Annotated in this window: 105 protein-coding genes and 1 pseudogene (2 of these 106 only partly in view); 65 read left to right on the top strand and 41 right to left on the bottom strand. The window is 59.7% G+C overall.

The features are described 5' to 3' along the window. Positions 1-106, top strand: the final stretch of a protein-coding gene (locus U5O12_RS17630; RefSeq protein WP_322579902.1) for a DUF1569 domain-containing protein. Its footprint begins 350 nt before the window's first position; only the last 106 of its 456 coding nucleotides appear in the window; the start codon falls outside the window, past its left edge; the stop codon is at positions 104-106. Positions 107-110: 4 nt separating this feature from the next. Here U5O12_RS17630 and U5O12_RS17625 read toward each other — a convergent pair whose 3' ends face one another. Both U5O12_RS17625 and U5O12_RS17620 read right to left on the bottom strand, forming a co-directional pair. Then, entirely contained in the window at positions 111-860 is a 750-nt protein-coding gene (locus U5O12_RS17625) for a response regulator (protein WP_322579901.1), read from the bottom strand. A gap of 1 nt (position 861) precedes the next feature. Beyond that, entirely contained in the window at positions 862-1524 is a 663-nt protein-coding gene (locus U5O12_RS17620; RefSeq protein ID WP_322579900.1) for a response regulator, read from the bottom strand. A gap of 118 nt (positions 1525-1642) precedes the next feature. Here U5O12_RS17620 and U5O12_RS17615 point away from each other — a divergent pair, with 118 nt between their 5' ends. From U5O12_RS17615 to U5O12_RS17600, 4 genes are read left to right on the top strand one after another with little or no spacing between them, the layout of a single operon-like run. After that, positions 1643-2008 (top strand): response regulator, encoded by a 366-nt coding sequence (locus tag U5O12_RS17615; protein ID WP_322579899.1) that lies wholly within the window; start codon positions 1643-1645, stop codon positions 2006-2008. Then, positions 2005-2781, top strand: coding sequence for an HD-GYP domain-containing protein (locus tag U5O12_RS17610; protein ID WP_416221518.1), 777 nt, complete (start codon positions 2005-2007; stop codon positions 2779-2781). Before U5O12_RS17615 ends, U5O12_RS17610 begins: the two co-directional genes overlap by 4 nt. Position 2782: 1 nt before the next feature. Beyond that, the gene (locus U5O12_RS17605; RefSeq protein ID WP_322579898.1) at positions 2783-3628 is read left to right on the top strand and encodes an ABC transporter substrate-binding protein; all 846 of its coding nucleotides are present in this window, start codon (positions 2783-2785) and stop codon (positions 3626-3628) included. Between the two features lie 14 nt (positions 3629-3642). Continuing rightward, entirely contained in the window at positions 3643-6159 is a 2517-nt protein-coding gene (locus U5O12_RS17600) for an ATP-binding protein (protein WP_322579897.1), read from the top strand. A 27-nt stretch (positions 6160-6186) separates the two neighbouring features. Here the strand turns inward: U5O12_RS17600 and U5O12_RS17595 are convergent, their stop codons facing one another. Continuing rightward, positions 6187-7167 (bottom strand): IS30 family transposase, encoded by a 981-nt coding sequence (locus tag U5O12_RS17595; protein WP_322578420.1) that lies wholly within the window; start codon positions 7165-7167, stop codon positions 6187-6189. Positions 7168-7270: 103 nt separating this feature from the next. Beyond that, positions 7271-8533 (bottom strand): DNA polymerase IV, encoded by a 1263-nt coding sequence (locus U5O12_RS17590; protein WP_322579896.1) that lies wholly within the window; start codon positions 8531-8533, stop codon positions 7271-7273. Positions 8534-8602: 69 nt separating this feature from the next. On the opposite strand from U5O12_RS17590, the gene U5O12_RS17585 reads away from it, so the two are divergent. Beyond that, entirely contained in the window at positions 8603-9964 is a 1362-nt protein-coding gene (locus tag U5O12_RS17585; RefSeq protein WP_322579895.1) for an ABC transporter substrate-binding protein, read from the top strand. A gap of 30 nt (positions 9965-9994) precedes the next feature. On the opposite strand, the gene U5O12_RS17580 is transcribed toward U5O12_RS17585, so the two are convergent. Further along, on the bottom strand, positions 9995-11140 hold the full coding sequence (locus U5O12_RS17580; RefSeq protein ID WP_322579894.1) for an alpha-hydroxy acid oxidase: 1146 nt from the start codon (positions 11138-11140) through the stop codon (positions 9995-9997). 147 nt (positions 11141-11287) lie between these two features. On the opposite strand from U5O12_RS17580, the gene U5O12_RS17575 reads away from it, so the two are divergent. Next, positions 11288-14188, top strand: coding sequence for a DUF2339 domain-containing protein (locus tag U5O12_RS17575; protein WP_322579893.1), 2901 nt, complete (start codon positions 11288-11290; stop codon positions 14186-14188). Beyond that, positions 14185-15600, top strand: coding sequence for a DUF3999 family protein (locus U5O12_RS17570; RefSeq protein WP_322579892.1), 1416 nt, complete (start codon positions 14185-14187; stop codon positions 15598-15600). The genes U5O12_RS17575 and U5O12_RS17570 overlap by 4 nt, the downstream gene beginning before the upstream one ends. Here the strand turns inward: U5O12_RS17570 and U5O12_RS17565 are convergent. From U5O12_RS17565 to U5O12_RS17525, 9 genes and pseudogenes are all read right to left on the bottom strand, one after another. Next, on the bottom strand, positions 15584-16042 hold the full coding sequence (locus tag U5O12_RS17565) for an RcnB family protein (protein WP_322579891.1): 459 nt from the start codon (positions 16040-16042) through the stop codon (positions 15584-15586). The two genes, U5O12_RS17570 and U5O12_RS17565, sit on opposite strands and share 17 nt — an antisense overlap. A 196-nt stretch (positions 16043-16238) precedes the next feature. After that, a pseudogene (locus tag U5O12_RS17560) lies at positions 16239-16789 on the bottom strand (methylated-DNA--[protein]-cysteine S-methyltransferase). Between the two features lie 9 nt (positions 16790-16798). Then, positions 16799-17323 carry an anti-sigma factor domain-containing protein gene (locus U5O12_RS17555; protein WP_416221517.1) on the bottom strand — a complete coding sequence of 175 codons (525 nt, stop codon included), beginning with the start codon at positions 17321-17323 and terminating at the stop codon, positions 16799-16801. A 75-nt stretch (positions 17324-17398) separates the two neighbouring features. Then, positions 17399-18187: a hypothetical protein gene (locus tag U5O12_RS17550; protein ID WP_322579889.1), complete on the bottom strand. Its 789-nt coding sequence runs from the start codon at positions 18185-18187 to the stop codon at positions 17399-17401. Positions 18188-18204: 17 nt separating this feature from the next. Continuing rightward, positions 18205-20412: a penicillin-binding protein 1C gene (gene pbpC, locus U5O12_RS17545; RefSeq protein ID WP_322579888.1), complete on the bottom strand. Its 2208-nt coding sequence runs from the start codon at positions 20410-20412 to the stop codon at positions 18205-18207. After that, a complete protein-coding gene (locus U5O12_RS17540) occupies positions 20409-23486 on the bottom strand; it encodes a type I restriction endonuclease subunit R (RefSeq protein WP_322579887.1) in 3078 nt (1025 codons plus the stop codon). Before U5O12_RS17540 ends, pbpC begins: the two co-directional genes overlap by 4 nt. Before the next feature lie 60 nt (positions 23487-23546). Further along, a complete protein-coding gene (locus U5O12_RS17535; RefSeq protein WP_322579886.1) occupies positions 23547-24680 on the bottom strand; it encodes a Fic family protein in 1134 nt (377 codons plus the stop codon). Continuing rightward, positions 24677-26038 carry a restriction endonuclease subunit S gene (locus U5O12_RS17530; RefSeq protein ID WP_322579885.1) on the bottom strand — a complete coding sequence of 454 codons (1362 nt, stop codon included), beginning with the start codon at positions 26036-26038 and terminating at the stop codon, positions 24677-24679. The genes U5O12_RS17535 and U5O12_RS17530 overlap by 4 nt, the downstream gene beginning before the upstream one ends. Before the next feature lie 115 nt (positions 26039-26153). Next, complete coding sequence (locus tag U5O12_RS17525; RefSeq protein ID WP_322579884.1) at positions 26154-28454, bottom strand: class I SAM-dependent DNA methyltransferase; 2301 nt, start codon at positions 28452-28454, stop codon at positions 26154-26156. Positions 28455-28654: 200 nt separating this feature from the next. Between U5O12_RS17525 and U5O12_RS17520 the strand changes: the two genes are divergently transcribed. Continuing rightward, a complete protein-coding gene (locus U5O12_RS17520) occupies positions 28655-29755 on the top strand; it encodes an NADH:flavin oxidoreductase (RefSeq protein WP_322579883.1) in 1101 nt (366 codons plus the stop codon). 47 nt (positions 29756-29802) lie between these two features. On the opposite strand, the gene U5O12_RS17515 is transcribed toward U5O12_RS17520, so the two are convergent. Further along, the gene (locus U5O12_RS17515; RefSeq protein ID WP_322579882.1) at positions 29803-30162 is read right to left on the bottom strand and encodes a DUF1304 domain-containing protein; all 360 of its coding nucleotides are present in this window, start codon (positions 30160-30162) and stop codon (positions 29803-29805) included. An 86-nt stretch (positions 30163-30248) separates the two neighbouring features. Between U5O12_RS17515 and U5O12_RS17510 the strand changes: the two genes are divergently transcribed. Together U5O12_RS17510 and U5O12_RS17505 are read left to right on the top strand one after the other, a co-directional pair. Next, complete coding sequence (locus U5O12_RS17510; protein WP_322579881.1) at positions 30249-30881, top strand: TetR/AcrR family transcriptional regulator; 633 nt, start codon at positions 30249-30251, stop codon at positions 30879-30881. Then, positions 30878-31345: a hypothetical protein gene (locus tag U5O12_RS17505; RefSeq protein WP_322579880.1), complete on the top strand. Its 468-nt coding sequence runs from the start codon at positions 30878-30880 to the stop codon at positions 31343-31345. The genes U5O12_RS17510 and U5O12_RS17505 overlap by 4 nt, the downstream gene beginning before the upstream one ends. A 36-nt stretch (positions 31346-31381) precedes the next feature. On the opposite strand, the gene U5O12_RS17500 is transcribed toward U5O12_RS17505, so the two are convergent. Genes U5O12_RS17500 through U5O12_RS17485 form a run of 4 tightly spaced genes read right to left on the bottom strand, consistent with a single transcriptional unit; the run spans position 31382 to position 39572 of the window. Further along, complete coding sequence (locus U5O12_RS17500; RefSeq protein WP_322579879.1) at positions 31382-32752, bottom strand: hypothetical protein; 1371 nt, start codon at positions 32750-32752, stop codon at positions 31382-31384. After that, complete coding sequence (locus tag U5O12_RS17495; RefSeq protein WP_322579878.1) at positions 32749-32880, bottom strand: hypothetical protein; 132 nt, start codon at positions 32878-32880, stop codon at positions 32749-32751. Before U5O12_RS17495 ends, U5O12_RS17500 begins: the two co-directional genes overlap by 4 nt. A 24-nt stretch (positions 32881-32904) precedes the next feature. After that, entirely contained in the window at positions 32905-33600 is a 696-nt protein-coding gene (locus tag U5O12_RS17490; RefSeq protein ID WP_322579877.1) for a hypothetical protein, read from the bottom strand. Continuing rightward, positions 33600-39572 (bottom strand): alpha-2-macroglobulin family protein, encoded by a 5973-nt coding sequence (locus U5O12_RS17485; RefSeq protein ID WP_322579928.1) that lies wholly within the window; start codon positions 39570-39572, stop codon positions 33600-33602. The genes U5O12_RS17490 and U5O12_RS17485 overlap by 1 nt, the downstream gene beginning before the upstream one ends. Before the next feature lie 202 nt (positions 39573-39774). Here U5O12_RS17485 and U5O12_RS17480 point away from each other — a divergent pair, with 202 nt between their 5' ends. Both U5O12_RS17480 and U5O12_RS17475 read left to right on the top strand, forming a co-directional pair. Next, on the top strand, positions 39775-39897 hold the full coding sequence (locus tag U5O12_RS17480; RefSeq protein ID WP_322579876.1) for a hypothetical protein: 123 nt from the start codon (positions 39775-39777) through the stop codon (positions 39895-39897). Positions 39898-43651: 3754 nt separating this feature from the next. Beyond that, a complete protein-coding gene (locus tag U5O12_RS17475; RefSeq protein WP_322579875.1) occupies positions 43652-44305 on the top strand; it encodes a DNA-3-methyladenine glycosylase I in 654 nt (217 codons plus the stop codon). Between the two features lie 19 nt (positions 44306-44324). Here U5O12_RS17475 and U5O12_RS17470 read toward each other — a convergent pair whose 3' ends face one another. From U5O12_RS17470 to U5O12_RS17460, 3 genes are read right to left on the bottom strand one after another with little or no spacing between them, the layout of a single operon-like run. Next, a complete protein-coding gene (locus U5O12_RS17470) occupies positions 44325-44960 on the bottom strand; it encodes a DsbA family protein (RefSeq protein ID WP_322579874.1) in 636 nt (211 codons plus the stop codon). A 14-nt stretch (positions 44961-44974) separates the two neighbouring features. Beyond that, positions 44975-45229 (bottom strand): hypothetical protein, encoded by a 255-nt coding sequence (locus U5O12_RS17465; RefSeq protein WP_322579873.1) that lies wholly within the window; start codon positions 45227-45229, stop codon positions 44975-44977. Positions 45230-45236: 7 nt separating this feature from the next. Then, entirely contained in the window at positions 45237-46115 is an 879-nt protein-coding gene (locus U5O12_RS17460) for an MBL fold metallo-hydrolase (protein WP_322579872.1), read from the bottom strand. Between the two features lie 126 nt (positions 46116-46241). Between U5O12_RS17460 and U5O12_RS17455 the strand changes: the two genes are divergently transcribed. Further along, positions 46242-47144 (top strand): LysR family transcriptional regulator, encoded by a 903-nt coding sequence (locus tag U5O12_RS17455; RefSeq protein ID WP_322579871.1) that lies wholly within the window; start codon positions 46242-46244, stop codon positions 47142-47144. 67 nt (positions 47145-47211) lie between these two features. Here the strand turns inward: U5O12_RS17455 and U5O12_RS17450 are convergent, their stop codons facing one another. Next, complete coding sequence (locus U5O12_RS17450) at positions 47212-47808, bottom strand: XRE family transcriptional regulator (protein ID WP_322579870.1); 597 nt, start codon at positions 47806-47808, stop codon at positions 47212-47214. Between the two features lie 73 nt (positions 47809-47881). On the opposite strand from U5O12_RS17450, the gene U5O12_RS17445 reads away from it, so the two are divergent. Continuing rightward, entirely contained in the window at positions 47882-48940 is a 1059-nt protein-coding gene (locus U5O12_RS17445) for a low specificity L-threonine aldolase (RefSeq protein WP_322579869.1), read from the top strand. A 92-nt stretch (positions 48941-49032) separates the two neighbouring features. Here the strand turns inward: U5O12_RS17445 and argH are convergent, their stop codons facing one another. Next, on the bottom strand, positions 49033-50466 hold the full coding sequence (gene argH / locus U5O12_RS17440; protein WP_322579868.1) for an argininosuccinate lyase: 1434 nt from the start codon (positions 50464-50466) through the stop codon (positions 49033-49035). A gap of 39 nt (positions 50467-50505) precedes the next feature. On the opposite strand from argH, the gene U5O12_RS17435 reads away from it, so the two are divergent. From U5O12_RS17435 to U5O12_RS17425, 3 genes are read left to right on the top strand one after another with little or no spacing between them, the layout of a single operon-like run. Then, complete coding sequence (locus tag U5O12_RS17435) at positions 50506-51543, top strand: sensor histidine kinase (RefSeq protein WP_322579867.1); 1038 nt, start codon at positions 50506-50508, stop codon at positions 51541-51543. Continuing rightward, positions 51540-52307, top strand: a complete 768-nt coding sequence (locus tag U5O12_RS17430; RefSeq protein WP_322579866.1) for a LytTR family DNA-binding domain-containing protein — start codon at positions 51540-51542, stop codon at positions 52305-52307. Before U5O12_RS17435 ends, U5O12_RS17430 begins: the two co-directional genes overlap by 4 nt. A gap of 8 nt (positions 52308-52315) precedes the next feature. Next, the gene (locus tag U5O12_RS17425; RefSeq protein WP_322579865.1) at positions 52316-53074 is read left to right on the top strand and encodes a substrate-binding periplasmic protein; all 759 of its coding nucleotides are present in this window, start codon (positions 52316-52318) and stop codon (positions 53072-53074) included. A 36-nt stretch (positions 53075-53110) separates the two neighbouring features. On the opposite strand, the gene ppc is transcribed toward U5O12_RS17425, so the two are convergent. Next, entirely contained in the window at positions 53111-55933 is a 2823-nt protein-coding gene (gene ppc / locus U5O12_RS17420) for a phosphoenolpyruvate carboxylase (protein WP_322579864.1), read from the bottom strand. A gap of 98 nt (positions 55934-56031) precedes the next feature. On the opposite strand from ppc, the gene hemC reads away from it, so the two are divergent. The 5 genes from hemC to U5O12_RS17395 are packed head-to-tail and all read left to right on the top strand — an operon-like array spanning position 56032 to position 61191. After that, complete coding sequence (hemC, locus tag U5O12_RS17415) at positions 56032-56952, top strand: hydroxymethylbilane synthase (protein WP_322579863.1); 921 nt, start codon at positions 56032-56034, stop codon at positions 56950-56952. Positions 56953-56956: 4 nt separating this feature from the next. After that, positions 56957-57751 carry a uroporphyrinogen-III synthase gene (locus tag U5O12_RS17410; protein WP_322579862.1) on the top strand — a complete coding sequence of 265 codons (795 nt, stop codon included), beginning with the start codon at positions 56957-56959 and terminating at the stop codon, positions 57749-57751. Beyond that, on the top strand, positions 57748-58803 hold the full coding sequence (locus tag U5O12_RS17405; protein ID WP_322579861.1) for a uroporphyrinogen-III C-methyltransferase: 1056 nt from the start codon (positions 57748-57750) through the stop codon (positions 58801-58803). The genes U5O12_RS17410 and U5O12_RS17405 overlap by 4 nt, the downstream gene beginning before the upstream one ends. 1 nt (position 58804) lies before the next feature. Next, complete coding sequence (locus U5O12_RS17400) at positions 58805-60082, top strand: heme biosynthesis protein HemY (protein WP_322579860.1); 1278 nt, start codon at positions 58805-58807, stop codon at positions 60080-60082. A 32-nt stretch (positions 60083-60114) separates the two neighbouring features. Next, entirely contained in the window at positions 60115-61191 is a 1077-nt protein-coding gene (locus tag U5O12_RS17395) for a GGDEF domain-containing protein (RefSeq protein WP_322579859.1), read from the top strand. Between the two features lie 49 nt (positions 61192-61240). Here the strand turns inward: U5O12_RS17395 and U5O12_RS17390 are convergent, their stop codons facing one another. After that, positions 61241-64252, bottom strand: a complete 3012-nt coding sequence (locus U5O12_RS17390; RefSeq protein ID WP_322579858.1) for an Rne/Rng family ribonuclease — start codon at positions 64250-64252, stop codon at positions 61241-61243. A 495-nt stretch (positions 64253-64747) separates the two neighbouring features. Between U5O12_RS17390 and U5O12_RS17385 the strand changes: the two genes are divergently transcribed. From U5O12_RS17385 to U5O12_RS17370, 4 genes are read left to right on the top strand one after another with little or no spacing between them, the layout of a single operon-like run. Continuing rightward, positions 64748-65842, top strand: a complete 1095-nt coding sequence (locus tag U5O12_RS17385; RefSeq protein ID WP_416221516.1) for an RluA family pseudouridine synthase — start codon at positions 64748-64750, stop codon at positions 65840-65842. A 26-nt stretch (positions 65843-65868) separates the two neighbouring features. Next, on the top strand, positions 65869-66543 hold the full coding sequence (locus tag U5O12_RS17380; RefSeq protein ID WP_322579857.1) for an HAD-IA family hydrolase: 675 nt from the start codon (positions 65869-65871) through the stop codon (positions 66541-66543). A gap of 10 nt (positions 66544-66553) precedes the next feature. Beyond that, positions 66554-66934 (top strand): Rieske (2Fe-2S) protein, encoded by a 381-nt coding sequence (locus U5O12_RS17375; RefSeq protein WP_322579856.1) that lies wholly within the window; start codon positions 66554-66556, stop codon positions 66932-66934. A 1-nt stretch (position 66935) separates the two neighbouring features. After that, positions 66936-67967 (top strand): S49 family peptidase, encoded by a 1032-nt coding sequence (locus U5O12_RS17370; RefSeq protein ID WP_416221515.1) that lies wholly within the window; start codon positions 66936-66938, stop codon positions 67965-67967. A 37-nt stretch (positions 67968-68004) separates the two neighbouring features. Here the strand turns inward: U5O12_RS17370 and U5O12_RS17365 are convergent, their stop codons facing one another. Then, positions 68005-68781, bottom strand: coding sequence for an SAM-dependent methyltransferase (locus U5O12_RS17365; RefSeq protein WP_322579855.1), 777 nt, complete (start codon positions 68779-68781; stop codon positions 68005-68007). After that, on the bottom strand, positions 68778-69380 hold the full coding sequence (locus U5O12_RS17360; RefSeq protein WP_322579854.1) for a Maf family nucleotide pyrophosphatase: 603 nt from the start codon (positions 69378-69380) through the stop codon (positions 68778-68780). Before U5O12_RS17360 ends, U5O12_RS17365 begins: the two co-directional genes overlap by 4 nt. Positions 69381-69405: 25 nt before the next feature. Here U5O12_RS17360 and U5O12_RS17355 point away from each other — a divergent pair, with 25 nt between their 5' ends. From U5O12_RS17355 to acpS, 20 genes are all read left to right on the top strand, one after another. Continuing rightward, entirely contained in the window at positions 69406-69957 is a 552-nt protein-coding gene (locus U5O12_RS17355) for a DUF177 domain-containing protein (protein WP_322579853.1), read from the top strand. Positions 69958-70064: 107 nt separating this feature from the next. After that, the gene (gene rpmF, locus U5O12_RS17350) at positions 70065-70247 is read left to right on the top strand and encodes a 50S ribosomal protein L32 (protein WP_094479674.1); all 183 of its coding nucleotides are present in this window, start codon (positions 70065-70067) and stop codon (positions 70245-70247) included. Positions 70248-70359: 112 nt separating this feature from the next. Next, positions 70360-71385: a phosphate acyltransferase PlsX gene (gene plsX / locus U5O12_RS17345; RefSeq protein ID WP_322579852.1), complete on the top strand. Its 1026-nt coding sequence runs from the start codon at positions 70360-70362 to the stop codon at positions 71383-71385. A 24-nt stretch (positions 71386-71409) separates the two neighbouring features. Beyond that, positions 71410-72387 carry a beta-ketoacyl-ACP synthase III gene (locus U5O12_RS17340; protein ID WP_322579851.1) on the top strand — a complete coding sequence of 326 codons (978 nt, stop codon included), beginning with the start codon at positions 71410-71412 and terminating at the stop codon, positions 72385-72387. Between the two features lie 51 nt (positions 72388-72438). Then, complete coding sequence (fabD, locus tag U5O12_RS17335) at positions 72439-73389, top strand: ACP S-malonyltransferase (protein WP_322579850.1); 951 nt, start codon at positions 72439-72441, stop codon at positions 73387-73389. Further along, positions 73386-74132 (top strand): 3-oxoacyl-ACP reductase FabG, encoded by a 747-nt coding sequence (fabG, locus tag U5O12_RS17330; protein WP_322579849.1) that lies wholly within the window; start codon positions 73386-73388, stop codon positions 74130-74132. Before fabD ends, fabG begins: the two co-directional genes overlap by 4 nt. A gap of 98 nt (positions 74133-74230) precedes the next feature. Beyond that, complete coding sequence (gene acpP, locus U5O12_RS17325; protein WP_094479684.1) at positions 74231-74470, top strand: acyl carrier protein; 240 nt, start codon at positions 74231-74233, stop codon at positions 74468-74470. A gap of 101 nt (positions 74471-74571) precedes the next feature. Beyond that, the gene (fabF, locus tag U5O12_RS17320; protein ID WP_322579848.1) at positions 74572-75816 is read left to right on the top strand and encodes a beta-ketoacyl-ACP synthase II; all 1245 of its coding nucleotides are present in this window, start codon (positions 74572-74574) and stop codon (positions 75814-75816) included. Positions 75817-76319: 503 nt separating this feature from the next. After that, a complete protein-coding gene (rpoE, locus tag U5O12_RS17315; protein WP_322579847.1) occupies positions 76320-76940 on the top strand; it encodes an RNA polymerase sigma factor RpoE in 621 nt (206 codons plus the stop codon). 11 nt (positions 76941-76951) lie between these two features. Further along, a complete protein-coding gene (locus tag U5O12_RS17310) occupies positions 76952-77539 on the top strand; it encodes a sigma-E factor negative regulatory protein (RefSeq protein WP_322579846.1) in 588 nt (195 codons plus the stop codon). A 5-nt stretch (positions 77540-77544) separates the two neighbouring features. Then, complete coding sequence (locus U5O12_RS17305; protein WP_322579845.1) at positions 77545-78531, top strand: MucB/RseB C-terminal domain-containing protein; 987 nt, start codon at positions 77545-77547, stop codon at positions 78529-78531. A gap of 71 nt (positions 78532-78602) precedes the next feature. Further along, complete coding sequence (locus tag U5O12_RS17300; protein ID WP_416221514.1) at positions 78603-80060, top strand: Do family serine endopeptidase; 1458 nt, start codon at positions 78603-78605, stop codon at positions 80058-80060. A gap of 475 nt (positions 80061-80535) precedes the next feature. Beyond that, entirely contained in the window at positions 80536-82347 is a 1812-nt protein-coding gene (gene lepA / locus U5O12_RS17295; RefSeq protein ID WP_322579843.1) for a translation elongation factor 4, read from the top strand. Then, on the top strand, positions 82347-83312 hold the full coding sequence (gene lepB, locus U5O12_RS17290) for a signal peptidase I (protein WP_322579842.1): 966 nt from the start codon (positions 82347-82349) through the stop codon (positions 83310-83312). The genes lepA and lepB overlap by 1 nt, the downstream gene beginning before the upstream one ends. Positions 83313-83347: 35 nt before the next feature. Further along, on the top strand, positions 83348-83701 hold the full coding sequence (locus U5O12_RS17285; protein ID WP_322579841.1) for a DUF4845 domain-containing protein: 354 nt from the start codon (positions 83348-83350) through the stop codon (positions 83699-83701). A 1-nt stretch (position 83702) separates the two neighbouring features. Further along, positions 83703-84389 carry a ribonuclease III gene (gene rnc, locus U5O12_RS17280; RefSeq protein WP_322579840.1) on the top strand — a complete coding sequence of 229 codons (687 nt, stop codon included), beginning with the start codon at positions 83703-83705 and terminating at the stop codon, positions 84387-84389. A gap of 92 nt (positions 84390-84481) precedes the next feature. Then, positions 84482-85441, top strand: a complete 960-nt coding sequence (gene era / locus U5O12_RS17275) for a GTPase Era (RefSeq protein ID WP_322579925.1) — start codon at positions 84482-84484, stop codon at positions 85439-85441. Positions 85442-85557: 116 nt separating this feature from the next. Continuing rightward, positions 85558-86307, top strand: a complete 750-nt coding sequence (recO, locus tag U5O12_RS17270) for a DNA repair protein RecO (protein WP_322579839.1) — start codon at positions 85558-85560, stop codon at positions 86305-86307. Between the two features lie 14 nt (positions 86308-86321). Further along, complete coding sequence (locus U5O12_RS17265; RefSeq protein WP_322579838.1) at positions 86322-87071, top strand: pyridoxine 5'-phosphate synthase; 750 nt, start codon at positions 86322-86324, stop codon at positions 87069-87071. A 10-nt stretch (positions 87072-87081) separates the two neighbouring features. After that, entirely contained in the window at positions 87082-87477 is a 396-nt protein-coding gene (acpS, locus tag U5O12_RS17260) for a holo-ACP synthase (protein WP_322579837.1), read from the top strand. A gap of 8 nt (positions 87478-87485) precedes the next feature. Here acpS and U5O12_RS17255 read toward each other — a convergent pair whose 3' ends face one another. Further along, complete coding sequence (locus tag U5O12_RS17255; protein WP_322579836.1) at positions 87486-88130, bottom strand: hypothetical protein; 645 nt, start codon at positions 88128-88130, stop codon at positions 87486-87488. A gap of 236 nt (positions 88131-88366) precedes the next feature. Here U5O12_RS17255 and nagZ point away from each other — a divergent pair, with 236 nt between their 5' ends. After that, the gene (gene nagZ / locus U5O12_RS17250; protein WP_322579835.1) at positions 88367-89470 is read left to right on the top strand and encodes a beta-N-acetylhexosaminidase; all 1104 of its coding nucleotides are present in this window, start codon (positions 88367-88369) and stop codon (positions 89468-89470) included. After that, complete coding sequence (rrtA, locus tag U5O12_RS17245) at positions 89463-90065, top strand: rhombosortase (RefSeq protein ID WP_322579834.1); 603 nt, start codon at positions 89463-89465, stop codon at positions 90063-90065. Before nagZ ends, rrtA begins: the two co-directional genes overlap by 8 nt. Here the strand turns inward: rrtA and U5O12_RS17240 are convergent. The 3 genes from U5O12_RS17240 to U5O12_RS17230 are packed head-to-tail and all read right to left on the bottom strand — an operon-like array spanning position 90003 to position 92380. After that, complete coding sequence (locus tag U5O12_RS17240; RefSeq protein WP_322579833.1) at positions 90003-91640, bottom strand: S8 family peptidase; 1638 nt, start codon at positions 91638-91640, stop codon at positions 90003-90005. The two genes, rrtA and U5O12_RS17240, sit on opposite strands and share 63 nt — an antisense overlap. Continuing rightward, a complete protein-coding gene (locus U5O12_RS17235) occupies positions 91637-92038 on the bottom strand; it encodes a hypothetical protein (RefSeq protein ID WP_322579832.1) in 402 nt (133 codons plus the stop codon). Before U5O12_RS17235 ends, U5O12_RS17240 begins: the two co-directional genes overlap by 4 nt. 12 nt (positions 92039-92050) lie before the next feature. Beyond that, positions 92051-92380 carry a hypothetical protein gene (locus U5O12_RS17230; RefSeq protein ID WP_322579831.1) on the bottom strand — a complete coding sequence of 110 codons (330 nt, stop codon included), beginning with the start codon at positions 92378-92380 and terminating at the stop codon, positions 92051-92053. Positions 92381-92443: 63 nt separating this feature from the next. Here U5O12_RS17230 and U5O12_RS17225 point away from each other — a divergent pair, with 63 nt between their 5' ends. Genes U5O12_RS17225 through U5O12_RS17210 form a run of 4 tightly spaced genes read left to right on the top strand, consistent with a single transcriptional unit; the run spans position 92444 to position 94064 of the window. After that, positions 92444-92905, top strand: a complete 462-nt coding sequence (locus tag U5O12_RS17225) for a FecR family protein (RefSeq protein WP_322579830.1) — start codon at positions 92444-92446, stop codon at positions 92903-92905. Beyond that, entirely contained in the window at positions 92905-93504 is a 600-nt protein-coding gene (locus U5O12_RS17220) for an OmpA family protein (RefSeq protein WP_322579829.1), read from the top strand. Before U5O12_RS17225 ends, U5O12_RS17220 begins: the two co-directional genes overlap by 1 nt. Before the next feature lie 22 nt (positions 93505-93526). Further along, positions 93527-93883, top strand: coding sequence for a translation initiation factor Sui1 (locus U5O12_RS17215; protein ID WP_416221522.1), 357 nt, complete (start codon positions 93527-93529; stop codon positions 93881-93883). Between the two features lies 1 nt (position 93884). Beyond that, on the top strand, positions 93885-94064 hold the full coding sequence (locus tag U5O12_RS17210) for a DUF3820 family protein (RefSeq protein ID WP_322579827.1): 180 nt from the start codon (positions 93885-93887) through the stop codon (positions 94062-94064). A 97-nt stretch (positions 94065-94161) separates the two neighbouring features. Here U5O12_RS17210 and U5O12_RS17205 read toward each other — a convergent pair whose 3' ends face one another. Together U5O12_RS17205 and U5O12_RS17200 are read right to left on the bottom strand one after the other, a co-directional pair. Next, entirely contained in the window at positions 94162-94452 is a 291-nt protein-coding gene (locus tag U5O12_RS17205; RefSeq protein WP_322579826.1) for a helix-turn-helix transcriptional regulator, read from the bottom strand. A 273-nt stretch (positions 94453-94725) separates the two neighbouring features. After that, a complete protein-coding gene (locus U5O12_RS17200; RefSeq protein WP_322579825.1) occupies positions 94726-95952 on the bottom strand; it encodes an ISL3 family transposase in 1227 nt (408 codons plus the stop codon). Positions 95953-96574: 622 nt separating this feature from the next. Between U5O12_RS17200 and U5O12_RS17195 the strand changes: the two genes are divergently transcribed. After that, a complete protein-coding gene (locus tag U5O12_RS17195; protein ID WP_322579824.1) occupies positions 96575-97099 on the top strand; it encodes a hypothetical protein in 525 nt (174 codons plus the stop codon). Positions 97100-97356: 257 nt separating this feature from the next. Here the strand turns inward: U5O12_RS17195 and U5O12_RS17190 are convergent, their stop codons facing one another. From U5O12_RS17190 to U5O12_RS17175, 4 genes are all read right to left on the bottom strand, one after another. Beyond that, positions 97357-97761, bottom strand: a complete 405-nt coding sequence (locus tag U5O12_RS17190) for a hypothetical protein (protein WP_322579823.1) — start codon at positions 97759-97761, stop codon at positions 97357-97359. A gap of 160 nt (positions 97762-97921) precedes the next feature. After that, the gene (locus tag U5O12_RS17185) at positions 97922-98104 is read right to left on the bottom strand and encodes a hypothetical protein (protein ID WP_322579822.1); all 183 of its coding nucleotides are present in this window, start codon (positions 98102-98104) and stop codon (positions 97922-97924) included. A gap of 377 nt (positions 98105-98481) precedes the next feature. Next, on the bottom strand, positions 98482-98721 hold the full coding sequence (locus U5O12_RS17180) for a hypothetical protein (RefSeq protein ID WP_322579821.1): 240 nt from the start codon (positions 98719-98721) through the stop codon (positions 98482-98484). A gap of 884 nt (positions 98722-99605) precedes the next feature. Then, positions 99606-99995 carry a hypothetical protein gene (locus U5O12_RS17175; RefSeq protein ID WP_322579820.1) on the bottom strand — a complete coding sequence of 130 codons (390 nt, stop codon included), beginning with the start codon at positions 99993-99995 and terminating at the stop codon, positions 99606-99608. 4510 nt (positions 99996-104505) lie between these two features. On the opposite strand from U5O12_RS17175, the gene U5O12_RS17170 reads away from it, so the two are divergent. From U5O12_RS17170 to U5O12_RS17160, 3 genes are all read left to right on the top strand, one after another. After that, on the top strand, positions 104506-104997 hold the full coding sequence (locus U5O12_RS17170; protein WP_322579819.1) for a hypothetical protein: 492 nt from the start codon (positions 104506-104508) through the stop codon (positions 104995-104997). Between the two features lie 274 nt (positions 104998-105271). Further along, complete coding sequence (locus U5O12_RS17165) at positions 105272-105673, top strand: hypothetical protein (protein ID WP_322579818.1); 402 nt, start codon at positions 105272-105274, stop codon at positions 105671-105673. An 850-nt stretch (positions 105674-106523) separates the two neighbouring features. Further along, the gene (locus U5O12_RS17160) at positions 106524-107027 is read left to right on the top strand and encodes a hypothetical protein (RefSeq protein WP_322579817.1); all 504 of its coding nucleotides are present in this window, start codon (positions 106524-106526) and stop codon (positions 107025-107027) included. Positions 107028-107076: 49 nt separating this feature from the next. On the opposite strand, the gene istB is transcribed toward U5O12_RS17160, so the two are convergent. The 3 genes from istB to U5O12_RS21250 all read right to left on the bottom strand — a co-directional run bounded on the left by istB (position 107077) and on the right by U5O12_RS21250 (position 109855). Next, positions 107077-107823 carry an IS21-like element helper ATPase IstB gene (gene istB, locus U5O12_RS17155; protein ID WP_322579816.1) on the bottom strand — a complete coding sequence of 249 codons (747 nt, stop codon included), beginning with the start codon at positions 107821-107823 and terminating at the stop codon, positions 107077-107079. Positions 107824-107841: 18 nt separating this feature from the next. Beyond that, positions 107842-109392 (bottom strand): IS21 family transposase, encoded by a 1551-nt coding sequence (istA, locus tag U5O12_RS17150; protein ID WP_322579815.1) that lies wholly within the window; start codon positions 109390-109392, stop codon positions 107842-107844. 151 nt (positions 109393-109543) lie between these two features. After that, on the bottom strand, positions 109544-109855 hold the full coding sequence (locus tag U5O12_RS21250; RefSeq protein WP_416221521.1) for a helix-turn-helix domain-containing protein: 312 nt from the start codon (positions 109853-109855) through the stop codon (positions 109544-109546). Between U5O12_RS21250 and U5O12_RS17145 the strand changes: the two genes are divergently transcribed. The 8 genes from U5O12_RS17145 to U5O12_RS17105 all read left to right on the top strand — a co-directional run. Further along, positions 109772-109963, top strand: coding sequence for a hypothetical protein (locus tag U5O12_RS17145; protein WP_322579814.1), 192 nt, complete (start codon positions 109772-109774; stop codon positions 109961-109963). The two genes, U5O12_RS21250 and U5O12_RS17145, sit on opposite strands and share 84 nt — an antisense overlap. A gap of 524 nt (positions 109964-110487) precedes the next feature. Further along, complete coding sequence (locus U5O12_RS17140; protein WP_322579813.1) at positions 110488-110985, top strand: hypothetical protein; 498 nt, start codon at positions 110488-110490, stop codon at positions 110983-110985. Positions 110986-112346: 1361 nt separating this feature from the next. Beyond that, entirely contained in the window at positions 112347-112493 is a 147-nt protein-coding gene (locus tag U5O12_RS17135) for a hypothetical protein (RefSeq protein WP_322579812.1), read from the top strand. Positions 112494-112825: 332 nt separating this feature from the next. Next, complete coding sequence (locus U5O12_RS17130; protein WP_322579811.1) at positions 112826-112993, top strand: hypothetical protein; 168 nt, start codon at positions 112826-112828, stop codon at positions 112991-112993. A 280-nt stretch (positions 112994-113273) separates the two neighbouring features. Then, complete coding sequence (locus tag U5O12_RS17125; protein WP_322579924.1) at positions 113274-113603, top strand: ATP-binding cassette domain-containing protein; 330 nt, start codon at positions 113274-113276, stop codon at positions 113601-113603. A gap of 567 nt (positions 113604-114170) precedes the next feature. Beyond that, positions 114171-114494: a hypothetical protein gene (locus U5O12_RS17115; RefSeq protein WP_322579810.1), complete on the top strand. Its 324-nt coding sequence runs from the start codon at positions 114171-114173 to the stop codon at positions 114492-114494. A gap of 24 nt (positions 114495-114518) precedes the next feature. Continuing rightward, a complete protein-coding gene (locus U5O12_RS17110) occupies positions 114519-114854 on the top strand; it encodes a hypothetical protein (protein WP_322579809.1) in 336 nt (111 codons plus the stop codon). 147 nt (positions 114855-115001) lie between these two features. Further along, positions 115002-115343, top strand: partial view of an HlyD family efflux transporter periplasmic adaptor subunit gene (locus U5O12_RS17105; protein ID WP_322579808.1) — the 5' portion only. 141 nt of this gene lie beyond the right edge of the window; the window shows 342 of its 483 coding nt (coding positions 1-342); its start codon is at positions 115002-115004; the stop codon falls past the right edge of the window.

Raw genomic sequence — 115343 nt, 5'->3', positions numbered from 1 at the left:
GCCGCTTAAACCGCACTTTGCCTACGGTGTTTTAAGCCGGTCCGACTTTGCTTTGGCGCACACACTCCACATTGCCAACCACCAGGATGAAATTACCGTAGCCTAAGGGTTTAGGGCTTGCCGATCGCCAGCAAGGCAGCACGCAAAACCTGCCATCCTTCTAGCGCTTCTGTAGCCCGCCCTGCAGTGCAATCCTCTTCCACGCCATGGGCTTGGGTGCTCTGCAACGGATAACCCAGCATACGCAATACGGATTTGGCGTTATGGGCCAAGTGGCGCAGAGAGATCAGATCTTGGGCAGCCGCTGCGGTATCGCCGTTGTTTAGATCGTGCGAAAACTGGGCCAAACATGTGCTCCGGTAGGCCCTGTAGAGGTCTCCATTGCCAGCGAAAAATTCATCAATCGCCGCTTGCGCATGCGCACGCGCAGCACTCGCAGGCAAGGTGGCTGGTGTTGCGGGTGCCGCTGCTTTTGCGGGGTAGGGCGATAGCCCTTCTTGGATGCAATCCACCAATTGCATGACGGACACCGGCTTGTCCAGCAGGCACCAGACGTCCATATGTACCAGCTCTTCCCGTCTGGCGGGGGTCAAGCCTGCACTGAGCACCACCACGCGTGCCGGGCCGCGCAAAGCGGGTTGTTCTTTCAGGCGTTGCAGCAATCCCAGCCCCGATTCCCCCGGCATCATGAGATCGGTCACGATGATCTGAACGGGGTCTTCTTCCAATGCTTGCACTGCAGCGCTTACCCGGTCACATGTGATGAGCTGCAGTGGCATGTCCTCCAATGCCATCTGCACAAAACGTCGCAAAGCCGGGTCGTCGTCGACCAAGAGGATGCGGGCTTGTGTGGGGGCCACTTTATTGCACCGCAAGTTTGTTCAGGCACGCATGGAGCAATCCGGGGAGCGCTACGACCAACTGCGGCTTGTGCACCACCGCAATGTCGTGCAGGGCGAAGGCATACGGAGCGAGTTGTTGGGTGTCCAGTGATGTCACCACGATGATTTGCATGGCCTGGAACTGGGGCATGGCGCGCAGGCTGGTAATCAATGCTGCGCCGTCTATGCCGGGCAGCAGGATGTCCACCATCAGCACATCAGGTTGGTATTGCCCCACCATGGCCAGGCCGGATATGCCGTCGCTGGCCGTCAAGAGTTCCACCTCTGGGAACTGCTGACCTAGCAGCAGTTTGATCAGGTTCTGGAAATGGGCTGAATCCTCGATCAGTAACACCCGGGGGCCGTTGCGTGACGGCACTTGGGATACGCCAGCCCCCTGGCTTGGTGCGCGTGCCACCAGCCCCGAGGGGACAGTATTGGTTCGTTCGCCAAGGCGCCAGCGTTCTACCGATGCGCGGGAAATGCGCCTGTGGCCACCCGGAGTTTTCCAAGCTTCGAGTTGGCCCCGGTCCACCATCAACTGGACGGAACGTACGGCCAGTCCCAGCAGGCGTGCTGCCTCCAGCGTGGTGACATGGTCATTTGCGATGACCGTGGACGGAGAGGGATCGTTTGATTGCATCAAATAAGTCTAACAAAAACATCAACTTTTTTTAAAAAAGGTTGCAAATGATATAAATGATACATATGATTTGCGTATTGATACCTACCAACGGTGCCGCTGCGCGCGGCGATGGCCTATGAAAAAGATTTTGATTGTGGAAGACCATGCCGACATTCGGCGCCTGATCCGCATGACGCTGGAGTTTGACAATTACGAGATCCGCGAGGCCGTGGACGGAGACTCTGCGCTAGCCATGGCCCAGGAGTTTGAGCCCGATTTGTTGCTGCTTGACGTGATGATGCCCGGCGGGCTCAATGGCCTGGACGTGTGTTCCATGGTCAAGATCCAATACAAATCGCCTCGCGTCGTGTTGCTGTCGGCGCGGGGCCGCAGCGAAGATTTGGAGGCTGGAATGCAGGCCGGAGCCGACGCGTATCTGGTTAAACCGTTCAGTCCGCTGGAGCTGATTGAGACCATTAACGCCCAGTGGGAGGCTGCATGACAGCAAAACCCTCAGCCAACCTGCCGGAAGCTTCTTGCGGAAGCAACAGCTTCTCTCTGGAGGCGTCGATGCAGATGGAGCGTCTGGTGGGCGACTTTGGGCGCATGTACCGCGAACGCAACGATGCGCTCAACGAGGTAGCGAACGCACACCACGAGGCCCTTTTTCGTCTTTCATTGGCGGCAGACCTGAAAGACGACGACACCGGTGTCCACATCATTCGTATTGGTTTTTTGTCGGAAGCCTTGGCGTTGCTGCTGGGAGAGTCGCCTGCCAAGGCCGCCATGCTCCGCAAAGCGTCGCCCATGCACGACATCGGCAAGATCGGAATCCCTGACCGTGTACTCAAGAAGCCGGGTGCGTTTGATCCGGAGGAGCGCGCTGTCATGAACGAACATTCCCGCATGGGCGCAGAAATACTGGGTCGTTCACGCATTCCACTGTTTCAGCTGGCGGCGGAGCTGGCCTTGTCGCACCATGAGCGCTGGGATGGAAACGGGTACCCGTCCCGCTTGGCCGGGCAGGCTATTCCATTGTCCGGCCGCATCGTGGCGGTCGTAGACTTTTTTGACGCCCTGACCATGGACCGGGTGTACCGCAAGGCCATGTCTGTGGAGGTGGCTTTGGAGATGCTGCTGGAACAGCGGGGGAAGGCATTTGACCCGGAGATTGTGGATACATTCTTGGCTAACGCCGCTGAACTCAATGCCCTGCGGGAGCGCATCAACGCCAGTCACCTGAGTTATTCGGATCTGGTCAACGGAGGAGTTTAGGATGACTAAGAAAAAAGAAACCCAAGGCCGAGTCGGTCCTATTCAAGCGCGCAAGTCAAACCGACTGCTGTGGGCGTTGTCCCTGCTTGTGGGGTTGGCTGCGGCCTCTCCGACCATGGCAGCCGGTGCGCTTGACCGCGTCAAGGCGACCGACACCGTGCGGGTGTGTATCTGGCCTGATTACTTTGGCGTGAGCCACCGCAACCCCAACACCCAACAGCTGGAGGGCGTGGACATCGATCTGTCCGCAGAGCTTGGCAAAGACCTCAAGGCCAAGGTGCACTACGTGGATTCATCGTTTACCACTTTGGTGGACGATGTGATCGCTGACCGATGCGATGTCGCCATGTTCGCGGTGGGCATGCTGGCACAGCGCATGCAACATCTCAAGTTCTCGCGGCCCTACATGCAAAGCGACATTTACGCCATTAGTACCAAAAGCAACCGTACTGTGCGCCAATGGTCTGACATCGACCAGCCGGGAGTCCTGGTGGGCGTGCAGGGTGGGACTTTCATGGAGCCGGTCATGAAAGCCAAACTCACGCGGGCCGAGATGGTAGTGATCAAGCCACCCCTGACGCGTGAGCGTGAACTGGAGGCGGGGCGCATCGATGTTTTCATGACCGACTTTCCCTACAGCCGCCGATTGCTCAGCAATGCGGACTGGGCCAAGCTCATAGCGCCCCCCACGCCCTTTTCGGTGTTGCCCTATGGTTATGCCGTCAAGCCGGGGGATGACGCCTGGTTGGCTGTGATCGACGGATTTGTGGCGCGCATCAAAAAAGACGGTCGCCTGCGCGCAGCGGCCGCTCGCCACGGCTTGTTGCCGATTGTGGTGAGTGAATAGGCTTGCAGCGCCGCATGCAAGAGTCCGAGTTTTCTCCTCACACCTTGCGCCGCATGTCGGCGCTCGCCACCGCTTTTGGGCTTGTGCTGTCATTGGCGGTGGTCGCCGCGGTAGTGTGGCTGGGTTCATACCAGTACCAGGAGGTGCTCGAATCGGACCGGGTAAGGAGTGCGCTGGAAGCACGGGTGATTGAAGACCATGCAACGCGTGCGGTGGAGACTTCGTCGCTGGTGTTGACCTATATCAGCGGCCAGTTGAACGCGCCAGACATGGCGCAACACCACAAGGCAGATCCCTTGTTGGCACAGGCTTTGGCCGCTTTGCCCTTTGTGCGCAGCCTGCACTTGCTGGATGGCAAAGGGCATGTGCTGGCCAGTACCGCTGCCAGCGACGTTGGACTGGCCATTCCACTCGACAGGCTGGGTGCATTGCCTGCGCCGGGGCGTGAGGCACTGGGGGGCTACCGGCCCGGACGCGGACTCAGCGCCCTGGCGGCTACGTCAGCGTCCTCCGCTAGCGGCATCGGTTTCATTCCGTTCATCCGCAGTTCGCGGACCAGCGATGGCAACGTGTTGCTGCTCGTTGCGCTCATCAACCCGGACTTTTTGTCCAGCTTCCAGCTCCTGACGCTGGGGGAGCAGCAAGACAGTGTGTACCTGTTAAGTTACCAAGGCGAGGTTCTGGTCAGCAGTGGTCCTCGGTCCGTAAGTCCGGGCACGGTGTTTGAAGAGCACCCTGTATTCCGCAAATTTTTGCCTGCTACCGAACACTTCACCTACCAAGGAGATGGAGCGTCTCCGGGGGCCCAGGTCGTTTCGTTTCGGCTATCCAAAAGCCGTCCTTTGGTGGTGGTGGTGGAGCAGCCCCTGAGCGCCACGCGCGACCATTGGTTCACGTCGGTCCGATGGTTTATTGCGGCCGCAGTCGTATCGGTGCTGTTTGTGGTCCTCATGACCGTGGGTATTCGCCGCAGCCTGCGTGCCCGCGAGCTGGGCTTGGTAGCCCTACTAAGTGCCCGCGCAGAGGTAGCCCGCAAGGAAGATGATTTGCATGTGCTCGTCAAAAGTGTCCAGGAGCTGCTTTTTCGCACTGACCCCACCGGTGTGCTCACCTATGTCAACGAGCGCTGGGTCAACATGACGGGCCATAGCGTGGAACAGGCGGAGAACCATGCCTTGACCGAGTGGGTGTGTGAGGCGGACCGCGCCGGTATCTCCCAACTTTTTGATCTGGAAAACACCGCCCCGGTGCGCACGCAAACTGCAAGCATGCGGGCCAGTGATGGCAGCTTGCATCGGTTTGACGTCGCTGTGGTGCCCCTGTGGGAGGGCGACCAGATCATTGGTTTTGCGGGCAGTGCAGTCGATGTCACCGAGCGGCTGGCCGCAGAAAGTGCCTTGCAGCACCAGCTTGACTTCGTAGCTTTCTTGCTGGAGATCAGCCCTTTGCCCGTGGCGACATTTGACCGGTGGGGGCGTTTTGTTTCTGTCAATCGGGCCTGGGAAGACTTCACCGGCCTGAGCCGTGAGCGCGTCATGGGACAGCCCGGCAAAGCATTTATGGGGGCTGCAGATGCCGCGTTTCATGCGGAGAAAGATGCGCAGGTGTGGCGCTCGGGGGGGACCTTGCGCTACGAATCTACGATTCGGCATCGTGACGGTAGCCTGCGCGAGGTGATCATCACCAAAGTGGTCTTGCCCGGCGACGACCAGCATGCCAATGGTGGCCTGTTGAGCACGATGATGGACGTCAGTGAGTTCCGCGCCGCCGAGCGCGCCAAGGATGCAGCCCGGCATGCGGCGGAAGAGTCGTCGCGCACCAAATCCGACTTCATCGCCAATATCAGCCACGAGCTGCGGACGCCCCTGCAATCCATCTTGGGCTTCTCCGAGCTGGGCATGATGCGTGGCAAGGAGCAACCCCGAATCATGGGCATGTTCACTGACATCCATGCGGCTGGCGCCCGCATGCTGGCCTTGGTGAACGATTTGCTGGACGTTTCAAAAATCGCCAGCACGTTGGGGGCCGTCAACCTAGAGCGCACGGACATTCGCGGTCTCATCGGCCCCGTGTTGCAGGAGCTGACGCCCCAAATCCACGCCAAGAGTCTGGCTGTGGATGCGCAGCTGGGGCCAGCACCCCTGATTGCCAAGGTGGACCCGGTACGGTTTGCCCAGGTGGTGCGCAATGTGGTGGCCAATGCCATCAAATTCGCCCCTGCGCAGACCGGTATAGAGGTCCTTGCGTATTTGACAGGGGACGACCACATCTGCATCAGCGTGCGCGACCACGGCGCGGGCATTCCAGCGGCAGAGCTGGACCGGATTTTTGAGGCTTTTGTGCAGTCCAGTCGAACCCAGGATGGTTCTGGTGGTACCGGGCTGGGCCTGGCCATTTGCAAAACCATCATGGAAGCGCACGGTGGACGCATCACGGCAGACAACGCCGCAGACGGTGGTGCCATCTTCCGCATCTACCTGCCAGCCCGACGCAGCGCCCAACGCGAGACGGATTTTCAAACCCTTTACTGAGGTCACCCAGTGCAAGACCTGGCGGATTCAAGCTCGAAGTGCAACGGCTTGTTGATGGAACTGTAACTGGTTCATAAAAACTTCATGGGGCGTCTTGAAGCCCAGGCACTTTCTGGGACGATGATTGAGGCGATCCATGGCAAAGGCAATGTCCTTTTGCTTGATGGAATCAAAGGCCATCTTCTTTGGGAAGAACTGACGGATAAGACCGTTCATGTTTTCGTTGGCCCCGCGCTCCCAGGAGGCATAGGGATGCGCAAAGAAGAAGTCTGCGTTCAGGGATGAGGCCACACGCTCATGCTGCGCAAACTCCTTGCCATTGTCCGTCGTGAGTGTGTGCACGCAATGTGCGAACGGCTGCAACAAGGCAATCATGGTGTCGCCCACGGCTTGGGCCGTCTTGAATGGCACGTGGGCGATCAAAGAATAGCGAGAGGTGCGCTCGTTCATCGTCACCAGCGCCTGCTTCTGCCCTGCACCGATGACCAGATCAGCCTCCCAGTCCCCAAATCTGGCGCGCTGGTCCACGATGTCGGGGCGTAGCTCTATCGAGACCTGATTGGGAATGGTGCCACGCCGCTCACGGCCCCCGTAACGCTTCTTGCGGGCCTTTTGGCAGCGTAGCGTCTGGTGCAAAGTGCCACCGCATCGTTTGTCGGCGTAGATCCGCTGATAGATGCTCTCATGACTGACGCCCGGTTGCCCATTGACTTCAAGGTAGCCGCTGATTTGTTCGGGACTCCAGGCAAGGTCAAGTTTGCTATCCACCACGACCCATATCGCATCAGCAATCCTGCGGCCGTTTTGGCAGGCAGACATACGCTCCTGTGAGAGCTGATGGGCTTGCTTGGGGCGGTAGCCGCGCAAACCCCGGTTGCGGCGCAGCTCCCGACTAATGGTTGACTTGTGGCGCCCCATCAGTTGCGCAATGCTACTTTGGTCATGATGGGCTTTGGCGAGGATGGCAATCTGGTAGCGTTCGTCTTGGGTGAGATGTGTATAGGTCATTCAGGGCAACTTTGACTTGGCGGTCGAGGGGCTCGGATGCTCTCACATCTCGCCCACCCAACCGGTTAATTACAAAGTTGCACTTCGGACTTGAATCCGCGCCTCAAAACAGTTGTCTGGTCTGGGAGTCCTCTGCTCCTGAATATATAGCTGTTCGCGCAGTATCCACGGGCTCTAGTGCTTGTTTTTTCCTTAAATTCAGGGCTTCTTCAGCGCGTACCAAGGCACCCATGCGTACCCCTAGCAGCCGCAGCTTCTTGTGCAGCGGTGCGCGCTTGAGGCACAGGCCCGCCACGCGGCGTATGTCCCCGGCGTCGCTGATGTGATGCTCGATGGTGATGTCGCGTGTGACCGCCGTGAAGTCTTCGTACTTGAGCTTGATGCCAATCGTCTTGCCCACGTAGCCCTTGCGCTGCAGGTCGTCGGCCAATTGCTCGCACAGGCGCGTGAAGAGGTCACCCAGTTCCGCTTTGTCACGCACGGCATGCAAGTCGCGCTCGAATGAGGTTTCGCGGCTGATGCTCACTGGCTCGCTTTCCAGCACGATGGGACGGTCGTCGCGTCCGCGCGCTGCATCAAACATCCAGGCCCCCGTGCGTTGGCCAAATGTGTCCATGAGCCACTGTAAATCCTTGGCCGCCAGCTGGCCTATGGTCTCAATGCCATGGCTTTTGAGCTTGGCGTCGGCCTTGGGGCCAATGCCGTTGATCTTGCGGCAGGCCAGCGGCCAGATCATGGGTTCCAGATCCGTGTCGTACACGATGGCAATGCCATTGGGCTTGTGGAACTCGCTGGCCATTTTGGCCAGCAGTTTGTTGGGTGCCACGCCTACCGAGCAGGTGAGGCCCGTATCGTCAAAAATGGCTTTCTGAATCAAGCGTGCCAGCACCCGACCACCTTCACGCTGGCCACCGGGCACATCGGTGAAGTCGATGTAGACCTCGTCTACTCCACGGTTTTCCATGAGCGGTGCAATCTCAGTGATGATGGCCTTGAAGCGCTGCGAGTAGTGCCGGTACTGGGCAAAGTCCACCGGCAAAAGAATGGCCTGCGGGCAAAGTTTGGCGGCTTTCATCATGCCCATGGCGGAGCCCACGCCAAATTGACGTGCCGCGTAGGTTGCGGTGGTGATGACACCACGCCCGGTGTAGTCCTTCAGTAGTGGAAACGCTGCCAGCGGAATTTCGTGCAAGGGCAGCGCTGCATACTGGTCGCGCAGCGCATCGTCCATCGTGCGGCGCCCACCACCAATCACTACCGGCAGGCCCTTGAGCTGCGGGTAGCGCAGCAGCTCCACCGACGCGTAAAACGCGTCCATGTCCAGATGGGCGATACGCCGGATGGGCGGGCTGGGCTGCGGTTTCATGAACCCCAAGAATACCAAGCGTCTGGTGTCACAATCGAGGCGGGCACAAGCCCGGTTCCTAGAGTCGTTATGACGTCGTTGACAACACTAAAGTCTCCAGACCTGCGGTCGCGCCGCCGGGTCCTGAAGCAGGCTGCTGCCGTGTTTGGTGCGGGCTTGCCCCTGGCCAGCAGCAATGCGGCAGATCGGTACGCCAAGTACCGGGGGCAAACAGTTGCCTTCAGCATTCCAGACCATCCCCATTTCGACACGATGGTCAAACTCCTGCCCCGGTTCACAGAAGAAACCGGCATCAAGGTGGAGCTGGCGCGTGAGCACATCCTGCGCATGAAGCACCGCCAGCGCGCCGACCTCGCCCAGGAGAAAAGTTCGTTGGATCTGGTGACTTACGTGGTGACCTGGAAGAGTGAGTACGTGCAGCAGCAGCTGATCCGTCCGCTGGATCGTTTTTTGAATAACCCGGTGCTGGCTGATCCCACTTTTGACCTCGCGGATGTGGTGCCCGGCTATTTGCAAAACATTGGGCTGGTGGGTGGCCCCAAGGGTTACCTGCCTGGCCCGGGAGCCCGTTTGTACGGACTGCCCTTTGGCGCAGAGACCTCGGTGCTGGCGTACCGGCGCGATGTATTTTCCAAGCTGCAGTTGCAGCCGCCCACCGACTACGCCCAGGTGCGCCGCCTATTGCCGTTGTTGCGCAGCAAGGCCGGCATGGCCGCGCTCACCTCACGCGGGCAGATGGGGCACAACTGCGTACATGCCTGGCTGTTGCACTTCAATCCGCTGGGCGGGCGCGTATTTGATTCACGCTGGATGCCAACATTTCACCAAGCGCCGGGCGTGCAGGCGCTGCAGTTACTCAAGGAGATTGCCGACACGGGCCCGGAAGGCATGTCCAACTTTGGCTACAACGAGATGCTGGAGGCCTTTTTGGACGGGCGCAGCGCCATGTACCTGGATTCCACCGCAATTTTTGGTGCGGTGCGCTCTTCGCCACTGTCCCGGGTGGATGGCAAAGTGGGGTATGCACTGCACCCGCGCGGTGCCCGCCGGGCCTCGCAGACGGGGGGCTTGGGCTTGGCCATCGCTCGCACGTCGGAGCGGGCCAATGCCGCCTTTTTGCTGATGCAATGGCTCACCTCCAAGGCGCAAGACAAGGCGCTCTGCCATCTGGGGGCTGCCCCCATGCGCTTGTCTACCCTGCGAGATGCTGACCTCCTAGGCCGCTACCCCGAATTTGCGCTGCTGCGCGAGCAGCTCAAGTACGCCGCCCCTGACTGGCGCCCCATCATCACCCCGTGGGATGAGATCAACACGGGCCCATTGGGGGCAGCGGTTCACCAGGGCTTAACGGGTGTTACGCCGCCTGAGCAGGCCTTGGGTGCCATTTTGGGCCGTGTGAATGACATCATGGTGGCCGCCGGTTACCGTTGACCGGGCGATGCGGCGCGCCTGTAGCAAGCCCTAGTAGGTGCCGGGAATCAAAATACCTTGGTCCACGTTTTGGATGTTGGTATGGCCACAAAAGGCCATGGTCACGTCCAGCTCTTTGTGGATGATTTGCAGGGCCTTGGTCACACCGGCCTCGCCCATGGCACCCAGGCCATAGACCATCGCGCGGCCGATCATGGTGCCCTTGGCGCCCAGTGCCCAGGCTTTGAGCACGTCTTGTCCGCTGCGCACACCGCCATCCATCCACACCTCAATCTGGCTTCCCACGGCCGCCACGATGGCGGGCAGGGCGCTGATGCTGCTGGGCGCGCCATCCAGCTGCCGGCCGCCGTGGTTGCTCACCACAATCGCGTCGGCCCCGCTGGCCACGGCCAGTTGGGCGTCTTCCACGTCCTGAATGCCCTTCAGGATCAACTTGCCACCCCATTTCTCTTTCACCCACTTCACGTCGTCCCACGACAGGCGAGGGTCAAACTGCTCATTGGTCCAGGCCGCCAGAGATTTCATGTCGCTGACTGACTCCACATGCCCCACCAGGTTGCGGAAAGTGTGGCGTTTGGTACCCAGCATGCCCAGGCACCAGCGTGGCTTGGTGGCCAGGTTAATGATGTTGGCCAAGGTAGGGCGGGGCGGGGCGGTCAGACCATTTTTCAGGTCTTTGTGGCGCTGGCCAATCACCTGCAAGTCCAGCGTCAGCACCAGTGCGCTGCAGCGTGCTGCGCGGGCGCGTTCGATCATCTTGGCCATGGCAGCGCGGTCACGCATCATGTAGAGCTGAAACCAGAACGGCGCAGTGGTGTTCTCGGCAATGTCTTCAATTGAGCAGATGCTCATGGTGGACAGCGTGAAAGGAATGCCAAACTTTTCGGCCGCCCGTGCGGCGTGGATTTCGCCATCGGCATGTTGCATGCCAGTCAGGCCCACCGGGGCGATGGCCACGGGCATCTTGGCGTCTATACCGATCATCTTGGTGGCCGTGCTGCGGTTTTCCATGTTCACCGCCACGCGCTGGCGCAGCTTGATTTTCTGGAAATCGTCTTCGTTGGCACGGTAGGTGCCCTCAGTCCACGAGCCGGAGTCGGCGTAGTCATAAAACATGCGGGGCACCCGCTTTTCGGCCAGTACGCGCAGGTCTTCGATGTTGGTGATAACGGGCATGGTGTCTCCTGTAATGGCACAAATGGTAGCGGTGCAGGGACAAGCGGTGCATGAAATCAGCCCATGGTCGATTGAAATTATTTACGCCGGTCTTGGGCTAGACTGGCCCGCCACACAGGTACACAACAAGCACGAGGGAGTCACAGCATGGTGATATGGGGCGCAATCTGGGGGGCCATCATTGGCTTTCTGACCGTGGAGTACGACGAGGAGGTGGGCCTGTTTATAGGGGCCATCCTCGGTGCTATTGCGGGTTTGACCCTGCGCATGGTGGTGCGCCGAGAGATCGCCGCGCAAAATGCCAAATTGGCTGGACCAGGCACTGCTGCCCCCTTGCCCGCTTCGCCAATGGCCGATGCACCGGCTGCGCCCACTGCACCCATGGCCGGAGCTGTTCGCCCCGCAACGGCATCTGCAGCAGTGGCCACGGCTGCTCGCCCGCAACCAGCGACCGCAGAGGAGCCCGACGAATTTTTGGACGCCCCGCAGCCGGCACGCGCTACGGTGCCACCCCGCGAGCGTGTGGGCCGCGTGGAAGATCTGCCCGACACCCCTGAATGGGTCATGCCCAACGTATTCAGTGGAGCCCTGGACGCAGCCCGCAACTGGCTGCTGGGTGGCAACACCATCGTGCGCGCGGGTGTACTGGTGCTGTTTGTGGGCTTGGCCTTTTTGGCCAAATTCGCCATGGACAACGCCTTGCTGCCGCCTGAGCTGCGCCTGGCCGGTATCGGGGTGTTTGGCATTGCCCTGTTTGTATTGGGGTTCCGACTGCGTGGCCGGCAGCCCGATAAGCTCGCTTATGCGCTGACCTTGCAGGGGGCTGGCGTGGCCGTGCTCTACCTCACTGTCTTTGCTGCCTTCCGTCTCTACCAGTTCTTGCCAGCGGGCGCAGCATTTGCTGTGCTGGGCCTGGTGTGTGTGTTCTCCACATCCATTGCACTCTTGCAAAACGCCATGCCCATGGCCTTTATTGGCTTTGCAGGCGCATTTGCAGCTCCCATTTTGGTGTCCACGGGGCAGGGTAGCCATGTGGGCCTGTTCAGTTATTACCTGGTGCTGAACCTCGCCATCGTCGCGGTGGCCTGGCTGCGCGCTTGGCGGCCGTTGAACCTGCTGGGCTTTTTTGCCACCTTTGGCGTGGCCACGGCCTGGGGTGCGCTCAAATACCAGCCCGAGCACTTTGCCAGCACCGAACCGTTTTTGCTGGCCTTCTTCGCCATCTACCTGTTGGCCAGCTTGCTCTATGCCACGCGCCATTCGCTGGCGCCCAAGCAGGCGGTGGACGCCACGCTGGTGTTTGGCACGCCGCTGGTGGCCTTTGGCCTGCAGGCGGCGCTGGTGAACCACATCGAATACGCAACCGCCTTCTCGGCGCTGGCCTTGGGCGCCTTGTACCTGGGGCTGGGCTGGTGGGCGGTCAAACGCCAGGGCGCCAACCAAGCCGTGGGCCAGTGGTTGGCCGAATGTTTTGCAGCGCTGGGCCTGGGGTTTGTCACATTGGCGGTGCCGCTGGCGCTGGACGCGCGCTGGACCAGCGCCGTCTGGGCTGCCGAAGGGGCCGCCGTGTACTGGATGGGGCAGCGCCAGGGCCGCTGGCTGGCGCGCCTGGCCGGGCTGGTGTTGCAAGTGCTGGCCGCGGGCAGCTACTTGAACGGGCTGGACCAGATGCATGCCAGTGCCTGGCCGATTGCCAATCCGGCTTTCATTGGTGCGGTGTTGCTGGCCGCATCGGCGCTGGCGTTGGCGCACTGGACAAGGTTCGCGGCCGCGCCTGCGGCATCGGGCTCAGGCGCCAGCTGGCTGCTGGCCAAGCTGGAGCAGAGGCTGTCGCCCGTGTTGTTTTGGGTCGGTTTTCTGTGGTGGCAGTTTGCGCTGCTGCACGACATTGAACGTGCCTTGCCTGAGGCGGATGGCAACTGGGTGCCGGTGTTGGGCCCTGCATTGCAGTCGCACCTGGAAATGCTGGGCTGGGTGGCTAGCGCCTGGGTGGCGCATCGCTGGGCCTTGCCCACGCGGGCCAAGCCCTGGGCCATTGCAGCCACGCCGGCTTGGTTCTCCTTGCCCATCATGGCGCTGTTTGCTTTTGAAGGCGTGGTGGCGCTCGACCACGTGTTCCAGGCCTGGGGCTGGCTGGTGTGGCCGCTCACCCTGGTGCTGCATGCACTGACCCTGCGCAAGCTCGATGCGCTGGCGCCCCAGCGCTGGTGGCGCGTGGTGCACACGGGGGGGGTGTGGCTGCTGGCGCTGCTGGTGGGCAACTTGCTGGTCTGGGCCGTGGGCCGGGCCGAGCTGGGCGGGACGGCCTGGGCGCAGGTCATCTTTTTGGTGGCCAGTGTGGCGGTGCTGCTGGCGCTGTGCCGCCGCAGCCTGTATGACGCAGGTAGCCGGGTGCGCGGGGTGTGGCCGCTGGACCGGTTTGCCAAAGACTACCTGTGGACCGCCGCAGTACCGCTGGCGGTAGCCGTGGCCTTGGGGGCCTTGCTGGTGGCCGTGTCGTCCAACGGCAATGCCCGTCCCTTGCCCTATGTGCCCTTGCTCAACCCCACTGACCTGACGGTGGCGCTGGCGTTGTTGGCGGCGGCCCTGTGGCTCACCCGCGTGCGCCACAGCGATTTGCCGGTGCCCGTTTGGGTATTTGACGCGCGCTGGACGCTGGTGTTGGCGGGGCTGGCCTTTGTGGCGGTCAATACCGTGTGGCTGCGCGTGGCGCACCACTACGCTGCCGTGCCCTGGGATGCCGGGCGCCTGTTCGAGTCATTCCTGGTGCAGGCCGGTTATTCGATTCTGTGGACGCTGCTGGCCTTGGGTCTGATGCTGGTGGCGCACCGCCGCCACGCACGCCCGGTGTGGATGGGCGGCGCGGCCCTGCTGGGGCTGACGGTGGCCAAGCTGTTCCTGGTTGACCTGAGCAACCGCGGTGGCTCCGAGCGCATCGTGGCCTTTATTGCGGTGGGCGTGATGATGCTGGTGGTGGGCTACTTTGCACCCATCCCACCCGCTGCCAAGCCGCATGCGCAAGATGGCGAAGGAGGGAGCGCCGCATGAGCACGCCCCGAATTGCCCGTGCGCTGCTGGCCCTGTGCAGTGTGATGAACGTGGCATGGGCCGCTGACACACCGGCCCCGGCCGAATTTGCCTGGCGTGGCCAACTGGTGCTCCCCGCTGGTGCCAGCCTGGTGCGGGCCGAGCTGCCGGTAGAGGCCTTGCTGCGCATGCAAAGCCCGGCGGGCCACGATGTGCGGGTATTCAACGCGGATGGCGCTGTGGTGCCCTACGCGCTGCTGCGCCCGGCCGACCTGGAGCGCAGCGCCCCGGCCGTGCAAACGCGCGCGTATCCGGCCTATCCGCTGTTTGCCACCACCACCGGCACGCCCGCTACCCGCGGTGCCGTAGAGGTGCGCTTGTCGGCAGACGGTGCAAACACCGGGAGTGCATGGGTGCGATGGGGCAGCGCAGACGCCAAAGGCGCGACGGTACCTGCCGACGCACAGCCCCTGCAAGCCGTCCTGTTTGACACCCGGGCCGAGCAGCACACCCTGTCTGCCCTGCGCCTGAAGGCCGAGCTGCCACGCAATGCCCTGGTACACCTGCAGCTGGAGAGCAGCGCCAACTTGCAAGACTGGCAGACCGTGCCGGTGAAAGGGCCACTGTTTCGTTTTGACGGGGCCGATGCACCCAACAGCACGCTGCTGGAACTGCAGCAGCCGTTCGATGTGAAAGGGCGTTACCTGCGCTTGGGCTGGGCTGGGCAGGAAGGCGTGCAGGTCAGCGCGCTGACCGGCCAGGTGGCCATGCCCCATATGCAGCCTGCCCGTGTGCGCGCCGCCTTGCCCGCGGGTGCGGCGGATGGCAACAGCTTGGTGTGGGCGCTGCCATTTGCCACGCCGCTGATGGCCTTGCATTTGCAAGCCACACAAGACAACACGCTGGTACCCGTGCGCATCTCGGGCCGTAGCGACGCAAGCCAGCCTTGGCGCGCCTTGGCGTCCAGCGTGGTTTACCGCTTGGACACCGTGGGCCAGGGCAGCAGCAACAGCGCGCTGGCGCTTCCACCCACCTCCGTGCGGGCGCTGCGTGTGGAAGCCAGCAATGGCCAGACGCTGCCTGCAGGCGGGCTCCATGCCACGGTGGAATTTGCACCATTGCAAGTTGCACTGCTGGCATCGGGCCCCGGGCCTTTCACGCTGGCCGTAGGCCGCGCGAACACCCCATCGGCGGCCGTGGAAGCCAGTGTGTTGGGCTCTGTTTCGCCGGCCAGGTTGGCTGAATTGCCTGCCGCCGCGGTGCAGCAGCTGCGGGCCGATCCGCCCGATGCACCCCAGCTCTGGGCCGCCAAATTGCTGCCCAGCGGCGTGAGTTTGCGCACCGCTGCGCTGTGGCTGGTGCTGGGGGCCGGGGTGCTGGTGTTGGCGGGTGTGGCCTATGGCCTGCTGCGCCAGATCACTGGCTCAAAATGATCTGCGCAATGACGCCGGTAGCAATCGCGATCAGCACATAGTCCGCGCCCACCTGCACCCACTGGTGGCCGCGGCGTGGCGCTGGCAGGTGGTGGCCGTAGTAGTTGTTCACCACGTAGATAGGCCGGCGGTACTCGTGCGGCAAGTAGCCGCCGCGGCGGAAGTCGGGCCCGCGAGCGCCGTAGTAGCCGGGGTGGCCATCCCAGCGGCTGTAACCCCGCGTGTCGCGGCGCTCATCGTGCCGGTTGTCGTAGCGGTCATCCCGGTGGTCATGGCGTGAGTCGCGTGGGTCGTGGCCACGCCCGGTGTCGTGGCGTCCCCGGTCCTGCTGGCTGCCCCGGTCGTCGTCCGGCCCGTGTCGACCACGGCCCTCTGCCTGCGCCAGGGTGCCAAACCCCATGCTGGCGATGACGATGGTGCACACAATGGCGGTGGATTTCATAAGCTGCCTATGGAAGTGAAGGAGCTTGCATGGTCCCCCGCCCAGGTATCGGGCAGGTAAAGCCTTTGCGCTTTTGTGCAAGCAATGGTTGCATCCTGTGGTGCACCACTTCTTGTTCAAATCGCCCTCCAGACGCCGTGGAATATGCGCGAACAGCTACTGAATCAATAGCAGAAAGATGCCCGCCCACGCGGGCTCAGTCGTCAAACAGGCCCGGTCCGTTGAACTGGGCCCGCTCGGCCAGCAGCATGCGCAGCTTGGTGTTGACACCCCCAGGTGCCGAGAACCCGCCTGCGCCGCTTTTGGCCGCCAGGATGCGGTGGCAGGGCACCACCGGGGCGAACGGGTTGGCGCCCAGGGCCTGGCCCACGGCGCGCGCCGCGCCGGTTCACCCATCAGGTGGGCCAGCTCGCCATAGGTGAGTGTTTCGCCGGGCGGAATGTGGCGCGCCAGCGTGTAGACGCGTTGGTGAAAGGGCGGCACGCCCTCCATGTCCAGCACCAGATGGCTAAGGTCGCGCGGTTCGGTGGGCGCACCGGCCAGCAGCGCGGTGATGGCGGCGATGGCGGTTTGCACCTCGGGCGGTGGTGCGGCTTCTGGCGCCTTGGCAAAGCGGGCCTGCATGCGCAAGCGGGTGGTGGCTTCATCGGCCTCGGGCAGTTGCACCCCGGTCAGGCCTCTGGCGCCCCAGGCGATGCCGCAGTGGCCCAGTGCGGTGGCAAACAGGGCAAATGCGGTGGTGGGCATGGCGCAGGCTCAGATGGCTTTGTGCACCACCGCGCCCTGGAACAAATAGGGCAGGCGCGGGCCGCGTTCGCCGGGCACGCCACCTTTGTCTTCCACGCTGATGGCGAGTTGTGCCACGCCTTGCAAGGCATCGGCCTGGGCGGGCAGGGTCAAGGTGCCGGCTTTGCTGGTCAGCACCCCCAATGACAAAGGTGCCTGCCCTTGGCGCAGGGCCCAGAGTTGCATGCTGTCTTCGCGACCCTCTTTCACGCCATTGAGGCGCTGCAGTTGCAGCGCGCCGCTGGCAGGGTCGTGGGTGACCAGCAGGGCCGGGCTTTGGGTGGTGTCCAGCAGCACGGCCAGTGTGCGGATTTGCGGTTGCTGCGCCAGCTGGTGCTGCTGGTGGGCTATCTGGGCCTTGAACTGCTCAAACATGCTGGCCGCGCCCGCGATCAGTGTGGCCAGTAGCACCGCCAGGGTGATGGCAGCTGCGCGCCACCAGGGGCTGACGCCGGTGCGTGCAAGGGGGGCGAAGGAGGCTGGGGTGTCGGTCATGGGTGTGTGGTGTGTGGGTGGCTGGGGGGGCATCGTAGTGCGTTGGGTTGGCAGGAGTCGGCGACATTGGCGCCTTTAGCGCGCGGCGTGCAGTGCCTGCCCCAGGGTGTGGGCACCGGGTGCGTAGGCGGCCAGGCCCGCACCCACCAGCGCCACAAACACGGCGGTGAGTGCAAAGGGCAGCACCGTGCGGCGAAACGCGGTGCTGAGCCAGTGGCTGCTGTCGGCGTGGCGCAGGCGGCGGTACAGGGTGTAGGAGAGCACCCCGTCAAACAGCAGCTCGGCAAACAAGGCAGGCGCCAGGTACACCACATACAGCGACGCAAACGCCAGCCCGATGGCCAGCCCGATGGCCAGGGCAACGGCCAGCAGCGGAATGGCGAATTCATCGGCGTCGCCCACCGAGCCCACGGCGTCGCCGACGGCCGACAGCACACCGGGTTCGTCCGCAGGCGGGGCCGCCGGTGCGGCAAAGTGGCCGCTGGCACCGCCTCCGGCAAAGTCCCCGCTACCGCCACTGGTGAGCGGCGCATCGCCAGCGCAACCTTGGCCGCCGCGGGGCAGCGCCATGTCCACCACATCGGGCAGCAGGTCGTAGTCTTGCGCTTGGGTGCGTAGCCACAGCCACAGCAGGCCCAGAAACACCAGGTAGGCACCGCCCAGCGCGGCCGGGTAACGCAGTGCCATCTGGTCCATGCCCAGCGCCAGCAACAGGGCAGATAGCAGCCAACCCGAAGCGCCAGTGAGCGCCACGATGAGCCCCATCTGCAGGCGGGGGTAGGCGTCTTGCTCCAGCTGGCGCTGCACGCGGATGATGGCCAGGGAGCGGGTGAGGCGGATGGGACGTGCAGGGGGGCGGGGCATAGGCGTGTTTCTGGGGCTTAGCGTGGCTTGGCGCCATCGGCGCGGGCAGACAGGACGCCTGCGCCGCGCACCTCAAAGCGCACTTGGTCTAGCACCTGGCCGCGGGCGTCGGTAATTTGCAGCAGGTGTTTGCCGGGCCAGAGCGGCCACCGCGCGCTGTTGCCCTTGGCTACCGGCTTGCCGTTCAGCAGCCAGCGCAGGTTGGCGCCTTCGGCCTGCAGGCTCAGGCGCTGCGCCTTGGGCGGGATGTCGGGGTCCAGCGCGATGATGGTGCCGTGGGTGGGCGCCGTGATACGGGCGCTGGGCGCTGCCTCATTTTTTAAGCCTTTTTGGCCTCTGGAGCCCATGGATACTGCGCGAATAGCTCCTGAATCCATAGCAAATGTGGCTTGCTGTGTACCCTCGAAAAACCATTCGTCGCGCGCAGCCTCCAGCGTGGGGGCGCTGGTGCCGTTGGCAAACTGCACCGCTTTGTGCACCACGCCCGGGGGCGGCTTGGGTGCGCGGCTGGTTTGCTTGGCGTGCAGAAAATTCATCACCGCGGCCCAGATGGGCGCCGCGCCGGTGGTACCGCTCACGTCCCACATGGGGGCGCCGCTGGCGTTGCCCACCCACACACCCACGGTGTAGCGCTGGCTGTAGCCCACGGCCCAGTTGTCGCGCATGTCTTTGCTGGTGCCGGTTTTCACCGCACTCCAGAAGCGCGTGGCCAGCACGCTGTCGGTGCCAAAGGTGCGGGCGCGCGCCATGGGGTCGCTCAGGATGTCGCCCACGATGAAGGCGGCGCGTGCGTCCAGCGCCTGCGTGGCGGGTGCTGATTTGCGCGGCAGCAGTGTGCTGGGGCTGGCGCGCCCGCCATTGGCCAGCGCGCGGTAGGCGTTGGTCAGGTTCAGCAGCGAGACTTCGGCGCTGCCCAGGGCCAGGCTGTAGCCATAAAAGTCGCCACTCTCGGCCAGGGGCATGCCCAGGCGGGTCAGCTGCTTGGCAAAGGCATCGGGCGAGACCATCACCAGCGTGCGCACCGCAGGCACGTTGAGCGAGGCACCCAGGGCTGTACGCGCCGAGACCCAGCCCTTGAAGTGCCGGTCGTAGTTTTGCGGAATGTAGAGGCCGCCCGTGGTCTGGATCTGCGCGGCCGAGTCTTCCAAGAGCGAGGCCGCGGTGATGCGCCGCTCGGCCATCGCCTGCGCGTAGAGAAAGGGCTTGAGCGTGGAGCCGGGCTGGCGCAGCGCGGTGACCGCGTCCACATCAGCCGCGTTGCTGAGCGGCCCACTGGACCCGACCCAAGCCAGCACCTCGCCGCTGGCGTTGTCCAGCACCAGCAGGGCCGCGTCCTCCACATGACGGCCGGCCAGCTCGCGCAGGTGGCTTTGCAGCGTCTGCACGGCGAAGCGCTGCAGCGGGGCGCGCAGGGTGGTGGTGATGCGGCGGGTGGGGTGGGTGCCTTGGCTGACTGTGAGTTGTCGGGCCACATGCGGTGCCACGCCTTCGCTGGCCGCATAGTCGCGCCGCTGCAGCGCACCGGTCACAAACAGGTCCAGCGCGGCGCAGTTGGCGGCGGCGGTTTCCAGGCTTTTGAGCACGCTGCAAGCGCGTTGCACCACCTGTGGCTCCTTGGCGTTGGGCGCGCGCACCAGCGCGGCGGCCACGGCGGCCTCGCGGTGGTCCAGGCCGTGCGCGGCTTTGCCAAACAGGGTCTGGCTCAGGGCGTCAATGCCCACCAGCTCGCCACGAAACGGCACCAGGTTCAGGTAGGCCTCCAGAATCTGGTCTTTGCGCCAGTGGCGCTCCAGGCTTTGGGCGGACCAGGTTTGGCCCAGCTTCTGCACCACGCTGCGCCCGCCACTGCCGCGCCGCAAGTCCTCGTCCAGTAGCCCGGCCAGCTGCATGGTGATGGTGGAGGCGCCACGCGTTTTGGTGTTCCACAAGTTGCCCCAGGCCGCGGCCGACACGGCCCGCCAGTCCACCCCGCTGTGTTCGTAAAAGCGCTTGTCTTCGCTCAGTACCAGCGCAGTGCGCAGGGCGGGCGACACATCGGCCAGCGCCACCCATTGCCCGCGCCGCACAGTGGCATCGGTGCGCAGGCGGTGCAGCAGCTCGCCCTGGCGGTCCAGGATCAGCGTGTCGGAAGACGTGTAGCCGCTCTTAATCTCGTTAAAAGTGGCTGCAGCCCAAGTGGAATGTGCGCAAGCAGCTATTAAAAGAGTAGCGGCTAGACGCTTCAAAGTGACTTCCTGTCTTTCAAACTGCGGTAGACCTTGTGCAACAAGTGCTCTAAAGCCAGCTTGCGGAACTCGCCATCTGCCATCAGCTTGCCAAAGATTTCCTCATTGCCTTCCATGCGGTCAATCACCAAACCCTCAAACGCTTTCTCAAACACGTAGCGGAAGTCTTCTTTCGAATTGGTGTCAGCCGCTTGCTGCAAAACATCGCTCTCAATGGCCTCTTCTTGAATCTGGTCAAAGAACAGCTGATCCGCCTGGGTGAAATCGGTACCAAAGCGCTCATTCAGCAAGTCAATCAGCTCTGAGAGGCGAATCGGCGCATCCTCCTGCCCGGTGCCCACATCATTGGGGCCTTTGAGTGGCTGGGCTTGCCCTGCATTGAGGTCAATGCGGCCCTCGCCAATCTTTTGCAGCCGGTAGTACTGCAGCTCCACCTCTTCATCTAGCTGCACGGTGCCACCGCCCTCGCGGCGTGGCAGCTTGGTGAGCAAAAAGCGCAGGTAGGTGTAGAGCTTTTCCAGGTCCGAATCTTGGTAGGGAATCACCTGCGACATAAAGGCATACAGGTTGCGAAAGTTCACCAGCAGTGCCTTGGTTTCTTCGCGGTCGTCTTCGTCCAGCTCTTTGAACCGGTCTACCGCCTGGTCCAGCACACCGTTCATGGCGGCGTGGTCAGACACTGACTGCTTGCGCACCGATTTGAAATACACCGCGCAAAACGCGTTCACCTCTTCTTCAAAAATCAGCCCCGTTTCTTCCACCTGATGGTGCAGGCGGTACAGGTGTTGCGCATCCGTCAGCGGGTCGGTGGGCGTGTCTTCGTAATAGGGCTTGAAGGCCGCAAAAATCTCTTCAGGTGTGTTCCTGAAGTCCAGGATAAACGTGTCCTCCTTGCCCACGCAGCTGCGGTTCAGGCGCGACAAGGTTTGCACCGCCTGCAGCCCGGTGAGCTTCTTGTCCACATACATGGTGTGCAGAAGGGGCTGGTCAAAACCGGTTTGGTATTTTTCGGCCACCAGCAGCACCTGGTATTCGGCACTTTCAAACTTTTCGGGCAGCTCTCTTTCTTTGATGCCGCCGTTCATACCCACCTCGGTCAAGTTCTTGCCTGGAAAGCGCGGGTCTTCCACCATGCCAGAGAAAGCCACCAGCGTTTTCACATCGGTGTAGCCCTTCTCGGCAATGTAGGCGTCAAAGGTTTGCTTGTAGCGAACCGCATGCAATCTGCCATCGGTCACCACCATGGCTTTGGCCCGTCCGCCAATTTTGTGTTTTACGTGGGTGCGAAAGTGTTCCACCATCACCTCGGTTTTGCTGCGCAGGTTCACCTCATGAAAGGTGAGCGTGCGCGCCAGCGCGCGGGCTGCCTTCTTGCGCTCTACATGCGGGTCATCGTCGCCCACCTGCACCAGGCGGAAATACGCCTCGTAGGTGATGTAGTGCTTGAGCACATCGAGGATGAACTTCTCCTCAATCGCCTGGCGCATGGTGTACAGGTGGAAAGGCGATTGGCCGTTGGGGCCGGGCTCATCAAACACCTTTTTGGTTTTGAACTTGGGCGTTGCAGTAAATGCAAAAAAGCTCAGGTTGCTTTGCTTGCCGCGCTTGCGCATCTCGCGCACCACGCCGGCCAGTTGGTCGGCTTCGTCTTCATCTTCTGGTGCATCCAGCCCGTGCTCCACGGTGTATTGCGCGGCTTCTTCTTCAATGCGGTGCGCGTTGAGAACGCCTTTAAGTTCCATGGCGTTTTCGCCCGACTGCGAGCTGTGCGCCTCGTCCACAATCACCGCAAACTGCTTGTCCTTGGTGTCAATCGCAATGCCGGGGTAATTTTCTTTGCGCAGCTTGTCCAGCGTCTCGCTGATGAACGGAAACTTTTGCAGCGTGGTGATCACGATGGGCGTACCGCCCGCCAGCGCCTGGGCCAGCTGGCGCGTGTCTTCATTAATCTTTTGCACGACTCCTTGCTTATGCTCAAACTGGTAAATGGTGTCTTGCAACTGCGTGTCCAGCACCTGCCTGTCGGTCACCACAATTACCGAGTCAAACACCTTTTTGTCAGCCGCATCGTGCAGGCTGCTCAGCCGGTGCGCCAGCCAGGCAATCGAGTTGGACTTGCCCGAGCCCGCCGAGTGCTGTACCAGGTAGTTGCGCCCCGGCCCGTGCGCTTGCGCGTGGGCTACCAGCTTGCGCACCGCGTCCAGCTGGTGGTAGCGCGGGAAGATCATGGTCTCTTTGTGGATCTTCTTAATGCCCTCGTCGGTGAGGATGCGCTTGTCCTCCTCTTGCAGGTGCATAAAGCGGCCCACTATGTCGAGCAGGCTATCGCGTTGCCAAACCTCGCGCCACAGGTAGGCCGTGCGGTAGCCGCCGTCTGCCGCAGGCGGGTTGCCCGCGTGGCCGTTGTCGCCCAGGTTAAAGGGCAAGAAGTAAGTTTTGTCACCACTCAGGCGCGTGGCCATGAACACCTGGTCTTGGTCGACCGCAAAGTGCACCAGCGCGCGCTTTTTGAACTCAAACAGCAGCTCGCGGGCGTCGCGGTCGCGTTTGTATTGGCGCTTGGCGTCTTCCACCGTTTGGCCCGAGAGCGGGTTTTTCAGCTCCGCCGTGGCAATGGGCAAGCCATTCAAAAACAGCACCAGGTCCAGCGATTTGCTGTGCGCATCGCTGTAATACAGCTGGCGCGTTACCGTGAGCTGGTTCTGACCATACAGCGCCAGCGTGTCAGGGTTCATGGCGTTGTTGGGGGCAAACACTGCCACCCGCAGTTTTTTGCCGTAGCACTTGAAGCCCTGGCGCAGCACCTTGAGCATGCCCTTGGTGTCCAGCTCTTTGGCCAAGTGGTCTAGCACCACCTTGGGCGTTTCATCCTTGTGGATGGCCTGCAGGCTGTGCCATACCTTGGGTTGGGTGGCTTGTATGAAACCCAGCACCAGGGCCGGGTCCAGCGCCAGCGCCTTATCAAAACGCCCTGCTGCCGGGCCATGCCGGTAGTCCACCAAGGCAAAGCCGCCTTGACTGGTCAGGCTGTCCACAATGGCATCTTCCAGCCGGGCTTCGGTGTGCTTTTTCATGTTCAGGTTGGCTTCATCGTTACCTTAAGGTGCTTTTAATGTAAGGGAAATGCATTTCCCTTACCTTGTGAATAACTCAAGGTAAGTTTCAAATACATACAAGCGGTGCCGGGCGGCGCCCGTAACTTCCCTCAAAAGCCCCAACCGGATGAAGTCTCGCAACAGGGCATTGGCAGTTGGGTGGCTGATACCGAGGCTAATTTCCAGGTCCGTTGCGCTCAACATGGGGCGTCTGTAAAGCAAATTGAGCGCTTGCTTTGCATTGGGTGCGCGTTTGCCCAGAGACAGCAGCTTGTGCTCGGCGTCCGTCCTCAAGGCCAAAATTTCCTGGAACACATTGCGCCCCTTGGTCGCCGTCTCGGCCACGCCTTGAAGGAAAAACCGCACCCAATGGATCATGTCGTTGGATACCCGCACCCGCATCAGGGCGTCGTAGTAGCTGGCTCGGTTGCGCTCAAAAAAGTCCGACAGATACAGCGAGGGTTTCGCCAGCAGCCCGTTGCTCACCAAATATAGCGGCACCAGCAGCCGACCAATGCGCCCGTTGCCATCCAGAAACGGGTGAATCGTCTCAAATTGGTAGTGGCTGATGGCCAACCGAATCAAGTGCGGCACGGTAATGCTTTCATCGTGCCAAAACTTCTCCAGATCGCTCATCAAGGCTGGCACGCCATCTGGGTGCGGCGGAATAAACACCGCGTCCGTCAAGCTGGAGCCACCAATCCAGTTTTGGCTGATGCGAAATTCCCCCGGCTGCTTGTTCTCACCACGTACACCCCGCATCAAAATTTCATGCGTTTTGCGCAGCAAGCGGTTAGACAGGGGTAGCGTCTGCAGCTCGGCAATGGCACCGTTGACGGCATCCACATAGTTGCGCACCTCGCGCCAGTCGTCCCGCTTCTCCGGCTGTATCTGGTCTTCGGTCATCAGCGCCTCGTCCATGCCGGTTTGCGTACCTTCAATGCGGCTGGAGGTTTGCGCCTCCTTCACCACGTGCATTTCAATGAACAGGTCAATGTCCGGCACGATCAACGAGAACGCATTGAGCTCGCCCAAGGCCCGGTTGGCAGATTCCAGTAGCGCATTGATGGTGGAGTCTTCCCATATCCAAGCGTGGTCTACCAGTACCGGCTCGAAACTCTTGTACTGGTAGCGTGGCGTCCAAGTGCCAGCCTTGAAGGTTTCAAATTTCATACGGTCTCCTGTGGAGCTTGCCAGCCACGCACATCAATCTTGCCGGTGGTGGCTGCGGTGATGAGGGCGGAGCGGTATTCGGTGAGGCGGGTGATGGCGGATTCGGCGTTGTCAGTCATTGAATCCATGCGTTTTGTGGCTAGATCCAATTCGTCAGCAATTTTTGCTTGCTCTGCAACGGGTGGAACCAACATTGGAATCATTGCAATCTCGCTCATATTGAAGTGTGCAACCGTCGATCCGAGGGAGTGCATTTCGATAAATGTTCGTGCTGCTCCGCCGTAAAGGGAATAGATTGCAAACCGAGAGTCGATCTTCTCAGCGTCGGTTCGAAACAAGACAACTCGCTGTCCGATGCAAAGGGGGGGCTCATCCGGAACAATGCATGCTTCGCCTGCCGGGGCTTCTCTGGTAAATAAGATGTCGCCGGGCATTGGTTTCCCGCGTGCCGTCCATTCTTTGTAGCCAGCTGCATCGGTAAATTTGCCACCTTCAACTTCAAGCTTGCCGTTTCTAATGTTGGGCGTTCTTGCTACCAAGTACTCGCCGTCTTCGAAGTAGGGGCAAGTCTTGTGTTCTGTATCCAATATCGCTTTGAGCAGATGTTTGATGGGCATCGTTTCCCAATGACTCGGCACCTCACCCAGCCAAGCAATCCCCGAATCGCGCATCGGCGCATCCGGGTTCAGGCCCTTGGTCACGGCTTGGGTGATGACGGCCAGGCGCTTTTCTTTGAGCTTTTGCAGCAGCGCTTGCTTCTTGGCAATCAGCGCGTCGATCTGGCTGGTTTTCCAGTCGAGGAAGGCGGCGATTTGTTGTTGTTCAGCTGGCGGCGGATAGACAGCAAGTGTGTCCAGGTACAGCGCTGCGTCTAGGTTTTGAATGCCGGTGGTTTGCTTGATAGCGGGATAGTTGAGCTTCCCGTCATACAGGCTAGCATGCACGTAGGCCCAGTAGCGCGGGAAGTGCGCGTCCGCCACTGGCATTCGTGCGACGAAATTTGAACAAACCGCATCAAATTCGTGGTCGAAATAGACAACACAACCGACCAACTGCTTTTCACCGCCACCAGACTTTTCAATCAACAAATCACCGCGTTTCAACTTTCTTGACTCCAATTGCTTGGGTTCAATAGCGCGCAGTGTGAGCGAATCAACAGCAACGGTGTAGTTGTCGCGGTTGAAATCTGCCACACGTAGGCAGACTACATCATCAATACCGTCGGGCTCATCGCCCCAAACGCCATTGAAGCAACCATCTACGGACCATTTCAAACGCTTGACGGACCAATCTCTAGGGATGTTGCCAAGCCATTCAACGCCCGACGGTTTGTAAGTAGGGTAGGGTGCTGCGTTCAATTTGAACCCCCTGGCGCAGTTGTCAAGGATTCCTTGACAACTGCCCTGCTGCAATTCGATCCAAACTGAACTGGTAAGCCGCACTTACAAGTTCGACACCAGATGAACTTCGCGCTCATGCCGTCACGTCCTTCAACATCGCCATGATGTCCTTCTCCAGCGCCAATATGTCGGCCTCAATGGCTTCCAGCGGGCGGGGTGGCTCGTATTCGTAGAAGTGGCGGTTGAAGGGGATCTCGTAACCCACTTTGATCTTGCTGTGGTCTATCCAGGCATCGGGCCGGTAGGGCAGCACTTCTTGGGCCAGGTAGGCCTCGCAGTGGGCTTGTACCAGCTTGAGCAGCGGCGCGGTGTCTACCTTGCCTTTGTTCTTTTTGCTTTCATAGTCCAGCGGCAGGGGCAGTGCAATGCCGGTGGGCAGAGGGACGTTTTCCGTGTCGCGCAGGTCGGCGTCAGGCTCAGGGTTGCCTTTTTTGTCGCGGCAGATTTCGGCGCTGGGGTCTTTGTCGGCCAGGCCGCCTGCGGACAGCAGGGCGGTTTTGAGCTTGGCGTCCAGCTCTATGCCGTCTGCAGCAAAGGCTTGGGTCAGCATGGGCTCAAACACGCTACGGTCTTTGACCAGCTCGCCTTTTGCAAATGCGGCTTGCATATCTTGCAGCACTTTTAGAACGGCTTGTTGCGCGGCTTCGCCCAGCAGCACTTCTTCTTGGATGGCTTTTTTGTCCTTGCGTTTGCGGGACAGGGCCAGATCGGTAAACGCGCCAGTGGCTTGCACACGGGCTATGCGCTCGGGGGTGACCGCAAAGTTCAGGCGCAGGGGGCGCTCTACGGTGATTTTGAGAAAACCGAAGTCTTGGTTGTCAAAAATCTTGCTGACGCATTGGCTCTTGGTTTGGTCTCGCTTGGCTTCGCCGCGTGTGTCGATGTTGGTTTGTATCTCGGCCACGGTTTTTCGCGCATCGTGCCCATAGTCGCCATACAGGCGGGTGATGGCGGCAATGTGGTCGGGCGTGCCATCGGTGCCGTCGCCCATGCGCTTGCGTTTGTCGCCCAGGCTTTTTTTCATCTTCCAGGCAAAGTCGGTAGCGTTGATGAGCTGCACCCGGCCTTTGCGCTGGGCGGTTTTGCGGTTGGTGACGATCCACACATAGGTGTAAATGCCGGTGTTGTAGAAGAGCTGGTCCGGCAAGCCGATCACCGCCTCCAACATGTCGTTTTCAATGATCCAGCGGCGGATGTTGCTCTCGCCACTGCCTGCGTCGCCGGTAAAGAGGGGCGAGCCGTTGAAGACGACGGCAATGCGCGAGCCTTCGCCGCCCTTGTCGGGCGCGGGCTGCATTTTGGAGATCATGTGCAGCAAAAAGAGCAGCGCACCGTCGTTGATGCGCGGCAGGCCCGGGCCAAAGCGGCCTTTGAAGCCAAAGGTGTCGTGCTCTTTGGTGACAAAGTCTTTTTCGGGCTTCCACTCCACGCCGAAGGGCGGGTTGGCCAGCATGAAGTGGAAGTGTTCGCCGGGGTGGCCGTCGCCATCCGCAAAGCCTTCTTTGGGCTTGCCAGTGCCCAGCGTGTCGCCAAAGACGATGTTTTTGACATCTTCGCCTTTGATCATCAAGTCTGAGCCGCAAATGGCAAATGACTCGGGGTTGTACTCCTGCCCAAACAGCCGCACGTCGGCGCTGGGGTTGAGGCCGGTGTCAGGGTCGATGATGACTTTTTCAGACTCCGACAACATGCCGCCTGTGCCGCAGGTGGGGTCATAAATTTTGATGAGCTTGGCTTTGCGGTACACCAGGTCGTCATGCGTGAAGAGCAGGTTCACCATGAGCTTGATGACCTCACGCGGGGTGAAGTGGTCGCCCGCCTCTTCGTTGGCCTGCTCGTTGAAGCGGCGCACCAAGTCCTCAAACAAGTAGCCCATGGCGATGTTGGGGATGGTGTCCGGGTGCAGGTCCACCGCCGCCACTTGTTTGACCACATCAAACAGGCGGTTGGCATCCTCTAGCGTCGCGATCTCTTCGTCAAACTTGAACTTTTCAATGATCTTGCGCGCCCGGCTGGAGAAGCCCGCCATGTAGTTCGCCAGGTTGGCCGCCAGTTTGTCGGGGTCGCCCAGCAGGGTCTGGAAAGTGAATTCGCTGGTGTTGTAGAACGCCAAGTCGAATTTGCGATTGACCATTTTTTCAATGGTCTCGGTGTCGTACTTGGACTTGCCGTCTTTGTCGGTCTGCTCTTTGAGCTGCTTGTGGTACTTGATGACGGCGTCTTTGCTGGCTTCGAGCACGCAGTCCAGGCGGCGCAGCACCGTGAGCGGAATCATGACCCGGCGGTACTGCGGCGGGCGGTAGGGGCCGCGCAGCAGGTTGGCGATGTTCCAAATGATGTCGCCGTGGGCCTTGAAGGCGTCGAGATTCTTCATGTGTTCAGTATTCCCTTGTGTCGGGGTATTTTATGTGTCATTTGTGCCTCTAGCCCCCGCAGAATGTGCGCAAGAAGCTATCAAAAACGTAGCAAATGTGGGGCGCGGCCTGCCTGTAGCCTTGGTGACCTTGGGCGCGGTGTGCCTTGGCCGGTCTGCGTAAACTGTGTCGATCTGCAACCCACCCACCTTTTGCTTGTATGTCTAACGCCGCACCCTTGTTCCAGCCCTTCACCTTCAAGGGCCTCACGCTCGCCAACCGCATTGTCATGGCACCCATGACGCGTTCGTTCTCGCCCGAAGGCGTGCCCACCGAGCAGGTGAGCGAGTATTACCGCAAGCGCGCTGCGGCGGCCGTGGGCCTGATCGTGTCGGAAGGTACCGTGGTGCAGCGCCCGTCTGCTGCCAACGACCCCGATGTGCCGCATTTCTGGGGCGACGCTGCTTTGGGTGCCTGGCAAGACGTGATCAACGCCGTGCACCAGGCCGGTGGCGCCATGGCGCCGCAACTCTGGCACGTGGGCGCTGCGCGCAACCCCCGCACCACCTGGACCGCGCCCCCGCCCGTGGACTCGCCCTCCGGCCTGTCGCGCCCCGGCAAAGCCTTTGGTGAGCCCATGACGGACGAAGCCATTGCCGACACGATTGCTGCCTTCGCCAAGGCTGCGGGTGCTGCCAAGCGCTTGGGCTTTGACACCATCGAATTGCATGGTGCTCACGGCTATCTGATCGACCAGTTCTTCTGGGAAGGTACCAACGCGCGTACCGACAAATACGGTGGCGATCTGGTGGCCCGCGGTCGCTTTGCGGCTGAGATTCTGAAGGCCGTGCGCGCCGAGGTGGGGCCGGACTACCCGGTCATCATCCGTCTTTCGCAATGGAAGCAGCAGGACTACGCGGCCCGCATTGCCCAGACGCCCGACGAGATGGCCGCGTGGTTGCAGCCGCTGGCCGACGCCGGCGCCGATATCTTCCACTGCTCGCAGCGCCGCTTCTGGGAGCCGGAGTTTGATGGATCGGATTTGAACTTTGCCGGCTGGGCCAAAAAGCTCACCGGCCGCCCCACCATCACCGTGGGCTCGGTCGGTCTCAGCGGCGAGTTCATTGCCGCCTTCGGTGGTGAAAGCTCCCAACCCGCATCGCTGGACGAACTGCTGCGCCGCTTTGACCGGGGCGACTTTGACTTGGTGGCCGTAGGCCGTGCCCTGATCAGCGACCCCGACTGGGCGCTGAAGGTGCGCGATGGCCGCGAGGCGGAGTTGTCCAGCTTCTCGCCGGCGGCGTTGGCAAGTTTGGTTTGATGAGATGCCATGGTGCTCCGCAAGCAGGCGGAGCACCATGGCTGGCTTTACAGCAGGTAGAGCGCCGCCAAACCCAATACAGCGGGCACAGTCTGGATGTACAGAATGCGCACCATCACCGTGACGGCACCCCAGATACCCGCCACCGCCACGCAGGCCAGGCCATAGGTGGCAAACGCTTTGGCAATCGCCGGGTCGGGGTAGACCAGGCCCAACAGCAGGGCGGCCGCCAGAAAGCCGTTGTAGCAACCCTGGTTGGACATGGCGGCCTTGCGCGCGGCCACTTCGGCTTTGGGAATGCCAAACACCTTGACCCCGCGCGACTCGAACAGCACGGTTTCCAGCAGGAAGATGTAGATGTGGATCAGGCAGACCACGGCGATAAGGATTTGGGCAAGGATGTGCATGGAAAAGTCTCGGGTTGATGCAATGGCGCGAAGAATACATAATCACGTTATGTTTGTAAAGCGATTGCTTGTCACCCACCTTACCCATGGCTGAAACTCCCACCAAACGCGACGGTCGCAAAGAAAACGCCAGCGCCACCCAAGCCGCATTGCAAAGCGCTGCGCTGCGCTGGTTCAGCGAGCAAGGCTACGAGAAAGCGCCGGTCGGCAGCATCTGCGCCGATGCCGGCGTAACCGTGGGTGCGCTCTACCACCACTACGGCGACAAGAAAGGCCTGTTTGCCGCCGTGGTGGAGCAGGTGGATGCCGGGCTGGTGCTGGCCGCTTTGGTGGCGCGCCAAGCGGTGATTGACGACGGTGGCAGCGCTTGGGATGCGTTCTTGGCGTCCATCGACACCGTGCTGCAGGCCGGCACGAATGCGCCCATGCGACGCCTGATGCTGGTGGACGCACCCGCCGTGCTGGGCGCGCAGGTGTGGGGTGAAATTCGCCAGCGGCAGGGCCTGGGCGCCATGCGTGGCAGCATCGTCGCCATCCAGGCGCACGGCATTTTTCAGGGGCACGATGCAGAGCGCTTGGCCCGCATCGTGTTGGGCGCGCTCTATGGCGGCATGGACTCACTGCCGGACGATGAGGCTGGCGTGCAAGATGCGCTGGCGGATACGCGGCAATGCCTGGTCGCCATGCTCGAAGGCTTGCGAGGAAAGGACGCGCCATGACCGTGCAAACCATTCTTGAACTTGGTGCCGAGAGCAGCAGCGTGCTGTGTACCGAAGACGGTCGCGTTGTCTTGCAGCAATCGTTGCCGCTGGGCACCGCATCGCTGGCCCGCCAATGGATGCGCCACACACCACCCACGCCGTTGGATATCGAGCACGCCATTGAGGCCACCGAGGATGTGGTGATGCCGCTGGCGGCCAAGCTGGTGCGGACGGAGCAATTGCAGCTGCGCGAGTCCGGGGCTGCGTTGATCCTGCAAGGTGTAGGAGCAGGGCCGGATGCAACACTGCGCTGGAATCTGGACGAGGTGGAAGACCTCTTCAACCGCCTCGCCATGGTGAGTCAAGGGCGACCCGCCGGTCAGGAGGCCTTGCCTACCGCGTCGGAGTTTTATGCGGCGATGGTGATACTGCGGGAGTGTTTGCACCATCTGCGGTTTGGTGGGGTGGTGGTGCGGGCTTAGTGCCTGTATTGCCAGAATTCTTGGAGTCAGATGACTTCACAACTCACGCCAAGGGTCGCTGGGGTCTATTGGGAGGTAATCTCCATCATTACAAGTCACTTCGGCTTGGGTCTTCGCGCGTTCTCGCCACTCTGCACTCTTCTTGGGGTCTTTGCTTCCTCCAATGCCTTGTCCATACCAATAAGCGAGTTTGCAGTGTGTGGCCGCAGTAAGGCGGCCTTGGTCACCGTGTTGGTTAGCCCAGGCTTCCAGCAAACGACGTGCTGTGACAGAGTCTCTTTGTGTAGTGAAACATCCCCATGAATAGCCGTTTACAAGTTCGCCCATGGCGTCAGGGTCTTGCATTGCCAGGCCGCCGTCGGCGAGTTGCACGCGCTGCCAGTCGGACCATTTCAACTTTAGCGAAGCTTCGCTGTAGCGTGACCGAATGGACTTGCAAACGGCGGTCTTGTCTGCCGACGTTTTTAGCCTTGCGCTAAGTTGCATTAATTGGCGGGGAATTTTTTCTTTGGCGTCGGCTTGCAGTGCTGCATTGGACGCAGTTGCTGCATTCCAAATGAGGCCTTGATCTAGCGTGAAGATTGCCTGGCCCAAACTACTCAAACCGGCGGATAGCCGATAGTCCTGAACAGCCGTCCACTGATCGTGCAGCTCCACATCGAGTTTTCGAAGCGCGTTGAGGTCAAAATCTTTTGGGAGTATTCCGTTGAGAACTTCCGAATGAATCAAGTAGTCCATTGCCTCATGCTGGTTTGAAAGCATGTCGTAACTGCCGAGACTTTGAGGGTCAAGTGGTTTGGGAAGCTTTGTTGTGGTGACATCAGTCGCCAAGAATCTATCCGGTGCTATTTGCAGAACGACTCTTGCCAAGCCCAGCAATCGCGTGGATTGCGCCTGATACCGAATGTTCTTCTCCCATCCTTTCTTCTTCAAAGGATCTTCCAGCAGGGCGGCGAACGCCGCCGACTTGTCTTGTGTGTACCACCAGGACAGGTTCTTCCTGATCGACTCTTTTTGCGTGGATGGATAGCGCTCTAGCTCTGGGGCATATTTTGCTTTGAGACGTTCGTACTCTGTTAGAAAGCGCTGTAGCTCTTGGTCGGTATATTTTCGAGTCTTATCTATAGAAGATGCAGAGAGGGCAGATTGCTTTTGTGCATTCCAATTCTCGGGACCCAGACCAAAATTTACGTCACGTCCGTACCAGCCGCGAAATAGCCATTGTTCAAAACCGAGTGCAAGATTGTTCGTGATCTGTATTTGTTCCAACCGGACAATGGTTTGCTCGAATACCTCATCATCTGATACAGCAAAGACTTGGAACGGCAGCATGCCCATGCACAGTGCGCCCAAGGTGAGCCAGCGATATAGAGGCATAGTGTTCCTATGTTCTAAAAAACGTTTCATTTCACATCCTCTACGTTGATCCGAATATTCCATGAATCCTCAAACATCTCTGGCGCATGCATCGCTTCCACGCGATTCGGTGGCAGCGAGAACTCGCCGATGTTGTTGAGGCGGATGGCATCTTCCATACAGAATTCCTTGCCTGTGGCACGTCATTTCAAACCAGCCTTGCAGAGTTTGAGGTTCGTGCGTGTGGCCTGTGCAATGCGAAGGTAGATGTCGGCAAAGGTGGGCTCTGGGGTTTTTTGTACATCTTCATAACTCGTTAGTCCTAGGTCCTGCAAGGGCTGTAGTGTTCTTAGACAGGCCGCCGCATCGCCACTGCGGAGTTGTGCAAGAGCCAAATCGTTACGTATATCCCACTCACTGAAGCGGTTTAGGACAGGGGTGCACTCTGTCAATATGGGCAAAAGAGTTTGCACCGCATCAGAGAAACTCTTTTTGTCATATTGCCGCTCAAATTTTCTGCGTGTGGCTTCCATCCCTTTGTAGGTGCATGCCAGACTAGGGTGGATGTAGAAGCCTGTGAATCCGGCTCTCGCACCGCAGCTGTACCGGCAACTTTCATGTTCGTTGTCTGTCACGTGAATGTCCTTACCTTCTGGGGTAAAGGTCACCACGCACTCGCTGTCGGGCAATCGGGCACGTTTCCCCTTTAGTACGCCTTCCAAATAGCAGATGTGCCCATTGCCACCCACGGTATCAATGGTAAAACTTCCGTCAGCTTGGATACGCAGTTCTCCATTGCCACGTTCGTACACGTAGCTCCCCGCAGGAAGTTTTTGCGCTTGTGCAACCAGGCCCATGGAGATGAGTGTCAGAGCAGTTAGCCATTTGTTGAAGGTCATCACTTGGCCGCCTCCACCTTCACCTTCATATTCGGCGCCTCCCCAAACATCTCCGGCGCATACATCGCTTCCACGCGTGACGGGGGCAGTGAGAACTCACCGGCGTTATTCAGCCGGATGGTGTATTCCATCTTCACCACGCCCTTGGGCAGGTACTCGTAGTAGCTGCGGAAGGACTCGAAGCTGCGCTCTTCGAACGCGGCCCAGCCGTAGCCTTCTTTCTTCTCGCCTTGCGTGGCGATTTCGCTGTCGCGGCCCAGGCCACTGCCCAGGATGGTGGCTCCGCCAGGTACCGGATCGGTGATCGCGACCCAGGTCATGTCGGCGCTGGCGTTCACCTCGATGCTGATGCGCAGCACGTCACCACGCGTGTAGCTGCCAGCGGGCAGGCTCTTGTTGGCTTGCTCCACGGGGGTGATGGTTTTCTTGATCTGGTAGCCCGCAGCAAACGGTGCCTTTAGCTGCACCGCGGCCACCGACTGCAGCGTGAGCCAGGGCTTGCCGGCGCCTTGGTGCGTCACGTTCAGCGTGTCTTTGGCTGCGGTATTGCCCCAGGCCAGGAACATGGTGTTGTTCTTCAGGTTGCCCGGCGATGCGGGTGCGCCGAAGAACGTAGTCTGGTGCGCGGCACCCGATGCGTCCGTGGTCTTGATGCGTTCGACCTTGCTCCAGTCCACGCTTGCGCTGCCCACGCCGCCAGCGGCGTTTTCCAAGCTCTTCATGCTCGCCTTGGTGCTGCCGGCCACGGGCACCGCTTCAAACTTGGCGCTGAATTTCTCCAGCGCCAGGCCGCCCCACAGGTTGGCGGTGGTGGTGTGCCACGCGCCGTTTTGCTGGCGGCTGATGAAGCCGTTGGCCAGGCGGCCCATGTCGTCTTTCCACGCTGGGTCGTCCATCACGGCCAGGATCAGGCGCGCGGTGTTCACGTCGCCGTTTTGCATCAGCCACCACCAGTAATCGTCCTTCTCGCTGCTGAAGATCATTTTGGTGCCCTGGTAGCTGATGCGGCTGCGCAGGATCTGATTCGCCTCCGCAATGCGTTTGTCGCGCTCGGGCACGTCGTTCACGCGCTTCAGAATGTTGAGCCAATCAATCACCGCGTGGGTGGGCCACTGGTTGGGCGCGATGGTGATGCTGTTGACCATGCGACCCTGCGCCTTGCCGTAGCGCGACAGCGCTTCGATGGCGGCCAGCTTGCGCATGTCCAGGTCCTTGCGCGGGCTCCAGAAGTCGCGCTGGATGCGGCCTTCCACAAAGGCGATGAGGCCGCGCTCCATGGGCGCGCGAATCTCGTCGCTCAGCGCAAACGCCGGGTTGATGGTGGACGCCTCATGCGTGGCGGCCAGCAGGTAGGCGGTCAGCGTGTCGCTGCCGCGGTTGGCCTCGCCATCGCGCGGCGGGAAGTAGTTGGCAAGGCCGTCGCTGTCCAGGTAGCTCGGGATTTGCGTGGCTACGCCTTGCCACAGCTTGCCGTCGCGCAGGCCTACGCTCTTGCTGGTTTTTTGCTCCAGGCAGGCAAAGGGGTACAGGGAAAACCAGTCCTTCACGCCCGGCAGGCCTTCGGCCAGCTTGGGTTGCAACGACATCTTCAAGCCACCACGGCCGGGCAGGGCGTCGGCGGGGGCGTTCACGTCCAGCGTGAACGGGCCGTCAATCTGCACCAGCGTGGCCTGCTGCACGGTCAGCGGCACAGCGGGCACGATGCGCTGGCGCGCCTTGAGCGCATCCCTGGCACCGCTGATCGTGTCCTTGGCTTCGATCTCCCACAGGATGGCCTCGTTGCGGGTCAGCGCCAGTTGCGCAGGTGCGGTCACGTTCCACGCCACTTCGCGTGCATCACCAGCGGGAATGTCCACCGTTTGCGGTGGCAGGTCCAGCAGGGTGGCGCGTGGCGTGACCAGCACCTTCATCGCCTGCTTGGTGGTGTTGCGCAGGGTCAGCTGCGCGCGGTACTGGTCGTCCTCACGCACCAGGGGCGGCAGGCCGCTGATGATCTGCAAATCTTGCGTGGCTCGGATGCTCGTTGACCCTGTGCCAAACATGCCAGTAAAGGCATCGGCCACGGCCACGATCTTGAAGGTGGTGAGCGCGTCGTTCAGCGGCACGGTGACCACGGCCTGGCCATTGGCGTCCAGCTTCACGCTGGGGTTCCACAGCAGCAATGTCTCCAGCAGCTCACGCGCACCGCTATGGCCGCCACCACCACCGGGTGCCACGGCCTTGCGGCCATAGTGCCTGCGGCCAATGATTTCCATTTGCGCGGTGGAGGTCTCTACGCCCCAGCTGCGCCGCTGCAGCATCGCGTCCAGCAGGTTCCAACTGTTGTTGGGCATAAGCTCCAGCAGAGCTTGGTCTACGGCAGCCAGCGCCACTTCGGCGTTGGCAGCGGGCTGGCCGTTGGGCAGCTTTACGGAGATGGTGACCTTGGCCTGGCTGCGCACGGCGTAGCTTTCCTTGTCGGCCTTGACGCTGACTGCCAGCTCATGGCCTTTGGTGCCGACGCGGATTTCGGCCGCGCCCAAACGGAAGGCGGGCTTGCTCAGGTCCACCAGCGCGGTGGGGGCCACATATTCTTTGCCTTCGTACCAAAACGACGTCCACCACTCGCGCGGAGCCTTGTAGCCCCAGGTGAAGAAGCTGTACCACGGCACCTCGCGCAGGCGGCCGCGCAGTACCAGCGCGCTCACATACACATTGGGTCCCCAGCCTTCCTGAATCTTCAGGCTGATGGTCGGGTCTTGCCCGTTGAGCTGCACCACCTCGGTCTGCACAATGCCTTCGCGCTCCACCGCCACCAGGGCCGTAGCAAAGCGGAAGGGCATGCGCACTTGGAACTTGGCGGTCTCGCCAGGCTGGTAGCTCTTCTTCTCGGGCAAGAGGTCGATGCGGTCGGTGTTCTCACCGCCAAACCACAGCTCGCCTTGCTTGGTCACGTACACGCTGCTGGCGGCCTGGATGCTGTTGCCACTGCTGTCTTTGGCGGTCACCACCAGTTCCACTTCACCGGCTTCGTTCAGCGCGGTTTCGCACAACAGCAGGCCGCGCGAATCGCTCTTGCCGCTGCAGACGCTGCCCATTTCTTTGGAGCTGGTTTTGTTGTCGTAGGTGTAAAAGCCGCCCACCATGCGCTTGCGCGTGGTGGTGGTGATGCGGGCGGTGGCTTTCACCTCCAGTGCCACGCCAGCTTGGGGCTTGCCGCTCAGGTCCAGCGCCAGCGCCTGGAACTTGATCTTTTGGCTGCTAGATACCCAGCCCTCGGTCTTGATGCCCGCCACCACGGCCGCAGGCCACAGCGTCTGTGTGCTGCGGATGGTTTGCACCTCGCCATTGGGGTCGGAGTAGGTGGCTTCCAGCAACAGGTCTTGCGGCTGGCGGCTCTTGGGCACTTGCTCCAGCGTGAGTTTGCCTGCGCCGTTTTTGTCCAGCGTCAGCGGCAGTTTGTCGGCAATCACGCGGCTGTCTGCGCTGGCGTTGCTGTCTTCTTCACCCTCGCCACTGCTGGCTTGTTGGTTGCCGCGCGGGGCGGAGAAGTTGAATTCGCTGAAGTCGGCAAAGCTCAGGTACTTGCTGCGCACTAGCGCCGAGACGCGCACGGGCAGGTTCACCGCACCGCCGCCCGACACGTAGTTGATCTGTACATCCACCGGCACCTTGTCCACATGCACCAGCGCCTTCTTGTCGGACGGCGTCACGCGGCCCTCCAGCACCGGCAGGCGAAACTCCTCCACGCGGAATTGGCCGGTGTAGAAGTCCTGCTCTTGCCGGCTGCCAGACAGCTGCACTTGGTAGACGCCAAGTTTGGCAGCGGGCGGGATGGAGAAGCTGTTCTCGGCGCTCAGGCCACCCGTGGCGGTTTTGCGCCACTTCAGGTCTAGCTCGTACTGCTGGCCGCTGCCCACGTGGGTGATCAGCAGGGTGTCGGGCTGCTCTGCAGGCAGGCCAAAGCCTTTGGACGTTTCGGTACGCAGCAGGTGTTTCATCGACACGGTTTCGCCCGCGCGCAAGAGCGTGCGGTCAAACACGGTGTGGGCACGTTCGTCGGGCACTGCGTCGCGGCTGGTGGGCACGTTAAAGCGCCAGGGCTCGATGCCCCGGTTCCAGTCGCTCCAGGTGAAGGCCAGGTCTTGCACCGTGCCTTTGCCGTCGCCTGCGGGCTGGCTGGCGCGTGCGCTCACAAAGTAGGCTTGGCCATAACCGTCTTCCCCACTGCAGCGCGGGGGCTGGGGTGAGAGGCCGTCAAAGTTGGCCACACCTTGCGCGTTGGTCACGCCGGTTGCTAGCTCTTTGCCCCGGCAATCTGACACACGCACCGTGGCGCCGGCTACGGGTGCGCCCTTGTCCAGCGAGGTGACCCAGGCCAGCGCGTTCTCGCGTCCCAGCTTGAAATGCACGCCCAGATTGGTGACCAGTGCCGAGGTACGCACAACCATCGTGCGGCCGTCGCCATGGCGCTCGTCCAATAGGCTGTTGCCCAGCCTTTGCGAGGCAATCTCCACCACATGGAAACCAGGCGTGAGGGGAATGCCCACCACCTCGAACGGACGCGGGTCGTTGTTTTCGGGCTTGGGCAGGTCCAGCGTTTTTACGTTGGGACGACCCTGCAAGAGCGACACCATGCGCGTTTGCACATAGTCAATATCGGGATCGCTCACGACCTTGGGCAGCGGGCCTTGTACATCGGCCGCGGCTTTTTTGCGCGATATGTAATAGCTGTCGTAGCGCTGCACCTTGCGCCACCAGGCAATGATGTCGGCGTCTGTACTGGGCTGGAAGGTGCTGACCTTGCCAGCTTGCGCCTTGGGCGCATTGGGTTTGGTTTGTTCTGCGTTCAGGCCTTTCACATTCAGGGCGGCTTCCACGTTGCGCAGGGTGACGGGCAGCAGGGCCACGCCATTGGGTTCGGCAAATCGTTCCACGATGCCGAATGGCGACGCCGCAAACTTGGCCAGTGGTGGCCTGGCGGCGGTCGCCGTCTTGAGTGGAAAGCTGTCGGCATTGCGCAGCGTGCGGCCCGAAGCGTCTTTGAAGTTCCTGGGCAGCTCGATGGTGAAGCTGGTTTGCTCGGGCAGTGGTGCCTCGAAGCTGATGCCGTTGACCACGCCATCTTCATCCTCGTTTTCACCCAGGTTGGGTTTGAAGCTCTCTTTGCCACCCACCAAGCGAATGCCTTGCAGCAGCTTCACGGGCACCGGTGCGTTGAAGTTCAGCGTCATGGGGCGAATCGGCAGGCAGGCGCTCTGTGCGTTTTCGCGTTCGCAGCTGAAGGTGGCCGCAAAAGGCTCGCGCACCTGGAAGTTAAAGCGTTTCTCCACGCTGTTGGGCACGCCCGTGGCCGCACCGCCGCGCGCAGGTGTGGCCACGCCCTTGCCAAACACCAGCTGCACCTTGGCCGATGAGGACAGCGTGCGGTTGCACGCCAGCGTGACGATGGACAGCGGGTTGGCCTTGGCCTCCGATTCCATGCCTTGCGCCTGCAGCAGGGCTTCGCGGTCTTTGCCGCTGATCAGGCGCACCGCCACGCGTTCGCCCAGGCCTTCCACCGCGCACCACACGTTGGCCTGCACGCTCTCCAGCGTGGCCGCGCCATTCAGGCGCAGGGTGAAGAACTGCTCTTCGTCAATGCGGTTGCCGGAGTAAGGGCGAATGCTCTGCACAAACGGGCCACCGCTATTGAATTTGTAGCTGCTGGCGCCCGTCAGGGCTGTGCCCTTGGGCGATTGGAAGCCTGCTTTGGCCTGCACCGTGCAGCTGATGCCGGGCGGCAGATCGTTTTCAAACTCAAACGCCCACACCCGGTCATTCACCCAGCGGCCGGTGCCCTTGGTCACCTGGGCGTCGCTGCAGCTCAGGGTCAGGGGCGCCTCGGCCTTGGGGTCGCCAAAGTTGACGGCGCTTTCGTCAAATTTGGCCACCAGCTGGCGCACCTGGGCGACTTCGCCTTGGGGCGACAGGCTGGTGATTTGCAGGGCCATGGCAGCCCAAGAGGACGCGGCCAGGCCGCAGGCGATGATGATTTTTGATGTTTTCACGCGGACTCCCGAAAAGCAGTGGGGAAGGGTAGCCGAAAAAAATTGAAACCAATTGAATCCAGTCGGCTTTGGGCTGCGTACCTGTAACAAGCCGCAACGCGTTTGCCTGCGTGCCCATCCCCAACTTCGATCGATTGGACGACCCATGAACCACCTTCGCACCGCATTGCTTGTCAGCGCCGCCAGCCTGTGCAGCGGCCTGGCCTTGCCGACACCGGCAAACCCTCTCACCGGCGCAGCCCATCGACGGCGCGCCGGCGGGGGCTGACGCCCTGGGCCGACGCACCACCACCGGCGAGGGGCGGCGGCCCACGCAGCCGCGCCACCACCGACACAGCCCACCTATGGCGTGCCTCCCTCAACACCGCAATATCCCGCCGCAAGACTTTACGCTCGCCGACCGCTACGCCTGGCCCTGGAACCCAGCGACAAGAGGACGTGCGGGCGAAGGGAGGGCGGCGACGCGGGCGACACAAGCGAGCCCCGACGCCGGGGCGGAGCAAACCGACCGCCCTCAGCCGGGCGACTTTCTGGCGCCAAACACCGGCACCGAGCTATTGAGCGCGACCAACTATTCCTGGCCAAACCTCTGCACGGCACGCTCCACACCAACCAACCGCGCCTGTCGCTCGCAGCAGGCGCCGGCACCAACGAGCAACTGGGGCCCGAGGTACGGTGGCCTACCTGCTGCCAAACCTGGCCATGGTGCCAGACCGCGCCACCCAACAACCTCCCGCGGCCAGCCAACGGACGGGCAAGGCCGCAGAAGACCCGAACCTTTTTGGCCTGGCGCCCAACAAAACACCTCCATCACCCGCCTATGCAGACCTGGCCGGGGTGCCCGGCCACCCCAGCCGCAACCGCGGCACTACCTCTCGGCCCAGGGCTGATTTGAACACACAAGAACGACATGAAACACCTCCTCATCGCAATCGCCATCGCCACCCTACCTGCCACCGCCCCCCCATGCGCAAAGCGCCGCCCCCGCCACAACGATCGCTTACCACCCTGCCCAAGCCCGGCCCGACACTATGGAAGTCTTTGTGGCCGGCCTGAAGGCTGACCCGCGCATTGGTGTTCAGTCGACACCAAATCGTCCTACCTGCCCTGGACCAGTTTTCGTGGACGCGCCGCAACCGCGCCGACACGCCCACGCGGCAGGAACAACAGGCGCAGCAACGCCGAGAGTGCTGCAAGCCAGACGCACGCAACATTCCTTTCGACCAAACCACTCGCGCCCTGCCCCATGCACCGGAGTCATCACGCCAAGCACCACACCATCATATGATTGATGCCGCCCTCGCGCCTGCGCCCCCGGCTCCGCGCCCGAGGTGCTGACACCGCGAGCAAGCCCACGCCCATCGGGGACGCACCCCCAGCGCGCCAGCCCAAGACCCCCTCCCAACACCCGTGGTAACCGGACAGCACCCCCGGCTGTGGGCGGGCCCGTGTGCGTCATCACGTGACCCCTACCCCCTGGTGCCGCGGGCCGGCGGTGCGCAAGGCACGGCCCGCCGCCGAGCACGCCCGCCAGCGCCGCCGTCTTCACCATGACACCCGCGCCAGGCGCAGCCCCGCCTTCATCCACCGCGGCGGGCCATCTCGTTGCCGATTCGCCCTGCGGCGATGCCGGCGTGGCCGTGCGGAGAGACCCGGGGTGCCGCCAGCCTCGTCCGCACCCGCACAGCTGTCGACGCCCTGCGGGTCTGGCAGCCCGCCAAGACATTTCCTAGGCGCCCGCCGAGACGTTGCGGGCATAAGCCGACTCTGCACACACCGGATTTATAGTCAGTAAACAGCACCATCAGACTCTCGCGCAACCACGCTAGAGCCCTTTCAAATTAGCCGGCCACGACCCCGCTTTTTCACAGCATCTTCATCGCCCCTTAACAGCCTGGCCGGCCGTCTCGCGCACGCCGCCCTGGCCCCATGGCCAGGGGCTCGCGACATCGCTCTCGCCACCGCCGCAGCACTTGTCGCCCAGCCCCCAGGGCCGCCGCGGCGGCCCGAGTTGCGGAGCGCCCGGCTCTGGTAGGCACCCACGCGTGCAGGGAGTTGCCTTGGGCAAACGTCACCAGCATGGAGGCGCGACTTGTCGTCGGCCAACACGCCACGATTCGATCTTGGCTTTGCAGCTGTTGCAGTCGCATTTCACTCCCAGCTCCTCCCATCCATCCCCCCGCATGGCCGCCCCCCGGCCCCCACGGCTCGCCCACTCCCCCCGTCCCCCCCTCTTCCCCCACACCGCAGCGCTTTCTTCTCCCCCCATTTCGATCGCGTCCACACCGCGCTGCTCGACTGGGGTGTGAGGTCGCAGTTCGTATCAGGTTGAACAGGCGGCTTTGCTGGATGAGGGCAGCGGCGCGCCGGGCGCTGTTCGCGGGCCATGGCCAAAGCGGCGGCGTGCGCCACCACGCAGGGTGCCCAAGGCGTCGCTGCTCGCCAGGCGGCCACGTCGGGGCGCGGTCTGCGGCCCTTCGCGCGCCGCACGGCGCGGGTCCGCCGCGGCGTCCGGCTGCGTGCCCGCGGCGCGCATTGCCGGCCAGCTCGCTGCTCAGGTCGCGCACATAGGCCAGGCCACCACCTCGCTTCTTCTTTCCAGCTTGCCCGCCTGGCGGCCCGCCGTTCGCGCCTCCCGCCTGGTGTGGGCGGCGGGCGGTCGGCCGGCGCGCCGCCCGCGGGCCGCCGCGCGCGCGCGCGCGCCGCCCGCGCCCGGCCCGCCGGCCGGGCGGGCCCGGCGCGGTAGCCGCCGCCGCCCCGCCCTCCTCACCCTCCCCCCGGGCCCCCAGGGCCAGGCCGAGTTCGCGCCGCGCGGCGGGCGCTCGCCGGGGCCGCCGCGCGCGGCGCGTGTCGCGCTCCCCATTCCCGCGCCGCGCGGCGCCCCCACGCCCCATAGGGACCCGCGCGCGGGCCCCCCTTCGCTCCCGCGCGGGGGCGGGACACTCTCATCCCCGCGCTCCCAGGGGCGCGTGCGCCCGCCCCCCCCCGGACCCCCCCCTTCCCTCCCTCTGCGCTCTCCCCCCCCCTTCGGCGCCGCCCCCCGGCCCTGCCCCCCGCGCAGCCGGCGCCGGACTGGGCACCCGGCCTCCGCCCCACCCCCGCCTGCGGCCCGCCGGTGCCGGCCGCCCGGCCGCCCGGCCCACCCCCCACCCCCCCTGGGCGGACGCCTGCCGCGCCGCGCGCCGACCCCTCCCCGCCCCCCGCCCACGCCGCACCGTGACCTCTGCCCCGCCGGGCGGGCCGGGCCCCCTCACACCCCCTCCCGCCCGCCGCCCCGCCTCTCGCCCCCGTCCTCTTCTCGTGTCTGCCTCCTCGGCGCCCCGCGCGCCCTTTCAAGCCGCCGGCCCCCCCCCCACCCGCCCCGCCCTCGCGCGTGTGGCGGCGGGCAGGCCCCGGGATTCCCCACCTGCGCCGCCACCCTGGGATCCCACCAACCGGCCACCAACCCCGAAACCGTGTGCCCGGGCAACATAACACCGCTTACCGCCCAGCCGCCTGGCTATTTGCCTCCTGTCTCCATCTATTCCTCTTCCCATCCTTCTTCCACCCCAGAAACCATCACACCGCTTTTCCCCTCTCGTTCTGCCTGCCCTTCCACCACCCATCGCCCCCCTTCACCACTCTCCCCCCCGAGGGCCCGCAGCCACACCGTGCTGAGCCGCTCCGCTGCACATCACCACCAGTCCGCTCGGCTGCTGCCAGGGTGTGTGGGCCGGTCCGCCTAGGCCGCAGTGGCACGGCGCCCGCCCGCCCCCACTTGGACACCTGCTCCAGCACCGCCCCCAGCCGTGGCGCCGATGACGCCCATTCCGCTCACTGTAGCCACCCCCCTGGCTGGGCCTCAGCACCCATCCAGCGCGCAACCGAGCGCACCCCCCAGCCGCTTCCCCAACCCGGCGCCAGCACGTGCAGACCAGCGGCACATCCTCTACAGCCAGCAGCGCCTCACGCACCCCGGCTCCCGGGCTTGCCATATACTGTGCATAAAAACAGTATTTGTATTTTGACAAGGGAGCCCTGCCATGCTTGACGACACCACTGCCCCCACCGGCTTGTTTGCCGACGACAGCCAGGTCACGCGCTGTGTGTGGTGCCGCGCCACGCCGTTCTACCAGCATTACCACGATCAGGAGTGGGGCTTCCCGGTCGACAGTGATACACGCCTGTTCGAGAAAATTTGCCTGGAGGGTTTTCAGGCCGGCCTGAGCTGGCTCACCATCCTGAACAAGCGCGAAGGTTTTCGCGCCGCCTTTGCCAGCTTTGACATGGACCAGGTGGCCGCCTTTGACGACGCCGATGTGAAGCGCCTGGTGCTGGACGCGGGCATCGTGCGCCACCGCGGCAAGATTGAGTCCACCATCAACAACGCGCAGAAGGCGATCGCGCTGCGCCAGGAGTTTGGCTCGCTGGCCGCGTATTTCTGGCGTTTTGAGCCTGCGGCCACCACCCGCCCCAGTCAGATCACCCGGCAAACCCTCAGTGGCATCACGACCTCACCCGAGTCCATTGCCCTGTCCAAAGATTTGCGCAAGCGCGGCTGGAGTTTTGTGGGGCCGACGACCATGTACGCCTTCATGCAGGCCATGGGGCTGGTGAATGACCACCTGGAAGGCTGCCACGCCCGCGCGCGCGCACTGAAGGCGCGGGCGGACTTTGTGGTGCCCACGCCCGCTTGAGGCTCGGCGCTGCGTTGGTTTAGGCCTGCGTCAGGCTGGCCTGCAAATTCTCCACGCTGCTGTACAAGGCTTGCCCCTGTACCAGCCGGTCGCCCGCAGCGCTGTGCACCACCAGCGCCGGCACGCCTTGCGCGCGGTGCTGGCGCATCAGGCGCTGCGCAGCTTGCACGCGCGCAGCATGGGCTTCGTGCAAGGTGGCATCGGGGCTCTGCAGGCGATCGGCCGCAGTGGCCAGGCCCAGGTCGCGCAGCTGCTGCGCCACCACCTCCACATCCGCCGTGTCCAATCCCTGCACATAGCGCGCCTCTTGCAGCACCTTGAGCGCTTCCAGCTCGCGGGCAGGCTCCGTCAGCGCCACGGCGCAGAGCGCCAGGGTGGTGGTGGTGGAGTCAAACGCGCTGCCGGGCTTGCCCAGCACATTGCTACGGTAGGCCTCGGTGAAGCGCTGGCCGGTGAGCTTGGCAATGCGCACATCGTTGGACCAGGCGTACTCGGCAAAGGCGGCGTCCATGGTGCGCCCGCCGCCGGAAAACAGGCCGGTGGGGGCCAGCGTCAGCGAGACCGATGCGTCTTGCGCCAACTGTTGGATAGCAGGGGCGGCGCCGTAGCACCAGCCACACAGGGGGTCGAACAAATAGGTGACGTGGGTGGACATGGGCTGGTGTTCTTTCAATCGTTGGTCAGGGGAGCGGCTGCGAGCGCCTGCTCAAAAAGGGCAATCTCTTCTTGCAGGCTGCCCCGGCTGCGGAAGTGCCGGGCGGCGCGGTTGTACCAGTTCTCCGCGTCCTCCAGGTCGCCTTCTTGCAGGTGCAGGATGCCGTGCAACCAGGCGGCCAACATGGAGTCGTCCTTCTGCACCAGGTCGTGCGCGGCGTGCCAGCGCCCGGCGTGCAGGTCTTGCAAAACTTGGTGCAGAGCGGTCATAGGAGGTTCACCACTTCATTTCGCCAGTGTTGACCTTGGCGCCGATGTCCAGTGACAGTCCACCGTCAGTCAGGGCCGGGTAGGCCTGCTGCATGGCGGGGATCAACGTGGCGCTGGTTTTGTTGGCAGCAAGGTTTTTCTCGAAAGTCTGCAAGTAGTCCTTGGTGAAGGCAATGGTGCTGGCATCTACCTTGGTGCCTGCCTTCATGTGGCCGGGAATTACCAGCTCGGGCTTGAGAGCCGCCATTTCGTCGAGCTGGGCCACCCATACGGCGCGCTCGGCGGCGGTTTGGGTGTCAGCGGTCCAGACGTGCATGTTGCCGAACACGCCGATATTGCCCACCACCGCCTTGATGGAAGGGATCCAGGCATAAGGGCGGTGCGCCAGCAGGCCTTGGGTGCCGCGGATCTCGATGGTCTGGCCTTCCAGCGTCAGGGTGTTGCCTTCCAGGGCACGGGGCACCACCGGTTTGCGCGGTGCGTTGGCGCCCATCTTGGGGCCCCAGAACGCGACCTTGCCAGCGAGCTTGGGTGCTAGTTTGCCCAGCACAGCGGGTGTGGTCACCACGTCGGCCTGCGGGAACACTTCTTTGAGCGCTTCCACACCGAAATAGTAGTCAGGGTCGGCCTGGCTCACGTAAATGGTGGTGAGCTGCTTGCCACTGTCGAGCACGTTGGCGGCAATGCGCAAGCCATCGGCACGGGTGAAACCGGCGTCGATGACGACGGCGTCTTTCTGGCCATAGACCAGGGTGGAATTGACGTTGAAACTGTTGCCGTCGGCGTTGTAGACCTTGACGGTGAGCGGCTGCTGGGCGTGGGCGGCGCCAGACATGGCGGTGAAAGCGATGGCCAGCGATGCGGCGATGACGGTGGTGCGGATCATGGTGAACTCCTGGTGGTGGGACGCCAAGAGATAAGTCTCATCAGCGTTGGAGTGAACTTTAGTTTCAATAATCGCGCAGATAAACCTGATAATTTGCGCATTACTGTTTCATAAATTGAGCAAATCATGGACCGTTTGACTGCCATGCAGGTGTTTGTGGAAGTGGCGCAGAGTGGCAGCTTCAGTGCCACGGCCGACAAGCTGGACATGTCGCGCGCCATGGTGACGCGCTATGTCGGCGAGCTGGAGCAGTGGCTGGGCGCCCGGCTTTTGCAGCGCACTACCCGCAGCGTCACGCTGACAGACGCCGGCGAGAGCTGCCTGCGCCGCAGCCAGCAGATGCTGGCGCTGATGGACAACGTGGAAGAAGAAACCAGCCGCCACGACGGGGCGCTGCGCGGTCAACTGCGGGTGACCTGCAGCATGTCGTTTGCCTATGCCGAAATGGCGGCGGCCATTGCCGACTTTCTGGCGCTGTACCCGCAACTCAAGATCGACCTCGATGCCAGCGAAGGCGCGCTCAACCTGGTGGAGGCGCGCATCGATCTTGCCATTCGCATCAGCGCCGAGCCGGACCCGGCGCTCATCGGCCGGGTGCTGGCGCCCTGTGCGTCGGTGCTGGTGGCATCTCCCGGCTATCTGGCCAAACACGGAACACCCGAGCACCCCACCGACCTGCAGGCCCACCGCTGCCTGAGCTATGCCAACTTCGGCAAAAGCGTGTGGAAGCTACAGCGTGGTGAGGAGCAGGTCGAGGTTCGCGTGGGCAGCCACTTCAGCGCCAACGAGGCCACCGCCTTGCTGCGGGCCGCGCTGGCGGGCGGCGGGGTGGCCATGCAACCCACGTATCTGGCCAGCCCGCATGTGGCGGACGGCAGCCTGGAGCTGGTGCTGCCGCAGTGGCAGCTGCCCATGATGTCCATCTACGCGCTCTACCCCTCGCGCAAGCACCTCTCGCCGGCGGTGCGGGCCTTGCTGGACTTTCTGGCCGAGCGCTTTGCCAGCGAGCCCTGGAAGCTACAGCGCTAGCTTGCTATCGTTTCAGTAGCTACTCGCGCATATGCAGCGGGCGCTAGCACCTGTTTTTATTCAAAATTCACCCCAGGTGCTCCACCACCAGAACCGCCTTGGCCATGCCCTTGCCGGTGTTGCTGATGGCGTGCTGCACGTCCACCGCATAGCGCGCGCTGTCGCCCGCCTTGAGCACCTTGCTACTGTCGGCGGCTTGTATGGTCAGGCTGCCGCTGAGCACCGAGAGGTGTTCTTTGGCACCCGCCTCGTGGGGTTCAGACGCCAGCACACCGCCGGGCTCCACAGCCAGCTCGTACCACTCCACCCGCCCCGCCAGGGCTATGGGCCCCAGGATGCGTAGCGTGCATTTGCCGTCCGGGCTGGTGGTTACCGGAATGGTGTGGGCGGGCACCAGCTCCACCGTGGGCGTGGCCTTGTCGGTGCTGGTGGTGCCCAGCAGCTCGGTCAGGCTGATGCCCAGCGCGGTGGCCAGGCGCCACAGCACACCCACCGTCGGGTTGGCCTGGTTGCGCTCCACTTCGGAGAGCATGGACTTGGACACCCCCGCCCGTTTGGAGAGTTCGTCCAGCGACAGCTTCTGCGCCTTGCGCGCATCTTGCAGTTTGGAGCCTACGGCCGGTGGGCCGTCCGTCAAAGGAGTGGGGGAGGGGACTTGCGCCATGATGGTTTTGGTCGGTAAAATGGATTTTTGTTCGATATACCGGAAATATCCGCTAAAACGATATTACACCGCCATGACCACTTTGACCACCACGATGCCCGGCTACCAACTGCAATTCGCCAGCGACAACACCTCCGGCATCTGCCCCGAGGCCATGCAGGCGTTCATGGCGGCCAACACCGGCTTTGCGGCGTCTTATGGCAATGACGATTCCACCCGCCTGGCCTGCGACCGCATCCGCGAGGTATTTGAGGCGGACGCCGAGGTGTTTTTTGTGTTCAACGGCACAGCGGCCAACTCGATTGCGCTGGCGTCCCTCTGCCAGTCCTACCAGGCGGTCATTTGCAGCGATACCGCCCACGTAGAGACGGATGAATGCGGCGCGCCCGAGTTTTTCTCGAATGGCTCCAAGCTGCTCTCCGCCCCGCACCGCCACGGCAAGCTCACCTCTGCGGGGGTGCTGGAAGTCATCACCCGCCGCACCGATGTGCACTACCCGCGCCCTAAGGTCGTCACGCTGACCCAGTCCACCGAGATGGGCTCTGTTTACCAGAAGGGTGAAATCAGCGGTATCAGCCGCATCGCGCAAGAGCACGGCCTGAAGGTGCACATGGACGGCGCCCGCTTTGCCAATGCGGTGGCGGCCCTCAAGGTGACGCCGGCCGACATCACCTGGCGCGCCGGGGTGGACGTGCTGTGTTTTGGCGGTACCAAAATGGGCCTGCCGATTGGTGAGGCGATTGTGTTTTTTGACCGCAAGTTGGGCGAAGAGTTTTCTTATCGCTGCAAACAGGCGGGGCAGTTGGCCTCCAAGATGCGCTACCTGTCCGCCCCCTGGCTGGCCATGCTGACCGACAACACCTGGCTGCGCCATGCCGCTCACGCCAATGCCATGGCGCACCGGCTCTCGGAGCGGATTGCCGGCATCGCCGGTGCGGAGCTGCTGTTGCCCACCGAAGTCAACGGCGTCTTCGTCAACCTGCCCGAACCCGCCATCGCCCGCCTCAAGGCCCTGGGCTGGACCTTCTACACCTTCATCGGCGGCGGTGCGCGCTTCATGTGCTCTTGGGCGACGACCGAAGAGGCGGTGGACCATTTGGCCAGCGATTTGGAGCTTGTGTTGGCGGGTTGATTCAGCATCTCGATGCTACAAATTCAATAGCTGCTTGCGCAATAAAAACGGGGGCTAGGCCCCCGTTTTGTTTGAAAGTGCTAGGTTAGGCCTTAGCCTAAACGCGCCCGGTGCCGCGCAACCTGCGCCTTCACCTGTGCCGGTGCCGTGCCGCCCAGAATGTTGCGGGCGTTGAGCGAGCCGCGCAGGCTCAGGCAGTCGTACACATCTTTCTCGATGCTGGCGTGGAAGCCTTGCAGCACTTCCAGAGGCAGTTCGGACAGATCGCAGGCATGGCTTTGTGCCGCCTTCACGGCGTGGGCCACGGTCTCGTGTGCATCGCGGAAGGGCAGGCCCTTCTTCACCAGGTAGTCGGCCAGGTCGGTGGCGGTGGCGTAGCCCTTCAGCGCCGCGCGCTCCATGGCCTCCGCGTTCACGCTGATGCCGCCTTCCTTCTGGCCGGTGGCTGCATTCACTTGGCCGCCCATCATCTCGGAGAAGATGCGCAGCGTGTCCTTCAAGGTGTCTACCGTGTCGAACAGCGGTTCCTTGTCTTCCTGGTTGTCCTTGTTGTAGGCCAGGGGCTGGCCCTTCATCAGGGTGATCAGGCCCATCAGGTGGCCGACCACGCGGCCGGTCTTGCCACGTGCCAGCTCGGGCACGTCGGGGTTTTTCTTCTGCGGCATGATCGACGAACCGGTGGTGAAACGGTCCGCAATCTTGATGAAGCCAAAGTTCTGGCTCATCCAGATGATGAGCTCTTCGCTCATGCGGCTGATGTGCACCATGGTCAGACTGGCGGCACTGGTGAATTCGATCGCAAAGTCGCGGTCGCTCACGGCGTCCAGGCTGTTCTGGCACACGCCGTCCATGCCCAATGTCTTGGCCACACGCTCGCGGTCCAGCGGGTAGCTGGTGCCGGCCAATGCCGCACTGCCCAGCGGCAGGCGGTTGGTACGGCGGCGCACTTCGGCAAAGCGCTCGGCGTCTCTAGAGAACATTTCTACGTAGGCCAGCATGTGGTGGCCAAAGCTCACGGGCTGGGCCACTTGCAAGTGGGTGAAGCCGGGCAGGATGACATCGGTGTTCGCTTCGGCCACATCCACCAGCGACTTTTGCAGGTCCACTAGCAGCTCGCCAATCAGGTCAATCTCACCGCGCAGCCACAGGCGCACATCGGTGGCCACCTGGTCGTTGCGGCTGCGGCCGGTGTGCAGGCGCTTGCCAGCATCGCCCACCAGCTGGGTCAGGCGCGCCTCGATGTTCAGGTGCACGTCTTCCAGATCCAGCTTCCATTCAAAGGCGCCGGATTCGATTTCGCCCCAGATCTGGGTCATGCCTTTTTGGATGGACGCATGGTCTTCAGCACTGATGATGCTTTGCGCTGCCAGCATGTCGGCATGCGCCAGACTGCCGGTAATGTCGGCCTGCCAAAGGCGCTTGTCAAAGAACACGCTGGAGGTGTAGCGTTTGACCAGATCGCTCATGGGCTCGGAAAACAGCGCGGACCACGCCTGAGATTTTTTATCGAATTGGTTTTGGGACATGGGAAGCGCTTTTCAGAATGGAGTCAAAATCTGGTGGACATGAACGACACCCAAATATTATCGACGTTCCAGGAGCTGGCCCCCGAGCCTGTGGCCCACAGCAAGGCCCCGGCTTTGGTGTTTGATGCCTGCCAGATCGGAGTGGTGTTGCGGGCGGTGTTGTTCGTAGAGCTGGCCGTGGCGGTGGCGGCCATGTTTTCAGCGGCCACCCTGTGGGACTGGGTGATGCTTTTTTCGTTGATCACGGGTGGTGCTTTGCCGGCCACGCTGGCCTGGCTCTTGTCTGCCTGTGTGGCCAAACGCTGGTTGGCCCGTCTGCGGCCTGCGGCGCAGTACACGGCTGCCATTGGTTTGGGGGCGGTGGCCGGGCTTTATGGCTGTGGCCTGCTCGCCGCTTCGGGCCTGTTGCTGGATGTGCCCTGGGTGGGTAGCGCCTGCAGCGGGGCCTTGATTTCCTCCATTTTGGTGGCGGCCCTGGTGATGCGGGCCAAGGGGCGCACCCCGGCCGATACTGCAGCGCGCTTGGCCGAACTGCAGTCGCGCATCCGCCCCCACTTTTTGTTTAATACCCTCAATAGCGCCATTGCGCTAGTGCGCGCCGAGCCCGCCAAGGCCGAGGCGCTGTTGGAGGACCTGAGTGACCTGTTTCGCCACGCGCTGATGGACCAAGGGACGGCAGTGACGCTGGCTGACGAGATTGCGTTGGCGCGGCGCTACCTGGCGATTGAGCAGGTGCGTTTTGGTGAGCGTCTGGATGTGCAGTGGGCACTGGACCCGGAGGCGGACCAGGCCAAGCTGCCCCCGCTCTTGCTGCAGCCCTTGGTGGAGAACGCGGTGCGCCATGGTGTGGAGCCCAGTGCCACGGGTGCCGCCATCCGCATTTCTACCCAGCGCCGTGGCTCCACGGTGGTGCTGAAGGTGACCAATACGGTGCCCGCGGGCCAGGGTTCGGAGGGCCACGGCTTGGCACTGCGCAATGTGCAAGACCGGTTGGCTTTGCTGCATGATGTGCAGGCCCAGTTCCGCTGTGGCCTGAAAGATGACGTGTACCAGGTTCGCATGGAGTTTCCCGCATGACTGCAACTGCACCTTTCTCGCGTCGTTTGCAAGTGATGGTGGTGGACGACGAAGCCTTGGCCCGATCGCGTCTGCGCACCCTGCTGGGCGACTGTCACAACCCCGGTGCCGAGGTGGTGGCCGAAGCCGCCAACGCAGCCCAGGCGCTGGAGTTGATGCGGGGGCGCCGTTTGGACGTGGTGTTTCTGGACATCCACATGCCGGGTGCCGACGGCCTGGCACTGGCGCAAACCCTCAAGACATTGCCACAGCCGCCCGTGGTGGTGTTTGTTACGGCACATGCCGAACACGCCCTGCAGGCCTTTGACCTGGAAGCGGCCGACTACCTGACCAAGCCTGTACGGCTGGAGCGCCTGCAAGTGGCGCTACAAAAAGCAGAGCGGCTTGCGCATATTCCACAAGGGTTAGGCGGTGTTTTTGCTTCTGAAGAGGTGCTGGTGATTCAGGAGCGGCACCGTACCGAGCGTGTGCCATTGCAGCAGGTGCTGTATTTCAAGGCCGAGCTCAAATACATCACGGTGCGCACCGCGGCGCGCAGTTACATCCTGGATGGCGCGCTCAATGATCTGGAAACCAAATACGCCGAGCATTACCTGCGCATCCACCGCAACGCGATTGTGGCGCGCTGGGCCATTCGTGCGCTGGAGAAACACTACGACGCCGAAGAGGGCGAGGGCTGGGCCGTTCGGCTGCAAGGGGTCGAGGAACTGCTGTCGGTATCGCGGCGCCAGCTGGCCACGGTGCGCGGTTTGATTGCGCAATGAAGCGAGCCTTGCTGTCCCGGTGGTCCCGGCTGGTGTTTTCATGCTTGTGGTTTGCGATGTGTGCCGTGGGCGCTGGCAGTGTTAGCGCTGCAGACCGTATCCGCATCGGAGCTGAAGACGATTGGCGCCCTTATTCCTACGTGGCAGAGGGCAAACCCGTCGGGTTTGCGGTGGACCTGGCGCGTGCGGCCTGGGCGGCAGCTGGCGTGGAGGTCGAATTGGTGCCGCTGCCCTATGCCCGCTGCATGCGAGAAGTGGACAACGGCACCTTGGCAGGGTGTTTCGATACCTTGCGTGACGCCCGCACTGAAGACAAATACTTTTGGCACAAACGTCCCTTGTTCAAAGCGCGCATTGCCATTTATGGCCGCGTGCAGGGTGCTGTGGCAAATCGGGTGGGGCCAGCAGATCTGCTGGGGCGCCGTATCGGGGTGACCAATGGCTACGACTATGGCGAGGCGTTCGACAATGACACCCGCATGGTGCGCGACGTGGCACCGTCGGACCTCATTTCCCTGCGCAAGCTGGTGGCGGGTCGCGTGGATTACGCGCTGGTCTATGACCGTGTAGCGCAGGAAATCGCCCGGGTACATCCCGAGCTGGGTCAGGGATTCGTACAGCGTGGTGTCTTGGTTGAACCACTGCTGTACCTCTCATTCACCAAACGGCAACCTGGTATGAAGACACTGATCGCCCGATTTGATGCCGGGCTGGACAGCATCCATAAATCAGGCGAGTACGCGCGCATTGAGGCGCGCTGGCGGTAAGACAGCCCCCAGCGCCTTACCGCAGCGCTGCGCGCATTAGCCTGTGTTACGCAGGCCCGCGGCGATGCCGTTGATGGAGATGTGGATCCCGCGTTGCACCCGCTCGTCGGCTTTGCCTTCGCGGTAGCGACGTACCAGCTCCACCTGCAGGTGGTGTAGTGGGTCGATATACGGGAAACGGTGGCGGATCGAGCGTTGCAGGGCCGCGTTGTTGGCCAGACGGTTCTTCTCTCCAGTGATGGTGGCCAAGGCCTGCGCCGTAGCGTGCCATTCGGCCTCGATCGCGGAGAAGATCTTCTTGCGCAGGCGTGCATCGCCCACCAGCTCGGAGTAACGAGACGCCAGCGCCAGGTCGCTCTTGGCCATTACCATGTCCATGTTGGAGAGCAAGGTGCCAAAGAAGGGCCACTGTTTGTACATCTTCTGCAGCAGCGCCAGGCGCTCTTTCTGCTCGGCGGCAGTGCCGCTGCTGATGAATTTCTGCACCGCAGAGCCAAAGCCAAACCAGCCCGGTAAGGTCAAACGACACTGGCCCCAGCTGAAGCCCCAAGGAATCGCGCGCAGGTCTTCGATCTTTTGCGAGGCCTTGCGCGACGCAGGGCGCGAGCCGATGTTGAGCTCGGCAATCTCGCGGATCGGTGTGGAACTGAAAAAGTATTCTGTGAAGCCCGGAGTCTCGTACACCAGCGCGCGGTAGGCCGACATGCTGTTTTGCGAGAGCTCGGCTGCGGCTTCCAAAAATGCCTTGGTGGCGGACTTGGTGGGTTGCAGCAGGGTGGCTTCCAGCGTGGCGGCCACCAGGGTTTCGAGGTTACGCCGACCAATTTCGGGGTTGGCGTATTTGGAGCCGATCACCTCGCCCTGTTCGGTCAGGCGAATTTGACCGCGCACGGTGCCGGGGGGCTGGGCCAGAATTGCCTGGTAGCTCGGGCCGCCGCCGCGGCCGACGGTGCCGCCACGGCCGTGGAACATGCGCAGCTGGATTTTGTGCTGGGCGGCCAGTACATCGAACAGTTCGACCAGCGCGATCTCGGCGCGGTACAGCTCCCAGTTGCTGGTGAAGATGCCACCGTCCTTGTTGCTGTCTGAGTAGCCCAGCATGATGTCCTGCTCGGAGCCACTGCGTTTGACCAGCTCGGCCACGCCAGGCAGTGCGTAGAAGTCGCGCATGATGGGCGCTGCGTTGCGCAGGTCTTCGATGGTTTCAAACAGCGGCACCACGATCAGGTCGGCGGTGGCTTGCGCGTCCAGCGTTCCGCGCATCAGGCCCACTTCTTTTTGGAGCAGCAGCACTTCGAGCAGGTCGCTCACGGTTTCGGTGTGGCTGATGATGTAGTGGCGGATGGCCTCATGGCCAAAGCGCTCACGCATGACCTTGGCAGCGGCGAAGATGGCCAGCTCGCCCTGGGCATGGGCCGAGTACTCCACACCGTGCACGCGCAGCGGGCGCGCGTCGTTCAGCAAGCCCAGCAGCAGTGTCCGTTTGGCGGCTTCATCCAGCGCGCTGTAGTTGGCTTCTACGCGGGCCGTTGCCAGCAGTTCGGCCACCACCTCCTCGTGCTTGTCAGAGCTTTGGCGCAAGTCCACCGTGGCCAGATGAAAGCCAAACACCTCCACTGCGCGGATCAGCGGGTGCAGGCGCTGCTTGATCAGGGCTGCACCGTGGTGGGCCTTGAGCGAGGCGGCGATAGTGCGTAGATCGGCCACAAAGTCTTGGGCCAACAAATAAGGATTTTGGGGCGCCACGGCGTGGCGGGCGGCTTCGGTGCCGGTCAGGCTTTTGAGGGTGGCGGCCAGGCGTGCGTACATGCCGGTCAGGGCGCGGCGATAGGGCTCGTCCTTGCGGTGCTCGTTCTGGTCGGGGGAGCTTTCGGCCAGAGCCTGCATCTCAGGGGTGCAGTCGGCCAGCATGGCGGAGATGGACAACTCGCCGCCCAGGTAATGCACTTCCGTCAGGTAGTGGCGCAGCGCCACTTCGGCCTGCCGGCGCAGTGCGTACTCCAGGGTCTGGGCGCTGACATTGGGGTTGCCATCGCGGTCGCCACCAATCCACTGGCCCATGCGCAGAAAGCTGTGCACGGGCTGGGCGCCCAGCATGTCTTCCAGGTCAGCATACAGCTTGGGGATCTCGCGCAGGAAGGTGGACTCGTAATAACTCAGCGCGTTTTCAATCTCGTCGGCCACGGTGAGTTTGCTGAAGCGCAGCAAGCGAGTTTGCCAGAGCTGCATCACGCGGGCGCGCATCTGGGCTTCGTTGGCGGCCAGTTCTTTGGGTGTCAGGGCGTCTTTTTTGCTGTCGATCGATACGGCGCGCTGCTTGATTTCGTCGCGTGTGGTGAGCAGCTGGGCGATGTCACGCTCGGCATCCAGGATGCTCTTGCGCTGCACTTCGGTGGGGTGGGCGGTGAGCACGGGCGAGACATAACTTTGCGCCAGGGTTTGCGAGATGGTCTTGGGTGCAATGCCGGCCCAGCGCAGGCGCGACATGGCAACCTCGATGCTGCCTTCCTGGGTGTCTCCCGCGCGTTCGTGCACGGCGCGGCGGCGGATGTGGTGGCGGTCTTCGGCCAGGTTGGCCAAGTGCGAAAAATACGTGAAGGCCCGGATCACGCTCACGGTCTGGTCTCCGGACAAGCCCTTGAGCAGCTTCTTCAGCGCCTTGTCAGCCTCGTGGTCGGCATCGCGGCGAAATGCGACTGACAGGGTACGAATCTGTTCGACCAGCGCATAGGCGTCCACGCCCTCCTGCTCCCGAATCACGTCTCCCAGAATCCGGCCCAAGAGACGGATGTCTTCAACCAGGGGACGCTCGTTGTCTTTGCTGCGCTTGGCCGTCTCTGCGGCAGGTGCTTTTTTCATGGGTCTGGAGGGAGGGGTGAGGGGGGCTTCGGGTGAAGCAAGGATCGCGCCCATGCTAGCATTGAAGGCTACTTATCGATTACAAGCAGGTTACGACTTTGCCCCATTTTACGATCGCTACACGTGAGAGCCGGTTGGCCCTTTGGCAGGCCGAACATGTCAAGGCATTGCTGGAGCAGCAGGGTGCTTCTGTGACCCTGTTGGGCATGACCACCAAGGGGGACCAGATCCTGGACCGCTCACTCAGCAAGGTGGGCGGCAAGGGCTTGTTTGTCAAAGAGCTGGAGGTTGCGCTGGAAGAAGGCCGCGCCGACCTCGCTGTGCACTCGCTCAAAGATGTGCCCATGGAACTGCCTGATGGTTTTGAGCTGGCCTGTGTCATGGAGCGCGAAGATCCACGCGATGCTTGGGTTTCCAGCGGCTATGCCAGTGTGCAGGACCTGCCGCAAGGTGCCGTGGTAGGTACCTCCAGCCTTCGCCGGGTTGCATTGCTGCGAGCTATCCGTCCCGACCTCAAAATTGAACCATTGCGCGGTAACCTGGACACCCGCCTGCGCAAGCTGGACGATGGCTTGTACGACGGCATAGTGTTGGCCGCTGCCGGGCTCAAACGCTTGGGATTGGCATCTCGGATTCGCACAACTTTTGCGGTGGAGCACATGTTGCCGGCTGCCGGTCAGGGGGCTTTGGGCATTGAGGTTCGGACAGGCCGTGATGATGTGCGCTCCGCGCTCCAGCACCTCGCCCACCAGCCCACTTGGCTGGCGGTGGCTGCTGAGCGTGCGGTGAGTCGCATGATGGGCGGCAGCTGTTCCATGCCGTTGGCAGCCTACGCCACGCTAGAAGGTGCCGAAATGCTCATCCGCGCGGCATGGGGAGATGCTGAAGGCGTTCAGCCCTTGGTGACGTCGGAAGCGCGAGGGGCGGTGGTGAGTCTGGCTCAGGCTACGGCGCTGGGTGAGCGTGTGGCTCTGCAGTTGCAGGCCGGTGTGCGTGCTTTGCCCCTTTCAGGAGCTTGATGCCATGCGTGTGATCGTTACCCGCCCTGCAGGGGAAGCCCAAAAATGGGTCACCACGCTCCAGGGCGCAGGTTACCAAGCTGTCAGTCTGCCCTTGATCAAAGTGTTGCCTGCTGCACAACCCCAGGCAGTGCTAGACGCCTGGAAACACATAGCGGATTGGGATGCAGTGATGTTTGTCAGCCGCAACGCGGTGGACCACTTTTTTGCACTAAAACCACCTGAAACGTCCGTTTTTTGTGCGCAAGCAGCTATCAAAAAGAGAGCGTACGTTACCGGACCCGGCAGCTATTCTGCCTTGTTGCGTGCGGGGGCCGAGGCACCCTGGATCGACTCGCCTGACCATGCGGCCGGACAGTTTGACTCCGAGGCCCTTTGGCGTGTGGTGCGCGGACAAATGCGCTCCGGCTTTCGCCTGCTGATTGTCCGTGGTACCACGGTGGACGGTGCCAGCAGCGACGAAGGCGTGGGCCGAGACTGGTTTGCCAAACAGGCCACTGCGGCCGGTGCGCAAGTGGACTTTGTGGTGGCCTACCAGCGCCAGCAACCGCAACTGGATACCCTGCAGCGTGAGCAGGCCTATGCCGCTGCCAGCGATGGCACGGTTTGGTTGTTCAGCAGCTCGGAGGCGATTGCCAACTTGCAAGCCCAGTGCCCGGCGCAGCCTTGGCAAGAGGCTCGCGCAGTGGTCACCCATCCGCGCATTGGCAAGGCCGCCCGTGAAGCCGGCTTCGGTGTGGTGCGGGAGTCACGTCCAGCGCTGCCCGCGCTGATGGCGTCGATAGAATCGCTGCAATGAACGCCGAGTCTGCTGCACCCCTAGAAACCCCCTCTGCGGAGCAGGCGCCACCTGCAGCATTGCTGCCCACCGTGAAGTCCTCGCGTCGTTGGCTGCGTGGAGTTGCTGTGGTGGCGGTGGTCGGCTTATTGGCCAGTGCCTTGCTGTGGCAAAAACTCAGTTCCATTCAGGAGCAATTGGCGCGTCAAAGTGCCGACACTGGCTCGCAGGCCAACGAAGCCCGCGCCATGGCCCGCCAAGCACAAGAACTGGCCATTGAAACCGCAGCCAAACTCGCCATGACCGAGGCGCGGCTGAGCGAGGTGTCCCTGCAGCGCAGCCAGCTCGAAGAGCTGATGCAAAGTCTGTCCCGCTCGCGTGATGAAAACTTGGTTGTTGACATTGAATCTGCCGTGCGCCTTGCCCAACAGCAGGCCCAGCTTACCGGCAGTGCAGAGCCGCTGCTGGCCGCCCTCAAGACTGCTGAGCTGCGCGTAGCCCGCGCAGCGCAACCTCGCCTGACCCCCGTGCAGCGGGCTATTGCCAAGGATGTTGCACGCATCAAGGCTACGGCCTTTGCCGATTTACCTGCTTTGTTGGTCAAGCTCGATGAGCTGGTGCAGGTCACCGACGAGTTGCCCGTTGCCAATGCAGTGGCTGTGGCCCGGCCCGCAGAGAGTTTGAAACGCAAGGACGCTGAGTCGATGGCCAGCTGGTGGAGCCGCGCGATTGCTGTGGTGCACGCCGAATTGCAAAGCCTGGTGAGGGTAAGCCGAATCGACAACCCGGATGCGGTGCTGCTATCGCCCGAACAGTCCTTCTTCTTGCGCGAAAACCTGAAACTGAAACTGCTCAACGCGCGCTTGGGTTTGCTGACCCGTCACAACGATTCTGCACGTTCGGATTTGGCTTCTGCTTCCCTGGCGTTGGCCCGTTACTTCGATGTCTCCTCGCGCAAGACGCAGTCCGCACAGGCTTTGTTGCAGCAGCTGCAAGGGCAGATGCGCGCTCTGGAGTTGCCTCGGGTGGACGAAACCCTGGCAGCACTGACCACTGCGGCTGCGGGGCGCTGAGATGCGGGCTGCTCTTTGGCTTATTGCATTGTTTGCGGTGGCGGTGGCCGCGGCCTTGTTTGCGGGCAATAACCAAGGTACGGTGACCTTGTACTGGCCACCGTACCGGGTTGACTTGTCGTTGAACTTGGTGCTTGTTTTGCTGGCACTGGTGTTTGTGACACTGCACTTGGCCTTGCGCGCCTTGTCGGGCTTGTTGCACATTCCGGTGCAGGCCAAACGCTGGCGACTGCTCAATAAGGAGCGCGCCATGCACGAGGCGCTGCTGGACTCTCTGTCCAATCTGGTAGCGGGCCGTTTTGTGCGGGCTCGCAAGGCTGCCGAGTTGGTAGTAACTTTGGAAGAATCCTTGCGTAGCAGTGAAGAGCACACCGCCCACGGTGTGCGCCTGCGCACCATGTCACACCTGATTGCTGCCGAAAGTGCCCATGCGCTGCAGGACCGCAACCGCCGCGAGCAGCATTTTCAAAGCGCCTTGGAGTTGACACGACCCCGCGACGCCCAAGATAGCCGCGATGGTGTGCTCATGCGGGCGGCCCGCTGGTCGTTTGAGGACCGTGATGCCTCGAGTTCTTTGGATTGGTTGGACCAACTGCCTCAGGGCACTGCCCGCCGCACCATTGCTTTGCGCCTTCGCCTCAAGGCCGCCCGATTGGCAGGGCAGGCGCGTGCTGCACTGGACGCTGTGCGCTTGCTAACCAAGCATCGGGCCTTTTCAGAAGTGGCGGGTGCAGGTATTGCGCGCGGGCTGGCGCTGGAAATACTGCGCTCTGCCCATGACCCAGTGCAGCTGCAAAGGGCCTGGGAGGCGCTGGAGACTGCAGAAAAACACATTCCCGAGGTCGCGTTGGAAGCCGCGGAACGATGCCTGCATCTGGGCGGTGATGTCGCCCTCTCTCGTCAGTGGGTCTTGCCCCTTTGGACCACGATGGTGGATCGTTTGGATACTCTGAGCCCGGCCTTGCGCGTGCGGGTGGTGCGTGTGCTCGAAAAAGGCTTTGTCCAAGCCACCGGAGCCCCCGATGCGGCATGGCTGCAGCGCATCGAATCACTGCAGTTGACCAACCCGGGCGACCCACTTTTACAGTACCTCGCCGGGGTGATGTGCGCACGGTTGGAGTTGTGGGGCAAAGCGCAACAGATGCTGCGCCAATCGTTGACCATGCTCAAGGACCCGGACCTCAAGCGCGATGCCTGGCGTGCCTTGGCTGAATTGGCAGAGCAAAGACAAGATGCCGCTGGCGCTGCACAGGCTTATAAGGAAGCTGCCAAAGCGTGACGGACTGAAGTTTCAGGGCTATTATCCGGCCCATGGCCACACTCATAGACCACCTGATCAAGCTCACAGATCACCGCGATCGAGACCTGTTGGAGCTCACGCTTTCCAAGGCTTTGATTGACCTGATGCCGATTCAGCGGGTTATTGTGGCCCGCGTGGTGAGCGAGGAAGGCATCAAGCGCTGGCTGGAAGTTGCAACGTTGGATGCAAAAGGTGGTGGCAAAGTGGTTGATCCGCTGCGGGTGGATTTTCACACCTTGCCCTTGCTGGACGACAACCGCGACCGGTTGCGGGCTTTGCAAAACCGCGAGCGTATCGAAATCGCCTGGGCTGGCGAAGATGGCCCGCGTATCACGTACTTTCCGCTATTTGCTGAAACCCTGAATGACGACGAGGGCGCGCTGGAGATTCATTCTGCCTCTGCGTTGACCGAGGAGCAGCTGCAAACCTTGGGGCAGGTTCAGCATGTGTTTCGCAACATGTACCACCTGCTGGCTTACAGTGATCGGGATGCCTTGACCGGCCTGCTCAACCGCAAGTCTTTGGACGACACGTTTTACAGTGCCGTACTGGACGAGCTGGGTGAAGGTCCGGAATCGCAGTCAGAATCCTTGAAAGTGACAGTGGCGCCCGGTCAGGAGCGCCGCCACCGGGTGCCGCCCAACTACTGGCTAGGAACGATCAGCATCGACAACTTTGGGCTTCTCAATGACAAGAATGGCCATTTGATTGCTGAAGAAGTGCTGTTGCTGGTAGCCCGTATTATGAACAATACCTTTCGCACCTATGACAGGCTGTACCGCTTGGGTGGCGAGCAGTTTGCGGTGCTCATGCATTGTCCCGACGAGGCGTTGGTACTGGCAGCGTTTGAGCGCTTCCGCGCGAATATCGAAAAGTTCAACTTCCCGCAAGTTGGGCGCGTGACGATTTGCGCCGGATTCACCCGGATCACGCCTGACGACTCCCCGAGTACGGCTTTGGAGCATGCAGAGCGTGCTGTGGACTATGCGCAGCACAACGGTCGCAACAAGGTGTTCAGCCACGCCGAACTGGTGCGCAAAGGTTTCTTCGGTGATGCCGTCAAGGTGGGTGCAGTCGATATCTTTTAAGCGCTGCACTACAGGTCAAAAAAAGGGGCACCGCGGTGCCCCTTTTTATTTAGCGCGCCGTGTTCTCTTCAAACGGCAGGCTCATATTGCGCAGGTCGCGCCGGGTTTCCACCAGCACCAGCGGGCCAGTATCCACCACCACAGGGGCGGGACGCTCGCGCGGCACATGCACGGGCTTGGGTTCGGCGGCAATCGCGGCTTGCACAGCTGCAATCTTCTCGGCATCCGAGTTCACCCACTGCAGGCCCGAAGTTTGGGCAACTTGCAGCAAGGAATCGGTAGGCAGCTCGTAGCCTTGTACCTTGGGCATACGGCCCTCGGTTGTTGCAGGTGTCGGTGCCGGTTTGGATGCCGATGCGGCAGGCACTGGCTCTGCAGGTGCTTGCTCTGCAGCGGGTGCTGCCTCAGACACCGCGTGAGAAGACTGCTGAACGGCAGCCGTTTCACCACGCTCCTGGCGGTTGCCACGATCGCGGCCATAGCGGTCACGTGAACGGTGTTCACGACCTTCTCCACCATTGCGGCCTTCAGCTGGCGTCAGCGAAGCTGCTTCGATGGAGCCAGTGTCAGCTTGGGCAGTCGGAGCGGTATCTGCGAAGGCGAGGGCAGACTGCGATTCTGTGTCGCTGCGGTTGCCTTCGTCCTGGCGCGGGCCACGCTCGTCGCGGCGGCCATTGCGGTTACGTCCACGGCCACGACCTTCACGACCCTCTCCACGAGCTTCGGTATTTACGTCTGCGGCAACTTCGGTGCGTGCTTCTGTGGTTTCCTCGGTGCGGGAGTCATGGCGCGGCTCTGCATTGCGCTCTGCGCTTTCGTCACGTGGGCCACGGCCTTCGCCACGGTTGCGACCTCGGCCTTCACCGCGGGGGGCGCGGTCTTGGCGGGGTTCACCGCGGCCTTCGCTGCGTGGGGCATTGCCGTTGTCGGCGCCTGCCGACACTTGAACATCCTGACCTGCTGCTACAGCGGATCCAGCGTCCATACGTTCGTTGCGCTGGGCGCCACCCTGGCGTTCACCACGTTCGCCGCGTTCACCACGGTTGCGACCATTGCGGCCACCACGTTCCGTACGTTCGCCATTGCCTTCCGGGCGGGCTTCGCCGCGATTGTCTTCGCGCGGGCCACGACCGTCGGCGCGGGGTTCATTGCGCCCACCACGGCTGTTGCGGCCCTCGCCACGCTCGCCACCACGGTCGTTACGTTCACCACCACGGCCACCGTTGCGATTCCCATCGCGGCCACGGCCATCACGGCCTTCGCGTTTTTCTTCGGTTTTGGCGCTTGCGGGGGCTGCAGGCTTGGCCACGGGAGCAGCTTCTTCCATGCCCAGCAGGCCCTTGATCCAGCCAAAGAAGCCCTTGCTTGCAGGGGCGGCAGGCGCAGCCACAGGCTTGGCAGCCGGTGCAGGCGCGGCGGCCTTCACGGGTTCGGGCTTGGGCGGTGCAATGGGCGCGGGTGCGTCGGGCAGCACGCCCTTGATCACCGGGGTTTGCTTGTTGGTGGGCTCTTGCGAACGCCGGGTCACGCCGGTGGCCTCTTCCATGTCGTCGGCCATCTTGTAGCTGGCTTCGATGTGGTCCAGGCGCGGGTCGTCGTGCTTCAGGCGTTCGAGCTTGTAGTTGGGCGTTTCCAGCGTCTTGTTGGGCACCATCAGCACGTTGATGCGCTGCTTGAGCTCGATCTTGGCGATTTCGGTACGCTTTTCGTTCAGCAGGAAGGACGCCACATCGACGGGCACCTGGCACATCACGGAGGCGGTGTTGTCCTTGAGGGACTCTTCCTGGATGATCCGCAGAATCTGCAAAGCGCTGGATTCGGTGTCGCGGATGTGGCCGGAACCGCCGCAACGCGGGCAAGGAATGGAAGCACCTTCGGAGAGAGCAGGGCGCAGGCGCTGGCGGCTCATTTCCATCAGGCCGAACTTGCTGATGGTGCCGAACTGCACGCGGGCGCGGTCCTGGCGCAGCGCGTCGCGCAAGCGGTTTTCCACTTCGCGGCGGTTGCGGGACTCTTCCATGTCGATAAAGTCGATCACGATCAGGCCACCCAAGTCGCGCAAACGCATCTGGCGGGCCACTTCGTCGGCGGCTTCCAGGTTGGTGCGGGTGGCGGTTTCTTCGATGTCGCCGCCCTTGATGGCGCGGGCCGAGTTCACGTCCACGGAGACCAAGGCTTCGGTGTGGTCGATCACGATGGCGCCGCCGGACGGCAGTTGCACGGTGCGGGCATAGGCCGATTCGATCTGGTGTTCGATCTGGAAGCGGCTGAACAGCGGTGCGTCGTCACGGTAGCGCTTCACGCGGGCAGCGTGCTCGGGCATCACGTGGGCCATGAACTGCTGGGCCTGCTCGTACACGTCGTCGGTGTCGATCAGGATGTCGCCGATGTCATTGTTGAAGTAATCGCGAATCGCTCGGATCACCAAAGACGATTCTTGGTAAATCAGGTAAGCGCCCTTGCCACCCTTGGCGGCGCCGTCAATGGCGTTCCATAACTTGAGCAGGTAATTCAGGTCCCACTGCAGTTCAGGTGCTGCGCGGCCAATGCCTGCGGTGCGAGCGATGATGGACATGCCGTTGGGGTATTCCAACTGGTCCATGTTTTCTTTGAGCTCAGCGCGGTCGTCGCCCTCGATGCGGCGCGAAACACCGCCGCCGCGGGGGTTATTGGGCATCAAGACCACATAGCGGCCAGCCAGCGAGACGAAGGTGGTCAGGGCTGCGCCCTTGTTGCCACGTTCTTCTTTTTCGACCTGGACCAGCAGTTCCTGGCCTTCCTTGATGGCGTCCTGGATGCGGGCTTGCGAAGCAGACACGCCTTCGCGGAAGTACATCTTGGAAATTTCTTTGAACGGCAGGAAGCCGTGGCGGTCTTCACCGTAGTCGACGAAACAGGCTTCCAGCGAGGGCTCGACGCGGGTGACAACGGCCTTGTAGATATTGCCCTTGCGCTGTTCGCGCCCTTCGATTTCGATTTCGTAGTCGAGGAGTTTTTGTCCGTCGACGATGGCCAGGCGGCGTTCTTCAGCCTGCGTGGCGTTGATCAGCATCCGTTTCATGGATTGCATCCTTCTTCAATAAGCACATGCCCGGGTTGGGCGTACGGTGCCGGACTGACGAATTGAAGTGAGGTGGAATTGCCGGAGAACTTCAGGTCACACGAGGTGACGAAGCGTAGGCGCAGGGATGGGGACGAGGGGATGCGTTTGTGAACTTGCTATCAAAAGGATAGCTCGTTGCGCAGGTTGTACCGGGGCTGCAGGCCGATATGTGCCACCCAGCGGGGCGTAGACGCTCCGCAGGCACAAGGTCATCAGGCTCAGCAACACAAACATCTCGTTTCATTCCATTCGCAAACCGTGGGCTTGCGAACTTGGGGTATTCCGTTTCAGGGTTTCAATTCGTCGGCTTGGCCATGCTGTTTGCGGGCCATCACAGGCAAGTGGCGTGTGATTTGCAAGCAAAGCGGCGTGGTGGCATCGACCTTCCAGCGCAGCGGTTTGTGGGGTGTGGACTAAACTCCAGACAAATCAACCACTTACGGCGCGACGCTAGTGAAACACATTATAGGGGGCAATCCGACCCCAGCCCTCCCCCTGACAAACCCGCAGGTCAAATCCGTGACGGTGGACGAAGACAGTGCGGGGCAGCGCTTGGACAACTTTCTGATGCGCGAACTCAAGGGCGTCCCCAAAACCCACGTCTACCGCATCATCCGCAGCGGTGAGGTGCGTGTGAACAAGGGCCGCGCCAGTGCCGATACTCGGGTTGAGGCTGGAGATGTGGTGCGCGTGCCGCCGGTGCGCGTGTCGGAGCGGGTCGAACAAAAAGCCCAGGCCATGGCCCAGCAGGTGGTGGCGCAGGCGACCAGTCGGGCGCCAGCCAAAGCCTTCCCAGTGCTGTTTGAAGATGAACATTTCCTGGCCATCGACAAGCCCGCCGGGGTGGCCGTGCACGGGGGGTCGGGGGTGAGTTTCGGGGTAATCGAGCAGCTGCGCATGGCCCGGCCCCAGGCCACGTTTCTGGAACTGGTGCACCGCCTGGACCGGGAAACCAGCGGCATTTTGCTGATTGCCAAGAAGCGCAGCGCCCTGAAAAACCTGCAGGACCAGTTCCGCGACCGTGAAACCGGCAAAACCTACCTGGCCCTGGTCGTGGGCCAGTGGCCTACTAATAAGAAGGTGCTGGACAAGTCCCTGCACAAATACCTGCTGGCCAGCAAGGACGGCGGCGCGGAAGCGGGAGAACGCCGGGTGAAGGTGGTCGACAAAGACCACCCGGATGCCATGCCCTCCCTGTCGCTGGTCAAAGTTCGGGCGACATCTGGCGTGCCTGACCCGGCTGATACGACCGGCCAGCGCGGGTATTCGCTGCTGGAAGTGACCATCAAGACCGGGCGTACCCACCAAATTCGGGTGCATCTAGCGTCTGAAGGCATGCCGATTGCCGGAGACGACAAGTACGGTGACTTTGATCTGAACAAGGAACTGGCGCGGGGCGCTGCTCCGGCATCGCTCAAGCGCATGTTTTTGCACGCCTGGCGCTTTCAGTGCCGGCACCCGCTGACGGGCGATAGGGTGGAGTTGTTGGCCCCACTGCCGCCCGAGCTGGCTGATTTTTTGCGCGTTGCCGTACCCACTGCAACCTGAGCCCTGTTTGACACTCTTATCTTCTTATGTCTTCCACCTCTACCCGTGCCCGCCAGTTTGACCTCATCGCCTTTGACTGGGACGGCACCCTGTTCGACTCCACGGCCATCATCACCCGCTGCATCCAGGCGGCGGTGGCCGATGTGGGTGGCACCGTGCCCAGCGACAAAGACGCTTCTTATGTGATTGGCCTGGGCCTGATGCAGGCGCTGGCCCACGCGGCCCCCGATGTGCCCCAAGAGAAATACCCGCTGCTGGGTGCGCGCTACAAGCACCACTACGTGCTGCACCAGAATGACATCAGCCTCTTTGAGGGGGTGCTGCCCATGCTGGACGCGCTCAAGGCAGCAGGCCATTTGTTGGCGGTGGCCACCGGCAAGAGCCGCTCCGGGCTCAACGAGGCCTTGCAGGCGGTGGAGTTGCGGGGCGTATTCGACGGTTCGCGCACCGCCGACGAAACCGCCGGCAAGCCACACCCGCTGATGCTGCAGGAGCTGATGGCCGAGTTTGGGGTGCCGCCCGAGCGTGTGCTGATGATTGGCGATACCACCCACGACCTGCAAATGGCCCTGAATGCCGGCTGCGCCAGTGTGGGCGTGAGCTATGGCGCCCATGAGCCTGCTGCTTTCGAGGCATTGCAGCCGCGCCATGTGGCGCATTCGGTGGCCGAGCTGCAGGCCTGGCTCTTCGCCCACGCCTGAGGAGACTGCCATGACCTTGGGACCTGCAGGTGTGGCGATTCCCCTGTGCAGCAGTGGCGATCTGGTGAACAGCGGCCTGGCCGTGCCGTTTGACGTGGAGTACTGCGGGCAGACCTGTTACGCCTTTGCGGTTCGTTATGCCGACAAGGTCTATGCCTACCTGAACCGCTGCTCCCACGTGCCCATGGAAATGGACTACCAGCCCAACCGCTTCTTCGACATGACGGGCAACTGGCTGATGTGCGCCACCCACGGCGCCATGTACAGCCCACAAACCGGCCAGTGCCGTACCGGCCCCTGCCGCGGTGGCCTGGTGTCCATTGCCCTCACCGAGGCCGATGGCGTCGTGCACTGGCATACTGCCCACAACTTACAACCTGTCGCCTTCTGATATGTCTGAATACTCTGTCCCGTCAAGCCCGGAATCTGCTTCAAATTCGGCCTCATCCCCCGTGGATACTGCGCAAGCAGCTATCAATAGCGTAGCGTCTTCCGCCGCTCCCGGTTGGGAGCGGGCCACGCTGGAGAAGTTGGCCATGGCGACGCTGGTGGAGCAGCGGGCTGCGCGGCGTTGGCGCAATGCCATTCGTATTGCGTGGTTGGTGTTCCTGTCGGCTGTGCTGTGGTTCGGGCTGCAGCAAGGCGGCACCACCACCGACGTGAGTGCGCCTCACACTGCCGTGGTGTCCATCCAGGGCGAGATTGCGGCGGGCGCTGATGCCAGTGCAGAGTTTGTGGTGGCTGCGATGCGCACCGCTTTCGAGGACGATGGTGCCAAGGCCGTGGTGCTGCTGATTAACTCGCCCGGTGGCAGTCCGGTGCAGGCTGGCATCATCAATGACGAGATCAAACGCCTCAAAGCGCAGTACAACAAACCTGTGTACGCCGTGGTGGAGGAGACATGCGCCTCGGCCGCTTACTACATCGCAGCGGCTGCCGACCAGATTTTTGTGGACAAGGCCAGCATTGTGGGCAGCATCGGGGTGCTGATGGATGGCTTTGGCTTCACCGGCTTGATGGATAAGCTGGGTGTGGAGCGTCGTCTGATGACGGCTGGTGAGAATAAGGGCTTCCTCGATCCCTTCAGTCCTCAGACCGAGAAGCAGCGCGCTTTCGCCCAGGCCATGCTGGACCAGATTCACCAGCAGTTCATTGCGGTGGTTAAAGACGGGCGTGGCACGCGCCTGAAGGAAACTCCTGACATGTTCAGTGGCCTGTTCTGGACTGGCCAGCAAGCCATTGAGCTGGGGCTGGCTGACCAGTTGGGTAACCTGGACTACGTGGCGCGCGAGGTGGTGAAAGCAGAGGACATCATCGACTACACCCGCAAGGACAACGTAGCGGAGCGCTTGGTTAAGCGCTTTGGTGCGTCAATTGGTGATGGCGCGGTGCGTGCCTTGCGCTCCTTGCCAGCCATTCACTGAACAAGTTCTACGCCCTTTCGCGTGCGCGGGCCGCTGTTCAGCGGCCGATCGCAAACACCGTGGGCGTGGCGTTGTCCAGCGCCCAGCCAGCCTGCTTCCATTGCTTGACGAGATTGCTGTGGGTGGCGGCAGTGTCCAGCGTCAGCCCACTGGATGTGGCTAGCCGCGTGTTGGCCTGCAGGGTTTGTAACAGGCCCTGCAGCAGGGCGGTGTTGCGGTACGGCGTCTCTATAAAAAGCTGGGTTTGCCCCGTCCTTAACGCCAGCGACTCCAGCTCGCGGATGCGCTTGGTCCGTTCACCGGGATCGGCAGGCACATAGCCCACAAACGCAAAGTTCTGCCCATTGAGCCCGCTGGCGGCCAAGGCCAACAACAGGGATACGGGCCCCACCAGCGGCACCACGCGCAGACCCAGGTCGTGCGCCGCACGCACAACCGATGAGCCTGGGTCGGCTACGGCTGGCATGCCGGCTTCGCTGACCAGGCCCACGTCGTGGCCTTGTAGCGCCGCGGCCAGCAGCGGCGTGGCGTCGAAGCCGCCTTGGTGATCGCCTTTCTTGTGGACTTCACGCGGCAGTTCCTGAATCTGCAGTTCCTGCAGGGTCACACCCAGAGGATGGGTGGCATCAACCCGCTTAAGGTAGGCCCGCGTGCTTTTGGCGTTTTCGCACACCCAGTGCCGTAGGCGGGCCGCCACGGCCAAGGTGCCGGCCGGCATGCTCTGGTCCAGCGGGCTTTGGGTGGCGCAGCCAAAGTCCAGCGGCGCAGGGACCAGGTACAGCGTGCCCTTTGCGGGCTTGGTTGCGTGCGTCATACCGGCCCCAGCAGCGCAATGCCCGCAGCACGCAGCATCCGGCTGGTACGGATCAGCGGCAGGCCGACCAATGCACTGGGGTCGTCGTTGTCGATGGATTCGAGGAGGGCAATACCCAAGCCTTCACTTTTGGCGCTGCCGGCGCAGTCATAGGGCGTCTCGGCGCGCAGGTAGTTTTCAATTTCGGCATCGCTCAGGTCGCGGAACACCACGCGCACCGGTGCTACGTCTTCCTGCTGGAAGCCGCTGGCCTGGCACACCACGGCCACGGCAGTCTGGAACACCACGGTCTTGCCGCGCATCTTCTGCAGTTGAGCGACGGCGCGTTCGTGGGTGCCGGGCTTGCCCAGCGGTTCGCCGTCCAGATCGGCCACCTGGTCGGAGCCAATCACTACACAGTCAGGGTATTGCTGGGCGACGGCCCGGGCCTTGGCCAGCGCCAGCCGGCGTGCCAACGCCAGCGGGGTCTCGTGGGGCAGGGGAGTTTCATCCACATCGGGCGCGGCCACGCCAAACGGCACGCGCAGGCGCTGCAGCAGTTCGCGGCGGTAGGCCGAGGTGGAACCCAGGATGAGTTTGCGGGGGGCGGAGTCTTGCATGGGGCGATTCTCTTACACTGCGCCCATGACACATGAATACTCTGCCAACAGCCTCAATGTCCTGACCTTTGCCAAGAGCGACGGCCAGTTGCAGGGCCAGCTGCCTTTGGCCCGGACGCAGCGTCTGCGCGAGGAAACCCAAGGGGCTGTGGACGCCGTGGCTGTCCATTTTGAGGCGCAGGGCGCCATCCGTGCCGATGCGGCAGGCGTTGATGAGCCATGGTTGCACCTGTCTGGCCGTACCGTGCTCACCATGACCTGCCAGCGTTGCCTGACCCCGGTCGATGTGGATATCGCGTTCACGCGCGACTTCCGATTTGTCGCTACTGAAGCCTTGGCCGAAATCGAGGATGAAGAATCCGAAGAGGACGTGCTGGTGCTGAGCCGGGAATTCAACCTGGTGGATTTGGTGGAAGATGAGCTGCTGATGTCCATTCCTCCTGTGCCCAAACACGAGCGTTGCCCCCAGGCTGTGAAGCTGGAGGCCGTGGACGCGGATTTTGAGCTGCTGGCCGAGGAAAAGCCGAACCCGTTTGCCGTGCTCCAAAAGCTCAAAGACAAGGGCCTTGGCCAATAGGTCCGCTTTGGGCTATAATCTGAGGCTTCGCGCGCAAATCCGCCGCGTTTTACCAACCTAACCCGTGTTGCCACACCCTGTGCAGCACTTTTGCTCAGGAGCCGACCATGGCCGTTCAACAAAACAAGAAATCTCCTTCCAAGCGCGGTATGCACCGTTCGCACAACGCACTGGACGTGCCAGGCATCGCAGTGGAACCCACCACCGGTGAAACCCACCTGCGTCACCACATCAGCCCCACCGGTTTCTACCGTGGTCGCAAGGTGCTGAAGACCAAGTCCGAAGCCTGATTCGCCTGAATCTCCAAAAGCCCGAAGCTACAGACCTGTAGCGACGGGCTTTTGTCATTTATGGGCTCTATATTCGGATGTTTGACTGCCTTGTCGTTGGAATGATGCACGCATGATTACTGTCGCCGTCGATTGCATGGGGGGTGACCACGGTCCCCAGGTCACTCTGCCAGCCTGCACCCAGTTTCTGGAGCAGCACGCGGATGCCGCACTGGTTCTGGTGGGACTGCCGGAGGCGCTCCAGGGCTTTTCGCATCCCCGGGCTACGCTGGTCAGCGTGACCGAAGTCGTCACCATGGACGACCCGCTGGAAGTGGCGCTGCGCAAGAAGAAAGACTCTTCCATGCGGGTGGCCATCCAGCAGGTGAAAGACGGCGCAGCCCAAGCGGCGGTGTCCGCCGGCAACACTGGCGCGCTGATGGCGATTTCCCGCTACATCCTCAAAACTATGGACGGCATTGAGCGCCCGGCCATTGCAGGCCAGATTCCCAATGCCACGGGTGGTGCCACCACGGTGCTGGATTTGGGTGCCAACGTGGATTGCACGGCAGAGCACCTGCTGCAGTTCGCGGTGATGGGTTCGGCGCTGGTATCTGTACTGACCAGCCAGGAGTCGCCTTCCGTGGGCCTGCTTAATATTGGTGAAGAAGTTATCAAAGGCAACGAAGTCATCAAAAAAGCGGGTGAACTGCTGCGAAATGCAGCTAAGTCTGGTGATTTGAACTTTGTGGGGAATGTCGAAGGTAACGACATCTTCAAGGGGACGGCCGAGATCGTCGTATGTGACGGTTTTGTCGGAAATGTGGCACTCAAGACCAGCGAAGGCTTGGCGTCCATGATCGGCAACTTCCTGAAGGCCGAATTTTCTAAAAACATCTTCACAAAAATGGCGGCAATTGCGGCCTACACGGTGCTAACGGCGCTTAAAAATCGTGTGGATCACCGTCGCTACAACGGCGCAGCATTGCTGGGGCTGCGTGGTCTGGTGTTCAAGAGCCATGGCTCGGCCGATGTGCTGGCATTCAGCCATGCGCTGAACCGCGCGTATGATGCAGCCCGAAACAACTTGCTGGACCGCGTTCAGGTCCGCATTGCCCATGCAGCCCCTTTGCTGGCTGCGCCTGACGCAACGCAGTAGCCTGAACGGGTGCTCTTACCACCCATGAAACGATATTCGCGAATCACCGGCACTGGCAGCTATGTGCCTCCCCGCCGTTTGAGCAATGCCGATCTGGTGGCCGAACTGGCTGCCAAAGGCGTGGAAACCTCGGACGAGTGGATCGTGGAGCGCACTGGCATCCGCGCCCGCCACTTTGTGGACGATGGCGTTTACAGCAGTGACTTGGCCCTGGAGGCTTGCAAAGGTGCGCTGCACGCTGCTGGTGTGGAAGCCAAAGACATTGACCTGATCATTGTGGCCACGTCCACGCCGGACATGGTATTCCCCTCGACCGCCTGCATCTTGCAGAACAAGTTGGGTGCGAATGGCGGCGCGGCGTTTGATGTTCAGGCCGTGTGCAGCGGTTTTGTGTATGCCCTCACGGTCGCTGACGCCATGATCCAGACTGGCGCGGCCAACAAGGCGCTGGTGGTCGGAGCTGAAGTGTTTTCCCGTCTGCTGGATTTCAATGACCGCACCACCTGCGTACTGTTTGGTGATGGCGCCGGTGCCGTGGTGCTGGAAGCCTCGGACACACCTGGTATTCTGGCCAGTGACCTGCATGCCGATGGCAAGCACGTGGGCATTCTGTGCGTACCCGGCCATGTATCCAATGGCCATATTCTGGGCGACCCTCTATTAAAGATGGACGGTCAGGCCGTTTTCAAGCTGGCAGTGGGGGTGCTGGAAAGCGCAGCCCGTGCCACGTTGGCCAAGGCCGGCAAGACCGAGGCTGATATCGACTGGCTGATTCCCCACCAGGCGAACATTCGCATCATGCAGAGCACTGCCAAAAAACTGAAACTTCCCATGGATAAAGTGGTGGTGACGGTGGACCAGCACGGAAACACCTCGGCTGCCTCGATTCCTTTGGCTTTGGACGCTGCCGTGCGTGCCGGCCAGGTCAAGCCGGGCCAGACTTTGATGCTTGAAGGCGTGGGTGGCGGTTTTACCTGGGGCGCAGTGCTCCTGACTTTGTAGCTGCTCGCGCATATTCCACGCGGGCTAGAGTCCTATTTCATTGTCAAACCTATGAAACCATTTGCATTTGTATTTCCCGGCCAAGGCTCCCAAGCGGTGGGCATGCTGGACGCTTGGGGTGACCATCCTGTGGTCGCGGAAACCTTGCGCGAAGCGTCGGATGCCTTGGGCGAAGACGTGGCCAAGCTGATCCACGAAGGCCCCAAGGAAGCCTTGGCCCTGACCACCAACACCCAACCCGTGATGCTGGTGGCCGGCGTGGCTGCCTACCGGGTCTGGATGTCTGAAACTGGCTTAGTCCCCCAGGCGGTGGCGGGTCACTCTCTGGGCGAGTACTCTGCACTGGTGGCTGCCGGCTCTCTGACGCTGGCGCAAGCGGCGCCGCTGGTGCGCCTGCGCGCCCAAGCGATGCAGGAGGCCGTGCCCGTAGGCGTGGGCGCCATGGCGGCCATTCTGGGTATGGACGCTACAAAAGTAATAGCTGGTTGCGCAGAAGCGATGGGGGCTTTCGGCCCAAACAGTGCTGAAGTGGTAGAGGCCGTGAACTTCAACGATTCTGCCCAAACCGTCATTGCTGGCAGCAAGGCTGCCGTGGACAAGGCCTGCGAAATCCTCAAGGCCAATGGTGCCAAACGCGCGCTGCTGTTGCCCGTGTCGGCCCCGTTCCACTCCAGCCTGATGAAGCCTGCGGCCGAAAAGCTGAAGGCACGTCTGGAAGAGATTGAGATCGCCGCGCCCCAAATCGCGCTCATCAACAATATTGATGTGGCGGTGGAAGTCGACGCCGACCGCATCCGCGATGCGCTGTACCGCCAGGCCTTTGGCCCGGTGCGCTGGGTAGAGTGTGTGCAAGCCCTCAAGGCGCGTGGCCTGAGCACTTTGGTAGAGTGCGGCCCCGGCAAGGTGCTGGCGGGCATGGTCAAGCGGATTGATGCAGAAATGACGGGTGTGGCGTTGTTCGACCCCGCCACACTGGAAGAAGCAAAGGGAGCCCTGGCATGAGTGACGTGAAATTTGAAGGCCAGGTGGCCCTGGTAACAGGCGCCTCGCGCGGCATTGGTGCCGCAATTGCGTTGGAACTGGCCCGCAAGGGGCTCAAAGTCATCGGTACTGCCACGTCGGATGCCGGTGCAGCCAAGATCCGCGAAGCGCTGGCCGCATTTCCCGGTTGCGACGGTCGCACGCTGGATGTGAATGACGGCGCCGCCGGCGACGTGTTGGTGGACGCCATTGCCAAGGAGCAGGGCGGCTTGCACGTACTGGTCAATAACGCCGGAATCACCCGCGACACCCTGGCCATGCGCATGAAGGACGACGACTGGGATGCCGTGGTGGACACCAACCTTAAAGGCGTGTTCCGCATGAGCCGTTCGGTCTTGCGCACCATGATGAAGCAACGCTATGGCCGCATCATCAGCATCACCTCGGTGGTCGGCGCTTCCGGCAACCCTGGTCAGGCCAACTATGCGGCCGCCAAGGCTGGTGTGGCCGGCATGACGCGTGCGCTGGCACGTGAGCTGGGCTCGCGCAATATCACTGTGAACTGTGTGGCCCCCGGTTTTATCGAGACCGACATGACGGCTGGCTTGGGCGAAGAGCAGCAAAAAGCACTTTTGAGCCAGATTCCCCTGGGCCACTTGGGCAAACCCAGCGACATTGCGCATGCGGTGGCCTATCTCGCATCCCCCCAGGCCAGTTATGTGACGGGGCAGGAACTGCACGTCAACGGCGGCATGTACATGTAATTCAAACCCCCGCCGAAGTCTGAGCGGCGGCCTGGTTAGAGGCATATCTCTAGGCCGGGTAAAATCTCGGATTCTTTTACAACCCTTAGAGGGAACCCATGAGCGATATCGAAGTCCGTGTCAAAAAAATCATTGCCGAACAACTCGGCGTTGAAGAGTCCCAAGTCACCAATGAAAAAGCCTTCGTGGCCGATCTGGGTGCCGACTCCCTGGACACCGTGGAACTGGTGATGGCTTTGGAAGACGAGTTCGGAATCGAAATTCCTGACGAAGACGCAGAAAAGATCACGACCGTGCAAAACGCGATCGACTACGCGACCTCGCACAAAAAGGCCTGATCGGCTTGTGGCAGCACCCTGGCGGTGCTGCCAAACCCTGCGTGTTTTCCATGCCGCTGCTGGCGGTATTTCATTGACGAACTGCTGAATTTCAGATCTCTATGTCCCGTCGCCGTGTTGTTGTCACAGGTTTAGGTTGCATTAGTCCCGTTGGAAATACGGTGACTGAGGCGTGGTCGAATGTGCTGGCTGGCAAGTCGGGCATCGCCACCATCACCAAGTTCGATCCCGAGGCGTTTGCCTGCAAGATCGCCGGTGAGGTGCGCAACTTCGATCTGGAGTCCTACATCAGCACCAAAGAAGCCCGCACCATGGATACCTTTATCCATTACGGCATTGCGGCTGCGGTTCAGGCGGTGCAAGACAGCGGCTTGAAGACGGGTGATGCCTTGGATGAGGAAGAATCCACCCGCATTGGTTGCGTGATTGGCTCTGGCATTGGCGGCTTGCCGATGATTGAGAACACCCACACTGAGTACACCAACCGCGGCCCCCGCCGCATTTCTCCATTTTTTGTGCCGGCGTCCATCATCAATATGACGGCTGGCCATGTGTCCATGCGTTTTGGCTTCAAGGGCCCGAATATCGCTATCGTGACCGCCTGTACTACTGGCTTGCATTGCATTGGCGAAGCTGGCCGCATGATCGAGTACGGCGACGCTGATGTGATGATCGCTGGTGGCTCCGAGGCCACCGTATCGCCTCTGGGCATTGGTGGTTTTGCCGCCATGCGCGCACTCTCCACCCGCAATGACGACCCCGCGACGGCATCGCGTCCTTGGGACAAAGACCGTGACGGCTTTGTGCTGGGTGAGGGCGGCGGCGTGATGGTGCTCGAAGAGTACGAACATGCCAAGGCCCGTGGCGCCAAGATTTATGCCGAGTTGGCTGGCTTTGGCATGAGTGCCGATGCTGGCCACATGACGGCCCCCAATATGGATGGCCCGCGCCGCGCCATGCTGAGCGCCATGCGCAATGCCGGTGTGAACCCGGACCAGGTGGACTACCTGAACGCGCACGGCACTTCCACCCCGCTGGGCGACATCAACGAGTCCAACGCCATCAAGGCGGCGCTGGGTGACCACGCCAAGAAGATGGTGGTCAACTCCACCAAGTCCATGACGGGCCACCTCTTGGGCGGCGCAGGCGGGCTGGAGTCGGTGTTCACCGTGCTGGCGGTGCACCACCAGAAGAGTCCGCCCACCATCAACATCTTCAACCAAGACCCCGAGTGCGATTTGGACTACTGTGCCAACACTGCACGGGATCTGAAGATTGATGTGGCTGTGAAGAATAACTTTGGATTCGGTGGCACCAACGGCACGCTGGTGTTTAAGCGCGTCTGACTCGCGCTTTTTTCTCAAGGGACAATGCACCGGCCTCCTGCGGTTAGCATCCGGGTCGGCCGCTCGCGGTGGCACGCAATGGTGTTGGCTTCGGCTGTACTGCTTGCGGTGATCAGCCTGTGCGTATTGGCATGGAATGCCGGTCCCGAATTCCCGCAATGGGCCGTATGGGGGCAATCCATTTTTGTCTTGGCCACCGCCACATGTGCTGTCGTGGCTTGGCTCCGTGCGCCTATTGGCATCCTGCAGTGGGATGGGGAGCATTGGCTTTGGAGAGGCTCTGAAGAAGCGTCGTTATCGAACTTGCGATTGGTGTTTGACTTCCAGAGATGGATTCTTGTTTCAATCCAAAGTGCGGGAGCCGCCCCCCTCTATTTGTGGTTGGAGCAGACGCATGAAACATCTGCTCAAACCTGGTTGGCCCTGCGTCGCGCCTTGGTGCATTCCACGCTGCCCGGCGTGCTATCCCAGTCGTCATCCTCTGGCCCCGAGGGTTTGCTGCCATGACGGAACCAGCTACCACTCCCAACGATGCTGATTTGCTTTTGGTGGAACGCACCTTGGCGGGGGATCAGCGGGCCTATGGCTTGCTGGTGTTGAAATATCAACGTCGCATACAGAGGTTGGTGGGGCGTATGGTGCGGGATGTGGATCTGGTGGAAGACATTGCCCAGGAAACATTCATCCGGGCCTACCGTGCTCTGCACCAGTTTAGAGGGGATGCCCAGTTTTACACCTGGCTTTATCGCATTGCGGTAAACACAGCGAAGAAGTTCCTTTTGGAACTCAAGCGCAACCCAACAATGTCAGAGAGTTTCTTGTCCTCTGCGGACGAAGATGAAACTTCTGGCACCAAATACGAACCAACGACCGAGGAAACCCCGGAGTCAGAGCTTGCTGCAAAGGAAATTGCCGGTGTGGTGAATGCCGCTATGGATGCATTGCCAGAGGAGTTACGCCAAGCTGTGACCTTGCGAGAGATTGAAGGTCTGAGTTACGAGGAAATTGCTCTGGCCATGGACTGTCCGATTGGAACCGTGCGCTCCCGTATTTTTCGGGCTCGCGAGGCGATCTCGGCCAAAGTAAAGCCCCTGCTGGAAAAGCAAACCGGGAAACGTTGGTAGGAATAGAGTTTATGAGTACGCACAGCCAAGCATTGAATGAGCGCATTTCTGCCTTGATGGACGGAGAATTGCCTGCGGCCGAGCTGGATGCCTTGCTGGCTGAGATGGCGTTACGGGATTCGTCCGCCAACCCCTGGCATCTTTACCATGTGACAGGTGATGTGATGCGTAGCAGCGCCTTGGCGCCACAGCGCACGGATTTGGCATTTTTAGAGCGCTTGGAACACCGCTTGGCACAAGAGTCGGTGGCTTCGCCACCCGTCTTGGTGGCAATGCCCTCAATCGGCAAGGTAGGGGCGTTTTGGAATGTCTCCGCCAATGGCTCTTGGCGCTGGCTTGCAGGCGCCACATTGTCTGTTTTGGTAGGGGTAGTTTCAGTGGGGATCTGGTGGAGCACTGAACCTGCGTCTGCGCCGCAGATATCACAGCTGCCCACAACGGGCGTGGAGGCTGTTGCTCTGCAGGCTGATGGTGTGATGTTGCGTGATCCTGAGTTGGATGCCCTGATGGCAGCCCATCAGCAGCTGGGAGGCCACTCCGCGTGGCAAATGCCCTCGGGCTTTCTGCGCAATGCCACCTTCGAAAGGCCGACGCGGTGAACTTCATGCAACGGTTTGCGGCCGGATTGCTAGCCCTTTTGGTTGGCGGCTTTCCACTGTGGGCAGGTGCTGACGAGGCCCCGCTGAATAGTTGGCTGATGCGTTTGCATGAAGCGTCACGTCACCGCACATATACGGGGACTTTTGTGGTGTCTGCTGCCGGGAAAATGGCCAGCGCGCGCATTTGGCACGTTTGTGACGGGGATCAGCAAGTAGAGCGGGTGGAGTCTTTGAGCGGTACACCGCGAGCGACTTTTCGGCGCAATGACGAGGTAGTGACTTTTTTCCCCGAGTCCAAGGTGGCCGTGTCGGAGAGCCGCGAATCCCTGGGTTTGTTTCCCAACCTTCTCAAGTCGAACGCGGCGGACATCGGTGAGCATTACCAGATGAAGGCTGCAGGCACCGAGCGTATTGCCGGGCTGGATGCTGACATTGTGCAGTTGGTACCCAAAGACTCGTTACGGTATGGCTACCGCGTCTGGAGCGAAAAACGTTCGGGCTTGGTTATGCAACTGCAGACGCTGGACGCTGAGGGCAAAGTACTGGAGCAAGCCGCGTTCTCGGAGTTGCAGCTCGATGCACCGGTGAGCAAAGCCAAGCTCACACAAATGATGTCGGCGACAGAGGGTTACCGTGTTGAGCGCCGTGATTTGCAAAAAACCACGGCCAAGGCGCAAGGCTGGGATATGGCCAAGCCAGTGCCCGGCTTCAAACCCATGGGCTGTTACACCCGTCCCGTAGCACTGCTGGCGGGAGCCTCCGGGCGTACAGAGCAAACCATGCAATGGATGTTTTCTGATGGGTTGGCTACCGTATCGTTGTTTGTAGAGGCCTACGATGCACGGCGCCATAGCCGCGAAGGGGCGACGGAACTCGGTGGTGCGACCCGGACTCATACACGTCGGCTGGAAACTTGGTGGATCACCGCGGTCGGCGAGGCCCCAGCTGCTACTTTGGCTTTGTTCGTTCAGGGCCTAGAGCGAAAAAAATGATTCATCACAAGTTTCGAATCATGTGTCTTAAGTCTGGGTTAAATACAGGGGAAATTGGAGCAATGAAATCTATGCCATTGAAACCGTTGCGAACTTTTTGGGTGGCGGCGTCGCTTTGTCTGGTGGCAACGGGCACTATGCTGCCCGTTGCGTCAGTATCCGCACAAGTCGTGCGTGGCCTCCCCGATTTCACTGACTTGGTGGACCAAGTGGGGCCGTCCGTGGTGAATATTCGCACCCTTGAGAAAGCCAGTTCGCGCGCGCAGCCGGGTGGCCCGGGTGAGGAAGAGATGTTGGAGTTCTTCCGCCGTTTTGGCTTACCTATTCCCAACGTGCCGCGTCAGGCACCTCGCCAAAATAGACCCCAACAGGAAGAGCCGCAACCACGGGGTGTGGGATCGGGATTCATTCTTACCTCTGATGGTCTCATCATGACCAACGCTCACGTGATCGAGGATGCTGACGAAGTGGTGGTGACCTTGACCGACAAGCGTGAATTCAAGGCACGCATCATTGGTGCGGACAAGCGCACCGATGTGGCGGTGGTGAAGATTGACGCATCCGGTCTGCCCGCTGTGAAGGTGGGTGATGTGAGCCGTCTGCGTGTGGGGGAGTGGGTGATGGCGATTGGCTCTCCCTTTGGGCTGGACAATACTGTCACCGCCGGAATTGTGAGTGCCAAGCAACGCGATACCGGCGACTACCTGCCTTTCATCCAGACTGACGTTGCGATCAACCCCGGTAACTCCGGTGGGCCGTTGATCAATATGCGCGGAGAAGTGGTTGGCATCAACAGCCAGATCTACTCGCGCTCGGGCGGTTCTATGGGCATTTCGTTTTCGATTCCCATGGACGAAGCCGTACGGGTGAGCGACCAGTTGCGCAGCAATGGCCGGGTTACCCGGGGGCGCATTGGTGTGCAGATTGACCAGGTCAGCAAGGAAGTGGCTGAGTCCATTGGCTTGGGCAAGCCTGTGGGTGCTTTGGTGCGCGGCGTAGAAGCGGGTTCTCCTGCGGAGAAGGCCGGAGTGGAAGCGGGAGACATCATTACCAAATTTGATGGCAAGACCATTGAGAAATCCAGCGATCTGCCACGTGTGGTGGGCGGCACAAAGCCAGGCTCCAAGAGCACAGTGACGGTGTTCCGTCGCGGCAGCAGCAAAGACCTGAGTGTGGTCATTGCGGAGGTGGAGGGTGACAAACCCGTAGCCAAGGCCTCGAGCAAGGAAGAAAAACCTCGCGCTTCAACGGCGGCGCAAGCGTTGGGTCTGGCCGTGGCAGACCTGACGGATGCGCAGAAGAAAGAAGCCAACCTCAAAGGTGGCGTACGTGTGGAGGCGGCTGCAGAGGCCGCGGCCCGAGCTGGTTTGCGTGAGGGGGATGTGATTGTGCAAATTGCCAATACGGAGATTGCCTCGGTCAAGGAGTTCGAAGCGGCCTTGGGCAAGTTGGACAAGACTAAGCCGCTGAACGTATTGTTCCGCCGTGGTGAATGGACCCAATTTGCCGTGATTCGACCTGGGCGTTAGGTCTTGCAAAACCCTAAACCGCAGTTGGGTTTGGGGTTGTTGGCGAGGTTTCCATCTTTTTTTGAAGGCGGCTGCCCATTCTGCAAGAATGTTGGCAGCCGCTAACTTTGGAGCCTTGTTGAAAGCATTGGTTAGAATACGGGCCTTCTACGGAATGCATTGGATATATGTGTGACCTCAAAGTCCATCATATGGGAAGGTGGAAAGAACCCCACAGTTGATCCACAACTCTCCCACAAGTTGTCCCATGCATATGCATTGGATTTGTTAATAAGCTGTTGATAAGTTTTTTGTTGCGGTGTCGCAACTCCCCTTGAATCAGATTTTTTGGGCTGTGCTCTCTGGACTTTTTGCCTACAATGGGCTTCCAACCTTCGCAGTTGCCAAAGATTGTTGGTTCAGGGCGCGTCGTCTTACGATGCGCCCTTTTTTCTTGCCTGCTCGTTTTAATTCAATCACTTGAAGCTCGTCGTTGATGAATCACATCAGAAATTTCTCGATCATTGCCCACATTGACCACGGCAAATCCACGCTCGCCGATCGCTTGATCCAGCGCTGCGGTGGCTTGGAGGCGCGCGAGATGGAGGCCCAAGTTTTAGATTCGATGGATATCGAAAAAGAGCGTGGGATAACCATCAAAGCGCAGACCGCTGCGCTGCAGTACAAGGCCAAAGATGGTCAGGTCTACAACCTCAATTTGATCGACACACCAGGGCATGTGGATTTTTCGTATGAAGTGAGCCGCTCGCTTTCCGCATGTGAGGGTGCGTTGCTTGTGGTCGATGCCTCGCAAGGTGTGGAAGCGCAGACCGTGGCGAACTGCTACACCGCGCTCGACCTCGGTGTGGAAGTGCTGCCGGTGTTGAACAAGATCGACCTGCCCAATGCCGACCCGGACAATGCGCGCAGCGAGATCGAAGACGTGATCGGCATCGACGCGTCGGATGCGATCGAGTGTTCGGCGAAGACCGGATTGGGTATCGAAGACATTCTGGAGCTGGTGGTGGCGCGGGTTCCTTCACCCAAAGGCAATCCGGACGCACCTCTGCGCGCGATGATCATTGACAGTTGGTTTGATCCGTACGTGGGTGTGGTAATGCTGGTGCGCGTCGTGGACGGGCGTTTGGGCAAGGGCGAGCGCATCAAAATGATGGCGTCGGGTGCGACCTACAACGCGGATAACGTGGGTGTGTTCACCCCCGCTAACCAACCCCGCCAAGCCCTGGAGGCGGGTGAGGTGGGTTACATCATTGCTGGCATCAAGGAGCTACAAGCCGCCAAGGTGGGTGACACGGTGACCCTGGTGAAGTCCGGCACCGGTGGCGCCGCCTTTACCGCCACCGAAGCGTTACCGGGTTTCAAGGAAATTCAGCCCCAAGTGTTTGCCGGTTTGTACCCGACCGAGGCCAGCGAATACGATTCGCTGCGCGATGCGTTGGAAAAACTCAAACTCAACGACGCTTCGCTGCACTACGAGCCCGAGGTGTCGCAAGCTTTGGGCTTTGGCTTTCGTTGCGGCTTTTTGGGCTTGTTGCACATGGAAATTGTGCAAGAGCGCCTGGAGCGAGAATTTGACCAAGACCTGATCACTACCGCGCCCAGCGTGGTCTACGAGGTGATGAAGAACGACGGCGAAGTCATCATGGTGGAGAATCCCTCCAAGATGCCAGAGGTCGGCAAGACGGCCGAAATCCGTGAACCCATTGTCACCATGCACCTCTACATGCCGCAAGAGTATGTCGGCGTGGTCATGACGCTGGCTAACCAGAAGCGTGGCGTGCAGATAAACATGGCCTACAAAGGCCGGCAGGTCGTGTTGACCTACGAAATGCCGTTGGCCGAAATCGTGCTGGACTTTTTTGACAAGCTCAAAAGCGTGAGCCGGGGTTACGCCTCCATGGATTACGACTTCAAGGAGTACCGTGCGGCCGATGTCGTCAAGGTGGATATCTTGCTGAACAGCGAGAAGGTGGATGCCTTGTCCATCATGCTGCACCGCAGCCAAAGCCTGTACCGCGGCCGGGCCGTGGTGGGGAAGATGCGCGAGATCATTTCACGCCAGATGTACGACGTAGCGATCCAGGCTGCCATTGGTGCCAACATCATTGCGCGTGAGACAATCAAGGCACTGCGCAAGAACGTGTTGGCCAAGTGTTACGGCGGTGACATTTCCCGTAAGCGCAAGCTCCTCGAAAAACAAAAAGCGGGTAAAAAGCGCATGAAACAAATCGGCTCGGTGGAAGTACCACAGGAAGCGTTCTTGGCCATTTTGCAGGTGGAAGATTGATGCAAGCGTTGACGGCAGCCGTTCTTGCGGCGTTTGGGCTTTATGCCGGCTCTTGGTACTTTGGTGTGGTCGAGGGCAATTTCGCGCTGTTGTTGTTTATTGCCTCGGTCGTTACCGGTCTGTATTGGCTGGCAGAGCGTTTTTACTTTCTGCCACAGCGCCAGCGCGCGGTGGCTGCATTGGAGGCCAATGACATTCAGCGCCGCACTGAACTCAGCAAAATGGGCATCGCCCAGGTTGACGGTGACATCAACGAAGCCAAAGTCAGGCTGTTGATGCAGCCTTGGTGGCTGGATTGGACCGCTGGATTGTTCCCGGTGATCATTGTGGTCTTCCTGCTGCGCTCGTTTTTGTTTGAGCCTTTCAAGATTCCCTCCGGGTCCATGATTCCTACGCTGTTGGTGGGAGATTTGATTCTGGTGAATAAGTTCACGTATGGTGTCCGCTTGCCGGTGCTCAACACCAAAATCACCGAGGGCAACAAACCCCAGCGCGGGGACGTGATGGTGTTTCGTTACCCACCCAAGCCTAGTTTGGACTACATCAAGCGTGTGGTCGGAGTACCAGGTGATACGGTCGCATATCTGAACAAGCGACTCACCATCAACGGCCAAGTGGTCGAAACGTCGGCCCTGCCAGAGTTTTTTGACGAAGATGCCATGCGGTATTTCAAGCAGTTTGAAGAAACCTTTGGGGACAGAAAACACCGGGTGCTTAATGACTCGGATCGCCCAGCTTTTGTGCCTGGTGCGGACAAGTTCGAGGGCTATGAGGCATGCAGTTACACCGTTGAAGGCGTGACCTGCAAAGTGCCCGAAGGCCACTATTTCATGATGGGTGACAATCGCGATAATTCGCTAGATTCGCGCTATTGGGGCTTTGTGCCTGACCAAAACATCGTGGGCAAGGCTTTCTTTGTCTGGATGAACTTTGGCAACTTCAAGCGCATCGGCGGGTTCAATTGACGTTTCAACGCAAAACATGGGGTAGGGATTCAACAATGACAGTGCAAACCAAATCCAAGCAGCGCGGCATTTCCTTTATCGGCCTGATCTTTGTCGGCGGTGTGCTTGCCATGGCCGGCGTGGTGGCCGCTCAGGTGTTTCCCACAGTGCTCGAATTCATGGCCGTGCAAAAAGCGGTGCAGCGCGCATCGGCAGGCCAGTCTGTGGTGGAGGTGCGCGCCATTTTTGACAAACAAACCGAGGTGGACACCATCAAGTCCATCACTGGCAAAGACTTGGAAGTGGGCAAGCAGGGCGACAAAGTGGTGGTGTCTTTCGCCTACCAGCGAGAGATTCACCTCGTTGGCCCCGCGTTTCTGACGCTCAAGTACACCGGGCAATCCAAATAACGTGGCAGATGGTTTAACCGCGTTGCAGCAGCGCCTGCAACACCAGTTTTCGAACGTTTCCCTGCTGTCGCGGGCACTGACCCACCGCAGCTTTTCGGCCGACCACTACGAGCGCCTGGAGTTCCTGGGCGACTCGGTGTTGGGGCTTGCCATTTCTGATTTGCTCTATGCCCGACTGGGCGCACTGCCTGAGGGCGATTTGTCCCGGGTGCGCGCAAACCTGGTTAAACAAGACACCCTGCACCAGCTTGCCTTAGGCTTGGGACTGCCCGACGTCCTCAAGCTGGGGGAGGGCGAAATGCGCTCTGGAGGTCCCAAGCGTGCTTCCATCTTGGCTGACACGCTGGAAGCCATCATTGGTGCCGTCTACTTGGATGCTGGTTTTGTCAAGGCACAAGCCTTGGTGCATCGCCTGTTTGAAGCGGTCGAGATCAACCCGCAAATGGAGGCCATTGGCAAGGACCCCAAAACCGAGTTGCAGGAGTGGCTGCAGGGTCGCAAAATGAAGTTGCCCGTGTACACCGTGGTGGGCACCCTGGGCGCGGCCCACAAACAAAGCTTTGATGTGGAGTGCGAGATTCCGGAGCTCCGCCTGTCCGAGCGCGGTATTGGCGGTTCGCGTCGTGCTGGAGAACAGGCTGCCGCGGCGGCCATGCTGCAAACCATCAAGTCAAAGGTCAAACCATGAATGCTCCTAAAAAAATAGCTGCTGGCGCAGAATCCACGGGGGCTAAGGGCCAAAGAGACTCTAAACCTGAAGTGCAGGAAGACCTGGATGCCATGCTGCAGGGCCTGCTCAAAAGTACGCCCAAGCTGGCCCAGCCCGGCGACACCGCTGGGAGTCAGCGTTGCGGCTTGGTGGCCATCGTGGGCAAGCCCAACGTAGGCAAGTCCACGCTGTTGAACGCCTTGGTAGGCCAAAAGATCAGCATCACCTCGCGCAAGGCGCAGACCACGCGCCACCGTATTACCGGTATGCACACGCTGGGCAACACTCAGTTTGTGTTTGTCGACACTCCGGGTTTTCAGACCCTGCATGCCAATGCGCTCAACAAGTCGCTGAATAAAACCGTGCAGGGCGCGGTGGCGGACGTCGATTTGATTTTGTTTGTGGTGGAAGCCGGCAGCTTTACACCTGCCGATGCCCGTGTATTGGCACTGCTGGGCAAAGACATTCCCACGCTGCTGATCGCCAACAAGCTGGACAATGTCCATCGCCGTGGCGACATTGCGCCTTGGTTGCAAACCATGACCGACAAACACCAGTTTGCCGAGTTTGTCCCCATGTCGGCCAAGAATGCCAAAGACATTCCGCGTTTGCTCACCATTTGTGAGAAATACTTGCCCGAACAGGCTTGGTGGTACGCCGAAGACGAATTGACCGATCGCAGCGAGAAGTTTTTGGCCAGCGAGTTGGTGCGCGAAAAACTGTTCCGCCTCACCGGGGATGAGCTGCCCTACACCTCGACGGTCATCATCGACAAGTTTGAAGAAGAGCCGCCGCAGAAGAAAGGCCAGAAGCGCCTGCTGCGCATTGCTGCCACCATCGTGGTGGAGCGCGACACCCACAAGGCGATGGTGATTGGCGACAAGGGCGAACGCATCAAGCGCATTGGCATGGAAACCCGCGTGGAGCTGGAAAAGCTGGCCGACGCCAAGGTCTTTCTGGAGTTGTGGGTCAAGGTCCGTTCGGGCTGGGCCGATGACGAGGCGCGCGTCCGTTCTTTCGGGTATGAATGAATACACCCCCCGGCTTGCTCGCGTCGCGTAGCCGCTTTTCCTCTTGCAGGGGGCAACGCCAGCGGTCCGGCGAAGCCGGTTGCACGGTGTTCGCTGGATTGAAGACACGCTAGCGTATGGCTACCAAGCGCATCTCCGACGAGCCCGCGTATGTGCTGCATCGCTACGACTGGAGCGAGTCCAGCCTGATTCTGGAAGTGTTCACCCGCCACTACGGGCGCATTGCGCTGGTGGCCAAGGGGGCAAAAAAGCCCAGCTCCAGCTTTCGCCCCATCTTGTTGCCGCTGCAGCCCCTGCATGTGGCCTATGGTGGCGACGCGGAAATCCGTACCTTGCGCAGTGCCGAGTGGCAGGGCGGCCATGTCATGCCCACGGGCGACGCACTGCTCTCGGGCTACTACCTCAATGAACTGCTGTTGACCCTGCTGGCGCGGGATGACCCGCATGCCCTGCTGTTCGATGTGTATGCGAATGTGGTGCAGATCATTGCCAGCGAACATGGCGAAGTGCTGCAGGGTGCGCTGCGCACTTTCGAGTTGCTGCTGCTGCGCGAGGTGGGTTTTTTGCCCCGGCTGGACGTGCAGACCATGACCCTGGGCGCGTTGGCGCCCGATGTGCACTATGTGCTGGTACCCGAAGGCGGCTTGCGCCAGGCCCATGCCGAGGACCGGGCCAGCCTGACGGGCGCGCAGTGGTTGCGCCTGCAAGATGCTTTGCACGACGAGGCCCCGTTCACCACCACGCTGCGTGCCTGTGCTGAGCTGATGGGTGCCCTCAAACCCCAGTTGCGAGCGCTGCTGCACTACCATTGCGGCGTCAAGACGCTGCGTACGCGGCAGATGATGATCGACATTCAGGCACTCTAGGCAGGCCCCCAACTATGACAACCCATCTCTCGGTCAATCTCAACAAGGTAGCGTTGGTGCGCAACACCCGCCACCTGGGCATCCCCAGCGTCACGCGCGCGGCCACGCTGTGTTTGCAGGCGGGCGCAGCGGGTATCACGGTGCACCCACGGCCCGATGCACGCCACATCCGCGCGCAGGACGTACTGGACTTGGCCGAGCTTTTGAAGGCTTGGCCGGACCGCGAATACAACGTGGAAGGCAATCCCTTCCACAACCTCATGGACTGTGTGCGCGACCTGCGCCAGCGTGGTCTGCCGGTGCACCAGGTGACCTTTGTGCCCGACAGCGAAGGCCAATTCACCAGTGACCATGGTTGGGTGTTCCCCGACGATGCTGTGCGTCTCACGCCCCTGATTGACGATGCGCACGCGCTTGGCTTGCGCGTGAGTTTGTTCATGGATGCGGACCCGGCTGCCATGGCTGCCGCCAAGGCTGTGGGGGCGGACCGCATTGAGCTCTACACCGAGCCCTATGCCGCAGCCTGGGGCACGGCAGAGCAGGGTACCGAACTCGCACGTTTTGCCGCTGCTGCGCAGGCGGCGCTAGATGTGGGGCTGGGCGTGAATGCGGGTCACGACTTGAACCGTGACAATCTGGCCGCGTTTGCCCAACAGGTGCCAGGTCTGCTAGAAGTCTCGATAGGCCATGCGTTGATTGCCGATGCGTTGGAGCTGGGCTACGGCGCCACCATCAAGGCCTACCTGGCATGCCTGGGGCAGTAAGGCGCCGCGTGTGATCTACGGCATCGGTACCGATATCTGTGATGTGCGGCGCATCCGCGCCAGCCTGGACAAACATGGCGAGCGTTTTGCGGCCAAGGTGCTGTCCGATGCCGAGTTCAAAACCTGGAAAGCGCGCAGCACGCGCTGGCCCGAGCGCGGAGTTCGCTACCTCGCCACGCGTTTCAGCGCCAAAGAGGCCTTCAGCAAAGCCATTGGCCTGGGCATGCGCATGCCCATGACCTGGAAGCTCTGCGAGATTGCCAATGAGCGCAGTGGCAAACCCGTCATCGTGCTGTATGGCGGGCTCAAAGACTGGTTTGAGTCCAAGGCGCTGAAGGTGCACATCACCGTGACCGACGAGACCGACTACGCCGCCAGCTTTTGCGTGGTGGAGACCACGCCTTAGCGCGCTAGCTACAGCTTGCCGTACTGGGTGCCGCCAATCATGATGCCGCCGTCCAGCGGCGCCAAGTCAGACTGGTATTCCAGATCACCCACATGCACCGCGGGCAAGGTCGCGCCACGCTGCAGGGCTTCCATGAAAGCAGCCTGTTCTTCGGCAGAGATCGCTTGGTAACCTGCACGCGATAACGTGCCGCTGGGGCGGTTGTTTTCGGCGCTTTGCCCCACGGGTTCAAAACCGCCTCTGCGGGCCGGATCACTGGCACGCGCATGGCGTTCGAACTGGTCCTCGGTTTCACTGACGCGCCAGTAAATGCCATCAATCAGGATGCCAAAACGCTTGTAGGTGTTGATCCGCATGTCGTGTTCCATCGCCGCAAAACTCTTGGTTTTGCTGTTGGCGCCAGTGACAAACGACTTGGCGACATCAATCATGGCAATGAACCGATGGTGCCGCTCATCCACCGGCATCACTTTGAAGCGGTACATGTGCGATACCACCTCCATGGACAAAAAAGTCTCGCGGATGGATTGGTACAGGCGCTCACGCCGGTAGGCCATGCGCTCCTCAAGCTCCATGCGCCTGACGGCAGGTTCATCGAGTAACACCGCTTGGATGGGTGTATTGCGCTCACGTTTTTTGAGGAATCCAAACACAGTAGATGGCGTTTCCAAGTCTGCGGTAACTGGGCGGCACTGCAAAGCGCCGGCGATTGGAAATGAGTCTATCAGCAGCATTTGGGGCAACCTGTAACAAATTGGTGCAAGACCGATCTGTTACCGCTTTCTTGGGTGGGCGCATTTTTGCAGATTTTAGATATGAAAAATGCCACTGAAGCCCATAAAATATGCGCAAGCAGCTCCTAAATACATAGCAAATTTACCCCGATACCATGACCTTTCACGCCCCTCTCATTATCGATATCGCTGGCACCAGCCTCACCAAACTGGACCGTCAGCGCCTTAAGCACCCGTTGGTCGGCGGCATGATCCTGTTTGCCCGCAACTGGGAAGACCGCGCACAACTCACCGCTTTGTGCCGCGACATCAAAAAGGTGCGTGCCGACCTGCTGATTTGTGTGGACCACGAGGGGGGGCGCGTGCAACGCTTCAAGACCGACGGCTTCACCCACCTGCCACCCATGCGCGCCTTGGGTGAAATGTGGTTGCGCGAAGCGGCTGGGACCGTGTCGGCCAAAAAAGCGGGTCCGCTGGATGCCACCAACGCCGCCACAGCCACCGGCTATGTGCTCGGTGCCGAGCTGCGCGCCTGCGGCGTGGACCTGAGCTTCACCCCGGTGCTGGACTTGGACTATGGGGAGAGCGGTGTGATTGGCGACCGCGCCTTCGCCCGCGACCCGCGTGTCGTGAGCCTGCTGGCCAAAAGCCTGATGCATGGCCTGCACAGGAGTGGCATGGCCAACTGCGGCAAGCACTTCCCCGGCCACGGCTTTGTCAAAGCCGATTCGCACACCGAGGTTCCGGTCGACAAGCGTAGCCTCAAGGCGATCTTGGCGGACGATGCCGCGCCGTATCGCTGGCTCAATACCGTGACCAGCAGCGTGATGCCGGCCCACGTGATTTACCCCAAGGTCGACGCACGGCCCGCCGGTTTTTCCAGCACTTGGCTCAACGACATCCTGCGCGCGCAGTTGGGCTTTACCGGAGCCATTTTCAGTGACGACTTGTCCATGGCAGGCGCCCGCCTGATTGATGGCCAGCAGGTCAGTTGCACCGAAGCTGCCGTGGTGGCACTCAACGCAGGGTGTGATCTGGTGTTGTTGTGCAACCAGTCCATGCCCAGCGCAGAAGGGGGGGGCGCAGCCGTGGATGATTTGATCAACGGGCTTACCGAAGCCCAAGTGAAAGGCCAGTGGCAGGCACTGGAAGCCAGTGAAGCCCGCCGCCGCGCCTTGCTGCCCACCACGTCCGCCCTGGAATGGGATGAGCTGATGGTGCACCCTGACTACATGCAGGCGCTGGACTGGATTGCCTGAAGCGCCTGAGCCTTCGCTGAAGGGCCAGACCTTTGTCTGCGGGCTCTCCTTTGCCCTTGTGTGCGTAGCTGCACAGGGACTGGACGTGGCTGGCATGGCGTTGCAGTTTCAGCGCTTGGCATGGGCGCAGGGGGCTTGGTGGCAGTTATTCACCTCGCAGTGGGTTCATCTGAGTTGGGGGCACTGGCTGGGTAATGTCTTGGGATTCGTGATCGTATGGGCGGGCCTGCGTCTGCGCTTGCCAGCGCGCAGTTTGCTGCTGGTGCATGGCGGGGGCTTATTGGGTGTCATGGCCGTGTTGCTATGGGATACCCAATGCCAGTATTACGCGGGTGCTTCGGGTGCCTTGCACGGCCTGGGGGCAGGCGGCGGCGCGCTGCTTTTGCTTGGGGTATCACGCGGCTGGGGCGTGGCTTGCAGCGTGCTCCTCGCCGCCAAATTGGTGGTGCCGTGGATCTGGCCCGGTGCCACCGTTTCCACGTACGATTTCCCGGTGTACCACCCCGCCCATGTGGCAGGGGCGCTTGGTGGGCTACTGATGGCTTTGTTGGTATCGGGGGCGCATGCCCCAAGTGAAACCAGCAAAAGCCAATAGCCCAGCCAATTCGAGCCAGCCGAAGGCGCCACCTCCGCCGCCCCCGCCACTTGATCTCGCGGGGTTCAGGGCTGCGTGCACAGCCGCATCGGCATCCAGCAGACCGGCGCCACAGCTATTGACGGTGTTGTACTTCCCTACGCAGTAGGTCGCAGCCGGGAAAGCTCTGGCTGAGCTCGTGAGCGCGACGCTGACTTGGTCGGGGGTGATACCCGGAACTGCTTGCATGATCAGTGCCACGGCGCCGGCCACATGGGGCACCGCCATGCTGGTACCTGATTTGACTGAATAGGTGTCAGCAACTGGAGTGGTGGTCCCCGTATTGCTGGTCGACTGAATGAGGGTTCCCGGTGCGCTGATGGTCGTGCCCAAGCCGATGTTTGCCGTAAGTGAACTTTCGCCAGTAGTTGTGTGAGATGTCACTGCAATGACTCCAGTGCAGTTCGCTGGCGCATAGAGTGTGTCGTAAGAAGAGCCATTGCCAGTAGCTGCGATCACAACAGTCCCGGCATTGCGTGCTGCTGTGATGGCTGCCTGGTAGGTTGTTCCGCACGCTCCCGTGCCACCTAAACTCAGATTGATCACGCGTGCGGGTGTTGTGTTGTTGGGAACTCCCGCCACCGCAAGACCTGCAGCCCAACGAATTCCGTCAGCGATGTCCGACACATAACCGCCGCACACACCCAGCACACGCACCGGCAGTATTTTTGCTCCATAGGCCGCGCCGATCACGCCCAAGCCATTGTTCCCCAGCGCCGAAATGGTGCCCGCCACGTGCGTACCATGCCATGACGAATCAGCTATCGGGCAGCCGACACTGGCTGTCGGATTCCAATTGCCCGGGTCCAGCGCATCATTGTCCCGGCCGTTTCCGTCATTGGCAGTGGTGTAAACGCCGATATTGTCTTGGCTAACGAAGTCGTAGCCCGGCAACACATTGCCCCCAAGGTCTGCATGTGACCGGTAACCACCATCCAAGACGGCAACCACCACACCAGCACCATTCAACGTCACACCAGAGGCCGTTCTGTCCCACGCTGCACTGAAGTTCGCGCCACCCACGTTACCAGCTCCCCCGGGTTTCATGCTGGACTGATCGGTCGCAAACAACGGGTCCGTAGGTGTCATTTGTGGATAAGCGCGTTCGTCGATTTCGGCATATTCGACACTGGGATCTTGGGCCAGACGCAGTACCAGGGCATTCATCGTCGTGCGGTCTAGAGCCTCACTGGTCAGTGCAACCGCTGCTTGGCTGGCAGTGGTTTTCAGGAAGTTCAATGCGATGTTCCCCCCCTCCCGGGTTTGCATGGGATGGGCTGCGCCCAAGTCCAGCAGAAGCTGCTCGCTGCTTCTGCCATTGACTGACAGCTCTCTGCCACGGGTCGCAGGCTGGTCCTTGAACTTGACCACCAAGCGGTTGAGCAGCGGTTCTGCAGATCTCTGTGAAATGGCTTGGGGTGTGGCGCGGGAATCAGGTTTGCGGCTGGTGGGCTCAAGGTAAAGCTGCCCCAGTGCGGTGAAAGACACCATACCTAGTGTCAGGGCTGCGGTGATGGTGAGAAATTTGAACTTCATGGCGATTGTTCGAAAGCTTTTTGGTCGAGTTCTACGGCACGAATGCCATTCACAGCCTTCAGCTCCCGCAGCAATTGTTGGCCGGAGGCGGGACTTGGCAGTGTGAAAGTGTAAAGATGGGTGTCAGCAGACAGGCTTCGCACGTAACGTACCTCCTTAGCGTTGCTGTGCGTGGACAGCATTGCCAAAGTGTCGGGGCTCTGTGCGTCCACCAGCGCGGAGAACTGCACGATGACCCGTTGTTGTGCTCTCTGGTTCTGGCTGTTGTCTATCGCGGGAGCCAAGCTTGGAGAGTGAATCTCCGGGCCCGTGGGTCCGCAGGCCGCGATAAGTAAAGCCCAGCCAAGTGCCAAAGGCCATTGGCCCAGCTGCGCTAACCGAGTAGTTGGCTTTTGCATGGCGCGCCCGCTTCACGGCGAGCGATGCAGCCTCGGCGCCGAAAGCGCCACGATTTGATCGGCGGTCGCTTCGTCCACCAAGCGGTTTTTGCTGAGCAGCCCTTTGGTGGTGAGCACACTGCGCAGTTGCTGGAGGTCTTTGACTGTGGGGGCCACTTTGATCTGCGCCAGGGCAGCCTGGTTGTTGCCTCCCTGGATCAGGGCAGCCACTTTCGTGGCCCATATGCTCTGGCGACTCATGGTGCGCTTTACTCCCTTGTTTTGAATATTCGCTGTATTTTGGCACATGCTGCAAACCCAGCCGGCGTAGTTAGCTATCAAATTGCTAGCAATGAATGCCATCCTTGCAGCTTTTCACTGGCAGGCATCCGTTACCATTGCCTGTCCGTATTCAGGGAGTTATGTGTGACGAATTGGCGATCTGTGAAAGGGCTGTTCAGTGCTACTTTCTTCAGCCTGTTGCTCTGGGCTGCACAGGCGAGCTGGGCCCAGGATGTACGTAGCGGCACTCTCAAAAACGTTCAAGGCACTGTCCAGGTTGCCAAAGGTACGCTTATGCGCCCAGCGGCTCCGGGTGGTGGGGTGTCCGAGGCTGAGCGCATTGTGACGGGACCGCAGGGGTCTGCCGTGCTGCTTTTGCGCGATGGAACACAAATCACCATTGGGCCCAATTCACAGGTGGATATCACCCGTTTTCAGTTTGATGCCACCACCCAAACTGGCGGCCTGACGGTTCAGGTGCTTCTGGGAACCATCCGCATGGTGACCGGGCTGCTTGGCAAATTGCAACCCGAAAACGTGAAGGTGCAAACCCCGTCTTCCACCATGAGTGTGCGGGGCACCGATTTTATTGTGGAGGTGCTGTGATGCTCCATCTTATTCCCCGTGCACTGGCGCCACTGGTGCTGGGCGCACTGCTGTCGGCCTGCGCCCCGCTAAACCGGATTACCCTTTTGCCCGAGGCAGATGGCCGAGCAACGGCTTTGGAGGTACGGACCAGCGGTGGCTTACAGGTGCTGGACCAGCCCTACGCCGTGGCTGCCGTCCAGCGCACGGGCAATGTCGATCGTGACCAGACTACAGCTGCAGAGGTTCAAAAACGCCATGGTGCGTTGCTGGCACTTCAGCCCCCCGGGGTGCAGCGCTTTGTGCTGCAGTTTGAGCCGGGTACGGCCACGCTCACGCCCGAGTCGCAGGCGCAGTTGCCCACTATTCTTGCGCAAGCCCGCGCCTTGCCCGGTGGAGAGTTGGTCGTGGTGGGGCACACAGACCGCACAGGCTCGCCACAGGCCAACGACATGTTGTCCTTGCAGCGCGCGCAGGCCGTGCGCGCGCTACTGGTGGAGCAAGGGTTCCAGCCGGAGCTGATCGAAGCGGTGGGCCGTGGTGAGCGTGAGCCCGTGGTACCGACCGAGGCGAATGTGGATGAGCCCCGCAATCGTCGTGCAGAAATCCTCATTCGCTGAGGCTTCGTTCAACATGGCGAAACTGTCTCTGTCTGACTTGGGTGGTTTGGTGTACTCCACCGAGATGGGGCGCACCTGCCCAGTGTGCCGACAGGCCATTGCCGCCTGCACCTGCAATGCGCCCAAGCGACCGACTGGCGATGGCGTGGTACGTGTGTCCCGCGAGACCAAGGGCCGCGCAGGCAAAGGCGTGACCCTGGTGCGCGGCGTGCCGCTGATGGAGGCCGAGTTGGTCGCGCTGGGCAAGCAGCTCAAGGCGGCCTGCGGTTCGGGCGGCACGGTGAAAGACGGCGTGATCGAAGTGCAGGGCGACCATGTGGACCGCGTGATGCAACTGCTGCAGGCACAGGGCCACAAGGTCAAACGGGCGGGCGGTTGATATGCAGCCAGAGGATTTGCAGAAGCTGGTGGAGCGCCCCATGCCCTTTGGCAAATACGAAGGTCGGCTGATTGCCGACCTGCCCGGCGACTACCTGAACTGGTTTGCGCGTGAGGGTTTTCCTAAAAGTGAGATCGGCCGCCTGCTGCAACTGATGCATGAGATTGCACGTGCAAGTTAGCCCATTTTATTTAACAATATCAAGTAATATATAAATGGACAAATTCGTCCATTTTTTTCTATTTGCCGTGCTGGCAAATGCTGCAGCAGCAGCCCATTCACTTGTTGGTTGTCGCTGTTCTTGGCAGACGGGTACGAGCTGCATGAGCCTCCCACTGCTTTGTTAGCGTCGCAAGGAATTTAGGGAAATCCACATTCAGCGCCCGTAGCCAGGCATGAAGTTCAACCACATCCAACCTTCGGATTCCAGTTTCGCATTTGCTGACAAATGTCTGGGGCTGATCCAACTTGGATGCCAATGCCGCTTGGGACACCTGTAGCGCTTCCCTCGTTTCTCGAAGCAAAGTAATGAAGATTTTGTACTGCTCTGAGTGGAAGGAGTCGGGCATTCTGCTGGTCTTTAAAACCTGCAGAATCAATGCCAAAATCGAATATGCGAAAATCGGTTAAAGATGCAGAACTCCTGTTGTCCAGCAAATTGACCTTGGCGGAAGAATATGAGATTCCCACTACGTGGCCGCGCACTGCAGGTGGCGCTCAATTTCGGCAACGAGCACGTCATCACGAACCTCAAAGACTTGGGCTTCACCCCAGATCGGGCTGCGGACGTGGCCGCAGCCGCCAAGAAGGGGCTCTTCGTCAATTTCACTGTGAATTTTTCCTCACGCCCACCCCAAATCCAACTTACCGCAATGAAACAGAATCCTTGCGCGGTAGTTGGTGAAGTTACGAAACCCACGGGCATTGGCCTTGATGAGTTGGATGGCGCTGTTGAATCCTTCAGCACAGGCATTGCTGATTCTGTGCTGGCTGAAGTTGAGCAGACCCCTCTCATGACGGCGCAGCATTTTGACCACCTTCTTGATGGGCTCCAATCGGCTGCGCATCGCATTGGTAGACCAGGCATCAAAGAAACGCTTGGCTGCGCCCTTGTAGCTGTAGCTCCAGAACTGCGTAAAGTTTTCCTTGATGGTCCACGCCCTGCTGGTCTTGAGGTTGAGCTGGTTCAAGGCCCGAAACGACACCGCCTCAGCACTGCGTCCATCGGGATAACTTTTGAGCCACGCCCACTTGCTGCCCTTCAGCGGGGAGTCTCCCGCTTGCGAGAGGCGACGATGCTCTTGTTTGCGCACCGTGTCCACAGCCTCGCCGAGGTACTTGGAGACGTGAAACTTGTCATGCACGATGTCCGCCTGGGGCATGCACTGCCTGGCTGCACTCATAAAGGCAGGCCACATATCCATGGCCACCGCTTTGACCGAGGCACGTTGCGTTGGCGTGAGTGCCGTTTCAAGCAGCGTTTTTGCAGCTTCGAGCTTTCTCTCAGGAATCAAATCCAGCACGCGCGAGCGGTCAATGTCGGTCAGGATGGTCGCGTAGCTGTGTCCCTTCTGGGAACTCTTCTCGTCGATTCCCAGATAGGAGATTTCTTCTTCGGTGCGGCGCAACATGCCGCGCTCCACGGCACTGACCATGATGGCGTTGACCGTGCTCCAGGACAGGCGCGTGAGATTGCACACCCCTTGGGTGGTCGGGCAGACTTGAAGCAGCTTGATAACAAAGCCCGTCATCAAGGTGGTGACGCGGCTGTAGCGTTCAGCCCAGGGAACGACCAACTCTTCAACAGTCCCATCGGCGTATTCGAGTTGGGGAACGCGGGCTCTGATGAGGGTCTCGAACTGACAGGTGTCCAGGTGGCTCCACTCCCGCTCGGTCCACCCATTGATGTGGGCTCGCTTGGTGGCGTCTGTGGGATCCGCCCACACTTGGCCCTTCTTGAGAACCACCTCGACCACCACCCGCTGGTCTGCCAAAGACAGGTCAACCTTCTTCACCGACCACGGGGTCTTCAGTCCAAGAAGGTGTTCGTACAGGGCGGTGTCTTTCATGGCTCGGTCAATCAATTTGAAAAACTGGATTCTGCGGGAGTGCTGCCTAATTCCGCCAATGAAAATTCACAGTGGATTCGATGAAGAACCCCAAATATCCCGATGAAGAAACGGCCCTACTGGTTAGACAGTTGATCCCTAAAAGTGCCTGGTCTGGAGTCGTTGTCGTCCGACGGCACTTTGTAGCACCGCGTGAAGAGACGTGGCTGATGCTGAAATATGAAAGTGGGAAGGGTTGGAATCTTGACTCAGCCCTGTTTGTCTAGAGACGTCGCGCAGGTCAGGAATGCAGTCGATTGCGGTGCGCTGAGGCGTTTGTTCCACCTGGCTAACCCATTCAAAGACAGGCCGATTTGCGGCCTGCTTTATTTCGAATTTCCGACGGGAAAACGCTGTTGAGTAGCCATTCACGAACACTGGTGGCCGACTTCTGGGTTTGGGATGCTTTTATGGAACCTATCGGGAGAATGCGATAGATGGACCGCCTATTCTTCGACGCCAAAGTCACAGGCTTGACCGACGACGCCAAGCTCGTTTCCATCGGGCTGGTGGGACGAATCCGGGAGGCACATTTTCTATGCCGAACTGGCGGACACTTGGCAACTGGCAGAGGTCGGGGAATTTGCCCTCGCGTAAAGTGATTCCACAACTGGAGGGCGGGGCATCGCGCATCACCATGTCCGCCTTGCAGGAGCGGCTAGCGGCCTGGATCAGCGCATTACGTGTGTCAGTGATGCTGGCCACAGATTCCCTGCAAAGGGACTGGCCCTGGATAGAGAAACTTCTGCAACAGCAGTGGCCGCAAAACCTTGCCCCTGAGCGGGTACTTCTCACCATGGACTTTCTGTACGAATTTGACGCTTTCGAGGCAGCACGCGAAGTGGCGTTTTCCGGGGGATTGCGCCGCCACCACGCCCTAGATGATGCCTTGGCCAATCAGCGGGCTTGGTACGCCTCGGGCGGGGACATCCGGGATGTGGGCGGTCTGCCGATACTCAAAGCGCGCCACCGCAAAGACGCAGAAGAGGTAGCGACCGGTCTACGGTCACCACAAAGTCTCTTAGCAGTAGGAAAAGGTGATCTGAAAGGCGCCAAATTCACACTGAACCCAACGTCTGAGTTCTACCGCAAGGGACGAGAATGGTGATATTCCAGGGCCTTCAAACGTGACCGTTTTGCTCGGATTACCCCAGTGGAGTCACACAAAGAAAAAGGCCCCGTAAGGCCTTTTCTTGGCAAGCACTTGATGCTCACCTTGCGAGCTTCTGTTGCCCTTGCTAACCGCAAGACCTAGATTGCTCCAGGCAGCACGGTTCGTATTCCACTCGCTCTCGAACCGTCATGTGTGCAATTTTAACCAATTGGGTGAGCCATTTGGCGGCTGATGTACTTGAGGCAAGTTGGTTAGGAGACCAGGAAGTCTTCATCGTCGCTGGAAATGATGGGGCCCAGTAGCGAGTCTCTGCTCGGTGAATAACGGTATCCCCCCGCTTTCAATTGCTGAAGGTGTTCTTCGCTGTACCCCTTCTTTGTCATCTGTTGGATTACTTCGGGCGTCATCTCAACGGTATCAAATTGGCCGATGGTCTCTGCCATCCTTATGTCGACCGGTTTGATTTTCTCCAAGAGAGGGCGCAGCTTTGAAAGCGGATACCCTCCGATCGCTCTGGCGCCAATCTCCTCTATTTTGCTTTCGATGTAGAAGAAATCGCCTCTCAGTTCATACATCCCGTGAAAACCTATCCCTAGGCTGAGGGGATTTTCGTTGATGGCTGGCTCAATGCGTTCGTGACGCAATACCAAACACATGGCATGCTGGTCACTGGGATCCAAAAGCCAAGCGTCTCCGATACCGGTAGAGAAGAGAACGAAAAAGCACCCGCATCGATCTCGGGGCCGGTCAACACGGTCTTGATCTCTTTCTTGAGTTCAGCGGCAATGATCGCCTCGCACTCGTGCCGTAATGCAGTCAGACTAGCAGCGGCCTTTCCCGGCCGTTGCATTGCACGACGTGGTGCCAATGATCGTAGTTCGCCTGCTTGGCGACCTTGTCCAAGAGTTCGGTGTGTTTTCCACCGTGCTTGCGCTGAAGCTGCTTAGCTTGTTTACGGAATTGCTCGACGGTGTCGTCGGACGTAGGTATGTATCGCATGACAGATTCCTTCTGCACGCAAATCGTAGGTGCCCACTGCCAGGATTCGCCTGCAAAGGGAATCAAAGGATGGATGGTTGAATTGACGTCCCGTGAGGGATTGCCGAGGTGGGCAGCAGGCGTAGTCTGGGCGCCGAAACGAATTTTGCGGCTGGGCGACCGGCAATGTCAAGCCCACGTCAGACCCGCCGGGAGTTACAATGCTGAGCTGATTCAAAAGATCGTTTCGCGTTTCGCAGCGACTAAAAACTCAGGGACAACACCCACAAGGTGTTTGGACCTGACGGGAGTAGTCGACGAGGTACCTTCAAAGTCCCACAGCCACAACGAACCTCCAAAGGCGAGCTGAGGCACGGCCTTTCTCTTTTGTGGAAGAGCTAACTCTTGGCCAGTTTTTCACTCTGCCCAAGCTGGATATGAATTTCAATGCGGCGATTCTTTCGGTGGCATTGTTCAAGCTCAGACTTGGATGTTGTTGGGGTTGAAGAGCAACTCGCAGCTGGCTCCATGCTGCCAGCACCTTCGGTTTGAACAATCAGCTTATCTGTGGCCAGCTTTTGCTGCAGGGCATCAGCAACTGCTTGGGCTCGAAGCTCCGAAAGTGAGCTGATTTTCACCAACAGCCTTGGCGAGCTTGCCAACTATAGGGCGTGGATCGCTATGTCCTCGAACCAGTATTTTTACAGGATTGCCGTTGGACTCGATTGTCGACGCCAGACCATCTAACTGCTCCTGCGCGGCCTTTGTCAAAGTGAACTGTCCAGACTCGAATGACATATCAGCCGGCAAGGAAAAACAAAAATTAGTCATTAGCTTTGTCTGTAATAATTTTTCACATCCTTTGTCAGTAGACTCAGTGGTGACTTCTGTTCTTTGCTCTAAAGGCTTTGCGCTCTTGGTCACAATCAGTGAAATCAGCGTCTATTCTGCGGATCCTCTCCCATCGGGGCATCCACACCATGGATAAGAATTTTTCCTGCGGCGGCCTTCCGATAACCCAATAATGGCCGCCCACGTCGTTTCCGTTACTGATTCAAAAATCTCTCTTTCACTGTCCGGCTCTTCAATGCTCAGATTAAGTGGATCGAATGCCAAAGTATTCAAACACTTTTTTCCGTAAGTTTTACCGGATTACCAAAAAAAACGAAGCGAGCAAACGGCACCAATTATCTAACCAAACCATAGAACGTAATCTCTTATTTACGGTAGTCGATATCTTTTGAAACCCCGTTCAGCTCCAACCAACAAAACCCCGCAATTCAGGAACCCTCCAGCATCTACTCAATTCCTTTTATTGGATATCTAAATATCAGACCAGAGAGAAAAATAGAAGAAAAACAAAGATGGAACTTAGGCCTCAAAAGAAAGCAATCCGCTTCACTTTGGAAGATGGCGAACATCTTTTTTCACTGCCCTGGTTGCGCCCACCAGGAACTTGATCAACCGAAACACAACGGCAGAAGAGCGTAGGTACTCCTTTTCTTGAAACAACTCTTTCAACTTATGAAACCAGTCCAACTTTCGAACTACGAGGCTTCAAGTTACGCAAAGAACGAACAGCCTTGTTCCATGAGTTAGAAACTGAGACAACCAGAGGGGCGGAGAAAAGTGCTTGTCCTTTAAAAAGGATGGCGGAAACAAGGCGAAAAGCGAGTGCTATAAATACAAAGAAAATAACCTCGCCTGGCATTAAACCAGTTCGGAAGTAAGAAATTCGGATTATATAAATGAGCGTGACAATAACTCCTAATGCGATAGCTACCTTATGAGTAAGAGTAGCGATGCCATTCGGGGCCTCAGTTTTTCCTTTCAAGTCATTCATTTTTATCCCTGTGGGTTTAATCAGTTTTAATAAAAATTTGCCGTTACTCGAGTTGGCAACTTCATCCACATCAATGCACATCCAATACATCTATTGGAGAACTTCCAAAACATCAACCTGAATAAAGAGGAGAGGCAGCCGAGCTTCATGAGCCGGTCAGCCTTTTGTGAAATTTGTTCCCGAACTTCGTCTGATGTTCAGGCTGTGGGACCCAAACTAATTCGTTCAGAGACCGCAATACATTGCGACTCCCAAAGTAAAACAGGTCGCAATGTGCGACCTGTTTAAAAATGAGCTAGCTAAGTGAAACAAGGTTCAGTGCCCTACAGTCTACAGTGCTTGCAGCCTCGCTATGGGATTTTATCGGAGCTCTTTTGGGCACTTGTTTTCTCTTTGGCGCGTCAGTCGCGCTAGAGCGCTCAAACGGCCGAACCTAGCTCGAGAATCCGCGGCCAGAGAAGTTCTTCACTCAAAAGCAGTACCTGTCCTGCTATGGACAAAACCCGATTCTGGCCGCAAAGTCCAGGACGCGTCCGACATCATCGTCGGTGTAGTCCGGTTCAGGACCTCTCCGTCACTCCACTTTTTCGAAAGTGTTCGGCACCGCGTCGTGCGTCATGCCGCTCATCATGCGCTAACTGCGCTCATAAAGTCGGCAGATGTTACTGACTTCACCATCCCCCTGAAGCTTCTCAAAGTGCCACAATTAGACTGGCGGTATCCAGGAATCTGCCGCTAGTGGCAACGATCAGCATGATCATCGCTCCCCTGGTGGGCAGGCCACAGCCACGCAGATCTGGATGTAAAAAGCGGTCGTGCTAGGGCAAAAGCACTCGCATAGAGTGGCTGCTGCAGGATTACAAGTCACCATGGCAGCGTGATGTTCTTGCTTGCCAAGCAAACAACTGTCTGTACATCAACCAGACATTGCCATCCAGACGAATGCCGTTAACTTGTGCTGCTATTCACTCGACCAGTCACATAAGGTTGGCCGCGGGCCTCAAGTGTCATTATCGTAATTCTCCATTGCCGTTTGAGCACCATCAGAGCGTTTGCTCTTTTGTATCCGGTGCACGCCAAAATTGACTCATGAGCAACACCAACCGCTTCGTGATAGACTGGTATGCGGCTGAGCGTAGTTCAAGAACTAGATCCCCGCACGCTTGGAATAGTCATCCACAGCGTCGACTTAACATCGCTCTGGACGATTTTGACACTGGCTGCGTATCGGCGCTTTTTTTACTTCTACAGAAACCTCCTTATTTTCGAGCATGACAAGCATCCAGTTGACGGTCAATTAACACAAGTTGTTACTCTCCTTTCTCAGGGGGAATAAATTAAATGGCATTAGCCCAATCTGAGTTCCAGTGGGGCTTCCAACGGCGGCCGCTGTGGAAGTCTCAACCCTCCACCATTCGAGGCTCAGTAGCCACTTCCCGTGGGTACCAAGTCGGAACTAGACTACAATAGCGGACTGAAGGAACTATACCAAGCCTCGATTGTCCCGACCTATGTGGGTGCGGTTGATCAGAGTAACCCCTATGCCCATTTGTATTCCCCTATTGATCCCAGCACCCCCGGGAAGTTTGCTAAGGGACAGCTCAATGGTATCCAAGATCAATGGACGCTAGCCCAAATCGAACCGACCCAAAAAGCAACATGGCTATCGGCGATAAGGTCCTTTACACTAGTTGTCTATTACCCTGGACGGCTGCTGTCATGCTAGCTTTGGCTCCATTCATTCGATAGATTGAGAATGGCTGGGCGCGCTGCTAAAGAGAAGGGTGAATTCATCAAGTGATAGAGCAGTAGAGTCATTTGCTCGAAGGATATTCCTGCCCCGCCTGGTTGTTGCTGGAGTCGTACAGCCCGACAATCTAGGGGCAACTTGTATTTCGCTAGAGTCTACTGAATACTACGTACGAGAAAAAACACTCAAAACTGAGTACTGCCACTTGGATGGCAAGCCAAAGTGGATGGGCTCATCGCTTCAACATTATTTCCTGTAGTACTCGATGCAACTGGTGCGCCGTGGGCAGAGGCCACAAATCTATCTAACTAGCCGGGGCTGGAAGGGGCTATCGCTCCAATGACAATGGCAACCTATACCGCGTAGTGCCGATAAGTTGGCTGCCTTTCCCCGCTTACACTTGGTGAGTCACAGTTGGATTGGACAAAATTCCCATCCAACAAGTTGAATCGTCCAGACCCATCGATCCAACGGATATTTGAGAATTTCGGTCGCTGCAGGACCGGTTACAGCAACCACCCCCGAAGCGGCGTATGAGTACAGTCATAGCCTTTTTTTAGCTGGCTACAAGCTGAAGGGGTCGTGCAGCCGGGGCTTACACCTTGGCGTAGTTCGGACTATTACCTATCGTTGAAAGATTCCAAGGAATTCAAGTTTTCTTGAAGCAATTTTACCACTACGGATGTTTCGATACGCGGGTTCCAACGAGCAGACCCTCCCTATGCTGGAAGTATTAATGATGGTGGAAAACTTCGCTTACGATGTCGGTTGGAAGAGCAGGAATGGGTTCTGTCTGCTCTCGTCGCGCTGGGCAATACTGAGATGACGCTTAATTCATTTATTCGCATTTCTAACCGGAGCGCTGATTACAGACCATCCTGACATTCCGCGTCCGACACTAGGGTCAAGTTGACCCCCTTGGCCACCGAGCTTTGGTTTGTTGTTGGTCCTGGTACTGGAATAGACACCAAGTTTTCACTTCTAGCGGCAGTTCTTCCATATTCCCGTTTGGTTCTACGAAATGCTACGAACTTATGTCCACTGCAGTGGGCGCGTGGACGTCGTATGAGGGCAGAAGGTGGCGGTTGCAAGAAGATCAATATTTATTCCTAAAGTGTTCGAGGCACGCCGTTGTATAGAAACAAAGCAGATGCAGCTCCTCTTTGATGATAGAAATGTCCTGCGACATGCCAAGGTGGGGCAGGGGTAAGGACAATTTTATTATCAGAACGTAGTACTACCCTATGTTCGAGCCAAGCATGTGCCTTCCTTTCAGTTACCAGTTCCATCCGACACCCGTGCCTATTTCGGGCATGAATATGACCGATCGACAGCTACGGCTCGTGGCGAAAGGTCGTAGCACCCTACATCAGGCTCGTGAATTCGTCAAAACGCGCATGTGTCACGAGTCGTCGACAACCACAGATTTGTATCTTCACTATCGCAGCAAGACTTGCGCAGGTGCGAACAGTTGGCGCTGATTACGATAACCATCTCAGACAACTGGCTTACCGTGCTCTGAGTGGGAAAGATGCTTGCTGACTACTAGAGCCACTGTTCTTAACGACATGCCGCTATCGCCTGGCACGGTGATACCGTGGCCGGAAGCATGCGTTATTCGGTTTTTGCAGAGTAAAACAGTTGATTTGGGGTCTCTTTGCTGTTTGCGGAAAGGCATACCGGCGAAGCGGGGTGGAAAAACGGGCGGGCGGCTGATAGATATCGATTCACTGAACACAAATCAAGTTCTGCAGATTCGAGCGCTACTCCATCACATCTCAGACGACGTCAGAGCAGTAGCGGACGAAGGGCTGCGGTGACCGTTAGGGACGCGGTTAGTCGGTTCCCTTCCATTCGTTGCGTGGGCGGATGAGAACGGCCATAGTAATTTATTCGACAGCGCTGAGATGGCGAGAGGGCCGCGGCGCAGGCGTTTTTTAAACACGTTCGGGAAAGGGTAATTTCCAACGAAATTTCGATAAACGCAGGTGCTCGACAGCAGGCAACGGTGTTTGGCCTTCTCGGTACTTTCATTGGCGTGGATGATCTGACGCGAGGCATCAATCTATTGCGCGTGGATAGCGCAGCCAAAAAATCCACCGTTCCACCAGACGAGAACGACCAGACGAGAATACTGGGGCTTTGCGAGTCTTTGTTTGATGGGTTGTCCGACCTGGTCGTGGGGATCGTAAGCCCTTTCCATACGCCGTTGCTATGCCGAAGCACCTATCCTTCCCAACAGACAGGCTGTGGATTTTCCCTTCGACAACATGGTTTATGTCACCTCAGACTTTGGCACATCGCAAGCACTCATTGCGCCCAAATTGGCAATACAACTATAGTGAAGGGCGAGTGGCAACCTCTCGCCGAGTTGCAGGATATCAGCGACTATGCAGGAAATTCCGACAACAGGCCCCCCTATTCAATTCGAACCTGAGCTCGCAAAAGGAGTGAGGCTGCAAATTCCCATTCACGTCACAACCAGCGAGCTCCAAATGGGTATGCAAGCACTCAACGTATTCGTTGTCTTGTTCTTGGCACACAAAGGTATGAACTGAACACAGACCATTAGCAGGAAGCGGTCTGATGACTATGGAATCATCCCCGATCACCAAGTATTCCGAACAATCAAGTGGCGAGCGGGTAGCAAGGAGACTTTCTTTGAATTGCCCGTAAAATTCATGCCTCGCTTCAAGCGTTTTCTAGTCACTTCGTCAATATCTATTAGGCGGCAGGGCTTGCCGTTGGTTGTTTTTCAAATTGGGGCCCAAGGGTGAGGGCGAGCCCACCCAATTGAAAGAAGGGAACTTCGCGGCTATCTACAAGACATTGCAACGTCTTGACCCAGATCTTGTTCCAATTGCATCACGGCAATGGCGCGCAGCGAAGAGTGATTGGTTGATTCGCAACACAGACCCTGCGACGACTGCAATGGTTCTCCAGAATTCGGAGGCGACGGTTCTCATATCGTATGCAGCTGGCTCTGAAGTAAGCCATCTAGATGCGATGTCCGACTTTCTGAATAAGGTAGCCAATACGGTTCTTTCAAAAGGCCATTTGATTGCTGGTGAAGTCGTTCGAGCGTTTGGCGTTTGTTCAGATTTTGGAAATCCACATCAAATAACCGAAAAGCAGCTGTGCTTCCAACATGTCAAAGGCCGGAGGGGTGTCTGTTTTGCGACAAGTTCGGGATACATGCCGATGAAGATGACATACCCCTCCCCCCCAGCTGTCGGTACTGCTTGCGGCAAACTGCACCCCCTCTCCAGCAGTGAGGAACAATTTCAAAGTGATGCTTGCGCCGATATTTCGTCGGATTAGTGATCTGCTGACGGAAATATCTCGCCATGACTCGGCGCTGGTGACTAAAGTAACTCGAGAGGTCGAGGAAGATGGGGAGCTAGATCCTTACTGGGCTCGAAAATTCGAAGTGTTGGTGGACTTAGGATTAGTTGCGTGAACACGGCATTCGAGCCAAAACTCAGCCTCTCGGTGGGGGCGGCCGCTCCCGACAACTATATCTGGCTCAGTGGACTTGTGCCTTCCGATTCCTTTGTCGTTAGTCGCCATCGCGATGGTTCTACTGCGTCAACCTATGGTGAGTATTGCTGGAACTTGTCGGCTTATCACCCAGAAGGGTAAGGCTGTCAATGTTAATTTTGCCTATTGGTCAATCGGTGAGATAACGCCGGAGAGAGAACAGTTGGCTCGCGAGGCGCGCTGGTTGTTGTTCGCACTGATGTGGCTGCGCAAGGGTGCTCCGTTGAGCCTTGGGACATTGCGCAACTACCGTGTTCTGATCAAGCTGATGGCGCGGTTTTCCGAAGATACGAACCGTTCGCTATTCGATTTGTTGGGGAACGAAAAGCAGCTCTGGCAATTCGTCGATGCCAGATGTTCTGGTTGGACAGGCCAGACATTGGGCTCATTGCTACCCTTGTATGTCGCGATGGATCTAAATGGTGCTCGGTATCGAGATTTGATCCGGGTAAGCTAATTCAAGCACCCCAGGAGTCGTGGGCGGACATACCGAATGACGGCGAAGCAGCATGCTCCGATGCCTACCAGGGTTTATTCCAATTTGCTGTCCACGCTTATGGGGAGCTTGCCGATTGGCAGGAGGTTGAGAGAAATCTACTCTAAGTAGCAAGCGCATGTGGGACTGATGCGCGTACAGGCCGCACTACTCAATACCAAACCAGAATTGCCGACGAGCAAGACTTGCCCCGAGAGGTCTTTGCCTCATTTAAGCAGTTGATCGACGAAAAGAGTCGTTCATATTTGGCCCTCGAAGACTATTGATCTGAGTGTGAAAAGAGTCTGTCTGGGCAAATTGTCGAGGTTCAGATGGCGAGTAAGCTGATGATTCAGGCGTTTACCGGTATGCGGGATGATGAGGCGGGTAGTGCGCCTGTATCATTGCCTTGAAACGCAAGTGGCAAGCAGGGTTTCTTCTGCTACATAGTCTTAGGTCGCACCACAAAACTTAATGGTGGCCGCATCAAACGAACGCGATGGGTAATCAACTTCGAGGGGTATCAGGCAATTCAATTGGCTCAGCGAATCGCGGATGTTGTCTACTCGGCTTTCAAGGTAGATGCCAAGAAGACGACAGGCAGGACGAACGACCATCCATTGTTTGTTTCGACGGGGTACTTGAACCTAGCGAGCAAGCCAATGGCTCCAGAGAGCGGTCGATTTCATTCGTTTTGCGCCGGATTCGCGGCCATGGAGGGCCTTCGCGCACGACTAGAGCCGGAAATTGAGGAAGCAGATCTCAAAGAACTGGAGCACATTGATCCGCATCGGGCGTGGCGCTCTGAAGACAAATTCCAGGTCGGGCGACCTTGGCTGTTCACTTCCATCAGTTGCGCAGATCGCTGGCCTTGTATGCACAGCGATCTGGCTTAGTGTCTTTGCCATCGTTGCGCAGGCAATTGCAGCACATCACTGACGAGATGTCGCGCTATTACGCAAAAGGGTCCTCTTTTGCCAAGAACTTCATTGGTGACGACAAAGAGCACTTTGGTTTGGAGTGGCAAGAAACCCACTCAGAGTCTGCCGCTTTGAGCTATGTTCTGAATGTCCTGTTGTCCGATGACATCTTGTTCGGAGGACATGCCAATTGGGTGGAGCATCGTCTAAAAGGGTTGGATGGCTCGGTAATGATCGATCGCGCTGCCACCCTGCGCCGATTCAAGAAGGGTGAACTTGCATATCGAGAAACACTGATTGGTGGTTGCTGCGTATTCCAGTCCAATACAGCCAGTCATTCCAGTTCAAACCCACCACCGGTTCCAATTCAAAAGCGCCGCCCAGTCCAATCCAAACCAGGCCACCCGTTCCAGTAAAAACCCGCCACTCGGGCGGGTTGGTCGGATTTTCCGTTTTAGATGGGTATCAAGCAGCCGCTCGCTTGCGCTTCTTGCGCATCGACTCACCCTTGATTTCCAAACGCTGTGACCCGCTAACCAAGCGATCCAGGATGGCATCTGCCACTGTCGGATTTCCACCACTCAAATAGTCATGCCAACGATCTACCGGTAATTGGCTGGTGATCAGAGTCGCCATTGCCCCGGAGCGGGACTCAATGATCTCCAGCATGTCATTGCGTCCAATGGCATTTAGAGCGGCCAGCCCGAAGTCATCCAGGATCAATAGATCCACCTTTGCCAACTGGCTTAGTCGCTTTCGGAAACTGCCATCGCCATGAGACACAGCCAAGTCTTCAAGTAACAACGGCAGCCGTTGGAAACTCACCGTCATCCCCAGCCGACAGGCCTGGGCAGCCAGCGCGCAGGCCATCCATGTTTTCCCACTACCCGTTGGACCCGTCACGATCAGGTTGTGCCCTTGCTTGATCCAGTTGCATAGTGCTAGGGATGCGATTTCTGCCCTATCCAAACCACGTTCCGCACGGTAGTCAATATCCTCTACACATGCAGTCTCCCTCAACTTGGCGGCTTTCAACAAACGCTGCAGGCGGCGGTTATCGCGGTACGTGTGCTCCTGGTCCACCAGAAGCCCGAAACGTTCTTCGAAGCTGAGCTTGCCGGATTGTGGGTTTTCGAGCTGGTTTTCAAAACCATGGGCCATGCCAAAGAGTTTCATGTCATGGAGTTTGCTGGTTGTCGCTTGAGTCATCATGGTGTTGTTTCCTCGTTTCTAGTGGTAGTAGTCGGGACCGCGTACATTGGGGTGGTGGAATGTCGCTTCCTGGTGCGTGCTGTCGGAGCTGACTTGCTGGTCCAGTTTTGTGCGCAGGATGGAGCGGATGCTGCTGAGCGAACTGGCGCCAATCTCGTTGGCTCGCGCACAGGCGGCGTCCAAGCGCTCGCTGCCATACATCTTGTGTATCTTCTTCAATGCAGTTGTCGTCCGGTAGCCATGCTCTTTGATCGCACTGGCGGCAAGCTGTTTGCCAATGAACGCCCGTACTCCCGCTCCAACTTCCGCTGCCCATGTCAAAGACTCATCCGGACTCCACTGCCCGAAGTGCCGGTCGGCAGGCCTCAAATACAGTGCGTTGATGACCGGGGTTGAACCCTCCTTACGTTCATGGCTTGCCGCCCTCTGGCCTTGGTACAAAACCTCCACCGTTCCCGGCGTGATGCGCAGATCGACCACCTTTCCGCTGAGCATGAACGGTGTGTTGTACGGAGTGCCATCGACCTCAAACAGCCCATCCATGCCGATCCGCACCCGCCGGAATTCGGTGTATTCAAAGGCATGGGCTGGCAAAGGCTGAAGTGCGGGCAGGTCGATCGTCTCAAATTGACTGCGCCTGCACCCCGCCAGCTTCTGAAATGGCCGATTGTTGAGGTCCTGCAGTAACGCCGCAATCGCCTCGTTGGCCTCCGCGAGTGAGGTGAAGATGCGTTTGCGCAGTCGGAACAAGATCCAACGCTCCACAATTAGCACGGCGTTCTCGACCTTGGCTTTGTCCTTGGGCTGGCGTGGCCGCGCAGGAAGAATGACCGTGCTGTAGTGCGCAGCGAGGTGTTGGTAAGCGGAGTGGATCACCGGCTCCGTCCTGCTTGCTCTAGTGACTGCAGGCTTGAGGTTGTCACACACTACGATCTGGGGCGCACCGCCAAAGAATTCAAACATGCGCACGTGCGCGGCGATCCAGTTGGGCAGCTTCTGGCTCCAATGGGCCTCGGCATACGTGTAGTTCGACGCCCCAAGTATTCCCACGAAGATTTGCGCCGTGCGGACCTCCCCGGTCTTCATGTCATGAATTGCTATCGTGGGCCCCGCGTAGTCCACAAACGCGCGCTCACCGGCGGTGTGCGGCTGGCGCATATAGCGTTTGAGTGTTTTTTGCCACTGGCGGTACAGGCCGCAGTAGTGGCTGTAGCCCATTCCATCGGGGTGCGCCTCCAAGTACTCTTGGTGCAGTATCTGAAGGGTGGCGCCCTTGGCCTTCATGTCCTGGTGGACGACTTCCCACGAGGGCTCGGGCCTGCGCAGTTGCCGGCCCAAGTCAGAGGGGAACAACAAGCGCTCAAGATAAGCATCATCCAGCTCTGGTGGGATTGGACTGTTAACCCCTGCTGCAAGAGCACGTGTGACGTAGTCGGTGACAGCATCCCGGCTGACGCCGAGGCTTTTAGCAATGGCGCGCTTGCTCATTCCCTGTTCAAGGGCAAGGCGCAGGACCTGCCTGATTTTGCGCATAACGATTCTCCTATTGGCCATGGTGGTGCCTGCCACACGGGTGGGTGTGGACGGCGTTCTCCCTGTAGTACCCGCGTGCAGCATCCTCGCGATGGGCGTGCGGGTCTTGGGTTGGGGAAAAAGAGGGCTGTCAGGCAGTCAAGCACTGTTGACGGCTGACTGAGGGAATCGCATAATCCGCTGGAAGTTAGTTAGCGAACCATAAAAAGGGTCCAGATGTTGCAGTCTGGGCCCTTATTGCTTTTTCCGTAGTCCTTCCACGTGGGAGAAGGGTTATCCAAGGACATAGGACCCTCCTCTCCGGTAAGGACCACCGGTTGAATGGCTTGCAAGGCTTGGACGTTGGCGTTCGGGGCTTGAAAACGTACCGATCCGGCCACAGGTCTTGCACGGTCTGCCCCAACAGCTCAGCAATATGCAGCGCGACTCCGTGGGCTGTGATGCGGCCGTGGATCACATTGCTGACAACCCCGCCCTGTACGCCCAGTTCCCGCGCAATGTCGGTCTGGGTCTTGCCCATACGGCGCAAGCGGTAGTTGATTTCAATCGCATCCATGTTTCTATTTGTCGCGTGACAAATCGCAGCAAAAGAGTAATCTATCTTTAAATGTGAATCAATAATTCACCAAAGAATAAAATATAACTCTTATGCTACGAACATTGACAATGCCGACTCATCGGAAGCAAGGCTCGCTGGCTTTGCCGACCGGGCCAGTCAGGCCATTGCGCACTCCGGGCTGAACCAAAGCGAATTCGCCCGAAAGGTCGGCACCTCGCCGGGATTCGTGAGCGAACTGGTGTGGGTAACAAGAAGGCCTGGGTGCCGAATTTCTGTGCGCAGTTCGGCTGGTTTTCGGTATTTCGGCCGATTGGTTGCTGACTGGAGATGGAACCATGGTGGGTGCCAGCGCGATCAACTTGGTGCTTATGCGATCCATCTGGTTGTATCTGGCCTTGCCACGCGCTGCTGTCTTGGAAGAAAACCAGACAGCCAAGCTTGTGGCGAACTTGATCCGGGATGGCCGTATCACTGAGGTCCTAAAGGAAGTCATGAGATAGCGACCTTTGTGGAAAGCATCACTGCATCAGTCGAAGACGCAGACTTGGCGGTGGAGCTGTTGAACGGGGCATTTGGGAACGCAGGACCCTATTGAGCAGCAACGCAATGTGTTGGCTGGTGGCTATGGTTTTACCTCTTCGAGTCTCGCAAGCCCTTCAACAAAATGGCCGTGCTATCGCGGGTATTTTAGGGCCACGGTGCAAATCAATATTGGCACCTCGCAGCGCAAATGCGGGGGCGCGACTACAAGGGTGATTGAGTCACAGTGGCTGCACAGCCAGAACAAAAAAATTCACAAAGCAGGAGATGAAATGAACACGGAAGAACAGGCGCAGATTTTTCAGACCAACTTTGCCAACGAGCAGCGAAATGCGGCGCACGACTATTGGGAGGTCCATGCGCAAAACAATATAAAGTTTGCGCTGACAACCTGGTCACCGAAGAAGCTGGATGAAACCGCTATTGAGAATCCACGCTTTTTCAAGGCACGTTTCGGATTCGACGCATGCACCATCGTACGTATCATAGTTATCGCATTTCAACGCAAGTTCGATCTACTGGATCCGTAGATCACCTTCCTCAAAAGAAGCAGTTTCTTGCGGCTAGACCGGGCAAGGTATTCGTATCGACAAAAGCTACTTTGGTACCGCTTCTGGGTTGGCCGCTGCAGTGCAGCGCATTGGGAATCATGGGTGTCATGTTGTTCGCCATGATCGGTTTTTCAAATGTCCCTGATTGGAAACAAGCGCTTTGGCCACATTTTTCTTGCACTCATATTTGCTCCCACCCTGATATGGATCGCCAGAACTTGCATCCTGCCCAGACGGCTGCTCAAAGCGTGTGGCGCTTTGGATGAGGCGTCCGAGAGTGAATGACGCATCCGCTGCCGCCCGCAAAGTTGAGGGCACGAACTAGGGTTTATCCCTAGATTTGTTCGCAGCCGGACAATTTGGCAGTGAATGATCACATCCCGCACAGAAAATCTTATAAACGCGCATAGGTAGCGCGGTTACTTTTTCATACAATCCGGTTTGTTTCCAGCTCAGGCGGGGTGATTGAAATCACTTGCAACAAGCCATCTTTGCTGGAAGTCATAATATTTAAATCCGAAACATGGGGTGGATGCCAAAGTAAAAGTTACAAAAAAGGGAGAGACAGTGCGTTTCAATCCATCAGCGGACTGGGGTTCAAAGACCTGCAAACCAGTTCGCAAAGCCATCAGACCTCGGGCCAAACTTCACGGGGACCGTTCAAAGATTCCGTTTTTGAAATCCTACTGGTCAGCGCAGCACGCTCGACCCCAATCCGCTTACACATTCAAACAGCACGGTCGTGAGCGGTCAGCACACCGACCTGGCAACAACGGTAGTGGATCAGCCACTGCAGTTGCTTTGCATGGCTGCCCGCTTACACGGCGTTGCGGTAGACGCGGCATCACTGGCCCACCAGCTGGCGCTCACTGCAGATACGGTGGTGGATCAAAACCTGCTTCATCTTCGGCCCCCAAACTGGAACTCAAGGCGCGGGTTGAGCCAGTAGCCATCCATCGCCTGCGATATACGCCGCTGCCAGCGCTGGCGCAGCTTCATGACGGATCATGGGTCATGAGGGCTGCCGCCAATGACAGTCAGGTACTGGTCCAAGTAGCCCCATCACCAGCGGCAGGCAGCGCCCGGAGCGACAGACGACTTGCCTGTACGCATGTCCATGGCCGAGTTTGCTCCGGGGGCTCGGTTAGGGGAAATAGCTCAGTCCAAAGATATTTCCGCGGGCACCATGCTGCTCATCGCCAGCCGTGCCTCATTAGTGGGCGCACATTGCGCGCTTCGACTTTAGCTGGTTTATTCCCAGTCTGGTGCGCTATCGCAAGCTGCTCCCGGAGGTCCTAGGTTCCTCGGCAGTACTCTAGCTGTTTGCTTTGCCGCCACCCTTGTTCTTTCAAGTGGTGATGGACAATGTCTTGCTGCACCAGGCCCTCTCCACCCTGCATGTGCTGGTTATCGGTTTGCTTTCGACCTCGTTGTTCGAGAGTGCGCTGAATTTCATGCGCAGCTACGTGTTTGCCCACAATGACTAGCCGCACTTATGCGGAACTGGGCTCGCCTGTTTCGCCATTTACTGCGTCTTCCGCTGGCTTGGTTTCAGGCACGTCGGCTAAGGGATTCCGTCGCCCGCACTTGTGAGCTGGAAAGCATCCGCAGCTTTCTAACCGGACAGGCCCTTAACGGTTGTTTTGGACGCTGTGTTCTCTGTGGTCTTCATCGCCGTCATGCTCTGGTACAGCGTGCAACTGACCACCATCGTCCTGCTGAGCATTCCTTGCTACGTGGCATTGACCGTTCTCATCGTCCCCCGTCCACGCCGCCGCCTGGATGAGAAGTTCGCCTGCGGCGCTGAGAACCAAGCCCTTTGGTCGAAATCATCACCGGTGTTCAAACCGTCAAGGCATCAGCTCTGGAGCCCGGCGTTGCCAAACGCTGGGATGACCAGTTGGCAGCCTATGTGTCTGCCTCCTTCCGCACCCAGACGCTAGCGAGCGCCGGACAAGAGGGCATCAGCCTGATCGGCAACCGGTAACCGCTTCGACACTCTTTCTTTGGTGCGCAACTGGTCATGGCCGGTGAGCTCACCATGGGGATGTTCATCGCCTTCAACATGTTTGCCGGCCGGGTGGCGCAGCCTACCATGCGCATGGCCCAGCTTTGGGCGTGATTTTCTAGCAAGGGGGATTTCCTGATGCAGCGGCTGGGGGACATCCTCAATGCACCGGCAGAGGTTCCGCCTAGCGTACCCCCCCAGTTGCCCAAGTTGAACGGTCGCATCACCTCTGACCAGGTGAGTTTTCGGTACCACGCAGATTCGAGTCCGCTGCTGCGGGACGTGCGCCCTGGATATCGCCCTCGGTCAGGTCATCGGCATTGCGGGGCGCTCAGGATCCGGTAAATCCACTTTGACTAAGTTGGTGCAGCGCCTGTATGTTCCGGAGCAAGGCCGGGTACTGATCGACAACGTGGACATCGCCCAGGTCGATGCTGCCCAGATCCGCCGCCAGATCGGTGTGGTGTTGCAGGACAACTGGCTCTTCAACCGCTCCATCAGAGAAAACATCTCCATCAGCCAACCGGCAGCTCCATGGACCAGATCGTCAATGCGGCCAAGCTGGCGGGTGCCGATGGATTATCAGTGAGCCACCCCAAGGTTATGACACCCTGGTCGGAGAACAAGGCAGCAGCCTCTCCGGCGGGCAAAAGCAGCGCTTAGCCATCGCCGTGCACCTGTTCTCTAACCCTCGCGTCTGATATTTGATGAAGCTACCAGCGCGCTGGACTATGAAAGCGAACAGATCTTGCAACGCAATATGTCGGCTATCTGTAAAGGCCGGACCGTCCTCATCATCGCCCACTGTTCGAGTGCAGTACGCCATGCGAACGCCATCGTAGTGTTGGACAAGGGCGTGTGATCGAAGGCGGAACCCATGATGAGGTGCTGGCAAAACCTTCGCTGTATGCCCGCTTGTGGGGATGCAATCCGGTCAGGAGGTGCAAGCATGAGAGCACCTTTAATGGATCCAAGGCATGGGAGATGCCTTTCTGTGTTGCGCCATCTGGTCGAGCGCTACCAACAAGTGCTCCAACTGGCCTGGGCCGCCCGTCATGAAATAGCGGGACCGGACTGACTGGCCAGCGAGCGGGCTTTTATACCTGCAGCTTCGAGCCTTAGGAAACCCCCGCCCCATCCAGCGCCCCGGCGCATCATGGCCATCATCTGTACCTACTTCATCGTCGCAGTGATCTGGGCAGCATTTGGCAAGATCGATGTGATGGCTTTGGCTCCCGGTCGCAGGATTGTTAGCGAACGCACCAAAGTCATTCAACCTCTAGGAAACCGCTACTGTGCGGGCTATTCATGTCCAGGATGGGCAGGAAGTGCAAGAGGGTCAGTTATGATTGAACTGGATAGCACCCAAGTTGGGGTAGAACATTCACAAAACAAACAGCAGTGGTTAGCCGCCCATTCAGAAAAGCTACGCGCACACAGCCTGCAATCTGCGCTCAGCTCCGTAGCTTGGCACCGCTGACCGAGCAACAAAGCACACTGTGGTGTGAAACTGCAAATACAGGCACCTGCGAATCCCGGCAAACCTGTAGCCGACAGCTGCAAACCGAATGGCAAGCCATCCGTAGCAAACGCCGCAACGCCTGGCAGCGACGGTCCAAACTCGGGAAAGCTGATCCAAGTCAGCAAGGCCGCCATCAACCGCATACAAGCACTGCTAGTCACCCTTGGCCAGCGGGAGGTGGATTACGCAGCATTGGCCCAACAAGGCTTTGTGAGCCAGCATGGCCTGCAAGACAAAAGCCGTGATCGCCAGGACATTGACAACGAACTCTTGCGTCTTCGGGCAGAGCTAACCACCGCCATGTCAGCACACCAGTAAGCACCAAAGGAACAAAACGCCTATCTGGCCGAGATCCAGAAAAACGCGCCCAGCTCCAACTTACTGCGCAGCAAGAGATCGAGCGCCTGGCCCATGAACAGGTCAAAGTCCAAACAGCGCCTTGACCTGTTTCCAACCCGCGCCCCCGTGAAGGGAACGGTCCAGCAGCTGGCAGTGTTTACCGCTGGCGGCGTAGTCATTTCGGCCCAAGCCCTGATGGTGATTGTTCCTGCCGCCCACGACATCAGCGCTGAAGTGATGGTGGCTAACGAAAACATCGGCTTCATCCATACCGGTCAGAAGGTGCGCATCAAGCTGGAAACCTTCAACTTCACGCGATACGGAACGATTGATGGTGAAGTGACATGGGTGAGCGCCGACGCATTAACCAGTGATCCACAAAACTCCAATTCCGCGAATAACCCGGCAAGTAACGGACAGGCGCCATTGGCGTATTTTCCGGCACATGTGAAGGTGAATAAGCAGACC

Source organism: Rhodoferax sp. (genome assembly GCF_034519335.1).
Lineage (GTDB): Bacteria > Pseudomonadota > Gammaproteobacteria > Burkholderiales > Burkholderiaceae_C > Allorhodoferax.
This window is presented reverse-complemented; position numbering and strand designations above follow the sequence as displayed.

Excerpts from the sequence above, each read along its gene's own strand:
- U5O12_RS17365 (WP_322579855.1), bottom strand. The coding sequence starts at position 68,781 with ATGACGCACGCAACCAAGCCCGCAAAGGGCACGCTGTACCTGGTCCCT.
- ppc (WP_322579864.1), bottom strand. The coding sequence starts at position 55,933 with ATGAAAAAAGCACCTGCCGCAGAGACGGCCAAGCGCAGCAAAGACAAC.
- U5O12_RS17525 (WP_322579884.1), bottom strand. The coding sequence starts at position 28,454 with ATGAAGAATCTCGACGCCTTCAAGGCCCACGGCGACATCATTTGGAAC.
- U5O12_RS17240 (WP_322579833.1), bottom strand. The coding sequence starts at position 91,640 with ATGAAGTTCAAATTTCTCACCATCACCGCAGCCCTGACACTAGGTATG.
- U5O12_RS17300 (WP_416221514.1), top strand. The coding sequence starts at position 78,603 with ATGCCATTGAAACCGTTGCGAACTTTTTGGGTGGCGGCGTCGCTTTGT.
- U5O12_RS17395 (WP_322579859.1), top strand. The coding sequence starts at position 60,115 with ATGGCCACACTCATAGACCACCTGATCAAGCTCACAGATCACCGCGAT.
- fabF (WP_322579848.1), top strand. The coding sequence starts at position 74,572 with ATGTCCCGTCGCCGTGTTGTTGTCACAGGTTTAGGTTGCATTAGTCCC.
- lepA (WP_322579843.1), top strand. The coding sequence starts at position 80,536 with ATGAATCACATCAGAAATTTCTCGATCATTGCCCACATTGACCACGGC.
- U5O12_RS17570 (WP_322579892.1), top strand. The coding sequence starts at position 14,185 with ATGAGCACGCCCCGAATTGCCCGTGCGCTGCTGGCCCTGTGCAGTGTG.
- U5O12_RS17580 (WP_322579894.1), bottom strand. The coding sequence starts at position 11,140 with ATGCCCGTTATCACCAACATCGAAGACCTGCGCGTACTGGCCGAAAAG.
- fabG (WP_322579849.1), top strand. The coding sequence starts at position 73,386 with ATGAGTGACGTGAAATTTGAAGGCCAGGTGGCCCTGGTAACAGGCGCC.
- rpoE (WP_322579847.1), top strand. The coding sequence starts at position 76,320 with ATGACGGAACCAGCTACCACTCCCAACGATGCTGATTTGCTTTTGGTG.
- U5O12_RS17340 (WP_322579851.1), top strand. The coding sequence starts at position 71,410 with ATGAAACGATATTCGCGAATCACCGGCACTGGCAGCTATGTGCCTCCC.
- U5O12_RS17495 (WP_322579878.1), bottom strand. The coding sequence starts at position 32,880 with ATGGAAGATGCCATCCGCCTCAACAACATCGGCGAGTTCTCGCTGCCA.
- U5O12_RS17380 (WP_322579857.1), top strand. The coding sequence starts at position 65,869 with ATGTCTTCCACCTCTACCCGTGCCCGCCAGTTTGACCTCATCGCCTTT.
- nagZ (WP_322579835.1), top strand. The coding sequence starts at position 88,367 with ATGACCTTTCACGCCCCTCTCATTATCGATATCGCTGGCACCAGCCTC.
- lepB (WP_322579842.1), top strand. The coding sequence starts at position 82,347 with ATGCAAGCGTTGACGGCAGCCGTTCTTGCGGCGTTTGGGCTTTATGCC.
- U5O12_RS17405 (WP_322579861.1), top strand. The coding sequence starts at position 57,748 with ATGAACGCCGAGTCTGCTGCACCCCTAGAAACCCCCTCTGCGGAGCAG.
- U5O12_RS17460 (WP_322579872.1), bottom strand. The coding sequence starts at position 46,115 with ATGATCCGCACCACCGTCATCGCCGCATCGCTGGCCATCGCTTTCACC.
- U5O12_RS17285 (WP_322579841.1), top strand. The coding sequence starts at position 83,348 with ATGACAGTGCAAACCAAATCCAAGCAGCGCGGCATTTCCTTTATCGGC.
- U5O12_RS17490 (WP_322579877.1), bottom strand. The coding sequence starts at position 33,600 with ATGACCTTCAACAAATGGCTAACTGCTCTGACACTCATCTCCATGGGC.
- U5O12_RS17620 (WP_322579900.1), bottom strand. The coding sequence starts at position 1,524 with ATGCAATCAAACGATCCCTCTCCGTCCACGGTCATCGCAAATGACCAT.
- U5O12_RS17515 (WP_322579882.1), bottom strand. The coding sequence starts at position 30,162 with ATGCACATCCTTGCCCAAATCCTTATCGCCGTGGTCTGCCTGATCCAC.
- U5O12_RS17475 (WP_322579875.1), top strand. The coding sequence starts at position 43,652 with ATGCTTGACGACACCACTGCCCCCACCGGCTTGTTTGCCGACGACAGC.
- U5O12_RS17455 (WP_322579871.1), top strand. The coding sequence starts at position 46,242 with ATGGACCGTTTGACTGCCATGCAGGTGTTTGTGGAAGTGGCGCAGAGT.
- U5O12_RS17220 (WP_322579829.1), top strand. The coding sequence starts at position 92,905 with ATGCTCCATCTTATTCCCCGTGCACTGGCGCCACTGGTGCTGGGCGCA.
- U5O12_RS17145 (WP_322579814.1), top strand. The coding sequence starts at position 109,772 with ATGCAGCGCGACTCCGTGGGCTGTGATGCGGCCGTGGATCACATTGCT.
- U5O12_RS17520 (WP_322579883.1), top strand. The coding sequence starts at position 28,655 with ATGTCTAACGCCGCACCCTTGTTCCAGCCCTTCACCTTCAAGGGCCTC.
- U5O12_RS17230 (WP_322579831.1), bottom strand. The coding sequence starts at position 92,380 with ATGGCATTCATTGCTAGCAATTTGATAGCTAACTACGCCGGCTGGGTT.
- U5O12_RS17585 (WP_322579895.1), top strand. The coding sequence starts at position 8,603 with ATGACGTCGTTGACAACACTAAAGTCTCCAGACCTGCGGTCGCGCCGC.
- U5O12_RS17390 (WP_322579858.1), bottom strand. The coding sequence starts at position 64,252 with ATGAAACGGATGCTGATCAACGCCACGCAGGCTGAAGAACGCCGCCTG.
- argH (WP_322579868.1), bottom strand. The coding sequence starts at position 50,466 with ATGTCCCAAAACCAATTCGATAAAAAATCTCAGGCGTGGTCCGCGCTG.
- U5O12_RS17305 (WP_322579845.1), top strand. The coding sequence starts at position 77,545 with ATGCAACGGTTTGCGGCCGGATTGCTAGCCCTTTTGGTTGGCGGCTTT.
- istB (WP_322579816.1), bottom strand. The coding sequence starts at position 107,823 with ATGATGACTCAAGCGACAACCAGCAAACTCCATGACATGAAACTCTTT.
- U5O12_RS17590 (WP_322579896.1), bottom strand. The coding sequence starts at position 8,533 with ATGAAACCGCAGCCCAGCCCGCCCATCCGGCGTATCGCCCATCTGGAC.
- acpP (WP_094479684.1), top strand. The coding sequence starts at position 74,231 with ATGAGCGATATCGAAGTCCGTGTCAAAAAAATCATTGCCGAACAACTC.
- U5O12_RS17535 (WP_322579886.1), bottom strand. The coding sequence starts at position 24,680 with ATGAAATTTGAAACCTTCAAGGCTGGCACTTGGACGCCACGCTACCAG.
- U5O12_RS17510 (WP_322579881.1), top strand. The coding sequence starts at position 30,249 with ATGGCTGAAACTCCCACCAAACGCGACGGTCGCAAAGAAAACGCCAGC.
- U5O12_RS17610 (WP_416221518.1), top strand. The coding sequence starts at position 2,005 with ATGACAGCAAAACCCTCAGCCAACCTGCCGGAAGCTTCTTGCGGAAGC.
- plsX (WP_322579852.1), top strand. The coding sequence starts at position 70,360 with ATGATTACTGTCGCCGTCGATTGCATGGGGGGTGACCACGGTCCCCAG.
- fabD (WP_322579850.1), top strand. The coding sequence starts at position 72,439 with ATGAAACCATTTGCATTTGTATTTCCCGGCCAAGGCTCCCAAGCGGTG.
- U5O12_RS17410 (WP_322579862.1), top strand. The coding sequence starts at position 56,957 with ATGCGTGTGATCGTTACCCGCCCTGCAGGGGAAGCCCAAAAATGGGTC.
- U5O12_RS17185 (WP_322579822.1), bottom strand. The coding sequence starts at position 98,104 with ATGCGATACATACCTACGTCCGACGACACCGTCGAGCAATTCCGTAAA.
- U5O12_RS17500 (WP_322579879.1), bottom strand. The coding sequence starts at position 32,752 with ATGAAACGTTTTTTAGAACATAGGAACACTATGCCTCTATATCGCTGG.
- U5O12_RS17470 (WP_322579874.1), bottom strand. The coding sequence starts at position 44,960 with ATGTCCACCCACGTCACCTATTTGTTCGACCCCCTGTGTGGCTGGTGC.
- U5O12_RS17600 (WP_322579897.1), top strand. The coding sequence starts at position 3,643 with ATGCAAGAGTCCGAGTTTTCTCCTCACACCTTGCGCCGCATGTCGGCG.
- U5O12_RS17375 (WP_322579856.1), top strand. The coding sequence starts at position 66,554 with ATGACCTTGGGACCTGCAGGTGTGGCGATTCCCCTGTGCAGCAGTGGC.
- U5O12_RS17505 (WP_322579880.1), top strand. The coding sequence starts at position 30,878 with ATGACCGTGCAAACCATTCTTGAACTTGGTGCCGAGAGCAGCAGCGTG.
- U5O12_RS17430 (WP_322579866.1), top strand. The coding sequence starts at position 51,540 with ATGACTGCAACTGCACCTTTCTCGCGTCGTTTGCAAGTGATGGTGGTG.
- U5O12_RS17200 (WP_322579825.1), bottom strand. The coding sequence starts at position 95,952 with ATGAAAGACACCGCCCTGTACGAACACCTTCTTGGACTGAAGACCCCG.
- U5O12_RS17115 (WP_322579810.1), top strand. The coding sequence starts at position 114,171 with ATGGCCATCATCTGTACCTACTTCATCGTCGCAGTGATCTGGGCAGCA.
- U5O12_RS17210 (WP_322579827.1), top strand. The coding sequence starts at position 93,885 with ATGCAGCCAGAGGATTTGCAGAAGCTGGTGGAGCGCCCCATGCCCTTT.
- era (WP_322579925.1), top strand. The coding sequence starts at position 84,482 with ATGCTGCAGGGCCTGCTCAAAAGTACGCCCAAGCTGGCCCAGCCCGGC.
- U5O12_RS17165 (WP_322579818.1), top strand. The coding sequence starts at position 105,272 with ATGGTGAGTATTGCTGGAACTTGTCGGCTTATCACCCAGAAGGGTAAG.
- U5O12_RS17550 (WP_322579889.1), bottom strand. The coding sequence starts at position 18,187 with ATGCCCCGCCCCCCTGCACGTCCCATCCGCCTCACCCGCTCCCTGGCC.
- U5O12_RS17310 (WP_322579846.1), top strand. The coding sequence starts at position 76,952 with ATGAGTACGCACAGCCAAGCATTGAATGAGCGCATTTCTGCCTTGATG.
- recO (WP_322579839.1), top strand. The coding sequence starts at position 85,558 with ATGGCTACCAAGCGCATCTCCGACGAGCCCGCGTATGTGCTGCATCGC.
- U5O12_RS17465 (WP_322579873.1), bottom strand. The coding sequence starts at position 45,229 with ATGACCGCTCTGCACCAAGTTTTGCAAGACCTGCACGCCGGGCGCTGG.
- rpmF (WP_094479674.1), top strand. The coding sequence starts at position 70,065 with ATGGCCGTTCAACAAAACAAGAAATCTCCTTCCAAGCGCGGTATGCAC.
- U5O12_RS17360 (WP_322579854.1), bottom strand. The coding sequence starts at position 69,380 with ATGCAAGACTCCGCCCCCCGCAAACTCATCCTGGGTTCCACCTCGGCC.
- U5O12_RS17445 (WP_322579869.1), top strand. The coding sequence starts at position 47,882 with ATGACCACTTTGACCACCACGATGCCCGGCTACCAACTGCAATTCGCC.
- U5O12_RS17450 (WP_322579870.1), bottom strand. The coding sequence starts at position 47,808 with ATGGCGCAAGTCCCCTCCCCCACTCCTTTGACGGACGGCCCACCGGCC.
- U5O12_RS17265 (WP_322579838.1), top strand. The coding sequence starts at position 86,322 with ATGACAACCCATCTCTCGGTCAATCTCAACAAGGTAGCGTTGGTGCGC.
- U5O12_RS17485 (WP_322579928.1), bottom strand. The coding sequence starts at position 39,572 with ATGGCCCTGCAAATCACCAGCCTGTCGCCCCAAGGCGAAGTCGCCCAG.
- U5O12_RS17235 (WP_322579832.1), bottom strand. The coding sequence starts at position 92,038 with ATGCAAAAGCCAACTACTCGGTTAGCGCAGCTGGGCCAATGGCCTTTG.
- U5O12_RS17400 (WP_322579860.1), top strand. The coding sequence starts at position 58,805 with ATGCGGGCTGCTCTTTGGCTTATTGCATTGTTTGCGGTGGCGGTGGCC.
- U5O12_RS17205 (WP_322579826.1), bottom strand. The coding sequence starts at position 94,452 with ATGCCCGACTCCTTCCACTCAGAGCAGTACAAAATCTTCATTACTTTG.
- U5O12_RS17480 (WP_322579876.1), top strand. The coding sequence starts at position 39,775 with ATGAACCACCTTCGCACCGCATTGCTTGTCAGCGCCGCCAGCCTGTGC.
- U5O12_RS17605 (WP_322579898.1), top strand. The coding sequence starts at position 2,783 with ATGACTAAGAAAAAAGAAACCCAAGGCCGAGTCGGTCCTATTCAAGCG.
- U5O12_RS17555 (WP_416221517.1), bottom strand. The coding sequence starts at position 17,323 with ATGACCGACACCCCAGCCTCCTTCGCCCCCCTTGCACGCACCGGCGTC.
- U5O12_RS17355 (WP_322579853.1), top strand. The coding sequence starts at position 69,406 with ATGACACATGAATACTCTGCCAACAGCCTCAATGTCCTGACCTTTGCC.
- U5O12_RS17435 (WP_322579867.1), top strand. The coding sequence starts at position 50,506 with ATGAACGACACCCAAATATTATCGACGTTCCAGGAGCTGGCCCCCGAG.
- U5O12_RS17595 (WP_322578420.1), bottom strand. The coding sequence starts at position 7,167 with ATGACCTATACACATCTCACCCAAGACGAACGCTACCAGATTGCCATC.
- U5O12_RS17565 (WP_322579891.1), bottom strand. The coding sequence starts at position 16,042 with ATGAAATCCACCGCCATTGTGTGCACCATCGTCATCGCCAGCATGGGG.
- U5O12_RS17575 (WP_322579893.1), top strand. The coding sequence starts at position 11,288 with ATGGTGATATGGGGCGCAATCTGGGGGGCCATCATTGGCTTTCTGACC.
- U5O12_RS17540 (WP_322579887.1), bottom strand. The coding sequence starts at position 23,486 with ATGAAAAAGCACACCGAAGCCCGGCTGGAAGATGCCATTGTGGACAGC.
- U5O12_RS17370 (WP_416221515.1), top strand. The coding sequence starts at position 66,936 with ATGTCTGAATACTCTGTCCCGTCAAGCCCGGAATCTGCTTCAAATTCG.
- U5O12_RS17190 (WP_322579823.1), bottom strand. The coding sequence starts at position 97,761 with ATGTGTTTGGTATTGCGTCACGAACGCATTGAGCCAGCCATCAACGAA.
- U5O12_RS17615 (WP_322579899.1), top strand. The coding sequence starts at position 1,643 with ATGAAAAAGATTTTGATTGTGGAAGACCATGCCGACATTCGGCGCCTG.